This window comes from Vibrio satsumensis (assembly GCF_050337435.1).
Lineage (GTDB): Bacteria > Pseudomonadota > Gammaproteobacteria > Enterobacterales > Vibrionaceae > Vibrio > Vibrio satsumensis.
In genome coordinates this window covers 288,358-398,979 of the sequence record NZ_JAKJSX010000005.1, presented here as the reverse complement: position 1 = coordinate 398,979, position 110,622 = coordinate 288,358, and the positions used below count along the sequence as shown (strand labels likewise).

The window sequence follows — 110,622 nt, the reverse complement described above, 5'->3', positions numbered from 1 at the left end:
GTATGATGTATCTTGCTCAATGACTGATGGCTATGACTGTTATCAGAATGCGTTGGCAGAGAGGATCAACGGAATATTGAAGATGGAGTATCTGTTGAATAAACCGAATGATTTAGATGAAGCAAAGAAAATGGTCGCTGAATCAGTAAAAATCTATAATGAATATAGGCCTCACACAGCTCTAAAATACAAAACGCCCGATGAAATACATCGAGCGTTTTAGTCAATCAAGTGTCAACCCATATCAGGACGGGTCACTGTCTAAACTCGATTAAAAAGCGTCGTCCACGATATCTTTAAGTCGGTCATAAGGCACATATCCCGGTAAAACATTTCCGTTCATCATCATGGTTGGAGTGCCTGTTAAACCTAGAGCGCTAAAGGTTTGGTGGTTAGTGGTTAGAACCTGGTTTTGTTCTTGAGTTGTTTTTAGCTCCGCCTCTGTTCCCGTCTTCTTGGCGACTGCTTCTAGTGAGCTTTTCGAGTGAATGCCGCTTTTCGCCATCAGCAATCTATCAACTTCAGGGAATACTTCTGGGTTATCTTTCCATACTTTCATCGCGTATAGCGCTGCGTTGGTGTTTAGACCCGAAACCTGTTGCTGCTTAAACGATAAGTACACGTTGATCACTTTAATATCGCTGTTTTCAGAGGCTAATTGAACCAAGCCTTTTTCCAAGCGCTTACAGTAAGGACAGTTATAGTCTGTAAAATTAATAATGACCGATTTGCCATCCGGATTGCCCGTGATTGGGTGAGCGTCATTGTTGTATAACCAATCATGGCTTTCCGCTTGGGCTTTCTTCGCTTGCTCTTGACCTGCTACGTACTGCTCTAAACTGGTATGCAACCCAGAGATTGTTGAAGGGTTCTCTTTCAGGAATTGATTAATTTCTTCAAGTTGTTGAGTTTGCTCTTTGTTTAATTCTGCGAAGGCATTAGTACTCAATAGTGAGCCTAAAATCAGTGCGCTTATCAGATGCTTTTTCATATTGTCTTTTCTCAAATTCGTGATAATCGTGAGCGCTTATTGGGTTGCGCTCACATTAATGTTGTTTGTTAAACGGGCTGAATCGCTTTATTCACTTACCTTTGCTCTGTTTTTTCTTTGTGAGCGAGTTAGGCAAAGTAGGTTCTTAACCACAGCCCTATAGGAGAAGTAACGCCTGTTGCGATACTGCTGATCTTTCCGTCTTTGATGATGACGATGCTTGGAGTGACATTAACGCCCCAACTTCTGCTGATTGACCCAGAAAGATCATTGATAACAGGGAAGTCATACTCTTTTGCATCCAAGTAGCGCTGGACACGCTCGTCTGGGCCAGACGATAGAGCGACCGAAACCACCTGATGGGAGTCGTTGAAGCTATTGACGGCTGGGCTCACAAATTTGCAGGCACCACACCAAGTCGCCCAAAAATAGACAATGACAGGCTTACCATTTTTGCTTAGCTCGATAACATCAATATCTTCCCCTTGGAGCGATTGACCCACAATTGGAATCGCATCGCCCTGAGGCATACTTCTGCTGTGATAAAAGTCCATGGCAAATGAAACCACGCCAACGATAAGTATCATTGAAACCAGTTCCTTTCCCCACTTCTTAAGACGACTTGGCTTTTTGGCCTCACTCTTTACAGTGCTGTCTTCAGCCGTGTTAGATCTCTCTTCATTGTTGGGAGTCTTCATCAGTTATCTCGCAGCATCGATGGCTTGCACGACAGTGTCACTGTTGAGAATGACAGGAAGTGGAATACCGCTTTTATAGCTTGGACCGTAGACGATATTAAATGGCACACCAAATCGCCCATTACTTTGTAAGTATTGGGTGACACTTTCACTTGGTGTCGTCCAATCGCCTTTCATCAAAACTATGTCTTCTTGTTGTAGGTGGCTGTAGACAGGATCTTGAAGGATGACACCGATCTTGTTGGCTTTACAGGTGATACACCAATCAGCCGTCACATCGACAAAGACCGTTTTGCCTTCATCAACGAGCTGAGGGATTTGCTTCGCATCCAGCTTTTGCCAAGCGAGATCGTCAACAATGGGTGTCGCCCAGTTATCAGCGGTGACACTACCGACGATCAATGCAGCACCAAACACCAAGGTTGTGGTTGCCATGATAGGAATCAGTACCTTTCGGCCCAGTTTCATGCCAATCCAAACTAGCACTGAAATCACGATAAATAGCGACAGCAGGATAGTCGGGAATTTACCAATGAATGGATTCAGAAGGCTTGTTAGCCAAAGGCTGGTAATGAACATCATTAAGCCAAATACCAGCTTAACTTTGAACATCCACGCTCCAGGTTTTGGAAGCAACTTGGTTAGGCTTGGGAATAGCGCAAAGATCAACCAAGGCGCACTCATACCAATACCGAGTGCGATAAAGATAGCCCATAACTCTTGGTAGCTTGCTCCGAGTGCATACGCGACTGCGGTTCCTAGGAATGGCGCGCTACACGGCGTTGCTAACAGCGTCGCAAACATGCCTTGAACAAAGTGGCCTGAATGTGAGTCATCGCCTTTGGTTGCCATCCAAGTGTTTAAGCCTGATGGTAGTCTGAATTCGAATAACCCAAGCAGGTTAATCGAGAACAGCAAAGTGATGATCAGCATGAACCCGATGAACCAAACATTTTGGAATTGGATTCCCCAACCAATCGCATTACCACCCATTTTTAGAGCTGTCATACCTAGGGCTAACAGCGCAAATGATGTAATGACACCTGAAGCAGAAGCTAGGAATGACAGTCGAATATGACGATTAGATGCACCTTGGTTTTGAATGATGCTGTTTAACTTCATTCCTAATACTGGCAACACACATGGCATGATGTTGAGGATCAAACCACCAATTAAAGCAAAGCCAATCATTGCCAGAAAACCGTTGTTGCTTGTTTGATAAGTGATCGGTTGTGACCCAACTTGTGCCGTCATCTCTTCGGCAAAATTACTGTCTGAAACAGTGACACTCACTGTACGGTCCGTTAAGTCGACTTCACCGATCCAGTTGCTCACATCAAATACGGCTGTCATTGTATTGTCTGTGATGTGGACGCTTGGTTGAGAGAAGAAGTCATCAATCACTTCTTGCCCGTCAATCAACACCATAGGCTTATCCCAGCCATCTTTACTTGTCAGCTGAGTAACTAATTGCTGCTTGCTCTTATCCCAAAACAGACCGTTCACCGCAGTGCGGTTAGCTTCTCGTGGCGACTGGCTCATGCCTTGGTTGAACAAAAACATCGCTTCTTCATCGAGCGCTAAAGTTTGTGGGTCAATCGGCAGTTCGATATCGTAATCGGTTAACACACAGATATTGGTACACGACGGAAAGGTAAACGACGCCCTGAATATTGCAGGCTTTGTGTTGTCTTTCAGGGTTAACGTGACAGGAAAGCTGACGTGCTTTTTGTAACCTAACGTCATGACGTCAAGCTGTTCGTAATACTTAGGTATCGGCCAATGCCAATCTACTGACTCAATGTTTGTTGAACCAGACCAGTCCCAGCTTGGCGGAATGCCACCTTCGCCTGGGCTACGCCAATAGGTTTTCCAGTCGCCGTCGAGCACGACATCGAGCACGGTTTGGATCTTAGAGCCGTCATCCGACTGTTCACCTGTCGACATCATTCGCATCTTAACAGGCGGATGCTCAGGCACACTAAGCCAGCCCGTTGTCTGTGCCAAGGCGGTAAATGACGTCATAACCAAAAGGGCAGTGACTAAGGTTTTCGCGCATGTACGCATAGAGAATGCCAATGAATCGACAAACTTAGTTAGTAGTGTGTTGTACACAAATGTATCTCCAAAAAATAAATAAATAGGGTGTAGTAGCCCGGTTATTTACTCTCTAAATATACAGTGAGTTAGGTGTAAGCGGAGTTTTGTAGGTCGAGTAGAGCGATGATTATCTCTAGATAACCTTGAGATGTGAGGCGGTAAATTAAATGCAACAGCAATAATAAGTACGAATGGGATCAGCCAGCTGGTTTTTGGGGCGGCAAAGGTCAGCATTTTTGAACTTAGGCTGCATGAACTTGAATTGGGTGAAGTTAACATTTTAGAGGCTTCTAAACCGAAAACACTGGCGTATAGAGCGGCCATTTTTTCTGAAGAAGCGATGTCGGTTTGAGGGTTACTGGCTTCCGTGTGAGTTTGTGCATCAACTAGGATAGATTGACCAATGAGAGAAGTTGAAATCGATACTTTCTTTACAGATAGCGTACTTGCCAGACAGGTTACGATAACCAGTCCGGTAAGAAAGAGCGCCCAAAGCGAATGCTTTTGTCGGCGATTCTGTGTAGATAAGAAAAGTAATGGTGTATTTAGCAAATCAGTCAGTAATCGAATCAGTTAGTAGCTAAAAGCGAGCTCGTTGGATTGTGGCTAGCTTAGATAAGTTCTCTTCGCGCCACAAGTCATAAAATTGTTAAAGTGAAACTATGTATTAGTGCGGGAAACAGCAGATATAGGATAAACGCCGTATAATCACCAACTCACGCGAATACGACATTGAGCTCTAGTTAAAGTTCACAACAATCGGCAGTTATCGCGAATTTATTGTGTATCGAGTGGTTTATTTTCCAAGAGGCGATACAAAAAAGCCCAACAGGCCGTAGATGAACGTGTTGGGCTTTAATCATTAGGACTATTGGAAAAACTTAGTGAGTGCGGCGAGGGCCGTTACGTACCAAGTCTTTACCGTTATCAAAGACTTCTTTGGTGATCCAACGAGCAAGTAGAACTTTATGGCTGCTGTTGAATACAGCAACGAAGTGACGGCCATCAGAATTATTGGTTGCCATGCCTACACCTTCAACGCCTTCAAGGCCTAAACCGCCAGCTTCCACTGAAATTAGGAATTGCTCTAGTTCTTCTAGAGACTCAATAATATCAAGTTCGTTGTTCATTTTTATGCTCTCTTGCTGTGAGCCAACATCGTATTTAAGGCGCTTTAGTGCATGTGCCCGAGTGAAGATATTGGCCATTGTTCTTTGTTGGATGCGTACTCTACAGGTCATAAGTGGGGATTGGAACTCTCAAATATTAGAAGCTGTCTGATAATTTGCGAAGTTTTAACATAACATACGTTTAAATGCTTGTTATCCATCTTCTTTTTACTACTATTTATAGGGTCAATTTAGACAGTAATAGGAATTAATATGATGAAGGTTTGGCGTTGTCTATTGTTAATGTTGGCGTTTGTTGCATTTGGAAGTTTTGCACAAAGTGTCGATAAAATAGCAGAAGTACAAGATCAATTAATGCTCGATCTGGCAACATTAGAAACGGCGCATGATGCAGAGAAGCCCTTTCTTGAGGATATATTAAGGCGTAAGAATCAAGCCTTACGTGAAGAGATATTCTCTCAATTATCATCTGACAAAAAAGATGGACTAGATGTCATTCTTTCTCAGCAGGTTGAACTCTTAGAAAAACTGTTGGCATTGAATGAAGTTAAAATCGTTACATTGAGCAAAGAAAATCGTTCAGCAGAAGGTGATGCTAAGAAACCTCTAGAGTTACGAATTCAAAAACGAATCGGAATGATGGATGCTTATTATCAGCAACTTGCTAAGACATTAGATTGGTCTAAAGAGCGTGGCGTTGATGTTACTGTCTCCGAAGATAAGCTCAAGATGGCTCTAATATCTCGTTCCAAGTATCTAACCAATGCCATTCTTTACACTGACACACAGCGACAAGACCAAGAGGCACGTTTGTCTTTTGTCACTGAAGAAGAGAAAGCGGCCATCAAAAAGGAGCTAATACGCTTTAATGAGCGTACTAGTGTCATGGTGGCGAGCTTAGAAGAGACCATCTCCCTAATGGAACCTTTTGGTGTGGATGTCACTTCTTACAAGCGAGTGTTGCTGTCGACGACGGGAGATATTAATGCCGATGTATTGGATGTTGATGTTGCACTTGAGTTGTTGGATGGTTGGCTTCGTTCATTCAGTTCATGGGCTTTTGAAAATACCCCTTCTTTTATCGTTAAACTCGCTCTGTTTCTCGGTATTTTGTATGTAACTCGCCTTATAGCTAACGTGGCTCGTAAGACCGTTCGTAAGAGTGTTTCGCACTCTAAAATGGACTTCAGTGTCTTGATGCAGGACTTCTTCGTATCCATTGCATCTAAAGCGGTCGTGTTTATTGGTTTGCTTATTGCGCTGTCTCAAATAGGGATAGAGCTAGCACCACTTCTCACTGGTTTCGGTGTTGCAGGTGTCATCATTGGTTTCGCATTGCAAGATACGCTATCTAACTTTGCATCGGGTTTGATGATCTTGATCTACCGCCCTTATGATGTGGGCGACATGGTTAAAGTGGCGGGCGTGCAAGGCACGGTAAAAGATATGAGCTTAGTGTCGACGACCGTTCAAACTATCGATAACCAACGCTTGGTGATCCCAAACAACAAAATCTGGGGTGATGTGATCAACAACATCACGGCAGAGCGTGTGAGACGTGTTGATATGGTTTTCGGTATTGGTTACTCAGATGATATCGATAAAGCGAAAGCGGTATTGAACGACATCATTGTTGCGCACCCTCTAGTGTTGAAAAAGCCAGAGCATATGATCAAGCTTCATACCTTGAATACGTCTTCTGTAGATTTTGTCGTAAGGCCTTGGGTTAAGACTGATGACTACTGGGATGTGTATTGGGATGTGACGGAAACCGTGAAGAAACGCTTCGATGAAGAAGGCATCACGATTCCATTCCCTCAACGAGATGTACATATTTACAATCACGAAGAGAACTAAGCGAAAGAGCTAGTACGAGAAGCAATTTCGAAAAGAGCGATTACGTAAAAGCTAAGTGTGGCTTCGAGCCATCATTCTTAATGTGATATCAAATGGACGCTGAATAAGCGTCCATTTTTTTGGCTGTCGTTTATATTGAGCCTCATTCTTTATGTCACTCCACCCATCTTAGAATTAAGTTATGATGGGGTAGGCTCAATCTGGACAGTTGAAAGCGAATGGATGATTCACAGCAAAAAACGAATAGTAGAAATACAACGGTAAGAAAAGCGACGCGAATTGAAAGTGTTATGAACTCTGCGATGTGGCATTTAACTCAGAGGGATATGACGGAAAGTGAGTTGGTTGCGAAGCTCAAAGTGAAAACCGACAATCAAGAATGGATCGATGAAACTTTAGGGACTCTGAAAGGCTTTGGGTATCTCAAGTCTGACCAAGTGTTTGCAGAACAATTCGTGGAACAAGCTTTTTCTGGTGAATTTGGTTCTCGATATATTGTCGAAAAACTGAAGAAGAAGGGTCTGACGGACTCTGTGATTTCTGATGCGATTCATAAGGTGTCCTTCGAAAAGTCTATTGATGAACAAACCATCTTGATAGAACGAATCAACCACTATTACTCAAGCTTTACTATAAGCCGTGAAAAGCTAGTCGCGACCCTGCAAAAGCGTGGCTTTAGCTATCAACAAGTTAAGGTAGCGATTGACCAGCACCCACAAGCGCATCAACTGAAAAGTAACATTCAAATTAAGGCCGAGAAAGCCGATTTGGAAAAAGAGGTGTTGAAGTATGCTCGTAAAGGCAAGGGCCTGACTGCCATTCAGCAAGAGCTTAGGCAGCGACAAATCGACACAAGTGAACTGTCATCGCTAATCGAACGATTGATTAACGAAGAGCAACTAGACTTCTATTCTTCGTGTTTAGAACAGTTACAGAAGAAATCTTACGATCTAAATGATCATAAAGAACGATCCAAGGCTTACGCAATGCTCAGTCGAAAGGGGTTCTCTTCAGACGAGATCAAATTTGCTCTGAGTGAAGGTAACGAGTAACTGGTATTATTGATCTCAAGAAACATCGAACGTTAATATATAAAGGGCAGAAGGGCATCGAATACCTTGTTTTAACGTGTTGTATGCAGGTTCTCTGCAATACCTAAACCATTGCGTAAGGCGAACTGAATAAGGTCATTATGGCTGTTTAGATTCAGCATACCTAGCATGCGGTACTTGTGTGACTCAATGGTTCTCGAGCTTAAGTGAAGCTTATCGGCACACTCTTTTGCACTAAACCCTTGAGCAATCAGAGCCAGAACCTTGGTTTGTTTTTTTGTGAGTAACAATAGCTTCTCACTATCATCTTCTAATAAGTTCTCATTTTGTTTTAGCGTTCTGGCTAACGTTGAATGTTGCCAATAACAGAGCCAAAGTTCGCAGACTAACTTTAAGCGCTGGATATCTTCGAGATTGAAGGTGGTATCGTTGTCGTGAAAGTTAGTGAAAGACAATGCTCCCCAGCGTTGGTTAAACAGCTGTAAAGGAATGATGCAATGCCACCTTCCTCCTTCTTTGTAGATCTTCTTTAACACATAGTTTTTGGTTGAAACGAGCTCGTCACTGGTAAAAGTGAGATAAGTTTCATTGGTTTTCAATAGCTTTAGGTAATCAAGATAGTTACCGCCAACCAAACTTTTCTTATCGACAGGAGGTATGTTTGCTTTGGAAACCGAGCACGTTTTCCCATCTTCAAGTAAAACCATTGAATTAGGGTATAGCGTTAAACGATCGATCCCAAACCAATCGAGTACGTCAAAACTTGCTTCTGACCAAGTTGTTTGAAAGTTTTTAGGATCGCTATTAATAAGTGAGGTCGATTGTTTCATTAATAGTTGTTCAAAACTTAGGTTTAAAGCAGACACGTTTTTCCTTACTCGATACATTCATTGGGTCAATGCACAGAAGATATTCGTTCAACTAGCTCAGTGCAAGATAAGATTCTGATATATATCAGAGGTTCTAGTCTCCGTTTTTTTATAACTCTTGGTTCTATATTACAGAGTGATAAGCAGTATATTTACTGCATTAATTGAACGATGTTTTTTATAGGCTCAGGCTTTTAATTCTGCCTAACAAACCCCGTGATGATTGAGAACATCCGTAATATGGATAACAGCACGGATATCGGGTTTACGCTCGGCTTGCGATTCTCAATATAAAAGCCATATCAACATATCATTATGTAATTTAATTCACCAAGGCTATAAAATTTTCAGTAAATTTACGGTATATCAATAACGTATTTTTTTGAACAATAGCGCCACTCCAAAAGGCCGGACTAACAAGGCCGAATCAATATATAGGTAGTGGTTATCATGAAAAAGACATTAGTAGCACTTGCGATTGCAAGCATCTCGACTTCAGCTTTTGCTGTAAACACAAGCAGCCAAAATAGCCAAAATGAAGATATGTTTGCATTTGACTCAATGCACAAAGATCAATTCTCAGTATCAGGCTCTTTCGGTGTTGGTGGTTACTACGATACGGGTTCTAAAGCATTCTACGATGACTGGGCAACCGGTCTTACTCTTGCGGTAAACTACCGTAACAACCGTATTGTTGGTTACTTTGAAACTGACATGATGGTCAACTACACCACTGATAACAACGTTTCAGCGAATGCAGCAACTGCTGGTTGGACAAACGGTATTGATACTGGCCCGGCAACCGACGTAGACAAAGCATGGATTGGTTTCGACACTGGCTTTGGTATCGCTTCATTCGGTTGGGAAAATGATACAGCACTAGACAAAGTCGATGGCGCTGGCGACAACACCTATGAGTTTGGTGCTTCTGCTGGCGATGCTTCAGACGGCTTCAACGTGGTTAAGTTCCAGGGTGCAACCAATGGTATCGCTTACGGTATTTCTTACTTTGAAACAGGTGACGATCATAATGATGCGGATAAAGGCATTAATGGTTACATCGGTTTAGAGCGAGAAGTATTCAACCTATACGCTGGTTATGAAGCTCGTGATGACGATGCTGATTACGAAGTTTACACAGTGACAGGTAACGTTAAAGTTGGTGCTCTTAAACTAGGCGTGAACTCTTGGATTGAAGAGAGTGACTCTGTTAAGAATACGGGTTACTACGTTTCGGGTGGCTACACACTTTCTGAAGACCTAACAATCGCAGCGGGTTACGCATCTAGCAGCAATGAACTTGATGGCCAAGCCGATGTCGATGCTTCTTACATCAACATCGCGGCAATGTACCGTATTGCTGACAACGCTGACATGGGCATTGATATCAAGCAAGACCTGGATGGTTACCGTGTAGGCAAAACTAGTGCGCAATACGATGAAGAAACTCACGTATTCGCAGCAGCTTACTACTACTTCTAAGAACTTGAACTCTTAGAGCTTCTAAGAAATTTGATGGTAATGGTGTAATAGCTTGCCCGGTCGTTACACCATGTTCTCTTCTTTTCGCAGTTTAAGCATCCACAAATCGACATGTGGTATGCCACTCAAGTGTTACGAGTGGAATTATTATTTGGAGAAATGTAATGGTTGAAAGCATTACTGCCAAGGGTGTTATTTACGGAAATGATACCCTGTTTACATGTAAACCGAATCGAAACGGACTATTTGAATTGGCACGTAAACATGGAAGAGTCGCAGGTACTCGCCCACAAGATCTCAAGAACAAGGTTTATGCTGAATCTCTTGATGAAGCTTGGAATTTACTCAAAACAGAAAAGTTTTATATTGTTTTGACGGGGCAGGTATTCGGCATTCATCGAAAATCACTAAGAAGTGTTGATTCTGTTGATGTTGAGTTTAATAGCAAAATTCGCTCAGCATGTTTCACGATATAGATCCCAAGCTGAATCTAAAAAGGACGATAACTTATCGTCCTTTTTTCATTTTAGTTTTGAACTCAATTTTTGTTACAGAGGCTTAAACACAATCTATCGACCGTATTGCCCAACGATAAAGTGCTCAAACTCATCACACATCTGATGGTTTGATTTATCATTATTCGCCAACTCGGTTGACCCATCAACGATCGATATCTTCGCATTCAAATCAGCAACTGGTGCACGCTCTCTTGTCGATAGCTGTTTGATTTTTTGCTCTTCAATAGCCCATGCTTCCTCTGGCGATAAGTTGCACTCGTCAGCGAGGTATTTGGCATTAAAACCTTCCCCAGTTAGGCTTTCGATTGTCCCATTATGATTCACGCTATTTCCTTGGTACCAATAGTGCTTAGCTAACAAAGGGCCGATCTCTGGGTTATCCGTTAAGTAGCCAAACTTATCGGTGAAATATGCACGAGTTTGATACACCGCCATATGAGCCAGTAGGTAACCTTGATACGCGCAAGACGCTTCATCCGACAATAGATGCGGGATCGCCATTAATGGGCGAGGGCTACAAGCCAATCCAAGAATCGTTTTCTCACTATTACGAGCGAGAGCGGTGATCTTTTCAGGCGTCAGATCTTCATCTGCCAATTCGTAAAGTGCTCGCTCGAAATAGGGAACCACTAAAATGCTGCGTTCTTGATAAGCTCTGAAGGGTTGTTTGTTATCGATGATTGCTTTGATGAGCTCATTAGGCACCGGTTGTCCTTCTGCATTAAGTGCGTACTGTTTTAACCAATCGGCATCATTCAATAGGCTATCGCAGAACATAGACTGGGTTTCCGCATAAGCCATCGAGGTAGGTGCAAACTCTTGAGAGAAACACGGCGCGTTCATTTTCACGTTAGCAAAGTGCGCAGCGTGCCCACCTTCGTGAAACAGTGTGTTGATCCCATCATAGCCGCTGCCTACTTGATCGGGCTTAGCATTACTAGTGAAGTTGACTTGAGCAGGTACCCAGGTGTCTTGGTCATAGAACGAAGGAATAGGCCCGTGACAGAAGCCGTTTGGGTATTTACCTTTGCGATCAAGCAAGTCCAACTTCAGTGTGGCTTGTGAATATTCGATATTCAGGCGACCAAAAGATTCAATCCAGCGTCTTAATGACTTTGAGAAAGGGACATAAGGGTCGAGGTCATTCATCACGTCACCAGCAAAAGAGTAGGTGAAGTTATGGCCTTCGAGGGCGCTCTGACCTTTTTGCTCTGCTAGGTTCTTCAAGCTTTGTTGGTGACTATCACGGGTACGTGTTTCAAAGTCATCCAGAATCGAGAACAGTTGCTCAGTGGTCATCTGTTCAGTTTTAACGACTGAGTAATCAAAAAATGTTTTGAACCCTAGAGATCGGGCAAACTTATTACGCTTTTTGATCAGCTCAATAAATCCGTTAACCAGCAGCCATTGCTCTAAATTTAATAGTGTTTGGTGTGCAGAAAACCTTACTTGTTCATTACTATTACTTCTAACTGCTGAGCCTAGAACTGGCAAGGAGCCCTCTGTTTCTTCACCCGTTTCATTGACGTAAGTCATTACGTGATTTTGTTTTTTCTCAAACAGTTCAGCCTCAAATTTTATGAGGTCTGTTTTAAGCTTCTGTGACTGCTCAGACTCAATAGCGTGAGCTCTAAAGGTCGCCAACCAGCCATTTAAGCCTGTAAACGTACTTTCTTTTTCTTGGGGGTCTTGAATTTCATCGATAGCAGCAAGTTGCATTTCAATAGCGGTAATCTGTTCGGCAGAGCTTAGAAACTCGGTCCACTGAGTCTGCGCGAGTGTCGAACCATCATGGTCGTCACTGATTCCCATATAGGTATCCCAAAAGAAGTCCTCTTTCGCTTTATGAGTCGCAAGATACTTTTGATTCAATTGGTTGAGATAGTTCGTTGCAGTCATGACATTCCTTGAAAATTAACCAGTAATTTCAACATTATGACACATTCATTGAATGTATTTTGTGACGATAGATATAACTGAATGCAAGTCACAGCATATCGGTTTACTTTACAGCGTATCAATGGTAATTAATTAACTGTTAATGATTTGTTGTTTGCTAGTATTTATGAGAGAGAGTTCGCTGATTTCTCCAGCCTTTTATTGAGTAAATTGATGTTCTCAAGGTCAGCGTTTTTGTAAGGAAGAGGTTTAGGATGGATCCTATTTTATATATCGAAGTTGGCGGGGTAATTTGGCAGGTGTTTCCTGACGGTACTTGGCAGCCATTACCCGCTACGCAAGCGAAGGTCGAGGGCGTGCAAGTGGTGAGTATTGAACCTCAAAACTTGGACCAGACTCAACCTCTGACAGAACCACAAATAGAAGCTGTAGAACAACAGTTGGAAAAGGTTGTGACACAGCTTGTAAACAACATTGAAAGCTCGCCAGAACAGCCGAGTGCTTCAAACGACCAACCTAGCGCTAGTGCCTCTTTTATTGCCTATGTCCGATCTACACTAAACGAAACCCTGGCAGAAGCCGGTTTTGATACTCGACCAACAGAATACTTTGAAGACGACGCAACATCGAATGAAGGCAACCTCGACATACTTTTACCGAGTGCTGCGTTAACCGTAGATATTTTAGATGGTGGTGACGGTTACGAAAACCAGTTCGAAGTACCTTCAGTCACGATAACGGGTACCGCTGTTGATGTTCGAGACGGGCGTACCGTTCTGCTAACGATCACTGACATTAATGGTAATACGGTGACCACAACAGCAATCACAAGCGATGAAACCTATGTTGTGAACGGTGTTGATCTCTCTTCATTGGCTGAGGGGGATCTTAAGGTCGATGCGGTCATTGCTGATGAGTTTGGTAACAGCATTGCGGCCAACGACTCTACAATCAAAGACACCCTAGCTACAATCGATGTTGATTTTGATGGTTTTGGTGATGAGTTTTACAACCAATTCGAAATTGCCAACGGAGCGCTAGTCGGCACCGTAGCCAATGTTGAAGATGGTCAGACGATAAGCATTTCCATTACCGATAGCCAAGGACTCACCCAAGAATACACAACGACCGTATCGGGTGGTACATGGACTCTCACTCTACAAGACTACTCAAATTTTGCGGAAGGGGAGTTGACGGTGATTGCTAACACCATCGATATTGCCGGAAACCCAACCACAGCGACAGACACCATAATCAAAGATACGTTAGCGAGCATCACCGCAAGTGTTGATGATGGCGGCGATGGTGTTCTCAACAGTTTCGAAGTTCAGTCTGCCAAGTTCTTCGGTACCGTCCAAAATGTTGAGGATGGTCAAACGGTCAATATCCGTATTTCAGACAGCACCACCAACGTTATCGCGCTGACGGCGACGGTTGTGAACGGTGCTTGGTCTGTCGAAGGCGTCGATTTAACGAGTTTTGCTGATGGCAGTATTACCATTGAGGCTGACACTATTGATATCGCTGGTAACCCAGCGAATGCAGTAAATAGTGCCGGGGTCATTGTTATTGATACCGTTTCGCCTGTTATTGATATTGATACGTTAGATGGTTTTAGTATTTTGGCATTTCGTAGTGGCCAACTTACCACCATGCAGGGTACAACCAATGTTGCAGAAGGTTTACCGGTTTACATTGAAGTAAGCGACGGAACTCAGACACTAGTCTTTGAGGGCGTAGTTGATTCCGCGGGTAATTGGCAGGTGGAGAACATTGACATCTCTGCATTGGATTCGTCGGCAGAATGGACGATCGACGCAAAAGTTTTCAATACAGTCGGCAACGAAGCCATCGATGATATGCCAACGATTATTCTTCCTGAATCTGTTGTGTTTTCGGAAAACATCATCGGTATTTTTGGAGACGAAACACAAACTTCTGATATTCGGATCGATTTTGCAGATTTCTCGTTTAGCGAAGATCAAACTATAGCTGAGTCGCTAACTTCTCAAGGCTTGTCGATAACGATTACCGTATCAGGTGACAAACAAAGCCTAACCGGAACAAGAAGCGATGGCGAAATTGTATTCGATGCTGCTATTTCTGGCAGTAACGTAAACATCAACTTCTATAAGGCGATTGACCAAGAGACAGGTTTAAATTCTATTCAAACGTCTTTGGTTATTGAAGGTTTGCAAACGGACGCTGATGGCACTACGGAGCTGGTCATCGGCCATTTACCTATTATCATTAAAGATTCTGAACCACTTATTTTTGATGAATCTTATCAAATGGTTGAGGGGGAAGTTGCATCTGGCAACGTCCTTAATAACGATATAGACCTAGATACTCAACTTACGATAAAAAGTGTTGAAGTTGATGGCACGACCAAGACGATTGTCGGTGGTTCTCCAGTTTCATTTACTACTAGCGAAGGCACCTTGACTGTATTTGCGAATGGTCATTGGAATTTTGTTGCTGATAGAAACCTTGATCATACGGTCAGCCAAAATATTACATTTAATTACGTCGCTGGGGATATCAGCAACGACTTTGGTAGTGGTACTGCTATTATCGATATTATTGATGGTGCAGGTGGTCACATTGTAGATGGTAGTACGACAACAATAGAAACAGATGTTGCAGATGGTATCCAAACGGTAGTGGGTCAGTTCTCCGTTTTGGGAGGTTCTGATAACCCTGATCCAGACTCACTAGTTTTTGATATTAGCACTTTGAATCAACTCGATGCACTGAATATAACTACGAGTGATATTCTGATACCGCTCTCTTACACCTTGTCAGCTAACGGTAAAGTGATTACAGCACAAGTTGGCGGCGAAACTATTTTTACACTGACGCTAGCAGCAAGCGCGAGTGGTGATGATGTTTTGGCGGACGTTACTTTAGTGTTGAATAAACCGCTTAACCACGACTTTGTCCGAGATTCACTCACATTATCATTGAACGTTAAAGGGACTGATTTGGATGGCACCGCATTAACTGACGGCAATTTTAAGTGGGTAGTCAAAGATGGGGCGAATCCTAGCCTAGATAGTGTGAGCAATGTGGTCATTGATGAATCTGATCTCTCAAGTGGCACTGCATCAAGCACCGGTGTTTTCAGCCTCAATTTAGGTAGTGACTATGAGGGGGCACTTTTTTTCAACTTAGCTGATCAACCCTTGTTATTTAGCGGAGGCGAACAGATTGTCTACACTGTCTCCCCTAACGGAAACTTGCTCACCGGTTACGTTGGTTCTGTCAGTGCGGAGAACGTTGCTTTTACGCTTAGTTTCCCTCAAACCGACAGCCAGGTTGACTCGAATGTAACTTACACATTTGTTCTAAACAAAGGCTTGGATCAAAGTTCTCCTATGGACCAAATTCCATTTGTTGTTACCGCTAGAGATGATGATAACGATGAAACCAAATTAACCCTGAATGTATCAGTGACTGATGGTGGTGAGCCAACGATTGGCTCTGGAATGGTGGAATTGAGTGAAATTCCCGTTGCTGATAACACTCCATCGGGAGTTGGTTCAACAGCAAACGTGAGCTTAGCTGTTACCGCGGGCAATGACCCTCTGGTTTTCTTAGGTTTGGATGTGACCACGGGCCAAGCTGTTCTAGATAGCGATGGTGTAGCGGTAACCAGCAATGGTGAAGCGCTGACTTGGCGTGATAATGGTAATGGTAACTTTGATGCGGTTCTTGGTAATGGCGATGCTGTTTTCAGAATCAAATTACCAGACAGCTTCAGCCTTGAAGCCAATGGCTCAACAAACGTTGATGTCGTTATTGAACTGTATCAGTCCATTGATCATGGCTCAGGTTCTAAAGACACCGAGCTGACGATTCCAGCTTCTATCGTCACCATTGATTCCGATGGTTCGAGAGACACGCAAGAGTCTGACATCAAAATCTATGACGGTAAAGATCCTGAAATATCGGTAATTGGAAGTATCTCCGTTGATGAGGATGGGTTGTTAGGAGACGGCCAGCAAGTTGGATCAGAGGATAGCAGTCCTTCTTTAGGTATTATTGAGGGCTCTGATGATGTTGTTTCTGTCACGGTAAATACCGCTGCATTTGATGCACTAAGCTACACTAGCGCTGGGAAAGCGATATCCCTTCAAGCTGTTGATTCTGATGGTTGGTATTACGGGCAAGATACTGACGGCAATAACGTATTTAGGATTCGTTTTAATACTGACGGGACCACTGAGTTTGATCTCTATGCACCACTAGATCACGCATATGGCGATGGTGAAAACAACCTAGCCCTTAATTTTGAACTGACAGTTAATGATGCGGATGGAGATACTTCTGATCCTGCTACTTACTCTGTCAACGTAAAAGATGGTGTGCCAACTGCGCGAAGTGGTTCTATTGAGTTGGTTGAGGGTGATAACCTTACTGGGCAATTCTTAACCGAAGAGTTTGCAGGCGCCGACGGTGCAGAAATCGTTAGTTTTGACTATCGTGGTGATACTTACACTTTTACCGATGTAATTACGTCAATCGAGATTGAGCTAATTAATGATTTTGATAATAGCGTGTATGGCCAGTTTACGCTTCACTCAGATGGCCGCTACCAACTAACTACAAATCCAGATGTAGCTACAAATCCAGATGATCCAAGACTAGTGGATGACATTGATTACTTAGTCCGAGATGCGGATGGTGATGAAGTTGCTAGTACTGCGACACTTGTCCTCGATGATAACGAAGGCTTTATTCGTTATGAAGATTCAGAAACCACAGAAGATAACGATGCGATTATTGTTGTCAGTGTCTCAACTGGTGATATTGACCAAAGCGAAACCGTTACCGCTATCGAATTCTCCGAAGCATCGCTAAACGGTGGTAGCTTGTACCTTGATGGGGTGCTACTTCAAGTTGTCGACGGCAAGGTCACCTTATCAGGAAGTCAGCTGACAGCGATTGATAGTCAGTTTACTGGCCCAGATGGACAGTTAACCTATCGTCCGGCCCTCCATGAATCTAACACCACGTCGACGGTTATTTTGGCGATTAACGCCATCATTAGCACAGATACAGTACCAAAAGAACTTACAGCCGATATTGCGGTTTCCGTTTTACCTGTAGCTGACGCACCTGATTGGTCTGATTCGGTCTTCACTTATCAATCTGTGGAAGATGACGCTGACCCTATCAAACTTGATATTACAGCTCAGCTCGTTGATCAAGATTCGTCTGAAGCTCTGACCTATACGATTAGTGGCATTCCCGATGGGTTAAATATCACCTTGAATGGAGCCTTGATTAAAGAGGGTAAAGCGTACACGCAGAACCAAATCGATAAAATGGAAATCAGAGCTGATGAAAACCTAGCGGGTCGATTCGAATTTGAGATTACTGCGGTCGCAACCGAATCGGGTAATACCTTCGCGGATCCAGGTGATAAAACAGCCGATATTGTCAATACCGTAGTGGTCGAAATGTCACCGGATGCAGATACTCCGCATTTATCAGTGAAAGATTATAAGGGACTAGAGGATGAAGCTATTTATCTCAAAGATGTCATTGAAGGCACTCTTACCGACACCGATGGTTCTGAATCGTTAAGTTATATTATCCAAGTTCAAGATGGTTGGTCTGTTGAAGGTGATGGTACCGCAAAGATAGGCAACAATTCCTATTCAGTCACTGCCGAAGCAATCGCCAATGGTGTTGCTTATATTCAGCCTAAAGAAGATATCAGTTCCTTTACTGAAGACCTGTCAATAAACGTAACAGCGATAGCGACCGAGTCGACGGTCGATTCACTTATTCCTATCAATGGGCAAGCGTCAAGTGATACAAAAACCATCAACATCTTTTTGAAAGGTGTTGTAGATGAACCTATCGCGGTAGACGGCGGTAATGGTCATTGGCAATACGACAGTGACAGTAAAGTCATCAGCAACCAATCGGTCTTAAATGAAGATGGGTTAATACAACTCGACTTCCTCATACAAACGACGGATGACGATGTTTCAGAAGAGATCAACATACTGCTTACCAACATTCCGGAAGGCACTTTGCTGGTGGATGCGTTGGGTGAGCCAGTATCACTGACGATTGCGTATGTTGATGATGTTACAGGACCTGTATTCCAAGTATCTAACGCTCAACTGAATGACCTGTACCTCAAGCCGGTTCCTGACTTTAGTGGTGAATTAGAACTCACCGTTATTGCTATCTCAACTGAGCCCGATGGTGATTCGGGTGAATTTCTGATGACACTTAAAGTAGAGTTAGCCCCTATTGTTGACCAAAAAGACGGTCAAGTGGTGAGTACTCAAGGGATCGAAGATAGTCAAATAGGCCTTAACCTCGAGCCTTCAGTGAATCAGGATATTGATGGCAGCGAATCCTTGACGGGATATGTCATTGATAGCCTACCTGCAGATCTCACTCTTTATTTTGATGGGAGTGCTATTCAGATTCCAGCCTCAGGCTTAGATTTGGACACTCTACTGGACTCAACAACTCCAACGCTTTCGGATCTTCTAAGCAGCGGTAGGCTTTCTGTTACAGCGACAGAAGATTTAAGCGGAACATTCTCGATTCCTATCACCTATGAAGTCACGGATACCTCTCCAACTGGTGCCACGGATATTAAAGATATTATTGGTTCTATTAGCGTGACTGTCGATGCTCGTGTCGAGTTAGATACTCGATTAGAAGGCTCTACAGAGCTTTTACAGAGTACAGATGGCTCGCCTGTTGATATATCTAACGCCGTGACATTCGTCGACGCGGATATCGATGGGTCAGAGTACCTCGATTATATTTTGATCGAAATTCCCGACGGCTATTCGTTGATTGTTGAGCACCCTAATGGTGCCGCGCAAGATAGCTCGGGGAATTGGATTATATCGGCGGATGGGCTAACGAGTGACTCTTTCCAAGAGCTTGCAGCGTACATTTTAGATAATGCGACGATTTCCAGTCCAAGTGATACTCCGGTACTGGATATTGTGGTTCGTGCTCGTGTGATTGATGGCGAAGATGCGAGATATATTGATGCGACTTTCCCGCTGCAAATTACTGGTCATGATGGCGGTGGCGGCAGTTGTGATCCTGTTGGTCCACCAAGCCCGATTCAACCCGATGGCGAAATTAAAACACCTGAAGGGGAAGATATTGATCTTACTGGTTTGTTAAACACCGATGTTGGCAGTGATCCAGGCAATGAAATCTCTTTCTATATTCCTGCCGATTCACTTCCTGAAGGCGTTGAGATCTCCGGTGATGGTGTGATTGCTGAATACGATGCTTCTGGTGAGATCGTCGGTTATTCAATTACTGCAGATGGACTCTCGAAACTAACGTTAACGGGCTTAGATGAAGACTTTGCTGGCTGTATCAACTTTACGATTGAAACCATTGAGACCTCTCCTTGTAACGGAGATACCGTTACAACAGACCAAACCATCAGTATTCAAGTTCTACCCGTTGTGGACGACATTACGGTCGTGACTGACGCTACAACCATTCAAGAAGACACCGCGACAGACCTTAATCTTGAGCTAGTCCTTGGTGACAGCGTTGAAACAGGGCAGTTAATAACAGGTGAAGGTAACAGCGCTACTGGTAAAGAAACCGTTAACTCTCTAACGGTGAGCATTTCGAATGGAGCAACCTTGTCTGAAACTCCAACAGACACCGGGCTGTTAGTTGACAATGGCGATGGCACTTGGACGGTCACAGACCCTAGCCGATTGAGTGACGTGTTGGTAACTCCACCTGAACATTACAGTGGTGAAATTACCCTCACTGTGAAAGCAAATATTACCGATGAAGCGGATTGTGTGACTGAAACGGATACGCAAGATAAAACGACGGTGGTGACTATTACTGTTGAGCCTGTCGCTGATGCGGCGAACCTGGTGACGGAGAATATAGTAGGTGACGAAGACAACTATATTTCATTGTCATCACTTAGCGCAGAGCTGATTGACCAAGATGGCTCTGAAAATATGTCACTTTCATTAAAGGGAGTTCCTGAAGGCGCAGTTGTCGCAATTAAAGTAGGAGATACCTATGAATTGGTTCCAAACAATGGCGCTGATGGCGGTACCTTCGATGGAAACCCTACCTATGAATGGCAGTTGGATCCAAGTCAGCTTGCGAACCTAGTTATTTTGCCGCCAAGGGATTTCAGTGGAGATATGGATCTTGCTCTTGAGGCAATCACTCAAGAAATTGGTACAACAGATATTCGTTATACAGAATCTGAGTTTACCGTCGGTGTGAATCCTATCGGTGATAAAGTTGAGTTTTTCGACCTACCTGAACAGCTGATTGGTAGTGAAGATGAAGGTATTGTTATTCCACTTGATGCGAATAGTTTTGAAACCAACAGTGACGAGTTTTTATTAATTACACTCACGGTAAATGGGACTTCGGATCCTTCAGGTTTAATTGGGCTTGATAGAATTCGCATTGGCTCTGAAACCGCGCAGTTTATCTCTAATGGGGTTGGTGGTGTTCACGCTACTATTCTGGTGACTGCGAGCTCCGTTGATGAGCTTGAGTTCTTTGCTGGAGATGCTTGGGGCAACCTCGATATTACGATCACTGGTCAAACGGTTGACCAAAATACGGTGCTTGGTAATTTGGTAACAGATACTGGCGAACCAAGTTCACAAGATATGACTTTGGTGATTACACCAGAGCCTGATGCTCCGTTGTTAAGCCTCGAATACCCATCAATTGTCTCTGAAGCAAGCGGCACGATTCCTCTTGGTCTAGATCTTTCTCTCGTTAACCCTGCCGATTCTGAGGAGGGTTTTATTACCATCTATGACATACCTGCCGGTTTGACTTTCTCACATGGTTCGATGGTCGGCGGACAATACGTGGTGAACTTGGCGGATGTGCCTAATGTAGCGATTACCGGGGGCTACAACAGTGGTGATCAATTTGATCTAACGATTGAGCCATCAGCAGAAATCGGTAATAACCAAGCGGTAGGGCTCCCACAAACCGTATCGGTTGAGTTTGTGGCTGAAGGTGACTCTACGATTACCGCAACAGATGACAATGATTTGCTAATTGGTGGTACAGGCTCGGATAGCTTTGTATTTGAATCTACAGGTTTAGGCAGTGCAGATGCGCCGAGCTTCGATGTGGTTCAAGATTTTGATGCCTCACCAGACACGGATGCGATTGATTTGTCAGGTATCCTGGGTGGCTTAGGTATCGCTACGGGCATTGGTGCGACACAGTACCTCGATCTAGAAGAATCAGCGGAAGGCGTAACGATTTCGATTAAGGCCAATGGAGACGATGACGTCCAACAAAATATCTTGCTCGCCGAGGTGACGTATGATGATTTGTATCAGGGTGATAGTAGCAGTGCATTAGAAGCACAAATTTTACAAAAAATGATAGAAGACAATAATTTAACGCTGTAAGTTAGATGTACAGTCTATAAAAGGAAGTTTTAGATTGGTAGAACAAAAAGACAGCTGGCTAGGTTGTGTTGAGTGGTTGTGTGAGCATTTTAATGTGCGTAGCCACCCGTCCAAAATAGTGTCTGGCCTACCTTTAGACCAAGGAAGGCTTAATGAGTCCCTTTTCCCAAGAGCGATTGAGAAATCAGGCTTGACTCTGAGTCATGTAAAAAAAGAGTTGCTGACTCAATGTCAGTTTCCGGTTGTTGCTGTGAAATCAGCGACAGGAGCTCCCGTAGTTGTTACTCAAGGCGCTAGTGATGACTTTGATGTTTTAGATTGTGAAAGTGATTCTAGTCAGACTATCTCGCTAAAAGAGTTGGTCGCACAAGTCGAGCCTTATGTTTGGCAAGTTGGCGCTCAAGCTCTCGATGATGCTCGTGTTCAATCGCACGAACGCAGTGACAGTAAATCCAACACGCGCTGGTTATGGCGTGTCGTCAAAGAAGTGAAACCTTGGTATCGAGACCTGTTTATCGCTTCGTTCTTGATCAACGTATTGGCGCTAGTCGTTCCGCTCTTTACCATGAACGTGTACGACCGTGTGGTACCAAACCAAGCGTTTAACACGCTTTGGGTACTGGCCGCAGGCGTTGGTATTGTCGTTGTTTTTGATTGGGTATTGAGAAGCTCACGAAGCTCTGTGACTGATATGGCGGGGCGCTATATAGACAACAAGCTGTCTTCTCAGTTGTTCTCAAAAGTTCTCGGAATGAAACTCGAAAACCGACCACAATCGGTGGGTGCATTCGCAAGGCAGCTTCAAGACTTCGATAGCGTAAAAGATTTCTTCACTTCCATATCTTTGGTCACGTTAGTCGACTTACCGTTCACCTTGTTGTTCCTGTTTCTTATCGGTTGGCTCGGTGGCGCGATGATGTTCATCCCAGTCGCAATCATGTTGGTATTGATTGTCCTGAGCATTGCGATGAAAGGTAAAGTCGAGAAAACATTTGATGAAACCGCACGTTTGTCGACACAAAGACAAGCACAGCTGTTTGATTGCTTAACAACCCTTCCGGATATCAAGCAAAACAATGCTGAGGGTCTTACCCAGAAGCGTTGGGAACAGACTATTTCATCGCTCTCTCAATGGCAGACTCAATCTCGACACTACTCCAATATCGTGACGCACTCTATTCAGTCGAGTCAACAGATCGTCACCATCACTTTGATTATCTTCGGTGTGTATCAGATCTCTGAAGGCCTACTCAGCATGGGGGGGTTAATTGCAGTGGTGATGCTGAGTGGGCGAGCAGCGAGTTCAGTGAATCAGCTTTCTCTTCTATTACTGAGGTTTCAACAAACCCGTTCGGCAGTCGAAGGCTTGAACCAGATAATGGAACTGCCTCAGGAAGAGTCGAAACATCAGGTGATAGACAAGGGGGATTTTGACGGTGGGGTAAGGCTTGATGAAGTGACGTTCACTTACCCAGAAACTCAAAGCCCTGCATTGAAGGATATCTCACTGGAGATAAAGCCCGGTGAACGAGTTGGCCTTGTTGGTGCGGCAGGCGCGGGCAAAACAACCCTACTATCGATTGTTGCTCGCCAGTATATGCCAACAACAGGACAAGCTTTCTATCAAGAGATTGATGGGCAATTATGGCCAACCAGTGTTCTGCGTAGTGGCATGGGCTGGGTGGGGCAAACCACTAATCTGATCTTTGGCAGTGTTTACGACAACGTCACTTTAGGTGCAACCAACGTTGATGAAGAAAAGCTAAGACAAGCACTGCAGCAGTCAGGCCTCAACGGTTACATGGGGCGCTTGAGCAATGGTTTAGAGACGCCTGTTGGTGAAGGTGGCCGATTACTTTCAGGAGGCCAACGCCAAGCTGTCGCCATTGCAAGAGCACTATACCGTTGTCCAAAGTTATTGATCATGGATGAACCAACCAGCGCGTTAGATAACCAAGCTGAGATACAGTTCTTCAATGCACTGCAAAGTATGCCGAGAGAAACTTCTATGCTGATCAGTTCGCACAAATCTTCATTCTTAATGATGTGTGACCGCGTGATCGTTTTAGATAAAGGTCAAATCGTGGCGGAAGGTGCGCCTAAAGATATTCTCTCGCTTCAGAAGAAAAGTGTACCCAAAGGGGCGAGTCGTTTTAAGACGGTATCTGTAGTGAAGGGAGGCCGTCATGAGTAACGATATTCAGTGGACCAACAACCACTTAGCATTCCGCTCTCGAAAGCTGATTTGGCTAAGTGCACTGTTGATTGTGTCGATCATTGGCTGGGCGACGTGGGCAACTCTCGAAGAAGTGGTGATTGGTGAGGGCAAGGTGGTGCCTAGCCTTTCAGTACAGACGATTCAGAGCTTAGAAGGGGGCTTGGTTCAAGAGATTATAGTGCGACAAGGCCAATCTGTTGTGAAAGGGCAACCTCTCGCTAAGTTAGAAGACACACGCTTTAAGGCGGCGTTTTTAGAGTCGGCTCAACAAGCGGATACCTTGCTCGCTCAGCAATTAAGATTAAAGGCGGAGCTGTCGACGGTCGTTTTAAATAACGATGCAAAAGAGTGGTATGAGCGAGTAGTCTTAGTACCGCAAAATATCATTGTTGATGTATCAAGCCACCCTGCGTTAATGAACGCCAAGGCGAACTATCGAGAGCGTTTAGGACAGTTGAAATCTGAACTGGAAGAGGCGGCACTTCGTATCGAACAACAAGACCAGGCTCGAGTCGATACGCTTAATAATATTCAGACGTTAGAGAGCAGCCTAGATATTGTAATTCGAGAGCGCAACATGTTGAAAGACGTGGTGGCGAGTGGTGCTGTAGCAGAAGTTGAACTGCTGAAACTGAACCGTGATGTGGTCAAACTCAAAGGTGATATTGCTAGCTCAAAAGTAGCAGCGCAGAAGCAGATAGCCGCCTACTCAGAGTCGATAGCGGATCATCGAAGCATTGCCTTAGATTTTCGTACCAAAGTACAAGGTCAGTTGAATGAAGTGGCGAGCAAGATAGCACAGCTGAACGAAAGCCAACAGGCGATTGCCGACCAACTCAAGCGTACCGAAATTGTCGCACCCGTTGATGGCACAGTAAAAGAGATTTTTGTACGTACTATTGGTGGTGTTGTTCGTCCCGGCGAGCCGATCATTGAGATTATCCCGTCAAACAGTGACCTGATTGTTGAAGCGAGAATCTCTCCACAAGATATCGCGTTTGTTCATAAGGGGCTGGGCGCGACAGTGAAATTTACGGCCTATGATTTCGTCATTTATGGCGGACTTAAAGGCGAGGTGATTTACGTGAGTGCCGACGCCTTACAAACGGAAGACGGCAACGCCTATTATCGCGCCCATATTCAGTTAAACGAAGACCAGCAACAAAACTCTGCCTTTAGCATTATCCCAGGGATGCAAGTCGCGGTTGATATATTGACCGGAGAGAAAACAGTATTGAGTTATTGGTTAAAACCTATTTTACGAGCTAAGGAAAACTCACTTCGCGAACGATGAAGTGCGTTAAGCATAAATATAAAAGGAAGTGTAATGCATTCAAAATTCTTACTCTCTTCTTGCTTACTAATGAGTGGGCTGTCTCAAGCAGCTTCATTAGAAGAGTCCGTGGCCTTTGCCATCGACTATAGTCCTGAGATATTGGCGCAATACTCCCGATATCAATCGGTTATAAGAGACGGTGACGCGGCGAGTGGTTTGTATATGCCGCAAGTTAATTTGTACGCAGCGGCAGGTTATGAAGAGACGCGCTACAATAGTGGTAGCAAACTCGACACTGATGATCGAGGCCTAACGCGAACGGAAATTGGCGTTAAAGTTTCTCAGTTACTATTCGATGGTTTTAAAACGACGTCGAATGTCGATCGACTGACGTTCGAAGCTGAAGCTGAACGATTAACCCTGATTTCTCGCGCTGAAAACGTATCGTTAGATGTAGTGAGAAATTATCTTGATATCCTTAAAGCAGAGACGCTGCTTGAGTTGTCTAAGCGCAACGTAAAAGAGCACCAAGAAATCTATCAAGATATCCAAGATAAAAAGAGCAAAGGCTTGAGTAGTAACTCGGATTTGGCTCAGATCTCCGCCCGTGTTGCCACAGCACAGTCCTCACTTATTGCCGCTCAGAACAACCTTTTTGATTTGCAAACACAGTACCTACGCTTGGTTGGTAAACCTGCGGTGAACTTGGTTTATCCTCGTTTTGATTACGCTTTATTGCCAAGCTCAGCACAAGTCGCACTTGAACAGGCTGTCGAGAATCACCCAGAAATCAAGGCATCTTTGCTTGATATCGACGCGGCTCGTAAAGAGATGCGCCGTGAGAAGGGAGATTACTACCCAGAGCTTAAACTTGAGCTTCATGCTAACAAGAATGACAACGTATCTAACCCTCCAGGTGGTGTCGATGAAGATGCTCGACTGATGTTGACGATGGATTATGACCTGTTTAATGGCTTCTCTACCGATTCCAGAGTTGAATCATCGGCTTGGCGAGTTGAAGAAGCAAGAGCGATACGACTACGAACGGAGCGTGAGGTTAGAGAAGGTACACAACTGGCTTGGAACGCATACAAAATGCTAGAACAGCAAAAATCCCTACTTCAACAGAACGTTGATGCAGCGAAAATTGCAGAGCTCGGCTATATCCAACAATTTAATGTTGGTAGACGAAGCCTACTCGATGTACTTGATGCGAAGGTCGAGGTGTTCTTGGCTCGAAGAAACTTCATTAGCACTGAATATGATCAAACGTTAGCGGCTTATCGAGTATTGAATGCGATGGGCATGTTGACGTATGCGTTAAGGATTGAACATCCAGAAGAGTGGCAAGGGGAGAACAAGTAATGAGATATTTTAAACTAGCGCTACTTAGTTCTATCTTGCTGATGGGATGTGCAGAAACGCCCGATACGACCATGACACGCCATCAAATTGATGACTTAGCGGATAATGACCGCGATGGTGTGATTAATCAGCGAGATCTTTGTGCCGATACGCCAGAAGGTGTAGCGGTAGACATTAAAGGGTGTGCCAATTGGAAAATTGTCGAAGACGTTGAAGTATTAAGCGTGGCATTTGATTTTGATAAGTATGACCTTAAACCTGATCATACGGCTGTATTAAATGAGTTGGTGCGTTTACTAGGAGAGCAACCTGACGCCTCGGTTACCTTGGTAGGTGATACCAGTTCTGAAGGTACAAACGTTTATAACAAAGCACTGGCCAAGAAAAGAACTGGCGTGATTCGAGACGCATTGATTGACAGAGGCGTTGATGGTGAGCGTATTTTCGAACAAGAGTTTACTCAGATCACTAGCCTAACTCAGCATCTTCACAAACGTAAGCGCAGAACGATTGCGGTGATTAAAACAGAAAGCATGGAAGTGAATCCATCTTGGAACATCTTCACTTCAGAAATGCAGCTCGATAGTAATAGCGATGTTGAGTCTAAAACGTCGATTGATCCAGTAGGAGGCCAGTAATGAAACGTCTATCTAATAAATCGGGCTTGCTGCTTGCTGCTGTACCTGCGTTGCTATCTGCATCAACATTAGCTAATGATGTCAGTGACATTGGTTTGGTCGCGATTGAGCCTAATATGCAGGGACTTGTTGAAGACCTGCTTGAGAGCCAAGAGATCGACTTAGAAATCTTGTTGAGTGACAGCGTCCCAGAACAGATGATCATGCAGCGCTCGCGTGTTGGTATCACTTCCAAAAAATGGACTGACAAAGAGATGGCTAGGTTTGACATGCGCTACGGTTATAGACCGACAGAGCTGATGTTTACCGCTGATGTGATTGCGATTCTGGCCAATGAGGAAAACCCTGCTACATCGATCACTGTTGCTGAACTCATCGATGTGTTTGGGTGTTCTAACGATCCTAAACACCCGAAATGGTTGGCTAGTAGTGATGCTCGTAATGGTGAAAGCCTAGATACTCACATATTGCCTTTCGCCATTGATCATAACCTGAAGGGGCACACCACCTTCTCAAGTTGGGTTGAGTGTGAAACGGACGGGGAATACGCTCATACTCAATTTTTAGCGGATTTACCGCATCTTATAAATAAGATTGAAGATGAAGAAGCTGCTATTGGTTACACCGTATACTCTGATAAAATTTCTGATGTGAAATGGTTGAGTGTTGTCGATAACTTAGGGGTTAATTACGACCTTAACAAAGAGACAATCCTCTCTGGGCGTTACCCATTAGCGACTGTGTACTACATGTACTTGAACATCCCTGCACACCGTAAAGGGTTTACTGAGCAAGAGAAGTTCTTTATTGGTCTAACGCTTTCTGAAGACCATCAAGAGGTACTAAATCAGTACGGTTTCATCAGCTTACCACCAGAAGCGATTCAACGTAACAAAGTGAGATTGTCGCTTGAAGAACCTGCAATTGAAGGTGGATATAAGTAATGGGTACGACGTGTTGTAATCTTACTGGCGGAGTGATATCCTTACTTTCGTAATGGTTCTCAACGTGACGGATTACGTTATTCGGTGATGAATTTATCTGCGGGCATGTATGCCCGTTTTTTTCGCCTAAAGTTTGCGACTCGAGCAGTTGTTTGTCGATTGGTCACGTATAATGGATACTTCATATAGCGCTAAATAAGCCCAGTCGATGAAAATCTTTCAAGTTCTAATCTTGCCTTTAATGCTGTCCCTTAATGCTTTTGCATTTTCCGCACAAGCAACCGAAAGCTGGTGGCTAAGAACAGTATTTAACAGCAGCCCAAGCCTGCCGAATTCTCAAAACTATATTAACGATATCGACTTGATGGATTGTGGTGAGACCGAAGGCACTTTGTTGTGTAGTGACTTAACCCAATATTACGATCTGGACGTTTATGTTGAACTGGAGTTGGGGGACTCAAGCGTTGAAACAGTGCACTTAAACCTGCCATATTCGAACCTAAGTTACACAAAGCTTCAGGCGTACCTTCGCCAAGATGGCTTTGCTCTCAGTTCAATTCGTATTGGCGAAGATGAATTCGATGTTACTGCTCAACTCGAACGAGCTCGAAATGAAGGTGTTGGTTTCGATAAGGTGGATAAACAGCTGGTCGAATTTATCAACGCGCCACACGGTTCATCAGAGCAAATGAGTGTATGGAATGTTCCTAACTTATCTTCTCCTGGATCTTCCTCTCCTTGGATTCAGTTACATAGTGATGGTGACAACTTAACGGTTGAACTTAATCGCTTTTAATTGCTCAAATTTATAGATAGTTTCGTTATTTATTAGGCTAAACAAGCCTTTCAGGAGAACGGCTCGCGGGCAGACGGCAAGTTATAATTCATTTAAGTGTTCGTTTTTCTGCGGCTCTCACATTTTTAGTAAGCGTTTGCCTTTGCCATTTGTTATACGTTGAGCCTTCGGTAAAACGAGCTTAGGATACGTTCAGTATTGATAAAGGAGACAACCCATGGTTGCAAAAGTAACGATAGCGCCACAAGGCCCAGAACTTTCTGAGTTGGTGCAAGGATACTGGCGTATAGCAGAATGGGGTATGACCCCGCAACAACGCCTGACTTTCCTGAAGCAACACATTGATCTTGGTATCACAACGGTTGATCACGCGGATATTTACGGTAACTACCAATGTGAAAAGTTATTCGGTGAGGCATTGGCGCTTGAACCAAGCCTTCGTGATGATATTCAAATCGTCACCAAGTGCGATATTAATCTATGTGGTGACCACACTCCTGATCGTAAGATCAATCACTATGACACCAGCGCACACCATATTTACCAATCGGTAAATAATTCTCTAGAGCGTTTGGGTGTAACCGAACTCGATGTATTATTGATTCACCGCCCAGACGTATTGATGGATGCAGATGAAGTAGCAGAAGCGTTCGCAGAGCTACACAAAGTAGGTAAAGTTAAGCACTTCGGTGTTTCTAACTTTTCACCGCGTCAGTTCGAACTGCTTCAATCTCGCCTTGGTAAGCCGTTAGTGACCAACCAAGTTGAAATCAACCCATTGAACTTCGAAGTGGCTCATGATGGCACACTAGATCAACTGCAGATGAACCGCATTCGCCCGATGGCGTGGTCTTGTCTTGGTGGTGGTAGTATCTTCAGTGGTGACTCAACACAAGCGATTCGTGTTCGTGATGAGCTAGAAGCGATTCGTCAAGAAGTGAGTGCAGACAGCATTGATCAAGTGATCTACGCATGGGTTCGCCGTTTACCATCTAACCCAATTGCCATTATTGGCTCAGGTAAGATTGAACGTGTGAAGACGGCTGTTGATGCGCTGAAAATCGAACTGACTCGCGAGCAATGGTATCGCGTATGGGTTGCATCCAAAGGCCACGGTGTGCCTTAGAAAGCAATTCGTATAGAAGCAAAAGCCAGCTAAGAAAGCTGGCTTTTTTGTGCTCGCCTAACATGTTTCTTCAAAACTGTGATTAAGGTGGAATAATTTTCAAAAACACTCATAATGCACTCTGTTTTTCACCAGTTGGATATTTCCATTGAGCACTTCAAAATTCTCTTCAATCGCCCTTAAGCCAGAGCTTCTAAATACGTTGGATTCTCTTGGTTATACTGAAATGACGCCGATCCAAGCGTTAAGTCTTCCTACTATCCTAAATGGCAAGGACGTTATCGGTCAGGGTAAAACGGGTTCAGGTAAAACAGCTGCTTTCGGTTTAGGCGTGCTGCAGAACCTACGCGTTAAGCGTTTCCGTGTTCAGTCTTTAGTGTTATGTCCGACTCGTGAGCTTGCAGACCAAGTAGCAAAAGAGATTCGTACTCTTGCTCGCGGTATTCACAATATTAAAGTGCTGACACTTTGTGGCGGTATGCCAATGGGCCCACAGATTGGTTCACTAGAGCATGGCGCACACATTCTTGTGGGCACACCTGGTCGTATTCTTGATCACCTAGAGAAAGGTCGTATTGATCTGTCTGAGCTGAACACACTTGTGTTAGATGAAGCTGACCGCATGCTAGAAATGGGCTTCCAAGACGCTTTGGATGCAGTGATTGAAGCAGCTCCAAAAGAACGCCAAACTCTACTATTCAGTGCTACTTTCCCTAAACAAATCAAGTCTGTTGCAGACCGCATCATGCGTAACCCAGAAATGGTGAAGGTTGAATCAACACACGATCACTCAAGCATCCAACAACACTTCTACAAGTTAGAAGGCTCTGAAGCTCGTGATGACGCTCTAGAGTTGTTGTTACTTCATCACCAACCGGAATCTGCGGTTGTGTTCTGTAACACTAAGAAAGAAGTGCAAAACGTAAACGATGAGCTAAGTCACCGCGGTTTCAGTGTAATTGAGCTTCATGGCGACATGGAACAGCGTGAACGTGACCAAGCTTTGGTTCAGTTCTCAAACAAAACCATCTCGATTCTAGTAGCGACAGACGTTGCGGCTCGTGGTCTTGATGTTGATAACCTAGACGCAGTATTCAACTTTGAATTGTCTCGCGACCCTGAAGTTCACGTACACCGCATTGGTCGTACTGGCCGTGCAGGAAGCAAAGGCGTCGCTATCAGCTTCTTTAGCGAGAAAGAGATGTACCGTGTTGCTCAAATTGATGAGTACATGGATATGCCGATTGAGCCATCTGAGCTTCCAGCAAAACCTATTGCTAAGCCGTACTATTCAAACATGGTAACCATTCAGATTGATGGCGGTAAGAAAGCTAAGCTTCGAGCTGGTGATATTCTTGGTGCATTGACTGGTCAAGGTGGTATTGATGGTAAATCAGTAGGTAAGATCAACTTGTTCGCAATGCGCGCCTATGTTGCTGTAGAACGCTCTGTTGCTAAGAAAGCACTGAACAAGATCGAATCAGGTAAAATGAAGGGTCGTCAATTCCGCGCCCGAATCCTGAAGTAATTCGAGACTGAACCCCTTTGCTGCGATATGTCTAATTAATGGCATTGCAGTAAAGGGTGTTCAACAAAATGTCACTCAAGTTTCTTCTTTTAGGTTTATCGACCTAGTCCTCTATACTAAAGCATTATTCATCGGGTCTTATCGAATAAAGATCGTTGATATGTTTTCCTTCGCTAACATACCAATTCATCGCTTCCTGTCGATTGTGAACGAATATCGTGACTGTGGTTATTGAACCATCGTCAAAATAACAAAGCTCATATTCTAAATCGCTTGGGTGCTCAGGAATAGCGGCCATAGCTTGCCTCCCAAATAATCAATCATTTGAAAATACGCTACCCCGTTTCTTTTATAGGATTCGTATTACGTCAAATGAGTAATAAAAATCAAGTTATATCACTGCCGTTAATTATTTTTAGTTTAATCATTTGCCTAAATAGACGGTTTAGCAAGGTGAAGTCTCAATTTATCTGAAAGTTTTTACGATCAGCTGCTTTTATAGCTAATGTTATAAGATCAATAGTGAATCTGATAAAGCTGTTTACAGGTTCGCTGATCAGTAGAAGTTTGTGAGAGGGTGTAATGAGAAAATGCCGTTGGTTAATGTTATTGGTGTGCTTCCTATTTACGGGGTGTGGGACGAAATTCGCCTATAACAATATCAGTTGGTTTGCGGTGAGTTATATCGAAGACTTTGTTTCGTTATCTAATAGTCAAGAGTCCGAGCTAGAAGCCCGTCTAGACTCATTGCAAGCCTGGCATAAAGAAACTCAACTCCCATTGTACATTTCGCAATTAGAAGTGATTCAAAGTATTACTCGTCCTGATATGAACTCTGCCTTTATCTTTGACCAGAGCGAACAAATTAAAAATCATATTCGCTCGATCGTTAATAAGTTTGCACCCGATGTTTACGCGTTAAGTATGCAACTGAGCCCTAAGCAAGATAGCGAGTTCTTAAAAAACTTTAGAGAAAAGCAGCAAGATTATTACGAAGAAAGGTTGTCGTTGAATGACGAAGATTCCAGAGAGCGATATCGAAATCGGATAGAAGAGAGACTAGAGCGATGGCTAGGATCGGTATCGAAAGAACAAAAACAGATTATATATACTTGGTCTCAAGAATGGGTAAATACCAACGATAGCTGGCGCCAATATCAAAATAACACCTATCAAGATCTCACAACACTGATGGAAAAGAAGAGTGACCTACATATCGCTCAGCCAGTTATTATGAACTTGCTTCTGAATAATGAAGCCTATTATCCAGACGAATTGGAATCTAAGCTTAATAAGAATATGCAGACATCAGGCAAATTCTTGGTGGATATCGCCGCAACCAGTAGTGATAAGCAATGGTCTTATTTCATGAATGAATTAGAGAGTCTCAAATCTACACTGGTGGCATTGCAGGAGTAGGGGACAAGTAAGCTTCGTTAATAACTAAAAAGGCTGATCGTGTTAACCCCATCAGCCTTTCAAACATTATCGTATGGTAAGGGTTTTAACCTCGATTACTCATCAACAGCTTTGGGATAGAGCCTTTCGCTGTCTTCGATATTTTTTGCATCAGTTGAAAGCTTGGCTGTTGAATGCCGTGGTCGCTTTGCAGTTCATCAATCATCAATAACCATAAGCGCGCTGTCATTTCTGAATCGGCTAACGCCCTGTGGAAAGTGCCGTCATTGTCGATATTCTTGAAACGCACAAGGTCGCCTAGCTTATGAGTTGGTGCGTCTTGAATTAGACGACGAGCAATCAGCATTGAGCATGCAAATTGTCCATTGTAATCGCGACCAATATTATCTAACTCTGCATCAAGAAAGCGCTTATCAAATGAGGCATTGTGAGCGACAAGTTGGCTGTCTTGAATGAAGTCTGCAAACTCATCCATCACTTCACTGCAACTGGCCGCTGTACTTAACATACGGTTACTGATTCCGGTATAACCTTCAATGAATCCACTAACACGAAACCCTGGGTTCATCAGTTGTTGGAAGGTGTCGACGACTTCGCCGTTAACGAGTTTCACCGCACCGATTTCAATCGCTCGGTCACCCATATTTGGTGATAAGCCTGTGGTTTCGAAATCGAGAACGATAACGGAGTCTGCGGAGTTTGGAGCCATCGTGTTTCCTAATGCTATTTGGTTGTATCGCTTTATATGGGCGCTTAGTGTTGCTATGGGGCAATCTATTGCGTGTTGTTGCTGATAGTGAGCTCAGTGTAACCCGTCGAATCGTCATGCTCTCTGTTGAAGGTCAAAGTCTCGTAGCGATGAACGATCAATTCAGCCGTGGTTGCGATAATCGTTCCTTCGAGCAAATGCCCACCAATCACATTGCCATTTTCATCAGCAACGGATATATGAACATGCTGATGGTTTGGGGTTAGCGTTGCCATTACAGACACAATTTCGAACGGAGCTGTGATTAGCTTGGTGTTGTTTGCATTAGCCAGACGAATATTGAGTTGAGAAACACATCCGACACAAGACGCGACAGAGCCCGCTGAGATATTGTGCGCTGTCACAAGCTTTTGGAGTTCAAGCTTTAGGTCTTGCCCACGGGTTAATCTCGTTGCGATAGGAGTGATCATCTTATTGCCTCAGTTTTATTTGTATTTCAAAGAACAAAACGAAGCCACAGTGGGCTTCGTTTAAGTTATACGTCGGCTAACACGTTATCGCTGCTAGTTAAGCTTTGATAGTTTACTTGCCTTCTTTCTCTTGCTGTTCTCTTTTCTTCTTAGGAACGAAATTCAGCACTGAAATCGGTACTTCTTTACGCGGCTCGAAACCTTCCACTACACGACGCTCTATCAGGTGACCAAGGCGTTTTTCAATAATGCACAGGTTTTTGAAGTTGTCCTTTGATAGGAAAGAGATTGCTTCACCAGATGCATCAGCACGGCCAGTACGACCAATACGGTGAACGTAATCGTCTGCTGGGAAAGGCAGGTCATAGTTCACTACGCGGCTTAGGTTATCGATATCGATACCACGAGCAGCAACGCCAGTCGCTACCAAGTATTTTAGGCGACCTTTCTTGAAGTCAGCCAAGATCTTTTCACGGATCGCTTGGCTGCGTCCACTGTGGAAAGCTTCAGCTTGAATGCCACGTTTCTCTAGTTGAGCAACCAACTTAGCCGCACCGTGCTTGGTCTCGATAAAGATAAGCGCTTGATCCCAATTACCTTCGGTAATCATGTGGCTCAATAGTGCTGACTTACGGTCTTTATCTACTGTTACCAACCATTGCTCAATGTTCGCTTTAGACGCGTCAGTTTTGGCAATAGAAATTTCTTCTGCTTCGCTGATAGCACTTTTCGCTAACGCACGAACTGGCGTTGAAAGTGTTGCTGAGAACAGTAGGTTTTGGATGTCTTGTGGTAAACGCGCAATGATCTTGTTGATGTCTTCAATGAAACCCATGTCTAGCATGCGGTCTGCTTCATCAAGAACCAATACTTCAACTTCATCAAAGTGAACGGCACGTTGTCCGTACATGTCGATCAAACGGCCAGGTGTTGCAACCAGAATATCAACACCTTCAATCAGACGATCTTTCTGGTGCTGGTAAGACACGCCACCGTACATCGCTAATGATGTTAGGTTTAGGAACTTCGCGTACTTAGTGATGTTCTGTTCAACCTGAATAGCCAGCTCACGAGTAGGTGTCAGGATCACGGCGCGAATACGTTTTTTACGCTGCGTTTCACCTTTGCTTAGCATTTCTAAGATAGGGAGAACAAAGCTCGCAGTTTTACCTGTACCTGTTTGTGCTGCCGCAATAAGGTTCTTACCAGAAAGTACAATTGGAATTGCTTTTTCTTGAATCGAAGTTGGCTTTTCATAGCCTTGTTTTGCAACGGCTTTAACAATAGGTGAGCTTAATCCAAGCTTGGAAAATGGCATAAGTTTCTCGGTATGATTTGGCTAAATAGCGATGGAAAGGTTCAATAATCTTATACAAGGATAAGATTAATGGCGGCATTCTACCATGTTGCTTGTGTACCGCTAGTAACATCCACACTTTAGTTGGATAATACCGCCTCAATAAGACGACGATAAGACAGGGAAGTATGGAAATTACGCCGAATGAACGCGAAGCAGTATATAAAACGATTTTTTCTCGCCGAGATGTTCGTGGACAGTTTCTCCCTGATGAGATCCCAGAAGACGTTCTGATGCGTGTGTTAACCGCCGCGCACCATGCGCCTAGTGTCGGTTTTATGCAGCCTTGGGACTTTGTCATTGTTCGTGATATCGAAACTAAGCAACAAATTAAAGCGGGCTTCAATCAAGCGCATGCTGAATCGGCAGAAATGTTTACCGATGAAAAACAGGCGATGTATAAACGCTTAAAGTTGGAAGGTATCGTTGAATCACCTATCGGTATCTGTGTAACTTGCGACCGTAATCGAACCGGAAAGGTTGTGCTAGGTAGAACCATCAAACAAGAGATGGACTTATACAGCACAGTCTGTGCGGTTCAAAACTTGTGGCTGGCGGCAAGGGCAGAAAATCTAGGGTTAGGTTGGGTGAGTATTCTCCACGATTCAGTACTGCGAGACGCACTCGATATCCCGGAAAACATCGATATTGTGGCCTACCTGTGTATTGGCTACGTTGATCATTTCAAAGATAAACCAGAACTTGAAACCATAGGGTGGCTACCAAGAAGAGACGTCAACTCAGCGATTCATGAAGGCAAGTGGAATGCAGAGCAAATAACGAATTCAGTGGAGGATTAATCTCCCATTTATTTTTATCACTGAATATGAACCATCATTGATTATTTTGTTTGCTAAAAGAGGTGTTTATAAATTAAGTTGGATCTTGATATTATTTATATCAACAGTTTCATAAAGCATATTCCAACTTGAACGAGTAAATAGACCTCCCATTTGGGTTACAGCTATTTTCGTTCCTCTAGACGCTTAATTCGGATATCCATTGAACGACGCTAACTTACGTAGACTTCAGCAGCTTATTGCAAAGTATGAATTAGGTGAAGAGTATCACCTAACGATCGATGCTCTAGAACACTCGCTATCGACTTCTCGTAGAAACACTTCGATCATTCTTAAATGCTTATCGAAATGTCGCTGGATTTGTTGGATTCCTTCTAAAGGAAGAGGGAAGCTTAGCCAATTTAGAATTTTGGTCAGCTTCCCCGAAGCGTTAGAACAAGTGTTAGCGCTTCAGTTAGAACAGGGGTGCTTTAACGTTATTCCCCGTCTTCTAGAAAGCTATGGTGATGCGGCAATAAAGGCACTGACGCTAGCGACTGAAAAACATAGTCTGTTCAATCAACAACATGATCATTTGCTGATCACTCAATATCCGTGGGTCGATAACCTTGAGCCAGCAAAAACATACCGAACTGCCGAACATCACATCTTAAGGAGTCTCTACAATACGTTACTCGTCCAAGATCATGAAGGAAATCCCCAAGCGAGCCTCGCGCACCATTGGGAGATGGAAGGGCGCTTTCTGCATTTTTGGTTGAGACCGAATGTGTTATTCCATGACGGTGAAAATTTAACGGCCAAAGATGTTGCTCAATGTTTGTTGCAGCTAAAAAATATCGAAGGGCCAGTACAGTCTTTATTTGATCAGGTCAGTGATGTTCAAGTTGTGGGTGATAAACAACTGATTATTGAGCTGACACACGCAAACCCGATGTTTATCTATGCGCTGTGTAGTGCACACGCGTCTATTTACCGTCGTAAGCGTAGCTATTTTGCTAGTGGACGCAGTGCCTATATCGGAACCGGCCCTTTCTCATTAGATGATTGGAGCGAAGAGCGCTTGGTTCTTAAACGTCACCGAGGTTACTTTGCTCAAAGTGCCTTGTTAGAACAGATAACGCTCACCGACATCGAAGGCTTAAATGATCATACCCTGAGTTTCAATAAACCGGGCATTGCGGAAGAAACTATGATTAATGCACTTTCGTATCTTGCGGTTAATCGTAGAGAAAACTCAGGCATTACCCCCGAAGACTTAGACAGCTTGGTATCATTTATCAAATCCAGTAGTAAGGAGTTTGATGCCGATATGGTGACGGATGACTTATCTTTCTCGCTTAGTGAACTAACCTGCAGTAATCCCATTCCTGTTTTGATGGGGAGGGTTGTTTTAACTCGACCTAAAATGACGATTCCTTTGCTTCAAGATATGGCAGACTGGCTTGAGCAAACTATCGCGAAGACAGGCGTGACTATTGAAGTCATTGAACTTCCTAATATTAGTGATCCTAGCTTAATGAGTGAGTCGGCAGACTTGTTGTTTATCGAAGAGATTATTGAACAGCCAAAAGAGTACGGTCTTTATGATTGGTTGCTTGCCTCGTCTGGACTCAGATTTATTTTTAACAGTGCTCAGATGAAGGCGCATTGTGAGAGAGTTCGCTCTGCTGTAAGTAGTGATAGTCCAATTGACGAGTTGAGACAAATTGAACAGTCGCTCTATCAACAGAAGTTACTTTGCCCGTTATTTCACGGTAAAGAGAAGGTATCTAACAGTGTTGAAGTTCATGGTGTAGAGATAAATCAAACTGGCTATAGTGATTTTTATAAGCTTTGGATATCTTCAAGCGAGGGGTAATTAATCCACCTTTGAGTTTATGTCTTTCCCCCCTAATTTCTCGCTCATAATGAAAACATGCATGAATTGCCTATCACCCTTTCATGTTTCTTTTGAACACCAATCGTTACTATGACTCAGCATGACTATCAAAGTCATTCTCGGTCATCCCCCAATGACACCCCTACTCATAAATCTATTTCATTAGGATCTAATCGAATGAAACTTAAGCTTATTTCTATCGCACTTATCGCTGGTGGCCTCACGGCTTGTGGCGGAGGTGGCGGTGGTAGCAGCAGTAACAATACGCCAGCACCTCAAACGAAAACCTTACAAGGTGTGGCTATCGATGGTTATATCTCAGGGGCGACTGCGTTTTTAGACATCAACTATAACGGTGTGTTAGATGAAGGTGAGCCTAGTAGTATCACGGACGATGAAGGGAGCTATGAACTATCTTTAACGGGCTCTAATTCAGACTGTATGGATTATGCCCCAATCGTAGTAAATGTGCCTGTCGGCGCCATTGATGCGGATAACCCCAACACGCCGATTACTGAACCTTATCAGCTAGTATTTCCGCCTGTCATGACGGTAAGTTCCGATCAAGAAATTAAGTCTACAACACCACTGACAACCGTTCTATGGAATGAAATTCAAGCCGACTTGTATAAAGGTGGCTTAAACAGTTGCTCTGCCTTAAAGCAAGCCGTGAACACCCAAAATAGCGTTATCCAAAATGTGAAAGAGCATGACTTCCGAATTGCGAACCGATACAACATCGCAGTGGAAGATTTGTATGGTGATTTCGTTAAGAATCAAAATACCGAGCTCTATGAGTTAGCGCAGAAAATGATGCCAGCTATTAAAAAGTCGTATCAAGAGACGAAAGATATTCAAAAAGAGAACCCAAAAGCTCAGCAAGCTTATGTTGATTATTACTGGGAGCATTGGGATTACACTAAGAAGAACGAAATTAATAAGTGGTATAAAGTTAAAACAGTGATGACTGCTGACAAGCTGATTGTTATTGAACATGAAGTGTCCGCTGATTTGCAGACCGAACTGGCGTTAAATAAGCATATTGAGCGTAATAGCCAAAAGAAAAATGGTTTGGAATATGACAAAGAAGCTTGGTTCTCATTGGATAGTGATGGAACGGAATATTCATGTTCGGTGCAAGAGACGATCAAGCAACAGGTTTTGCCTAACTCACTCGCGACCTTTGGTGTGTTGAACCGTGGTTGGTCTAAACAACCTGATTGGGACAGTTGTTCACGTCAAAATGTCGGTGCTGGATTCATGCAAACCTTGTCGGCAGATCTTGTCGGTGACTACAAAGATCAGTTTACCCAAGTACAAGCGAAATTTAATTTTGAGAATAACGCACCACATCCAGAGTGGGTTAATCTAGGCGATTCATTGGATAGTGTGTCGCGCAGCGACTTTGATGCGCTCAACTACCTATCGGTAGATTTTAATGACAACAGTTCCTATGGATCTGACAGCTGGAACAGACATAAGTATGCGTACATTGAAAATACGCCGTTTGATTATACTCAAACGATAACGTCTAGATATTCTCAAGGTAACTGGACTAAAGGTTATTACTACCAAAATGGCACAAGTCGATTTGAGTGTTCAGATGATGGTGTGAACTGGTCAAAAGAGACTTGTAAGTAACGCTGACGAAGTTGTGACTTAATAACTCTAGATACCTTAATGCAATAAAAAATCCAGTGTCTATAAGACACTGGATTTTAGTTTTGCTGACCGTTATATGGCTTCGTTTTATTGAAAGCGCTTAAGCTATCTCTATTTTCTCAGCTTGGTTCTGCTCTACCATTGATAGCGCTAGCGCTTCTGCAGCCTTAATACCATCGATACCAGCAGACAGGATACCGCCTGCGTAGCCTGCACCTTCACCTGCAGGGAAGAAGCCCTTAAGGTTGATGCTTTGGAAGTCTTTGCCACGTTTGATACATACAGGAGAAGACGTGCGAGTTTCAACACCGGTTAGTAGGCCGTCTGGCGTAGAGAAACCTTTGATCTTCTTCTCGAACGCAGGGATTGCTTCACGAATCGCTTCGATAGCAAAATCAGGCAGCGCTTTTGAAATATCAGTCAGGTGGATACCCGGTGTGAACGACGGTTGTACTTCACCGATTGCACTTGGATCGCGACCTTTCAAGAAGTCACCGATTTTCTGAGCAGGGGCATCGTAGTTTTCGCCACCAAGAACGTAAGCTCCGCTTTCTAGTTCACGTTGTAAACGGATACCAGCCAAAGCATCACCTGGGTAATCGCGTTCTGGGTCGATACCAACAACGATTGCGCTGTTTGCGTTACGTTCTGCACGAGAGTATTGGCTCATGCCGTTAGTTACTACGCGGCCTTCTTCAGACGTTGCAGCTACTACAGTACCACCTGGGCACATACAGAAGCTGTATACAGTGCGGCCATTCTTACAGTGGTGAACCAGTTTGTAGTCTGCGGCACCTAGAATTGGGTTGCCTGCGTTCTTACCGAAACGAGCTTCATCGATCATCGATTGCTTGTGTTCGATGCGGAAACCAACAGAGAAAGGCTTCGCTTCCATGTAAACGCCACGATCGTACAGCATTTCAAACGTATCTCGGGCACTGTGACCAACAGCCAGTACAACGTGGCGAGATTTGATCTCTTCACCGTTAGAAAGCGTTAAGCCAGTGATTTGCCCATCTTCCATATGAAGGTCATCTACGCGAGTGCTGAAGCGAATTTCGCCACCTAACTCGATAATAGATGCACGCATTTTCTCGATCATGGTAACCAGTTTGAAGGTACCGATGTGCGGCTTACTTACGTATAGGATCTCTTCTGGTGCACCAGCTGCAACGAACTCTTCGATTACTTTACGGCCGTAGTGTTTTGGATCTTTCACTTGGCTGTAAAGCTTACCGTCAGAGAAGGTACCTGCGCCGCCTTCACCAAACTGAACGTTTGATTCTGTGTTCAGTGTGCGCTTACGCCAGAAACCAAAGGTATCTTTAGTACGTTCACGAACTTCTTTACCACGCTCAACGATGATTGGGTTGAAGCCCATTTGAGCAAGCACTAGGCCAGCGAACAAACCACAAGGGCCAAAGCCGATAACCACAGGGCGTTCAGTTTGGTTTTCAACGGCTTTAGCAACAAACTTGTACTCCATATCAGGAGTTACTTTTACGTGCGGGTCGCTGATGAATTGTTCCAACAACTCAACTTCGTTTTCAACGAGAACGTCAAGCGTGTAGATAAGTAAGATCTTTGATTTCTTACGAGCATCGTAGCCACGTTTAAAGATATTAAAAGAGAGTACCTGATCAGAGTTAATACCAAGTTTCGCTTCAATAGCGTCTTGAATAGCAGACTCTTCATGGTCTAGTGGGAGTTTAATTTCGGTTAAACGTATCATTTCGATGTCTCGTTTTTATAGGTGTCTTAGCTAGTTCGTTTCTTTATACAGAGTTTGATGAAAACGCTGATGTTGAAAGAAGCGATAAGCTCACAATGGCGCGCATTTTACGAGAAATTGATTTATCTGTCATACTAATTTGGAAACATGGAGCAAATAGACACGATATTAGAGCCGTATGATGTTGAATTTTGCTTTGGGATGAGTATTATCCCCATTCTTCAATTTTGACTAACTTATAGAGCAGAGCATCATGGCATTTGTCGTAGGCGATAATTGTATTCAATGTAAATACACAGACTGTGTGGCAGTGTGCCCCGCAGATGCGTTCCATGAAGGCCCAAATTTCATGGTAATCAACCCAATCGAATGTATTGATTGTGGTTTATGTGTACCTGAATGTGATGCTCAAGCGATCTTCCAAGAAGATGAGCTACCAGAAGATCAAAAAATCTTTATCGAAGTGAACGCAGAGCTTGCCGAAATCTGGCCGGTACAAACGGAAGTAAAAGCACCAATGGATGACGCTGAGAAGTGGAATGGTGTCGCTGATAAGTTGGCAATGCTAGAAAAGTAATTGTTGAAAAGAACTTAAATAAAAAGGCGTACTGATTTAATCAATACGCCTTTTTTAATATTTGAACATTGTCGACTGGATCGTTAGCTTATGAGACCTAGCTGTGCTGACGACGCATGTTGTCGAGAATGATGCCAGTCGCCATTGCAACGTTCAAAGACTCTGCGCCACCGAATGCTGGAATCGTAATCTTATCTGTCACGTATTTAGCGGCGTGTTCACGAATACCGTGAGACTCGCTGCCCATCAGCAAAATGCCATTTGCAGTGAAGTCAGTCTTATGAACACTTTCGCCTTCCAAAAATGCACCGTAAACCGGTAGATTCGCTTGCTCTAAGTAAGCTGGTAAGTCAGTTTGACTTACGTGTACTCGGCCAAAGCTGCCCATAGTCGCGCTGATAGTTTTAGGGTTGTATGGGTCTGCGCAATCACTGCTCGCAACGATATGCTTGATGCCATACCAGTCTGCTACGCGAATAATCGTACCTAGGTTGCCAGGGTCTGAAACGCCATCAAGTGCAATCATCAGTCCTGTCGCTTCTGGTAGTTCAAACGTTGGGATCTCAACAACCGCAATCGCTGCATTGTTACTTACCAAAGTGCTCGCTTTGGTTAGGTCATCCAGTGAGGCTTCAACACAATCAAACTCAATCAGTGATGCGTGATTTTCAGATAAGAAATCAGCGGTAGCAAAGACGTTCTTCACGACTAAGTCACTATTGAACAGCTCAAGAACGTTCTTTTCACCTTGAACTAGAAATAGGCCGTGGGCTTTACGTTGTTTCTTTTGGCCCAAAGCACGAAGGAGTTTTAATTGGTTTTTTGAAATCATGTTTTTATCCTAGATATAAGCTCGCGCATTATAGAGCAAAGGTTGGGTAACCAAAAGCGTGATGACTCAATGCGATCCACATAAAAAGCAAAAGCAACTCACTTAAAAAAGAAAAACGCACTAAATAGCGCGCTCTTATGGGGATTTACTTACCTAAGTCTCGCTGAACTGACAGCTTAATACGGAGCAGGATAGCGCTTAAAGATGGTATTGATATCGGTAAGGATCTCTTTTGATAACGGTTTACTGAAAGCGGCAACGTTCTCTTTTAGCTGCTCCATAGTGGTTGCACCAATGATGGTGGACGTCACCCCATCAACTTGATTACACCAAGCCAATGCCAGTTGGCTCGGAGTAAATCCATGAGCATTCGCCACTTCAACATAGCCTTTCACCGCTTCATTGGCAGACTCGGTGTCGCGGAAAATGCCTTTACGTTGCATGTAAGTCCAACGGCTGCCTTCCGGTCTTGCGCCATCGATGTACTTTCCACTCAACATGCCTGCAGCCAAAGGCGACCATGGTAGGTAAGCGACATCTTCATGCACACAATTTTCAATCAGATATGGCCAGTCTTTTGCGTGCAGCAAGCTAAATTCATTCTGAATCGAAACCATACGTGGCAAATCGTGTTTTTCGCTCAGCTTGAGGTAAGTGTTAATGCCCCAAGTGGAATCATCTGAAAGCCCAACATGGCGGATTTTACCCGCCTTAATGCAGCTTGCCAGTGCTTGTAGAATTTCCAACATCTCAGCTTCATGCTGTTTTCGGTCAATATCACTGAATCGAATGTGATTTGGGAAATGTTTACCAAAGTGTGGCGTTGTGCGATTTGGCCAATGAAGTTGGTAAAGGTCGATATAGTCTGTTTGTAGGCGTTTTAATGATGCATCAACTGCTGCGATCACCGCTTCACCGGTTATAGGGCCACCATCTCGAACCCAAGGTAGTCCTGGCCCCGCAATTTTGCTCGCAATGATCAACTCTTGGCGACGCTGTGGATTACGAGACAACCAGTTGCCGATAATTGCTTCTGTTTTGCCGTAGGTATCTGGAGAAGGTGGAACCGCGTACATTTCTGCTGTATCGATAAAGTTAATACCTTGGCTTAATGCGTATTCGATCTGTTGGTCGGCTTGCTGTTGCGTATTTTGCAGCCCCCAAGTCATGCTACCAAGACAGATACGGGAAACGGGAATTTGACTACTTCCTAGTTTTGAATATTCCATTGAATTCGGGATTCCTGTGGTTAAGTTCTCTGGTACTCGCATAAAAGTATTTGAAAAGAGGGCGAGTGAGGAATGAAAACGAATATGAATTATTAGCACAAAATGGCACGACAAGGTATGGCTTGGGGAAGTTTAATGAGTCATTTCTCAGCGTGTGAACTGAGATGGCGATGTAATCGAGTAGCTATAGATACAGGTATAGGCGAAGGTCGGAAAGTAAAAGAGTGCTGATAGGCTGACGCCTGAATAGGGCAAATTGGAAATAGAGAAAGGTCTAAAGACAAAGAGCTCGACATCATAGAGAAGTAGAGCTCTTTATTAGGGGTTCTATAAATACGTTCTGAGTATTATCAAGTTACGAGGTCGCGTTGGTATCGAACCCACCCTGGGTCTGCGCCTGTCTTAGAGCTTCCTGCCTTTGAACTTCTTTCTCAGTTAATACTGGTTGAAGTGTTTCCTCAGAGGCTTGAGGAGAGAAAATGAAATATTTATTAATCGTCATAACAGTGTCTCCGTGTAACGTATGACAGATTTTGCATCAAGGATAAACTGTGATCATCATCCACTTTGTACTTTTTTTGGGCTGAGAGCGAAGGGCGTAGAATGCGTACAAAGCGATCGCTTATCATCCGTATGCAATATTGGAACTGACGAAACCCTCTGTTTTTAAGTATAGGAAGCTCCTCTAATTTCGTACAATAATGATTTAGAGCAATTACATAGATGGTCAGGGGCGTAAGATGAAAAACCTCGCTGCTGACTCTGTGTTCGTATTTTTCTAAAAATACATCATTTATTTACGTTAATAATTAAGTCAGTAAATCAATTACTTAATCCATGGTGAGATAAATTATGGAAAAGCTTGTAGAACGTTTTCTGAATTACGTTACTTTTGATACCAAATCCGATCCTTCTAATCAGCAATGCCCAAGTTCACCGGGTCAAATTACCTTTGCTGAAGCCTTAAAGTTAGAATTGGTTGCATTAGACTTAGTTGATGTGTCTTTAGATGAAAATGGGTATTTGATGGCGAAGCTGCCTTCTAATGTTGATTATCCTGTGCCGGCTATTGGTTTTGTGGCGCACATGGATACCGCTCCTGATGCATCAGGTGCCAACGTGAAACCACAAGTGATTAAAGATTACCGAGGTGGAACGATTGAATTAGGTGAAAGTGGCGAGAGTTTGAACCCAAGCCAATACCCAGACCTGGATAGTTTGCATGGTCATGATCTTATCACTACTGATGGCACGACTCTGCTTGGTGCCGACAACAAAGCGGGCATCGCTGAAATCATCAGCGCGATTGCTTACCTGAAAGCGAATCCTGACATCAAACACGGCGATATTTGTATTGGTTTTACGCCAGATGAAGAGATTGGGCGTGGTGCGAACCTGTTTGATGTTGAGAAGTTTGGTGCTGAATGGGCGTATACCATTGATGGCGGCCCAGTCGGTGAGTTGGAGTTTGAGAACTTTAATGCCACAAGTGCTGATGTTATCTGCCACGGCGTAAACGTTCACCCAGGTACCGCAAAAGGTAAAATGGTGAACTCGATGAACATTGCGGCGCAATTCCAATTGATGATGCCAGCGCAAGAAACACCTGAATGCACAGAAGGCTATGAAGGTTTCTACCACCTGAAATCGGCTGAAATGGGTGTCGCTCGCTCTGAATTGGGTTATATCATCCGTGATTTTGAGCGTGAAGGCGTAGAAGCACGTAAAGCATTCATGCAGCAAAAAGTGGATGAATTGAATGAGCGCTTAGAGAAAGGCCATGTTGAGTTGGTACTGACTGATAGTTACTTCAACATGAAAGAGATGGTTGAACCTCATCAGCACATTATTGAGTTGGCGAAGCAAGCGATGATTGAGTGCGACGTTGAGCCTATGATCAAACCGATCCGAGGTGGTACTGACGGCGCTCGCTTATCTTTCATGGGACTACCGTGTCCGAATATCTTTACTGGTGGCTACAACTTCCACGGTATTCATGAGTTCATTACCATTCAAGGCATGGAGCAAGCGGTAAAAGTAATTGTCGAATTGTCTCAACGTACGGCAACTCATTACCAAAAATAGAACATCAGAGCGTTATATCTCTTTGTATTTTTGAGAGTATTCAATAATACTCTCTTTAAGCATAAGGGAGTACGCGATGAAAAAGTTAGTTTTACTTTGCACCCACTTAGCCGTGGGTGCTGTTGGTTTTGGGCTTGGTGTTTATGCGCTACCTATTTTGATTGAGCCTGATTCTCCTTCCTCAAGTTCTGTCGAAGCGATCAGTCAGCAGGCTATCTACACAGGTGAGTTTACCGAAGACCGAGAAGACAGTGATTTCTTGCATTGGGGAGAAGGCATCGTCTCTGTATCTGAAAGTGCGATTGCTTTTGAGGGCGAACTGGCGCCGGGACCAGACTACAAGGTCTACCTCTCGCCTAAGTTTATTGAAACCGAACAAGCTTTTAATGACAGTAAGAACGAGTTACTCAGAGTTGGAGATGTGAAAACATTCGACCGTTTTATGGTTGAGCTTCCTGAAGGTATTGATCTTAATCGATTTAATACCGTTGTGATTTGGTGTGAAACTTTTGGCCAATTTATTACTTCTGCCCAGATAAAATGATAGCCTTAGCTAGGCTGGTACCAGAATGAACACGAGCGCTCCGGAGTTGAGCGCTTTTTCATAGCTCTGATATTAGCGGCTTTCTTGTAAAGCTAATCGTTGTAAAGCTAACTGTTGTAATGCTAAGGATTAAGTAATGGAAAAAGTGTGGCAAGTAATAGATTTCCTACTCGCTCATAAGTTTATTTTTAGTGCGTTGATTATCACTATTATTTTGATCATTCGCCGAATCACCTTGTCTCAAATAAGAGGTGATGTTGCTTTCCTTAGCGAAGACCAACGTAACTGGATGTCACGAACCAAAAACGGCACATTCGCGATTATTGTTGTGACGTTATTTGTGTTGTGGAAATCCGAAATCAGTGAGTTTGCACTGTCAGTTACGGCCATAGCGGTTGCTATAGTCGTCGCATCTAAAGAGATCATATTGTGCTTCACAGGTTCTATTCAGCGTGCGAGTTCTCGTTCATTTAGAATTGGTGATTGGATTGAGGTGGGTAAAATCAGCGGTGAGGTGATTGAGCACAATTTGATGGCGACTGTGATTCAAGAAATAGATTTGTATCATGGGCAATATCACTTCACTGGCAAGACTGCCACGCTACCCAATAGCATGTTCTTCACTTATCCGGTAAAGAACCTCAACTTCATGAAGCGCTATGTTTACCATAACTTTGTTGTGACGGTGAAAGACTTTGTAAACCTATACCCTATGGTGCCGGGTCTTATTGTGAAAATTGAAGAGCATTGCGAAGAGTTTATCGATGTTGCCCGCCGTTATAACGGAGTGATCGAAAAGCACGCTGGTGTTGACCTTCCTGGTTCTGAGCCTCACATCCATATCACGAGCAGTTCGACGGGTGAGCAAGAAGTACATTTTATGATCTTCTGCCCGACCGAAAAAGCGATTCATTTAGAGCAAGACATTCGCAAGGACTTTATGGAAGCGTACGCGGAGGAGTTTCCAACGAGCTCTTAATTTGCTCATCGGTCTATTGCGACTAAGCTACAGCGTCCAAACTATAAGTCCAAAAAAGAAAGCCGAGAGCGATAATATCGACTCTCGGCTTTTTTGTTCTTGCTATCTAATAGCTTAATCTAGGTCAGCGAGTGGCAGCCAATCGACTTGCACGCCAGCTTGCTCAAACATATCTTGGCTAACTTTGATTTTATCACCCCAGCGAGAAAGGAAATCTTCACTTTGCTCTGGGCAATGTACTGCTGAAATTCCTGTTTGAATGATTTTTGCTGCACAGTTCGGACAAGGGAAGTGGGTTACCCATATTTCACAACTGTCCAAATCACGCTTAGCGAATAGAATCGCATTTTCTTCAGCGTGAAGTGTCTTTAGGTACTTCATCTCTCTGTCATCAGTATCCGCACTATCAGACACGCCATGTGGGTAGCCATTAAAGCCAACGGAAACAATACGGTTGTGCTTAGTGATTACGGCGCCGACTTGAGTTGAAGGATCTTTACTCCAAGAACCGACCAATTCCGCCATTTGATAGAAACGTTTAGCCCATTTTGAAATCATGAGAATTCCTTAACAATTAAATGTGAATGCTTATCTGTCTGACAATACATTATGTTAGACAATATCCATAGAGAACAAAAGCTGAGAGGTTGATTTACTTAGGAATTGTAGCGTGTTTGTAATCACTTTATAAGCACTTGGTTTCAATTAACATATTGATACACTTTGACTAGTTATAATTGATATTCCTCGGACAATGGTAACGAGTGTGTTACGTAAATTTTATGCTGTTCAAATACTAATAAGTGACGGTATAACCATGCGTAAAAAGTTGATCCTTACGGCTCTTGCAAGCTCTCTTATTCTTGCTGGATGTGGGCAAGATGCTCAAAATGCTAAGCAAGCGCCTTTACCTCTCGTAGCTGTACAGGATGTTAGCGTTGTTTCTCACCAGCAAAGTAAGTCGTACATCGGTCGTATTGAAGCCGTTGAAGACACGGCTATCACAGCGCAAGTTTCGGGCTATCTACAAAGCCGTCATTTCAATGAAGGTCAAATGGTCGAAAAGGGCCAGCTGCTATATTCCATTGAGCCATCTTCGTTTGAAGCTGAAGTTGCAAGCGCAAAAGCGTCTGTTGCTCAAGCAAACGCGAACCTTAAGAAAGCCGAGCTTGATTTTAACCGTGGTAAAAACCTACTTCCGAAAGGCAGTATTTCTCAATCAGAATTCGATGCATTAACGGCAAACTTATTAGGCTCTCAAGCACAGCTTGAAGCCAGCCAAGCTCAGTTAAACGCCGCGAATGTCCAACTTTCTCATACCAAAATTATCGCGCCTTTCTCTGGAAGAATCAGTGACACTAAAGTAAGTAAAGGTGATCTGGTTTCACCGTCTTCAGGTGTATTGACGACTTTGGTTAGCCTAGATCCAATTCATGCATCGTTCAGCATTAGTGAGCGTGAGCGTATTGAGCTGGGTATGGACCGTATTGAAGGTGACGGCAGCAGCGACTCTGCAGGTGTTGAAGTTCAGATTATGCTTGAGAATGGTGAAGCGTTTGAACACCTAGGTCAGCTCGATTTTTTGGGTAACCGTATCAATCTCAATACCGGTACGATCGCGATGCGCGCAATCGCTGATAATCCGAATCAACGATTACTTCCTGGTCAACACGTTCGTGTGGATCTACGTGAAAAGCAATCTATTGATGTTGTGACTATCCCACGCCGAGCAGTACAAACCGACCTAGAAGGTGACTTTGTGATGGTACTGGTTGAAGGTGAAGCGGCACCAGTTGCTGAGCGCAGAAACATCGAGATGGGTCGTCAGGTTGAAGGTGGTGTAATTGTTCATTCTGGATTAGAGAAGAACGACGCAGTCATCACTCAAGGCTTACAGCGTGTCCGTAATGGTATGTCCGTTCGCATTCAACCTTCTGCAGAACAAGCTGAGTAAGGGGGCTATTTATGTTGAGTCGTTTCTTTATTCAAAGGCCTAAGTTTGCCCTTGTTATATCCATCATATTAACGCTGGCGGGTGCGATTTCTCTCGCTATCTTGCCGGTGGCTGAATATCCAAAAATTAGCCCACCGTCGGTCAGTGTGTCTGCATTCTATACGGGCGCAAGTGCTGAAGTGGTGGAGCAGGCGATAGCCGACCCCATAGAAACGTCGGTTAACGGCGTAGAAGATATGATCTACATGTCCTCTAAAAGTGCTAACGATGGTTCATACAACCTTAACGTGACCTTTGATGTCGGTACTGATGCTGATATGGCTCAGGTCAACGTGCAGAACCGTGTTGCTCAGATCGAATCGAAACTTCCACAAGAAGTAAGAATGGTGGGTGTAACGGTCAAGAAGCGTTCTCCTGACTTGCTGATGGTATTGAACTTCTACTCGCCGAACGGAGAGTATGACGATCAATTCTTGATCAACTACGTGAACTTGAACATTAAAGACCAATTGGCCCGTGTAAAGGGTATCAGTGAAGTTAACGTATTGGGTGGTGGCGAATACGCGATGCGTGTTTGGTTAGACCCTGAGAAAATGGCTAACCTCAATATAACCACCTCTGATGTGAATCGCGCCTTGGCTGAACAGAACGTTCAGGTAGCGGCTGGTCGTATTGGTGCAGCACCTTACAACAACGCACAAGAAGTGCAGTTCAACTTGGTAACCAAAGGCCGACTAGAAACGGCTGATGAGTTTGAAAATGTTGTACTTCGTGCAAACCAAGATGGTTCAACGGTTTATTTAAAAGACGTTTCACGCGTTGAGCTTGGTAAAAAGTTCTACGATGGCAATGGTAAATACCGTGGTCAAGACGCTTCAATCGTAACGTTGTCACTTCAATCAGACGCTAACGCGCTGGAAAGTGGTAAAGCGGTGATGGCGATGCTGGATAATTTAGGCAAAAATTTCCCTGAAGGCGTTGCTTATGAGGCGAGTTATGACACGACACTCTTCGTTGCAGAGTCGATCAAAGGCGTAGTAAAAACGCTAATTGAAGCGATCTTACTGGTTATCGCGGTAACGTATCTGTTCTTAGGTAGTGCGCGTGCGACTTTGATTCCGGTGGTTGCGATTCCTGTATCTTTGATTGGTACTTTTGCGGTCATGCAGATGACAGGCTTTACCATCAACACGGTGACTCTATTTGGTTTGATATTGGCGATTGGTATCGTAGTAGATGATGCGATCTTGGTTATTGAAAACGTTGATACCACGATGGCCAAAGACCCAACGATCTCACCGCGTAAAGCAACGCTTATCGCAATGAAGGAAGTAACGGGTCCGATTGTTACTTCGACGTTGGTACTGTTAGCGGTATTCATTCCAGTAGCTATGCTGCCAGGTATTACCGGTATCATGTATCGTCAGTTTGCTCTAACTATCTGTATCGCTGTTGTTATCTCTTCTATTAATGCTCTAACACTGTCACCTGCATTGTGTTCATTAGTTCTTAAGCAGGGCGGTGGTAATACGGCTCGTTGGTACCAAGCGTTTAACCGTGGTCTTGAATCAGTAACCAACAAATACGGTCAAATTGCAGGCTTCCTTGTGAAAAAGGGTGTTCTGCTGTTTACCTTCTTCGTTGTGGCGCTAGCAGCGGTAACTTACTTCGCGAAAACCACGTCTACGGCGTTCGTACCTCAAGAAGATAAGGGTATTTTACTGGTTAACGTTCAACTTCCGGATGCGGCTTCACTGTCTCGTACCGAGGATGTGACGAAGCAGTTGCTAGAGATGGTTGAACAAGAGCCTGGCGTTGACGGTGTAACACTGGTTAACGGCTATGCATTCATGACGGGCGCTTCTGCTTCGAATGGTGCGTCGATGTTCATCAAGCTCCACGATTGGGAGATGCGTAACGCACTGGATGGTCAACATTCTGCGCAAGCAATTTCGCAACGTATTAATGGCCGAGCAGCCACTGAACTACCTCAAGCTATCGTGTTTGCAATGGGACCTCCAGCAGTACCAGGTATGGGTGCAGCGTCTGGATTTGAGTTTGTTCTAGAAGATACATTAGGTCGTAGCCGTACTGATCTAGCGATGGTTATGAATGACGTGATTGCTGAGGCCACTAAACAGCCTGAGATATCACATACCTTCAGTACCTTCCGTGCCAATGTACCTCACTACTATGTCGACATTGACCGTGAGAAAGCGCAGCAACTTGGTATTCCGTTGTCGGAAATCTTCCAAACATTACAAGGTAACCTAGGTTCTCTGTATGTGAATGATTTCACCATGTTTGGTAAGAACTTCCGTGTCACCATGCAAGCTGACAGTGAACACCGTAGCAGCATGGATGACCTACAACGATTCCACGTGCGTTCGTCTAATGGCGAGATGATCCCGTTAAGCACATTGGTGACTTACGACCAGATCTTCGAACCGGATGTCGCATGGCGTTACAACATGTACCGCAGTGCCGTGATTCAAGGCCAACCAGCGCCGGGTTACTCAAGTGGTGATGCGATCGCTGCAATGGAACGTGTAGCCGCTGAAGTGTTACCTCAGGGGTATCAGTACGAATGGACAGGTATGGCTTACCAAGAAGTACTCGCAGGCAACCAAGCGATCTTTGCGTTCGCATTGGCGCTGATCTTCATCTACTTGTTCATGGTGGCTCAATACGAGAGTTGGACTATACCGATTGCGATTATCCTAGTGGTACCTGTCGCAACATTAGGCTCCTTCTTGGCGTTGAACCTGACAGGCACACCACTGAATCTCTATGCGCAAATTGGTTTGGTCCTCTTGATAGCCTTGGCCGCGAAGAATGCAATCTTGATTGTGGAATTTGCTAAGGTGGAACGTGAAGAGAAAGACGCACCAATCGAAGATGCAGCAGTGAAGGGCGGTACGCTGCGTTTCCGTGCTGTGAACATGACGTCTTGGTCATTCATATTGGGTATCTTCCCACTTATCTTCGCTGCGGGCGCAGGTCACGTGAGCCAGAACTCTCTGGGTATTTCTCTGATTGGTGGTCTGCTATGTGTGTTGTTAGCGGGTACGTTCCTAATCCCTGGCTTCTATGCATTCGTACAGCGTAAGCGTGAGAAGGCACACGGTGGCAATACCAAGTTGATTCCACTGGATGACGAATAGGAACTGAATGTCTTGCATGATTAGTCCCTTACAAGAGTAACCCTTGGAAAATTAATTCCTTATAAAAACTGAGGCTTAGCGTTGCGCTAAGCCTTTCTTTATTCCACTAATGAATAAAATCGCTATTTATATAATCAAATGTTTATTATGTGATAGAGTTAACACTCTAATTTTGGTTTTGTAATAAAATGATGTTTTATTATTAAGTCTTTGTTTAATATGGAATTAACAAGGTTCAGCTAACGAGTGTATGCTCGAAAACATTTGCACAATAGTGTGAAGTGTTTCAAAATTACCTAGTTATATTGAAATTTTTTGTGCACTGAGGTTCTTATGAAAGTCATTGATTTATTTAAACACCGAGGCGATAGCATGTCTTCGCAACACTCAGAGTTTATGCAATGGATGTCTCCAGCTCTTAGAGATTACTGGGGTGACTTTCTAAATCGCACGCAAAATAGCCATTTCTTTGCGTGGGTTCGTGATCATCACAAACCTGCTGTAAATGAAGATGCACCAGAAATGCCAGTAGAACAACCTATCGTGTTAAAGCCAGAAGCACAGCTTGTGTTTGATGAGCTTAATCAGCAGATCGGTGAAATTATCCATACTGGTGACTGGATCAATGTCAGCCAAGACCGTATCAACCAGTTTGGTCTTGTTACTGAAGATATGCAGTGGATTCACACCGAGCCTGAAAAAGCAGAAACAGACTCTCCGTTCAAAACAACCATCGCACATGGTTTTTTAACTTTATCTCTGCTTCCTAGATTGACTGACAGTGTCGACCCTGACAAGTCTCAATTCCCAACGGCGAAGATGGTCGTAAACATTGGCCTTAACCAAGTGCGTTTTCCATATCCTGTTAAATCGGGCAGTAACGTTCGAGCTAAAAGCACGCTAACAAAAGTAACGCCAATTAAGAAAGGGCTAGAGATTGAACGCGAAATTCGCGTAGAAATCGAAGGTATTCGTCGTCCTGGCGCTGTGATCGTTTCGGTGATTCAACTTCACTTTTAAACGAACCATATAGATTCCAAAAAAGAGAGAGCTTAATGCTCTCTCTTTTTGTTTTCATAAGATAAAACTATCTCACTTATTTAATGCGAGTGTAACCGTACTCTTCGATAAGATCTTGCCCTTGCTTCGACTTCACGAACTTGATGAAGTCTTTGCTCTCGTCAGAAACAGAGTCTGTCTTATGCAGCAACAAGAATGGGCGAGCCAGTTCATAGCTGTGGTTTGCAATGTTCTTAGATGTCGGCTCTACGCCTTCAAATGTGATTGCCTTGATCGAATGATCGATAGAACCAACTGAGATAAAACCAATAGCATGCGGGTTATGGTTAACAATCGTCTTTACCATGCTGTTGCTGTTTACAACCAAGTTATTTGGGTTGATGTCCGACACTAGACGGTCGTTAATGATTTGGGTTAAACCAAGCAAGCTCTCAAAGCTGTAACGTGAACCAGAAGAAGCTTCACGAGTCACCACTGCAATAGGTTGATCCGCACCGCCTACTGCTTTCCAGTTTGTGATTTTGCCTTTGTAGATATCGAACAACTGTTCACGTGTAACGTTGCTTACACTGTTTGAACGATTGGTTACGACTGCTAGGCCGTCAAAGGCAATTGGGAATACCTTCAATTTCTCATCCTGCTCGCGGTCGGTTAAATAACGCGAGCTCATACCGATGTCAGCCACACCTTTATTAACCATGGTAATACCCGCTGTAGAACCAATGCCTTGAACCGCAATATAGTTATCAGGGTGAGTCTTGTTGTACTCCTCAGCTAATACATCCATCACACGTGATACAGAAGTGGAGCCCGAAATATTGGTTTCTTGTGCAAAAGCAGTGTGAGAAGACAGGGCTAAGGATAAAAGAGAGGCAAGCGCGACTCGTAACATAAACAACTCCTAGTTAATAACATTTGCGGCTATGATAGGTCGGTTATATGACATTTTTGTGAAATTCTATATGCTCGATATGTCGTTGTTAGCTTGATGGGTGAAAGCTAGTGGGGGTTTACGAAAGCAAGATTCGTTTCTGGGAGCAATGCGGGTATTTTGTTTACGCTTGTTCGCTAAAATGTTGGTTGAGTCCTAAGCTAGGTAGAGGAATTTACTACTTAGAAGTTTCTATGAAGTTACAAGGGGTGTTATGTCCGTCATTCATATCGAACTGAATCGTCTTTTAATTGGGGCTGAGAGGCTCTGTACATCTCGGAATAGCAGTTTACCTGTCGAGTTAGGCAAATCCCTATATGAAGAGTGTGAGGGGGGAGTGCTGTTTTCTCAGGCGCATTATCTACTCGACTCATCTCACAGTGATTATACAAACGAGATTGCCTGCGTGACCTTTGATGAATCGTTATCTTGTTGGTTGGTGATGGTGCCGCTTGAAGGCGATGCTGAAACTGATTCCGTGAATTGGGGACCTTATCCCTACCTTCCTAAATCGAAGGATCTTGATGCAATTCTGGCTGAGATAGAAAAAGATCCTAAATCATACTTCTGGTCATAACCAATGGGTTCCGGCAATTGCGGGTGGCGTAACCCCAGAGTTAACTTGTTAAACCACCTTCCACTCAATACTTTCTTCAATATGTTTAAATTTGAGTCTTTAAGCCTTGTGTTTGAGCTTGTGCGACTAACGAACGGAAGTCTTTGGGTGCCTTGCCGTGATACGTCTTAAAAGCAGTGCTGAAGTGAGCCGCGCTTTTAAAGCCAGATTCATAAGCAATTTGAGTGATAGATTTATTCGATGTTCTGAGCTGAGTGGCCGCGTGGGCGATTCGCTTGATCTTTAATAGATTTGAAAAGGAAAGATCTTCGGCCGATAAACGGCGTTTAAGTGTGGCTGGTGACATCCCCATATAGCTGGCTAGAGTATCGAGTGAGATATTATTTTCTATGTTCTGTTCAATGTAATGGATAACCTTTTGTGTCACGGTCAACCTTGAAGCTCGGGCAATGATAACCAATAGAGCAGGGTGCTGTTCCACCATCAGAGAAAGCAAGCCTAAGCCTAATTGAGTGAGTGCGTAGTCATTCTTAGTTGATGAATTTGCAAGCGATATGATGAGTCCTTTTAGTTGACAGATTTCGGTGTCAGTTTGATTGAACTTAATGTACTTGTCTGGGATTCGAGTGGATTCTAAATCGCTGAAATTATTGATGAATTTCTGGAAAATGGTCAGATCGAAATCTACACAGGTTGCGCTAAATTCACCATTTTCGGTGTTAACCGTGATGTCTTTAATCTGTCCTGAATTGTAGATCGTAAAATCCCCCGCTTGTAACGAGGCTTCAGTGCCATTGGGTAACACGAAAGAAATGCTGCCCTTTGATACTATGAAAATACCGTTTTTAGAGGCGGGGTAACGTTCTCGCTTCCTAGGTATGAAGTTTCTAAATTGGGTAACAGTGATTGATGACATAGTTCGCTTCTTTGACGTTGTAAATTGATTGCTTATTTTTTTTAAGTATTGTTTAAGCATGAGACATTTACAAAAAAGGCGCTAATTAATAGCGCCTTTAGAAGTGAACCTTTGAGGCTTTTAGCCTTGTAAGGTCTAAGCTTCGGTTTCGTTTGTTGTTTCAGGCTCGCTAGGCAAGTCCGCAAATACTTGAGTAGGTTTAGCTACTAAGTTACGGTTTTCCTGATTAACTTCGGAGAGAACTACTTCTAAAACGTCTCCTAGTTTGTATACCATTTCTTTATCGATAGATACAGTACCCATATCACCGTTGCACTCTATTCTTTCTTTATTATCAAGAATGAGAGATCCAGGGATAAATGCAGCAGCTCCATTTTCAAGTAGACGCACACGCATACCTGCACGGTTAATATCGAAAATCTCTGCTTGGAAGCGAGTTTCTTCTGCTGGAGCATTTGCTAGAGTGCGAGCATACAACCAATCGCCAACATTACGCTCAGCCATGCCGTGGTGGCGACGGTGAAGGGCAAGTTCATCACCAATGGTTTCATCTGGTGTTTGAATTGGTGCTTTACCTAAGATATGCGCTTTCAGCATACGGTGGTTAATCATGTCGCCGTATTTACGAATTGGAGAAGTCCACGTTGCGTAAATATCTAAACCCATCGCGTAGTGTGGCGCAGGCTCATTGCTGATTTCGCTGTACGCTTGGAACTTACGAATACGGTTGTCGTAGTAGCTGTTGTCTAAAGAACCTAACCAACGACGTAGAGTAGCAAAACCTTCTAGAGAAACGATCTGCTCTTCAGTGAACGGTGTTTCTGCTTGCGGGTTTACCAGTTCAAGAACGTCAGAGACTTTCTCAGCCTTGAAACCAGAGTGGCAGTTAAACACACCTTGGTTGAAGTTTTCTTTTAGTACTCGGCCCGCACAGATGTTCGCGCTGATCATAGACTCTTCTACTAGCTTGTTTGCGCTACGACGCATATCTGCGTGAATAGCAACAACATCGTTATCTTCGCTAAGTTCAAAGCGGTAGTCAGGGCGATCTGGGAACACAACAGCGTTTGCTGAGCGCCATGCTGAACGTGCTTGAGCGAATTGGTGAAGATCAGAAACAATCGCAGCGATCTCTTCAGATGGTTGCCACTTCTCTGATGCACCCGTTTCTAGCCAGTCAGATACATTGTCGTAAGCAAGACGAGCATGAGATTTGATGTTTGCAGCGAAGAAGTTGATGTCGTCGCCGATAACGCCATCTTTAGATACCGTTACTGTGCAGCAAAGAGCAGGGCGAACTTCATTTTCGATCAGTGAACATAGGTTGTCAGCAAGATCACGAGGTAACATTGGGATGTTACGGCCAGGAAGGTAGATTGTGAAACCGCGCTCGCGAGCCACTTTATCCATCGCGTCATCTGGAGAGATGTAAGCCGTTGGATCAGCAATTGCGATTGTCAGTTCAAAATCACCGTTCTCTTTTTTCTTCGCGTAAAGCGCATCATCCATATCTTTTGTGCTTTCGCCATCGATAGTCACAAACGGGATGTGTGTCATGTCTACACGTTCAAGATCGGCGTCGTCGTTGATTAGCCAGTTGTCGATGCCTTCAGGTTCGCTGTTTGGTAGGTCGTTTTGTGCCAGCGTTACCCACCAAGGTGCAATCTTGTCGTCAGCGTCTGTGATTTTCTCAGAGATCTGAGCCAAGAAGCCATTGTCACCTTTTAATGGGTGCTGAACGATATGAGCAACAACCCAATCACCTTCTTTAAGCGTTTCAGGATTTAGACCCTTCTTTGCTTTCGCTTTAAGTTGCAGTTTTTTTAGCTGCGGGTGATCAGGAACAACGTTCAAGCGGCCTTTGAAAAGCTTAACTCGCGCAATAAAGCGAGTAAGGCCTTGTTCAATCAATTCCTCAGGTTCTGCTACTTCGCGCTCTTTCTCTGTGCGAATGATGGCAATCACCTTGTCACCGTGCACACATTTCTTCATGTACGGAGGCGGGATAAAGAAGCTTGTTTTGCTATCAACTTCGAGAAAACCAAAACCTTTTTCAGTGGCTTTGATAGTGCCTTCCTTTTTAGGGAGGGTTTCTTGGATTTGCTGCTTGAGTTGAGCGAGTAGAGGATTATCTTGAAACATTTGACTTTTATCTAACGAGAACAATTGAGCACACTATAATCATTGCGAGGCACGATTACTACTTAAAGCCGAAGTGAGCGTAAATTAATTACCCTCTTATTTAACTCTATCAATTTGGTCGAACTCTATCGCCCTGACGAGATATTCATCAAGTTTTGACGATATGATAGCCAGTATTGATGGAAAACCGAAAAATATGTGATGTATTTCAATTTTTTCTGGCTTTTTTTATGCATTTAGGGAATAATCCGCCTCCCTTAGACGTCCCTAATGGCTTGAAGTGTTTTATTACTGCTTCGTAACTCTGAATGGAATCAGTATCTGATTGGATCAGTATTGGAATTGATAGAGCTCCCGGGACCTTTTGTTTACTTATATATAGTGGGATCCCAATGTCCGAATCTGTAATTCAATTTAATGAATTAGCCCTAAACGATAACATTCTTTCAGCTCTTGATAGCATGGGTTTCGTTTCTCCAACTCCAATCCAAGCAGCAGCTATTCCTCTTCTTCTTGAAGGCCGTGACGCACTAGGTAAAGCACAGACTGGTACTGGTAAAACAGCAGCATTCTCTCTGCCTTTACTTAACAAAATCAACCTAAACCAACACAAACCACAAGCAATCATCATGGCTCCTACTCGTGAGCTAGCGATTCAAGTTGCTGCGGAAATCAAAAACCTTGGCCGTGACATCAAAGGTCTTAAAGTTATTGAAATCTACGGTGGTGCTTCAATTGTTGACCAAATGCGTGCTCTAAGCCGTGGTGCTCACATTGTTGTTGGTACTCCAGGTCGTGTTAAAGACTTACTAACTCGTGACCGTCTACACCTAGATGAAGCACACACATTTGTTCTTGATGAAGCAGATGAAATGCTAAAAATGGGCTTCGTAGATGACGTTACTTGGATCCTAGAGCAAGCTCCAGAATCTGCACAACGTGTACTTTTCTCTGCAACTATGCCTCCAATGGTTAAGACTATTGTTGACCGTTACCTACGTAACCCGGCTAAAGTTGACGTTGCTGGTACTAACCACACAGTTGATAAAGTAGCGCAGAACTTCTGGGTTGTTAAAGGCGTAGAAAAAGACGAAGCAATGTCTCGTCTTCTAGAAACTGAAGAAACTGACGCGTCAATCGTATTCGTACGTACTCGTCAAGACACTGAGCGTCTAGCTGATTGGCTATCTGCACGTGGCTTCAAAGCTGCTGCACTGCACGGTGATATTCCTCAGTCTCTACGTGAGCGTACTGTTGACCACATCAAACAAGGTGTTATCGACATCCTAGTTGCAACTGACGTTGTAGCTCGTGGTCTTGATGTTCCACGTATCACTCACGTATTTAACTACGACATCCCATTCGATGTTGAATCTTACATCCACCGTATTGGCCGTACTGGCCGTGCTGGACGTAAAGGTAAAGCGATCCTATTAGTTCGCACTAACCAAATTCGCATGCTGCGCACAATCGAGCGCGTAACTAAGTCATCTATGGAAGAAATCCAACTTCCTCTACGTGACCAAGTTGCTGCTGCACGTGTTGCTAAGCTTGGCGCTGAACTTGAAACTGAGAAAGAAAGCAAAGCACTAGAAAACTTTGCAGGTCTTATCTCTACTCTTCAAGAGTCTCTAGAAGTTGATGCTGCTACTTTAGCTGCAATGCTTCTTAAGCGTCAGCAAGGTAAGAGCCCACTATTCTACGTTGGTGAAGACCCAATGATCGCTGCTATTGAGCGCGATAAGAACCGTCGTAAAGAGCGTCGTGAAGATCGTGACAACGGCCGTGACGGTGGTGGTCGCAACTTCAATACTCAAGATTGGGATACTTACCAACTACAAGTTGGCCGTGAGCAAGGCGTTCAGGTTAAAGACATCGTTGGCGCACTAGCAAACGAACTTGGCCTAACTAAAGGTTCTATCGGTGCAATCAAGCTAGACCAAGGTTCTACTTACGTTCAACTGCCAAAAGCAATGAACTCTGAAACTGCTGGTAAGCTGAGCAAACTACGTATTCGTCAAAAAGAAGCTGGCGCTGTTGTTGTTGATTTCAACGACTTCCGTGAGCCTCGTCGTGGCGGCGGCGGTCGTGATGGCAACCGTGGCGGCGGTCGTGGCGGTCGTGATGGTGGCGGCTACCGTGGTAACCGTGATGGTAACCGCGAAGGTGGTAACCGTGAAGGCGGTCGTGGTGGATACCGTGGCAACCGTGATGGTGCTCGCGATGGTAACTCTGCTGGCGGACGTGATGGCGAACGTCGTTTCGACCGTAACCGTGGTGGCGATCACCGTGGTAACTTCCGTGGCGAACGTGGTCATGGTAACGGCAATGGCGGTGGTAACCGTGGTCGTCGTCCAGAGCGCAACGAAGGTTAATCAACCTGTCGCTTAGACTCTTTAGTCTAGACACTGAATTTCAAAGCCGAGCGTAATGCTCGGCTTTTTTGTGCCTGCTATTTGAACTTAAGCCTTTGTTGGCTCGATATACGTAGTCAGCTTACTTCAACTAAGCTTTACGCCTATAACTTATCTGAGTGCCAATAAATTAGCTGTATCGCGTTCTAAGCCTTTACCAAAAGAATGTGCTACAAGATGCCGAAACAAAGAGTGAAGGCTATCTAAGCGACGTTACATGCGCATATTCGAACCGTTGTGCTCGAAGGCAATCAAAAGAAGATCGGCTCTGTCGTTCATTATTCTCAACACACCTGTGATCTTTTTGATGTAAACACTGAGAAATTGAGATTTCGAGTAAGAAGTTGTCGGTAATGCTAAGAAGGCGAAAGGGAAGGGGTGGTTGTTTTCTAGGCGTATTACCTACATTTATTCGAGTCGCTCTAATTAACTCAATCAAGTTAAAAATAACGTGAGCACTCGTTTGCGTTACTTGTTCGCTAACTTTCTTATTCAACTATTTTTTAATTTCGCTCTCGAAATAAATGGTTTGATGACTAAGATCAACTTAATTGTGTTCATTTAGTGATTTTTCCAAAACAAAAGTTGAAAGATTCAAAAATTATTGAATAATGGGCTTAACTAAAATTGAAGTAAATACTTCATCCAATTCGTACTGAAACAGGATCCATATCCAATGTCTAATTCGTTTGTTCTGGTTATTAACTCGGGTAGTTCATCCCTAAAATTTGCTGTCATTGATTCTGTTTCTGGTGAAGCAGTATTGAGTGGCCTAGGGGAGTGTTTTGGTCTTGAAGATGCTCGCATGAGCTGGAAATATCAAGGCGAGAAAACTGAAATTGCCATTCAAGGTGAGGATAACCACCACAAAATTGCCATTGGCAAACTAGTTGGCCTGATGGAAGATCTAGGCTTCACTGCTGATATCGTTGCTATCGGTCACCGTATCGTTCACGGCGGTGAGAAGTTCACTCAAACCGTTCGTATTACTGAAGAAGTAACGAACGAAATTGAAAGCCTATCTGACCTAGCTCCACTTCATAACCCTGCCGGTGCCATTGGCATCCGTGCTGCGATTGAAGCTTTCCCTTCTCTACCTCAATTTGCTGTATTTGATACGGCTTTCCACCAAACGATGCCACAACGTGCATTCACTGGTGCAATCGCAAAAGAGCTATATACAGACTTCGGCGTACGTCGCTACGGTTTCCACGGTACGAGCCACTACTTCGTTAGCCGTGAAGCTGCGAAGATGGTAAACAAGCCAGTCGAAGAGGCGAGCTTCATCTCTGTTCACCTAGGTAACGGCGCGTCTGTATGTGCAATCAAAGACGGTAACAGTGTTGATACTTCTATGGGTTTCACTCCACTTTCTGGCCTTATGATGGGCACACGTTGTGGTGACTTGGATCCAGGCATCATCGAGTATCTACTCAAGAAAGGTTGGTCACAAGAGCAAGTCTTCAACTCTCTAAACAAGGAGTCTGGTTTCCTTGGCGTGTCTGGCCTTACGAGCGATGCTCGTGGCATTTTAGAGGCAATGGAAGAGGGCCATGAAGGCGCTAAGCTTGCATTTGAGGTGTTTACTTACCGCGTATCAAAGTACATTGCTTCTTACCTTGCAACGTTAGATTCTTTAGACGGCATCATTTTTACTGGTGGTATCGGTGAGAACTCTCTACCAATTCGTCGTGAAATCCTAAACAACCTTAAGATTCTTGGTTTCGTTGAAGATGTAGCGGGTAACGAATCGGCTCGCTTTGGTGCAGAAGGCATCATCGGTAAGTCTGAAATGTTAGACGCAGTAGCAATGGTTATCCCAACCAATGAAGAGTTCGTGATTGCTCAACAGTCGGTAGAACTTTTGTAATCTGAGTAACTGCTTAAGCAAAAGCATAAAAATTCAAAAGCGAGCCCATGTGGCTCGCTTTTTTGTTGCTATGATTTGGGTATAGCAACCTTGGTGATGTTGCGGCGATCAACCAGTGCATCGAAAGTGGCCAGTTTATGATATTGCGTGTATATATAAATAAGGGCGTTTATAAGTAAGTGGATACTGCCCAAACTTTTGATTTAAATGGACTTAAATGGAGAGGAAAATGTTTAAACAAGTTTTGTTAGTAAGTGCAATATCGTTATCTAGCGCCACTACGGCTGCGGAAAAGCCGAATATTGTTTATCTACTGGTTGATAACTGGGGATGGGGTGATTTAAGTGTGCAGGGAAGTACAATACAGACGCCAACCATAGATGACTTTGCTAAAGAAGGTCTTAGGCTAACCAACTTTAATGTACAGAACCAATGTACTCCAACTCGCTCTGCGCTGCATACAGGTCGATTGCCGATCCGGACGGGGAATCAAAAAGTGCCTGCTCCAGGGGAACCTGACGGCCTTGCACAATGGGAATATACACTACCAGAACTTCTTTCTGACGCTGGCTACAGTACGGCATTATTTGGTAAGTGGCATGTCGGTGCTAGTATTGAAAAACTTCCAAATTATCAAGGCTATGACTACTTCTGGGGAACGAATGAAGGGACTAACGCAGCATCTTATACCTCAACCCCCCAATGGGATCCTGAAGTCGCTGAAACACCTTATATTTGGGAGGGGGTAAAAGGAAAACCTGCTGACAAGGTTAAACTTTTCGATATTCCAGCGAAGGTGATATTAGATAGAGAGATTACTGAACGCTCTATTGCCCATATTCAAGAGAAGGCGAAGTCAGGTAAGCCATTCTTTACCTACGTGGGTTTCACACATTTCCATCCCCCATTTACAGTACATGATGACTTTAAGAACAAATCTAAAGCGGGCATCTATGCTGATACTCAGATGGAGGTGGATTACAACATAGGCCTAATTTTAGATGCAATTAGAAAAGCTGGTATTGAGGAGAATACCCTTGTTATTTTGAGTGGTGACAATGGTGCTGGTAACTTTCCGCAGGGATCTGCGCTTGCTGCAGGTGAAATCGGAGGAGGTGGTTCAAATGGTCCATGGCGGGGTGGTTTAAGTACGGCTTATGAGGGAGGATTACGAACTCCAGCTATGATTCGATTCCCAGGCAAAATCGAAGCTGGTCGTGTCTCTGATGAGATCGTTGGTGATATTGATATGTACACAACGATTGCAAGCTTTGCCGGAGCTGCGGATCTAGTACCAAAAGACCGACCAATTGATGGTGTTGACCAGAAGGACTTCTTCTTAGGTAAACCGAAATCTAATCGTGATCACTTTGTTGTTTTTGTCGGTGATGAGTTGTTTGCTGTTAAGTGGCGAAACTTCAAAATGCACTTTATGGCGGCAGAATCAACGCACTCTCGAATAGAGAAGTTCACTTTCCCACAAGTCTTTGATATTAAAAACGACCCTAAAGAAGCCTATGAATTACTAGGTAACGAGGGTTACTCACATACGTGGATATTTGATCCGGTCATGAAAAGAATCGCAGATTTAAAGGCCAGCATGCATCGATACCGAAACATTCAGCCAGGTGAAGAATTTCAGGGTTACGACTAGCGAATAACAAATATATTTAAGGGAGTTTACTCCCTTTTTGTGTTTATTTTGTTAACTCTATGTTTGCTTTGTACGCTTTCTCAATGGTTTTAACTAACCATTGATTAAGTGCTGCATCGCGGTGGCTTGACGGGTGGCAAGCAACGAGTTTGATGTCGCATTCGAACTTATCAAGAGCGAAGCGCTTAAACTCTTCTAATTTCGGAAAGTATGGAAGTGGGGTTACGCAATTGGTATTTTCTATGCAGCTTAAGAAAGCGTTAAGATCTTCAAACTTATATTGAACATGATGGGCAAGACCTTCACGCGTTAAGTGCTGAGAGAAGTTAATGTATTCCGAGTTCCAGCCATTGACACGTAGTATGGCTAATGGGGAACGTAACGCTTCTTCTAGGGTGGTCGCAGGGTGCTCTTTTCTTGCATACAAAGAAAATCGGTTCTCACCAATCACCTTTTGTTTGATTTCCTTTGAGCAAACATCACTCCAAAAACCAACTGCAACGTGCACTTTTTCAGCAAGTAAGTCTTGATAAGTTGACGCTTGGCGATTAATGAAACTGAAGGTTGCTTTAGGGGCGTGAGATGCCAACATTTGCATTAAGTGTGGTTGAAAAATGTCTTGTAGAGCCGCATTTATAGCAATCACGATCTCACCCTGAAAATCTTTAGGCTCAAATTTCTCATTGGCAAAGGCTATTTGAATATCACTTCGTACCGCTTTGAGCTTTCGTTCTAGCATCACCGCATACGGTGTTGGTGAGAGGCCGGAGGATTTGCGGATAAACAGTTGATCGCCCGTTTCATCGCGTAGCTTTTGTAAGCTTTTTGATAAGGCACTGGGTGTTTTCCCTAATCGTTTTGCTGCTGCACTGATGTTTTGAGTTTCAGCGATAGTCAGGAACACTCGGATTAGGTTTAGATCAAAATTGATACTCAGCATGATAGCTCAACAAGTAAAAGTGATGGTTGGTATTTTACAGCCATCTTAAATATCAGAGATTATCGTACGTCAATTATAGGCAGTATTGATCGAATAAGGCCAAGCGATAGGGTAAGCGCTTGGCCTTTTTGTTATCAATCCGCGTCTTTCTGGCGCTTATCCATCTTTGCGATCAGCAAGACAGAGAGGACGAGTGTTGCGTAGAATGCAATATACCAAATCATAATAAGTCCTTACTTGATATCGAGTTGAGGGCCGCGGCGAATAAGCCACGCAATATAAAGACTAAGGCTTGAGAACAATACCGTAGTGATCATGATGAGAGTAGTGATCGGGAAGCCAGCAGATTCCCCGTTTTGATAGTTACCACCACCGGTAAAGGTTGGCAGAACTTCATATATGATCCAAGGTTGGCGTCCTACTTCTGACAGCGCCCAGCCGACCAAATAAGCCACCAAAGCCATTGGGAGCGCAAGCATTGAGAACTTAACCATCCAAGGTGAAGCGGTGTGCAATGTGTTTTTGTAACTCTTCACAGACCAGTAAGCAAACACACCTGTCAGCAGAATCCCTAAGCCAACCATAATGCGGAAGCTAAAGAATAAGAAAGTCACGTTTGTCATTGTGTCTTTGGCGGCACTTTTAATATCCGCATCGGTTGCAGACAAAATGTCATCGGTGTATTTACCCAATAGGTAAGCAAAGCCAAGATCTTTATGATGCGCAAGCAGGCGTTGCTCAGCTTCTTGATTGGCGCGGTCTTGTTGGTATTCCTGCATGGCTTGGTAGGCAATCATACCGTTGCGTACACGTTGTTCGTTTTCTTCTAGTAGCTGTTTAATGCCTTTAATAGGGTTTTCGTCATCGCTACCTAATAGAAAGCCAAGAATGTAGGGTACGGAAATCTCGTACTTGTTCGTCATCTCTTTCATATCAGGAATGGCAAATAGAACCAAGTGTGGGTCTGCATCCGTTTCCCACAGAGCTTCAAGCTGGGCCAGTTTCATTGGCTGAGTTTCTGCTACCGCTCTACCTTGTTCATCACCGGCTACGGCTAAAAACAGAGAAAGGAGCAAACCGCTGACAGAGGCGATAAGCACCGTTTTTTGAACGAAGAACGCATGTTTGTTACACAGCAAAAAGTAGCAGCTCATACTTAACACGGCAGCAATACCGACAATGTAAGTTGCTGCAAAGTTGTGGGCAAAGCGTAAGGCAGTCATTGGTTGGAAGAAGTAAGCGGAGAAGCTGTCACGAACATACATCAAGGTATCCAAATCAAATGATGATGTGGTATGAGGTGCGTGCATCCAACCATTAACTGCAATAGCAGAAGATTCCGCTATTGCAGGCATTAAAGGTAAGATCCAAGTTGCAATAACATGAATTTTAGGTGGTAGTCGCTTCCACCCTGCTTGGCTGGTAATAAACGCAATCAGAGTGACAACAATTAAAGTCGAAGGAATTCGACCTGTGAGGTCTTCTGGGTCAAGTACCTTGACGTAACTCCACCATACTGTCCAATCATCAGAAAATGGGGGAGTGGCAATACCCAAAAATATAATTACGATAAAAGTCGGCAACAGCATTTTGCTGATGTACATAGAGGATGTTTTGTAGTCGATACGGCCTGTTGTTACATAAAGCGTTTCAAGGATTGCTGCGATCAAGGCGGCACCTAGGTAAATGGGCACCCACACATGGTGGGACGTCATACTAAATGCAAATTCTAAACGAGCATTATCGACAAGATCGATATAGTCCATCTTCAATACCTATAGAGATAATTATTGGGGGCTTATTTAATTAGAAAATAATTAAATAGGTTTATTGGTTATTCGGTGTTTTAAAAAACTAATTAAGCATGCAATGAATATAACGACTTCGATGCCTAAAATAAGGGAGATGGTTTGGTTTGGAATTCCATCAATAATTAAGCTTGTGATTCGACCTGACGAAAAACTGGCGTAAACTGCTAAGGACAATAAATACATATTGTTTAATTGTTTGTTCAGTATGGCTCCAAAAGTGATAAATAGGCCGCAAAGCAAGATGAATGCGCCTACTCCTCTAAACTCACTAGCCCTATCTACAGAGTACGTGAAAGGTACGCCTGAATTAAAGTCAAAAAATTCAAACGGGCAGACCAACATTCCCATTCCTACATACGCAACGACTATTCCTGCTACTAAGAGCGTTTTTTTCATAAATATACTCCAACGAATTTAATAGAATATTATCAGAGTTAATTTGCCTGAGGGGAAAATCAGTTTTTCCTTATATATATGTATTATTTCCGCCAAGATATATCTGTTCGTACTTCTTACTTGAAAATATATAGGGCTGTTTAAATATAGCTAAGGCGAAAAATATGATTTTAACCACTCAGTGTTTTAATAAAAAAGTAAAGAAAAATATGCATGTCATGGCGAAACCTATTGGGGCAAAGTGCAATCTTGATTGTCAATATTGTTATTACCTCAGTAAAGAAGAATTGCTGGCGGATCGCCTTGGTGCATGCGAACAAATGAATGAAGAAAGCCTAGAAGCCTACATCAAGCAATATTTTGCAGCTCATAATGCTCCTCAAGTTAATTTTTCATGGCAGGGAGGAGAACCAACAATGTTGGGTTTGGACTACTTCCGTACAGTTGTTCGATTACAGAAAAAGTATTGTCCTAAAGATGTAGAGGTCCTGAACGACCTGCAAACTAATGGCACTCTACTTAACGATGAGTGGTGTCGATTTTTAGCAAAACATCAGTTTCTTGTTGGCATCAGTATTGATGGTGACGAGATGCTACACAATACCTATCGTACCAATCGCGCAGGCCGAGGCACTTGGCAGCAAGTCATGGGAGCAATTGAACTCCTTAAAAAACATGAAGTTTCATTTTGCACTTTAACCTGCGTGAATCGCCTGACGAGCCAATCGTCGCTTGAAGTGTATCGCTTTCTGCGTGATGTGGTGCAATCGCCACTGATTCAGTTTATCCCAATTGTTGAACCCAAAACGTTTCGTACACAATCACCACAAGCAAGCCAATGTATGCAAGGCGACCCTCGCTTATCGCCATCTCACCCAGACTCAATTGTCGAGCATTGGTCTGTTGAAGCCAAAGATTGGGGATCGTTCTTAAAAACGGTCTTTGATGAGTGGTATCGCTATGATGTTGGCCGTGTTCATGTGCAGTATTTTGAGGCGCTGTTTGCTACTTGGATGGGAGAGCATAACCCGCTCTGCACCCTAGGTGAGATGTGTGGCAAAGGTTTAGCCATCGAGCCCAACGGGGATGTTTACCGCTGTGACCACTTTGTTTATCCAGATTACTTAGCAGGAAATATTCACCAATCATCACTCGATGAGATGGCGTTTAGTGCTGCTCAGCAAGCCTTTGGTTATGCCAAAAGCAAGTCGTTAACAGCTCAATGCCGAGCATGCCCTTATCAATTTGCATGCTTTGGTGAGTGTCCAAAAAATCGCATTATTTCGTCTTCATCAGGCGAGCGTGGCCACAACTATTTGTGTGAAGGGTGGTACGACTTTTTCCGCCATATTGACGAGAAACTCGCCCATCTTCTGCGAGTTAACTCGCTTCCAGTGAAACACGGTCAATTTAAAACAAATAAATCTTAAATTAGAAAGGTAGAGCTCTATGCGTAAAAAATTAGTTGCACTCTCGGTTGCGGGGGCGCTTGGTGTCGCTCATTCCGCCCAAGCTGCTGAAAAGCCTAACGTACTGTTCTTAATGGTAGATAACTGGGGTTGGGGCGATATATCTAGTCAAGGCGGTCAAATTCCAACCCCAGAGATTGATAAAGTGGCAGAAGAGGGAATCCGCTTCCTCAACTACAACGTTCAAAACCAATGTACGCCAAGCCGAGCTGCAATGCACACTGGCCGCCTTCCGATTCGTTCAGGTACGTACAAGGTACCAATTCTTAAAGGTGCGGCTGATGGCCTAGCGCCTTGGGAATACACCATTGCAGAAATGCTCAGTGACGATGGTTACAAAACGGCTTTATATGGCAAATGGCACATTGGTTCTGTCGATGGTCGCTTGCCAATCGATCAAGGTTATGACGATTGGTATGGCTACCGAGGTGGTTCTGATGAGGCGGGCTATACAAGCAGCAAAGACTTCGACCCTAGCGTTGCTGAGGTTCCATACATCTGGCATGGCGCAAAAGGCGTTACTCCGGAGAAAGTAAAAGAGTTCAACCTAGACACCAAAAAAGGTATGGATGCAGAGCTGGTGGATAAAACCATCGAGTTCATCAACCAAAGCGTCAGCCAAGACAAACCTTTCTATACCTATGTTGGCTTTACCACTTTCCACTCACCTTACACGGTATCGGATGAGTTTAAAGGTAAGTCGAAACAAGGTACTTATGCCGATACTCAACTTGAACTCGATCATAATATCGGTCGTTTGATGACGGCTTTAAAGCAAAGTGGCCAGTTAGATAACACCATCGTCATCATTGCTGGCGATAACGGCTCAGGCAACATTGTTGAAGGCAATATCTTAAAACCAGGTGAAGAGCCTTTAGGCAGCAATGGCCCATGGCGAGGTGGTTTAAGTACCGCTTTTGAAGGGGGAATGCGTACTCCGGCGGTAGTGCGTTACGGCAACAAAGTTGAGGCAGGGCAGGTAACCGATGAGATTATTTCTGATCTGGATTGGTTCAGCACCCTAGCGCATTTGACTGGTAATGAAGACAAAATCCCAACCGATCGTCCTATCGACTCGATCGATCAAAGTGACTTCATTTTAGGTAACAGCGATAAATCTAACCGCAACTATGTTCTGACGTACGTGAACGATGAGTTATTTGCGGTGAAATGGAACAACTACAAGATGCATTTCAAAGTTGCCTATGAGACCCATGGCCGATTTGAAACGCTTACCTTTCCTTTGATTTACGATCTTGAGCGTGATCCGGGTGAACAATACGAAATCTGGGCCAATGAAGGTTACCAACACTCATGGCTAGTACAGCCGATTGGCAAGATCATCGCTGAAACTGCTCGTTCAATGCACCAGTACCCGAACATCCCAACTGGCGCTGACTTCAAAGGTTATAACGCCAAGAAGTAACGAAGCTGACCACCTTTTTAACTTCCATGACCGCTAGTGGGTAGCGGTTATGTCCATAATGATATTCAAATATTAAGAATAAAGCAGATGAAACTAACAAAAACGATGATGTGCGCAGCTCTAGGACTCTCTTTCCAAGTTGCAGCGGCGGATTACATTCGACTTGAAAGTGGTGTCAACCGAGATATTTACAAGTTAGAGACTGAAGTGAAAATGACGGATTCTGTCGCAGGTATTTTTAGTGTTGAAGGCAACAAAGAGACTGCTGGGTTAGAGTACAACCTCGCAACGGCTTACGGTAAGTATCGTATGCCTTTGTCTGAGAAAATGAGCGCGGAGTTTGATTTCGGTCTAGCGTATGAATCTATGGGTGACAACTATGCTGCTATTGCGAAGCAGTTGGGCATTTCAGATGATTTCAAGACGGAGGCTGGCGCAATTTGGGGTGGCGCAACTTTTAACTATCTTGTTCTACCAAACTTTATGACAACTTTTGATTTAATGGCAACGCAAGACGTGGTCAACGAGACTATTATCGGCATGTACCGGGCGCGAGCGAAATTTGTTTATCAACCTATAAAAAAACTCAATTTGGTGTACCGCACCGGCCTAAATTACGCTCAAAATGATATAACGAGAGATGTCGTTAAAGCTGGTCATTTAGTGTCAGATAACTATCTTGTGAGCCATGAGTTTTATGTTGGATACATGGGGGAGTCAGGTTTAGAGCCTTACCTAATGCTTAAAGATATGGAAAATGACGCAAGTTATGATGCAATTTTAGGCTTCTACTACCGCTTTAATTAGTAGGGTACTTATCCTTTTTAAATTATTGGCAGCTATGTCTATATTTAGTCATCAACTGAGATAATTTTACAAGATTTGAAACATGGTGTGGAATGTGCATTTGAACGCTTTTGGCTATGTTGCAGCTAGCTTGGTAAAATATTGAATGGTAGTGGAATATGTGAAAGCAGTATTATTAGATTGCCAACCAATGAAGAGTTCGTGATTGCTCAACAGTCGGTAGAACTTTTGTAATCTGAGTAACTGCTTAAGCAAAAGCATAAAAAATTCAAAAGCGAGCCCATGTGGCTCGCTTTTTTTATTTGTACGTCGGTATGGTTTCGAGTTTGGTATGACGAGCCCTATTACTCGTTTACGTGATACCAGTCTACAAAAGGCTTGTCAGTTTTTAAGAATCGACTAAAGACTTTATCATTTCATACAGCCATAAGTGTTTCTTACTCTTTCTATTTTTCTTATGGATATAGGCACATAATCGTAGAGTTGTTAGTTCTTCGACATTCGTTACTTTTATCGCTCTGAGCCCCTCTCCACAGTGTTTGACAAAGTTTTCTAGCCCCGGAACAACTAAGTCTGTTCTTAGTACAATCTCTCGAATACTGATTGCTGACGTACTTCTATGGACAACATTTATCTCTAGTCCTTTATTAGCGACAACTTGTTCAATCAGTGATGTATGGAAGGTATTAAAAAATGGCATTTCAACAAGAGCAAAGTCGTACTCCAAAAGCTCTTCTATGGTCGCAGTTTCTTTCTTGAAAGGGTGATCTTCTCTCACTACGGCAACGAAATTTACTTCGCCAAGAGGTAGCTCATAAATATCTTTCGTTGTATTCGAAAACTGAAATTGAACGGCAAGGTCTACTTGATCCGTTTTCATCATTGAAGGGGTTTCAGTTGTCATATTATGAGATGCAAACGTAACGTTAGGACATTGTTCTGAGATCTCAGTGAACATCATCGGTGAGAGCCAAGGAATGATTTGCTGACCCATATCTACAGTAATAGTGCCGTCTAGTTCGCTAGGTTTAAACTCACCGTGTGTATTCACTGCATTTGAGAGCTGAGTTAAAGCGGGAGAGAGGGCCAAGAAAAGGCTGTCAGCATAAGGTGTCGTATCAAACCCTTTTGGTGTTTTAACGAACAACTCATCTTCAAAATGATCTCGCAGTTTATTTATATTTTGGCTGACTGCAGGAGGAGAGATGAACAGCAACTCCGAAGATTTTTTCAAGTTACGTTGCTGATATACAACAGAAAAAAGCTTGAGGAGGTTTAGGTCAAGATTCTTAAACTTATCGTTGCTCATCGGTGTTCCTTCTACCAATAGACGTATTAAGTTCAGCTTAACAGCAAGTTACATATATTCAAATATTCTAAGTTCAGTGGCTTGATTAGAGTAGTAAGCAAATGTAATGGAATACGGGTCAGCAATTGTTCAATATTCAATGTCGCTGATTCGGATGGGTTTGATTAGGAACACATATTAATCTTTGAATCAGCGAGTCAATTTATGAAAAAAACGATTCTATCTTTATCTCTAATTAGTGCATTTAGTTGTGTGGCAGCGCCTGTAACAATGAACAACTACGTTGTTGCTGAATCTGATTGGTACTTTACTGGCGTACAAGAAAAAGTCGGTGTGAACGCATGGATGCATGATGATCCGGTCAGCATAGACAATCAGCAAGTCATCCGTTCAAATCGCGATGTCGTCTACTCAATTGCCATCGTTGACGTCAGTAAAGGTGCAACGTTTACTGTACCTGATTCTGACGAATTTCAGATCATTCACATTATTGATGAGCATCATCTCTTTCACCAAGTCGTAAAAAATGGCGAGACCCTTGAAGTCAATGCTGATGATATTCAAGGTGAGTATGTCTACTTGCTGGCGAGAACGCGTGACAACGGTGACCACGCTGACACCAAGCGTCGCCAAAGTCAGCTTCAGTTTGAAGCGAACGCTGCAAGGCCATATCCGTCAAAAGGCTTTGATGCCGATGAAGTTATTGCTTTTCGCGATGAATTGGTTCGTCAGGTCAATTCTGGTGAGCAGCCTATTGCTGGGCACAACGCTTTCGGAAAAACGCTAGAAGACGTTGACCCACATAACTACGTTTATGCCGCTGCATATGGATGGGGAGGTTTACCAATGGATACTGCTCAATATGTTCCCCTGCAAGTCACTTCAGAAAAGTGCCAAACTTGGACGATAGAAAAACCGGCTTTGGATTGGAAAAATAACGGCTATCTATCTGCAACTTTTTATGGTGCGGATGGTTGGATTCATGAAAATGATTTTTATATTCCCCATTCTGAAATGAAAGATAATGGGAATTCACTTTCATTCACTACCAATTGCAAGACAGGTATGGGGAATGCAACCGTAGAGCAAGGTGGTAACTTCCTCGTAAGAATGTATCTTCCTATTGATGCAGAATTAGTAAAAGAACAAGCAGATAATATGTATAAAGTGAAAGGGAAATAACTGTTCATCAAATAAATAGCAATAAATAAAAGGGCTGACCATGTGTTAGCCCTTTTTTTGTATTTTAACTTTCTGGCTTTTTATTTTAAGTAACTGAATAACAATGTTTTTTGTTGCTAGTTTGACTTGTTAAGTGCAGCTTAATAGCCAGTTAAATATTGGCGAATATTCATAGTTAACCGAAGTCGTTAATATTCACTCATCGCTTCCAAGGATGGTCCGAAAACAAATAGCATTTTGAAATTAATTATATTTACCGGACTTAATTACATGAACATGAATAAAACAATTTTAGCAACTCTAATTACAACTGCATTTTCAAGTAATGTTATTGCACAAAGTGTGGATGTTGAATTAGCAAATTTAGCGACTGAAAAAGCGATCCAATCTCAAATGGATAATATTGATGCTGCGACGCTTGCTAAACTTAATGAACAAAATAATAAGGTAGTGGAGCTAAACGGTGTAGTTTACGAGCAAGATGAATCTGGTGTTTGGAAAGCTATTGGTACCGGTGCTCTTGGTCTTACAGCGGCTTTATTTAGTGGGTCTTCGAGCTCGTCATCAAACAAATTATTAGATACTCCAAATTACGAACAGGGTGCTATTAAGCCAAGTATTGATAACAAGCCAGGTTTTCCGGATGTAGATAACGATATTCCTCGTGATATCAATCTAATCACGCACGGTGATACTGCATACATGTACGTTAACGGTGAAGAAGTTCGCACTGCAACTCTCGATGTAATATCAAAGGATAACTTCACAATTACTGGCTCAGAGGGCGCTACGTTCCATGTAACCGGCGACGATGTATTGATAACAATGGTGAACGGTGAGAGCGTTAAGCTTCACAATGTTAATCGTACCGACGAGCGTAATATCTCGTTCTCTGTAGAAGGTGAAAACTACAACCTGCACCGAACTTATAGTGGAGAAGTTTGGGTTCAGAAAGAGCAAGGTAACGGAACTGGTAATTGGGCAACGGTGAAGACTGGCGCAGATGTACTGGCTAACATCCAAGAACGTCAATTAATTAATGCAATTGATAAGACATTACCTGGCGTAGATAACGATATCCCTCGTGATATCAATCTAATCACGCACGGTGATACTGCATACATGTACGTTAACGGTGAAGAAGTTCGCACTGCAACTCTCGATGTAACATCAAAGGATAACTTCACAATTACTGGCTCAGAAGGCGCTACGTTCCATGTAACCGGCAACGATGTATTGATAACAATGGTGAACGGTGAAAGCGTTAAGATTCACAATGTTAATCGTACCGACGAGCGTAATATTTCATTTTCTGTAGCAGGTGAAAATTACAACCTACACCGTACTTACAATGGTGAAGTTTGGGTTCAGAAAGAACAGGGCAACGGTACTGGTCACTGGGCGACAGTTAAGACTGGCGCAGATGTATTGGCTAGCATCCAAGAGCGTCAACTGATCAACGCAATTGATAAAACGACACCAGACGTGGATAATGATCCGATTTTCCCTGAAATTAGCGGTGATGAAGGTGCACAAGAGTTAAAAATTGTAAATGGGGGCATTTTCTTTGGCGGCGAAAAAATTGGCTTTATTGCATCTGACGGTAACGTGAATCTATACGAACACGGTAAGGTTGGCACAGCGGTATACAACGGTGAAGGTGTACTAACTGCGATCAAAGGTAACAACGGTCGTGAATTAGCACTTCGCGATGATCGCATAACTTTGGTTGGTGATCGTGGCTCAGTAACTATGTCTCGTTCAGATGGTTCAATCCGCATCGATCATAACTATGATAACACTCCTAGCATAGATGGTGACTTTAACGATAATGACCGTGAGCGTCCAATCGGCGATAAAGTTCCAGATTATGGTCAAGGTCCAGCAGGTTTCCAAATTGAAGAGAAAGCCGGTTCGTACCATATTCTTGATGCTGAAGGTAACAAAGTCGGTCATGTTAAGAAAGAAGACGGCAACATCATTAAAGATGGTGTAGGAGTTATTGGTTCAGTAGCTCAGGTGGACGATACGGGGGTTTACAGTTTCTACAATAAGTCTGGTGACTTTGTCGGTGATTATACCCCATCAAATGGCGAAATTGGGCGTCCTGACTCACGTAACGAGATTAAGTCTAAGTTACAGAGTGCAGATAAATCGAAACTTCGTAATATCAAATCTCGCATTCAAGCTCGTTTTACTAAGTAATAGTTTTATCACGTTGGTATTGGGAGGCAGGTTGCATATCGGTAGCTTGTTTTCGCAAATTGAATGTTTAAAAAACTGAACTAATTAATTCATGTAGGACAATGGATTGTCCACCCTTTCAAAGCCTATTAAGTCTGACTTAATAGGCTTTTTCGTATTACTCAATATTCCAATTATTTCACTGCTTATATCATTGCTATCAATAAATAACAGCTCTCATGGATTGAGATCTAAATACGGTTTCAACATGAATAAAATATACTCGCTCGCACTTATTTGTTTCCCTTTTTCTGTACAAGCTGATTGGCAAGATGTGGCTGATTACGTGGGGGACACTTTTAATATCTCCATTAGCAAGCAAAACTATCTCGAACAGAGCAATGATAATGAACTGACCTACACACTCTATGGTTCGCACAACTTCAACGAGACTTGGCGTGTATTCGGGCAGTACGATAGTGATCATTTTGGCGAGTTAGGATTTGGTTATTCCTTCATTCTCGCCGATTTAATCTACAATGAGGTGACCGTTGCTGTTGGTGGTAACCTGGATAACGTAGAGGTGTACAACTCTGGGTTATTTAGTGCTTTTGCTTGGAAAGATGCTGTTTTCTATACTGACTTTACCGTTCAATATATAGACCAAGAACGTATTTTTGTTCGAGATGAAAGCATTTCTTTAGATAAAACCCTCGGTAGTTTTTATGACGTGAACGAGTGGTTATCCCTGTCGCTCTCCTACACCCATCAAATGACACATTACAAAAAATGGACGCCTCATTTAGCAAAGTTTCCAGTTTGTCAGCCTCACTGTTATGGCGATAATAGCTACTCTCATTATTTGAGCCCAGGTATTACCATCTCTATGCTCGGAGTCAAACCAACAGTTTCTTATAACTATTACTTTGATAATTCAGATTACAATAGTATCGATTTCAATCTAACGTTCGATTTTTGATTGCTCAACAGTCGGTAGAATTTCTGTAATTTAGCTTAAAACTATATACTGAAAAGCGAGCCTATGTGGCTCGCTTTTTGTTTTACAGCTAGAGAACGGAGATTAAAACAGGCCGCTTGACATTGAGTAACTGCTTTATTCTTGTGTAACGAATCGCTCTGCTGCCTTAAGCCCCATTTGGTAACCGGCTTCAAGCTTGTCTTTATCTGTGGTTAACCGTCCGACAGCAAAACTATCGTCCGGTACGATAACCTTAATGGCGCAATCATGAGGTGGGTTCTCAATAAACTCTAAGGTTTGATTGTATTGCTCTGCACGCGTGATCATTGCCTCAGCCAGCTGAGGTGTCTCTTTCATCAGTCGACGTAATATCCAAGGTGCTTTCGGTGGGCGCTTCTTGTAACCCTGCTTTTGCGAGAGGATCACGGTGATCTGTTTCGCCCCTTGTGTATAAGCTTCAATCACTGGAATGGAATCGACCACTCCACCGTCTATCATCTTTCGACCATTTACTCTCAAAGGCGTGCGGTAGGCCATAGGGACAGAGCAGGAAGCTTTGAGGAGTTCTTCTAGGTTACTCTTTTCACCCTGCGTGTAGAGTGGTTCACCAGTTTCAACATCCGTGGTCACGACTTGAAAGGGGAGCGGTTGTTTATCGAAGGTTTCCATATCGTATGGATAGTGTTGTGCGATATGATCCCAAAGCCAGTCGAGGTCAAGCAAGTGTCCACCTTTGGCAAACTTCTTGAAGTTAATAAACTCAGGTTGGCATGAGTAGTCGGAAATAATGGTATAGGTTCGGCCGCGTTGGTTAGATAACCAAGAGGCTAAATTAGTTGAGCCCGCAGAGACGCCGATGCAGAAATCGAACGGGTTGTATTGGTGGTCGATAAAGCCATCTAGTACCCCAGCGGCAAAGATGCCACGCATTGCACCACCTTCCACAACTAGGGTATGTTTTGATTCTAGTGTCATTTTATTATGGGCTCCCTAATTCTTATAGATGCATATCCTTTCACTGTTATTAATACTAGATAAATGGTCGGATGTGTAGGTTAACCTCTATTTTTCAGGGTAGTGGATTACGTTATGGAACACCGCATTGTCTTCACCGAGGTTTTTATATCCGTGCTTCTGGTTAGCGTTAAAGCGAACGGCTTGCCCTGCTCGTAACGTATGCCACTCACCATCAAACATCACGGCCATCTCTCCTGAAATACATAAGATGTGCTCGGTGACGCCTGCGTTATGTGGGTCGGATTTATGGTGGTAATCGGGTGCTAGGGTGAGTTCGAATATTTCAAACCCTAGTGCTTCCTCAAAAGGAAACAACAAACTGACGAAAAAGCCAATGTTGTATTCCTCATGTCTTAGTTCGTTTGCATCTCTGAATAAACTCGTCAGTTCACTGTTTGGGCTAGCAGCGATAAAGCTCGAAAGTGACACCTCGAACCCAGAAGCTATCTGCCAGAGCTTAGCGACTGTCGGGCTTGATTCTCCACGTTCAATTTGTCCTAACATTGCTTTACTCACGCCTGTTGCTTTCGCTGTTTTGTCTAAGCTCCAGCCTTTTTCTTGGCGAAGGCGTTTCAAGTTAACGCCGACTTTAATTTCTGTTTGCATATTTTCTCTACAAGTTTTTCAAAAATTAGTTGTGCGCTATAGCGCACGAGTGCTAAGTTCAGTCTATGGACGTTATAACGCACGAAGGAAGAAATTAACATGACTAAGCTAAAATTTTCTCACGTCAGTACCGGCTTTATCGCTGTTTTCATTGGTTATGCGAGCGCTGCGGCGATCATTTTCCAAGCGGCAACGAGTGCTGGAGCAACCGAAGAACAAGTGGCGTCATGGTTTTGGGCGTTGGGAATTGGCATGGGCGTAACCACGATACTGCTCTCGTTTCACTACAAGAAGCCGGTGGTTACAGCGTGGTCGACGCCTGGAGCAGCGTTGTTAATCATGTCTCTTGAAGGGCTAACAATGAATCAGGCAGTGGCCGTGTTTTTGTTCAGTTCGATGTTGATTACGTTAGTTGGTTTGGCGGGAATATTTGAGAAAGTCCTAAAACAGATCCCAACATCGATTGCCTCTGCGATGCTCGCGGGGATTCTATTACAATTCGGCTTGGGTTTATTTACGTCGTTAATGGAAGAGGCACAAGTCGTAGCAGTCATGCTCGCCGTATTTATTTTGGCGAAAGCGCGGTTAGGAAATTTACTAATCCCAAGCATTTTCATCATAGCACTGGTCATGTGTGTGGGGTTTGGCAAACTCGATGTTAGTCAGGTGACTATGGGATTAACGACCCCAGTGTTCATCACGCCCGATTTTGAGTTCTTTTCGTTGTTCAGCGTGGGAATTCCATTATTTATAGTGACGATGGCTTCACAGAACTTACCGGGATTTGCGGTTCTAAAAGCGAACGAATACCAAGTTGATTCATCGAAGATCATTACCACCACCGGGGTGACAGGTTTGATTTTTGCACCATTTGGTGGCTTTGCGTATAACCTTGCAGCGATTACGGGAGCTATTTGCATGGGCCCGAATGCGGATAGTAATCCAAATACACGTTATATGGCGGGGATCTCGATGGGCGTATTTTATCTGTTAGCTGGAGTGATGGGGATGTCATTTGTATCGCTGTTTAGCGCAGTGCCTTCCGAGATTGTCATTGCGGTTGCTGGCTTAGCGGTGATGCCCACCTTGATGAATTGTCTTGCGGTATCAATGGCAGACAGTCACTACCGAGAACCCGCACTGCTTACTTTCTTATTCACTGCTTCTGGTACCAATTTACTGGGAATCGGCAGTGCATTTTGGGGGCTGTGCATCGGGTTGTTTTGTTGCTGGTTACACAATTACAAAGCTAAGTCGCGTGGAGCAAGCGAGGCTTCGCAAACTTCGCCGTAATGAGATGATCCCTCAAATGAGCGAAGCCTTAAATTTATCAGTCGTCATCATGGTGTTCTGTACTTGGTACAAATATTCAGATCGAACCAACCTTAGGTTGTGATTGAGATAGTAATTTGCTACAAAACGCGCATAATCTCGCTATACAACACTTAAAGAAGAAATTACCTATGACTGCCTTTCAATACTACTTTCACCAACTGCCTTGCTTCGATTGTAAAAAAACGACGGTAAGTACAGATCTTGGTTGGTTAACGCCTGCGATGAAAGATGATGCAATCGCACAAGTGACGGCGACACTCGCACAAGGTGAGGTTACTCCAGATCTTTCAGCAAACGTGGTTTGTACTAAAGATGAAGCTCGCGAGTACTTACTGCTTAACTTCTTTGGTTATTCAGAAGAAGAGTTAGCAAGTGGCATCGAAGCGGATGATGAAAAAGAAGTCGCTGATGAAATCGCAGAACTACTAGAAGAAGGTAAAGACACAATCACCTTCGAACATGAAATTGCGCTTCAGTGCTGTGCTGACTGCGATGTTGAAGACGAGTCAAACTAAGCACTCGTATTAGACGATACACCCATCAATATGGTGTGATGTTCAAATGATTAAAGGCGTTAGTGGCTTAAAAGTTCACTAACGCCTTTTTTGTATCTCTATTTCTTATCTCTAAACTGCATTAGGCTTTATGATGCTTTGTTTTCTATAATGCCTTGCTCACTGAGTTGTGAAAGGATCTCTGAGGTTTTCTCTCTGAATAAATCTCTTAATAGACGCACCGTTGGGGTGATGGATTGGCGACTTGGACACACTAACCACAACTCGGTAGGTGTCGGCTTAAATTCAGGCATAATTTTAATAACTTCACCTGAAAGCAGATGAGGTGACATGTCTAGACAAGATTTTATTGCCACTCCTTTTCCTGCGATACACCAACGTCTTACAAGGTCTGCGTCGTTCGAAGCGCGATTTCCTTTTAGTTTCACTTTATGAGCTTGGGTACCATCGTTAAACACCCACTCGTCTTGCAACATGTCATGGAGTTGGTAAAGCAAACCATTGTACTGAGCTAAGTCTCTCGGGTGTTTTGGTGTTCCCATTTCAGCTAAGTATTCAGGAGCCGCACACAATACCCTCGGCACGTCGCATATCTTAAAACCATACATGTTGGCATCGATCGGGGATCCGTAGCGCAGCGCCATATCGACGGAATCTCGGTAGAAATCGATATTGCTATCGCTGATGCTAGTACGAAGCGTCGCCTTTGGATATTCAAGTAAGAACTCATCAAGCCAAGGTGTAACTAGGTTGCGCCCTAGATCCGATGAAAGCGCTATACGAATTTCACCGTCAACAATACCGAGTTCCTCGCGCATGTTGAGCTTCGCTTGCTCTAACAATTTCAAGGCTTGTTCGCATTCAGGCAAATAACGCTCACCTGCTGAAGAGAGCCTTAAATGGCGAGTGGTTCTTACAAACAGCTCAGCGCCCAGTGCGGCTTCAACACGTTTGACGGCAGCGCTCGCGGTGGCAGTACGCATATCAAGGTTGGTGGCTGCAGCGGTGATACTGCGAAACTCCGCTACCTTTAAAATCACTTGTAGGTCTTCAAGAAGCATTTCGTTTCCCTGTTCTGAACCTTGAATCGGTTGTTTTGTTACCGATAAATTAGGCATTTTCTAATTACTAATCTTAGTATTTTGCCAGCGCATATACATCTTATTATCAAAAGTTATTTGATAATAATTCAAATATTAGGCTGTTTATCTAAAGAGAAAAGTCTCTAAGCTTCAATTATCGAATTTAAGGAGAAGTATCATGTCATTACCATTAACAATGAAAGCAATCGGATTTACTCAGTCACTAGCGATTACAGAACAAGAAAGCCTATTTGAATTTGAAACGAGCCTACCGGAAATAAAAGAGAATGACTTGTTGGTAAAAGTGAGTGCGACTTCTATCAACCCTGCTGACGCAAAAATTCGTATTCGTAATGCCAAAGACAAAACACTCGAACAACCAAAAGTGCTGGGCTATGACGCAGTCGGCGAAGTTGTTGGCAAAGGTGCTGACGTTGAAGGCTTCGAAGTCGGTGACCGTGTGTACTATGCGGGTGACGTAACACGTATGGGTGCTAACGCAGAATACCAAGCTGTGGACTACCGTATTGCCGCTAAAGCGCCTAAGAGCCTTTCAGATGAAGCTGCAGCAGTGATGCCACTAGCAACACTGACTGCATGGGAAGCATTGTTTGACCGCCTACGTGTTCGTCCAGAAGATAAAAAGTCTATTCTGATCATTGGTGGAGCGGGCGGTGTAGGTTCGATCACTATTCAACTGGCTAAGCAGCTGACCAACCTAAAAGTTATCGCAACAGCTTCAAGACCTGAAACGGAACAGTGGGTAAGGGATATGGGAGCGGATTATGCGGTGAACCACCGTAACCTTGTCGAGTCAGTGCGAGAGCAGGGCATTCAACATGTCGACTACATCTTCAATGTTGCTGATACAAAAGGGCACTGGGATGCGATGGTTGAGTTGATCGCACCACAAGGCATGATCAGTTCGATTGTTGAATTTGACGGTGGCATTGACTTATCAGCGCTGCAAGGCAAATCAGCGGGCTTTATTTGGGAGCTGATGTTCACGCGTTCACTGTTTAACACCGACGATATCCAGAAGCAGCAAGACATCTTATTCCAAGCTGCGAATCTGATTGATGCTGGTCGAATTAAATCGACGCTAACCACGACCCTAGATGGCTTTAGTGTGGATACAATTAAAGATGCACACCAACGTATTGAAAGCAGTGCCTCGATTGGTAAAACAGCCATCAAATACTAGTCTTTGATGTTTGAGTCTGTAGTTGTTTGGTAAAAGGGCTACGATAAACATAAGAAAGGCGTTAGCAGACCTGAGTTTGCTAACGCCTTTTTTATTTTGTGGTCTTAGCTAGCTCCACGGAGTTTCAACTCAACCCGTCAGTTAGAAACCATAGAGCACGGCGGAGTGCTTAGAAATAATGAAACACCGGAGGTTCATGCATTAAGAAGTTTTGATGCGAGATGTTCCAAGCATAAGCGCCTGCTAGGGTGAACACCACATAGTCACCGATATCGATTTGCTCGATATGTTGCTTTCGTGCCAGAACATCTTTTGGAGTACAAAGCTGTCCAACCAACGTGGCTTTAGCATGGTTTATCGGATGTGAAATGGTGGGTTGTTGATTACTTTTCACGATAGCAAAAGGGTGGTCATGGTTTTGTGCAGCCGGCGTACGGAAATGATGTGTTCCACCACGAGCAATCACGAAGTTCTCACCAAGGTTTTGCTTGATATCCAGTACCTCCATCACGTAATAGCCGCACGGTGCTGAGATATAGCGGCCACATTCAAAACGTAGCTTCCAGTCTTGCAGATGTTCTTTAGCAATCAAGAACTCCAATTTGTCGCAGAACTCTATCCAAGGAAAGTGTTGCTTCGGGTTTTGGTAATTGATTCCCATACCGCCACCAAGGTTGATGATCAGCTCATCGAGTGAGAATGTCTTTTGCCACTCTTTGACGACTTGGAAATAGCGTTGCATCAAGGCGAGGTGGCGATCGACTTCAAGTTGATGCGACATTAAGTGGAAGTGGAAGCCTTTTAACTTTATCAAGGGAAAGTCGCGCAGATACATCAAGGCGTTATTGAGTTCACCCTCATCGAGCCCAAACGGAGTGGGTTTTCCGCCCATGGCTAACTTGCTAAGTGTGATGTCACCAATGTCTATGTTCATACGCAAGAAGATCGAAGCAGGTCGATTCAATCTCTGAGTTAAAGCACCAATGCGTTGTAACTCAGTGAGGCTCTCTACATGAATCGCATCAACATCGAGTTCAATTGCTTGCTCTAGTTCACTTGGCATTTTCCCTGGGCCACCAAAGATCAGTGGTTTATTGAGTTGTTGTTGGTGAAGGTGTGTAAGCTCTCCGCCTGATGCCGCTTCGAAACCATCAACATAAGGGGCTAAAGTACGCAGTATTGGCGCTGAAGGGTTCGCTTTCGCGGCGTAAAATAGCTCTACGTTTTTTGGCAATACATGGCGCATCTGCTTAATGTGCTGCTCCAATGCATCGAGATCATAAAGATAAGCACATAATGGTTGAGTTTGTTGCTTGGCCAATTGGTGTATTTCTTGGTGGATGTTCTCAGGAAGTTGAGGCGAATTAAGCATGGTGAGCTCCTCTTTTATGAGTCGGCCAAGGTGCTGCTACTTGGGTGTACCCAGACTCTTTATCGGCATTTTTCATCAAACGTGTTGTGAAGTTGTTTTTGCTAGGGAAATGACCATCGTTAAGCAATGCCATTAGTTCGGGTTGCTGACCATTGATCGACTGCCAACGGATGATTGCGTCTTTTAAAGTTCCCCATAACGTATTTTCAAGTGCTGAGTCCCCCTCAGCGATAAAGAAAATCGCCTCACTGATATTGTTAATGAATGTGCAATAGCCGATACGGTTCCAACCTTGCTCACGGCTGTAGTACACCGATTGACGAGCACGCTCTGAAAGTTGCTGAAGAGTCTCTGATGGCCAAAACTCGGGTAGCAGCTTGGTGCCTTCTAAGTCTCGAATCCATACACAGCATGGCATGTCTTTTTCAAATCCAATCAACGTATTTTGTAAATGAGGTTCAAATGCAACTCCATGCTTGAAGTAGTAGTTAAAAACGCCTGGAATCAAACAATGCAGATAGCGCTCAAACCACAGTGTGGCGACATTTTCATATTGGCTTTGTGTTGTTTGCGCTTTGTGTTTGAGTTGAGTGGCGATGCAACTGTTCCCGTCTGTGTCGTAAGCAAAGAGCGCACCCGCTAACGTTGGCTGCAAAATATCGGTTTCGCTTAAAGTGAAATTCTCTCTATATAAAATACCAAATGACTCTCGAGCCTTAATAACATCAGCATGTTCTTGTTCAGCCACAGATTCTAGATTCAATGTGGTTGCGTAAGGCTCTGTCATTACCTTGAAGACAGGGTTACGTAACTGCTCACCCTCTTTGATTGGGTGCAGAATCGAGGTTAATTGAACGGCACTATCGAGCTCATACCATGCGTTCTTACGTACACAGTTGGTTAAACGTACATTGATAGAGAACTTAGCAAACCAATCCATGTCTGGGTGATACAGAGTGCGCACGGATGAGGTGGGTAAGAGTTTCTCACCACCTAATCCAAGCGGGATGATTTTTCCTTGTTCAATGGCCGTTTTGACCACTGGGTTTTGCAAAAGTGTGTAACTTTCCCAAGGGTGACAAGGGTAAAGAATAGTACCTGCTGAATTGTTTTCATCAGGTGCAAGTTGTTCAAGCATGGTCGTTGGTGAGGTTCGGTTATCTGAACTCAAGACGTCGAGCAACGCGGTGTCGACTTTAAACCAATACAGGGGAACCTTAGCGCCAACCTCAGGGGAACACGCTAGCAGATCATCGATACTGACACCTGAACGACTCTTTGGCGTTGGATGAAAAGTATGTCCCCAAAGTAACGATTGCTCTGATGCGATAAACGCATTGTGATACTGAGGTGAGTTGTCTGAGTTTAGGAACTGCTCGGTAATCAACAAACTGTTTTCCATTTGCTCGACCAACTCGTGATTGAATGGAATCGTCAGCATTTCTTTTAGGTAACTGAGTAGAAGCGTCAGGGTTTGAGTTGCGTCCAATTTGCACCAAGCTGCACCGGGCATTTTAGCCCAAGGTGTATCACTGAGCTTCACTTTCCCCAGTTTACTGGTGTACTCAACGGGTAAAACCATCAGACCATTTTTCTGAGGTTGATCTTGGTGAGGTAGGTGAATGGCCACGCGTTGGTGAGCGTTGTAGTTTCTTTTCAAAGTTTGAGGCAGAGAGGCAGAACTGTAGCACCAATCAACCTGTTCATTGGGTATTGCGTATTCACGTAAGTAACAGTTCACTACACCCATGATGGTATTGAGTTGGGCTTTTTCTCGGTTTAGCAGTACTTTTTTACGATTTTGAAGAACTTGGTCTTCAGCGGAATATTCACTTGGAGATAATTGAGTCTGTAACATGTTGATGTCCAAATTTTGAATGGATGATCAGCGCGATAGCTGTAATGCCACTGACCAACATAGAAAGTATGAAAGGAACCTCAAGCCAGCCCTGGCTTGATATGAAAGACGCGCTCAACCCAGCCGCAACGCCACCCCATTTAGACATAGCGTCAAAGCGCGAAAATACTCTGCCGCTTTGTCGTCGATCAATTTGGTTTGCTAACGCTTGATGCAAGCCGTGATAACAGCAAACCATGCCAAGTCCGAAAACAATACGAGCAATAATCAACACTTCTTGATAAGGAGTGAGATGCATTGCGGCACTGAGTGAAAGCAAACTAAAGCCCAGCCATAAAGTACGCTGCGCTTGATTGCGTTCAAGCTGGTGGCGATCAATCCGTTCTGAGAACAGATGAACTTTCCCTGCAAAGACGAGATAAACACCATGTGGGAGGGCATACAAAAATCCAATCCACGCTTGGCTTGTCACGCCATATTGCTGCACATAAGGTGAGAAATAAGGGAACGTGACGACCATGGCGAAAGCAAAACTGAACTGCGCGCCAAACACCCAATAAAGCGTATTTAACGAATTGACTTGGCTGCATTGAGCTTTATCCGATGCCTGATCTTTTACAATCCCCTTAGATTTCGCTAAGTCATCAATGGGTAATGTTAAGGTGATCACTAGCGCGAATAGCGGCAAAGCGGACAGCCACAGATACGCGTTCAGCGGGTTTGTTTCCGATAAACTCCAGCCAAGCCCAATCGGAGCAATAATTAGCGCCAGACGGGCAGAAAGCTGAGTTTTATTGAGTGACTTACCGAGTGCTTTCGCATCGTTGATTTGACTGGATAAGTAGCTGTTTGAGGCGGCCATGGTGCCACCAAAGGTTCCTTGAATGATAAGACCAAACACAAACATCGCGAGGTTATCGGCTAAGCCACACAGCGCGAAGCCTGCTGCAAGCCCGAGTTGAGCACGCAATAGAGATCGACGTCTGCCATATTTATCAGCAAACTGACCCCAAAAGCGCGCCGCAACGGCAGTGCAAAAGGTCGGCAAAATAAACAGTACCCCCGCCCAATCCGAAGTAATGTTTGCATCCAGTGTTGGCAATACCATCGGCAAAAACAGCGGCATTCCTAAGGCTGCAAACGCGGCGATAAAGTGGCTTAAAAGCACGCAATAGATGAGTTTGGTCATGATGGGTTAACTCACGCTCTGCTTGATGTTTTCAAGGTAAGCGTGTTGTGCTTCTTCGCTGGTTAGCCATAAAAAGTTCGGTGCTGACAAGCCATAAAATTTATTGATATCGCTTGCGCCAGATGCCTCTTTAGACAACAAGCTCCCCGAGCTCAATAGATACTTAGCGTATAGGTTGGGTGATTCAAACAACATCTCGTTTGCGAGCTTGGTGTTGTGTCCTTGTTTGTCCAACTGGCTAAGCTGTTGGGAGAGGCTATTGGCGACCATTTCATACAGATAAGCTGACGTGGCGATTCCTTTCGTCGCCATTGCTTCCACAATCGCGGCAATGTCTAACTGCAAAGTAATGGTGGTAAACATCTGACCAAGAGCAAGCTCGCTGTCTACTGTGATGCGTTGATCTAAAAGATGATCGCATTTTACGGGCGATTGTTGCTCAAACGTTTGGAAACGCTCTGGCCAAATACGCGCTGCATCGTTGTCTTTCATGGCTAAGGTCATCTTACCTTGCTCATCGAATGCGATGATGGCGTTCTGTTGGTTAGACTCTAAAGCGATACCGTAACGAATCCACAATGTAAGGTGCACTTTGCATAGCAGATCAACGTAATCTTTAAACCAAGTCAGCGTATCTTGCTGATAATACTGTTCGGCGAGATGTTCCAAGAACAAACGTCCGTCAGGCATTGGACTAGCAAGGGCAGCCACAGGCACCAGTGCTTTGTCTTGGAAGTAGCTCCGCGGGTATTCACGCACAATGTAAGCAAAGGTTTTATCGTCTCCAACATGGCCGCCATGCTTCTCATTACAATGGAAAAGCGTGCCGTGTAAATCTTGATCTGTTTGCTCTAAGTGCGTCAATAAACGTTCAAACCAATGCCCATCATAGAGTGTGGATGGTTTGATTAGGCGAATGTTTTTAGTACCTAAAGATCGCATGACCAGCGGCACCTTGATGTGGATCTGTGGTGCTTGATTCACGACCACAGTACGTACTGATAAAGTTGGAGTCACCTCTAGATAGGCAACCGGAGCTTTGATAACACCGTCAGGAAGTCCATCAAGACTCCTTAGTGTCAATGGATGTGCGGGGAATAACTCATGGCTAAGAGTAAAGTCGGCGGGCAGACCCACTTGCTCCATCGTTGGCCAACATTCAGGTTGTGGACTGGTCAATGTAACCAGAGACTTTTCGATTGCGAGCCAACGAAGTTCAAAGCTTTGTGCAAATTCTGGCGCAAATTGTTCTAGATCGTGATCGCTTAAACCGAACTTAGCACGTGCTGTCGGGTAGTAAGGGTGGTCAAGATAGGATGCGATTTGATCGGCATGCAATAGCTTTTGCTCCCAACGCTCTAGTTGAGAAATCGGCAGCATGAGTGATTCGGATTGCTGACTGAAGGCGCTATCACACAATCCCTTGTGTTTTTCTGCGCATTCGAGTTCTTGCAAATAACCATCTAATAACGAATGCGAGCTTTCGTGAGCACCTGCTTTCAATAATTCGATCCAATCTTGATAGTGCTGCTGGGTTTCAACGACACCATTTCTCTCGATGAGCCAACCATCACCTTTCGAACCATCTGTTTGGCCGTATACCCAACGCTGCATGTAATAGCTCGGAGTAACTGGCAGGTAGAGCGTAAAGTCTGAACCTGAAAAAATGGCCCAAATTTGATTGCGAGGATAAGAAGATAGCTTGAGTGAACTCGGGAGCTGAGATTTAAATTGGCTTTGAGAAACTAATCCGAACAAATCTTCACGTAAGCAAGTATCGACTAATCGTTGAGTGAGGTATAACGCGTTTTCATTCATGCTGTTACCTCGTTTTTTGATGTTAGATTGAAGCGAGAGATTGCCTGTTGTAGTGCGGGTTCTAGAGTTTGGCCTGAAGGAGAAACGACCGAAATTCTCGCTAAGTAATCCTTGTTGGAATAACTTTGTTGGAACGTCTCGCCAACCTTTTTAAGCACTTGCTGTTGAATGACAATATCGCCCTCTTGGTGGATGAAAGAGGTTGATGATCCTTCAATCAAACCGCTTTGTTGGGCCACTACATAGTGCACATGGGCATTGCCATCAATACGAAATGTGGGATCGACCTTGTAACCCAAGTGAAGATTTAAGATGGTATTGAACCAATTCCCGAAACTGAGGTTATCAAGCAAAAATTCCCGGCCATCACCAATACTTCGATAGTTGATCTCGACCATTACCGGCCCCGAATCTGTGATGATGAACTCGCTATGACAGACACCAAACCCCACCCCGAACTCTTGAAGCTGACGTATACATTCATCACGGTAGTGAACGCTGTTAATACCATTCCAACTCGCAGCGGTTTCGATGAAGTAAGGTGGCGCAGAGAGTTCTACATCGAACCCACCCAGTGCGATCAAATTTTCCCCGTCGCCAATGGTTTCGACAGTGATAAGCGGACCTTGTAAAAACGCCTCAACTAAAATGGGAGTCGTAGGGTGCTTTTGCCAAAACGTATCGCAATAGTTATCCAGCTCAGCCGCAGAATCGCAGCGCTGCACGTCTAAACTAGCCACACCCTCTTTGGGCTTCGCAACGACAGGAAAATCGAAATCGAATACAGGAGCGCTCTCTCGACTTAACAAAACACTTTGAGTATTAGGTAACGATTTTTCGTTGAGAACCTGACGAGTTAAGTATTTGTTTTTCGCCTTGAGCGTCACATTCCAATCTTTAGCAGGTAGGCCAAAGAACTGTGCACAGATTGCGGTGGAGGTTTGTAGGTGGTCGCTGTTGCTGAAAACAGCATGAGGTTCTAGATCTTGCTCTGTGATGATTTCGATGAGTTCAAGAGGGTTGAACACATCGCACTCTAGAATTTCATCTGGATTAAAGCGGTCATCTTCATTCGCCAGTTTTAAGTGATTGAGTTTTTGATCAGTGACTAAAACGACGTGGAGACCCATCGCTTTTGCTGTCGGTACGAAGCCATGAGTGACTGCGTCATTCACGACATGACTCACGATAATAATCGTAGATTTCATGGGGCTTTCCTAATTTTAAAACGTTGTTGTCGCCTGCTCACAACTCGCTTTCAAGTGCTCTCTTTCGGGGTTAAAAGAAAGAGAATTTTTCTATCTTATTGTTTTTATTGATTCTTATGTCATTAGTGGTGTTGCATATTGCTAGGCAAATATAGATCAAAAAATATATATTGCAAATATAAATGATATTTGTTCTTATTCGCAATAATGTAATTTTATAAACTAAAACGGAATTAGAAAATGAACATGAGATTGAACTTGTCTCCTCTTGCTTTGGCAATTGGCGGAGCCTTAACGGCGGTGGCTGGTGTGTCAACTGCAGTGGCGGAAGAACAAGTCACTGTAGATGAAACAGTGCAAATTATTGGCCATCAATACGAAGGTTATGCAGAGCACATGCCTCAGTCAGGAACCAAAACGGATGTCGAGTGGTTAGATGTACCGCAAGCGGTATCTGTGGTTACAAAGACAGAAATGGAAGACCGTGGTGCGGTGCGTTTAGTGGATGCACTTGATGGTGTCGCAGGGGTGAACAATACTCTCGGTGAAGGTAGCCGAGACCAATTCGTGATTCGTGGTTTTGATGCACTCAACGACATGTACCGTGATGGTATGCGTGATGACGGGACTCTGCAATCGTACCGAAGCTTAGCGAATATCGAACGTGTCGAAGTGGTAAAAGGCCCAGCCGGTGCACTTTATGGCCGAGGTTCAGCGGGCGGTATCATCAACTTGGTCACCAAGCGTGCTAACGGTGAGAACTTCACCAACGTAAATGGCAGTGTTGGCAGCAACAATTTGTTTGTGGGTCAGGTTGACAGCTCGATGGCGTTTACTGACAAGGTCAGTGGTCGTATCAACTTGGAAAGTCGACAGTCTGATTCCTATGTAGACCATGTTGACTCTAATGATTTCTTTATTGCGCCAACAATTCGAGTGATGCCTTCTGATGGACACATTATTGATCTCGATGTTGAATATGCGCACCAAGAGTTGGTGCCATATCGTGGTGTTCCATCTAAAAATGGCAAACCTGTTGATGTCTCAGAGAGTACTTTCTACGGTGGCACCAACGATTATCAAGAGTCAGACAGCATTCGTGTTGGCGTTAATTATGAATGGCTTTTGAATAGTGAATGGGCATGGACAAACCGCGCAGCATACAACCATATCGAACTTGAACAAAAAGGCACGCGTCAAGGCACGGTAACAGGGGATCAAGTATCTCAAACCGTGAACAACTTCGGTTATGATCCTCGTACCACGACAACACTACAGTCTGAGTTGGTTTGGGAAACGGACTCTAACCAAATGATGATTGGTGCCGATTACAACCAGATTAATATCGATCTCACTCTCGCAAGCGACAAAACCTTACCTTCGAAAGATATCTATAATCCTGTTGCAGGTCCAACACCTGATCCGGGTTTCAAACCTTTCCGTGATAACACGACCACGACCACTGGCGTCTACATTCAAGACGTTTACACCTTTGGTGATCTTTCAGTGATCGGTAATGTGCGTTACGACTCGATGGAGCTTGAACAGCAAAAAGCGGGCTCAGCAAAAGAGAATCTAGACGATGACAAAGTGAGCTACCGAGGTGGTTTGGTCTACCGAATCAACAACGATATGTCCGTGTACGCAAGCTTAGCTCGTTCATGGCAATTGCCTTACTCAGGTATCTACATCAACCCTAAATTAGCAGAATTCTTCCACACCGATCTAAAAGAAATTGGCGCAAAAGCTTACCTATTAGATAACGCTTTGATGCTGAATGCCGCGGTCTTCCAAATCGATCAAGAACAACCTGAAACCAATATAGACGGAGACGTTGTTAACAAGATCGAAGCTCGTCACCAAGGTATTGAATTAGAAGCTCGCGGTCAGATAACAGAGCAGTGGGACATTTCGGTTGGATATAGCTATCTCGATGCGGAAGACAAAGAGACAGGCAAAAAGCCAAATGATGTGTCTGACCACCTGTTCTCACTTTGGAGTACTTACCAGCTAGACGACAACTGGCGTTTAGGTGGTGGTGTGAAATATGTTGGCGACCGTTACGCAGGTAATGATGAAGCGGTAGCTCTGGGTGACTACACCACGGTTGACTTGATGGCAGCGTACACCACGGGTCGTCACAAAGTTCAAGCGAATGCTTACAACGTGCTTAATGAGAAATACATTCTGGGCGCAACCAACGGCACGTCTGGTACTAACCAGATTGGTTACGGAGCGCCAGCCGAATTTATGCTCAGTTACGGCTATCAGTTTTAAAAGCTAATTATGTTCTAAGAGCTAGTTCAGTTCTAGGAGTTAGCTCATTTCTAAGAGCTATTTTAACTCTAAAAACGATTGATTTATTCGCTACGAATGAATGAACAGTTGGCTTCATTTTGAGGCCGTTTAGCCCATAGGATCAAAGCGCCGAATCGTAAACATGGTCTTTGATCCTAACTTGCCTATTTAGGAGATTTTCATGCCTTACCAGAATTTGGATGGTAAACCCTGTACTCAATCACATCAAAAGTTGCGTCTAAGTGCCCTTGCAATGGCCATCGCTTCAGTGACTTCCATGGGCGCATTTGCCGCGTCAGATCCACAAACGACGACCATGGAAACGGTTGTCGTGACGGGCAGCTTGATCGGTAATTCAGAACTTGAGGATGTGAAAGAGTATCCGGGAGCTCGTACTGTTCTGACTAATGAACAAATTAAAAAGACTGGCGCACTCTCGATTGACTCTGCCTTCCAAAGTGTACCGGGCATTAAGGTTCAAGACGAAACAGGCACCGGTGTTTTGCCTAACATCTCAGTGCGTGGTTTGAAAGCGAGTCGCAGTGGGCACGCTCAATTCCTCATGGATGGTGTTCCTCTGACACTGGCGCCGTATGGTCACACAGGACAATCAATTTTCCCTGCAACGCTGTCGATGCTTGATCGTATTGATATTGTGCGAGGCGGTGCGGCGGTTCAGTACGGACCAAACAACGTCGGTGGTGTGATCAACTTGGTGACCAAGCCTATTCCACATGAGTGGCAAACGGAAATCAGTAATCGCTTTACTGTATTCGAGGATGGCGATACGCCGCTCAACGACTTTTACCTGCGAACGGGTGGTTGGTTAACCGATACGCTGGCACTTCAAGTGGAAGGTAACTTCTTAAAAGGTGAAAGCTTCCGTGAGCACTCCGACACAGATGTAAAAAACTTCCAGGCGAAACTGCAATGGTTATTGAGTGATACTCAAGAGCTACAAGCCTTCGTGCAGCGTTATGATGCAGACACGCAAATGCCGGGTGCTTTATCGCCAGAAGGTTACAAGAATGATCGCACCCAATCGAAGCGACCATATGATGAATACCAAGGTAAATCGACGCGTTGGAGCCTAAAGTATTTGCATGATTTGAACATTGCCGATAGTGCAGAGCTAGAGATACTGACATTTGGTCACCGCTCTGAGCGTTTCTTCCAATGGGGCTTTAATAGTGCGGGCGGCCACTGGGCGGATCCTGCATTACCATCAACCGATATTCGCACGTCACCACGTGAATTTGCTGTTTATGGTGTTGAACCTAAACTCGCGATGTACTTTGACGGAAATACCGTAACGCAAAACGTCATTGTGGGTGCACGCTATGTTAACGAAGATATTGATTACAAGCTGACTCAAACGCCAATTGCTGGTGGTGCTACAACAACCCCACGTGACTGGCACTTAGATACTGACGCTTTTGCTGGTTACATCAGCAATGAAATCGGCTTGTTCAATGACGTATTGAAAGTCACGCCGGGTATTCGTTACGAATCGATTGATATGACGTTTGATGACCTGGGTACAGCACAGAGCACAGACAACAAAGTGACGGAATGGCTGCCGGGCTTAACCGTGGCATATCATCTGACTGAGCAATGGGTTGGTTACACCAATGCACAGAAATCTTTGCGTGCACCACAAATTGCTTACATCCGTGGTAAAGGTGAAGAGGGCAGTGAGCTAGCGTGGAACTACGAGTTGGGTGCTCGCTACAACCAAGATTCAACCAGCTTTAACATCGCACTTTACCGCATTGATTTTGAAGATCAGCTGCAATGGCAAAGTGCTACCCAAACTTTCGATAACATTGGTAAAACCCTTCATCAAGGTGTTGAGCTCTCTGGTCGTTACGTGCCGCAAGCGATGCAAGCTTTGAGTTTGGGCGCCGGCTATAACTACCTAGATGCAACGTTAGAGGAAGAGGGTGCAAATAAGGGCAATCAACTTCCTTATACGTCTAAACATCAATTTAGTTGGGATGCGACTTACGCCTTTAGCAAGGTAGATACGACTTTGTCTGGTTACTACTTCAGCGAGTCTTACTCTGACAATGCGAATACAAGTGCCGAAGATGCAACGGGCGCGACAGGTAAAGTGCCTGCCTACATGGTCTGGAACTTTAACCTAGGTTCGGATTTGTACAAGGATGAAAACAGTAAGCTGCGCATGAACCTTGCGGTGAACAACTTGTTTGATGAGGACTATTACTTCCGCGGTATTGATACCAGTCCAGTTGGTCGTTATCCAGCCCCAGGACGTTCTTACACTTTGGATCTGAATTATCAGTTCTAATACGTAATTTATTGAAAGTAATAACGAATAAAAGTCGCCAATACTCTTGGCGACTTTCACGGTTCTAGCGTTTAAGGAAAATTAAATATGGAAAACAGCTCTCGCCTTTTGTTTTCGAATCCATTGCTGCTGTCGAACGGACTGCTGTCATTCAATAAGCAGTGTTTATTCAGCAGGATAGCGATAACCTTAACTTTGCTGATTCTAAGCTTGTTCTCACTCTCCAGTTCAGCACAAACCAGGATCATACAAGATGAGCAAGGTCAGTTTGAGATAGCGACTACCCCACAACGTATTGTGGTGTTGGAGTTCTCATTTGTAGATGCGTTAGCTGCGGTGGGTGTTTCTCCAGTTGGTGTTGCTGATGACAATGATGCTTCGCGAGTGATTCCTGCGGTACGCGAATTGGTTCAACCATGGGAATCGGTTGGTATGCGCTCTCAGCCAAGCCTAGAAGCCATTGCGATATTAAAGCCCGATCTGATCATTGCCGACGCTGAGCGCCATCGTACGGTCTATCAAGATCTACAACGAATCGCGCCAACTCTGTTGTTGAAAAGCCGCGGTGAGACTTATCAAGAGAATTTGGAATCAGCACTCAAGGTGGGTATCGCGCTCAATAAGCAAGCGGCAATGGAGCAACGTATTCAGCAACATCAGCAAGTCATGTCTGATTTCAAAAGTCATTTTACCCTTAAAAAAACCGTCCAATTTGCTGTCGTGTCGGACAAAGGTATGTGGTTACATAGCCCTGCATCTTATGCCGGAGGAGTACTCACTACATTAGGTATTGCTAGCCCAATAGTGAAACCAACAGAGAAGGCATATTTGCCAACCAGCTTTGAGTTGTTGTTGAAAACCAACCCGGATTGGTTACTCCTTGGCGCTTACTCCCATCCAAATATTGTTGATGATTGGCAGAAAAATCCGTTATTCAATGTACTAACCTCTGCAAAAAGTCAGCAAGTGGTAGAAGTGTCACCAGCACTTTGGTCATTGAATCGAGGCATGTTAGCGGCAGAACAAATGGCGAAAAATCTTGAGCAGATCTTGGATCCATCATGAGTACGATGTTGTTCTCTAAAAGTCAGCGATTCTGGCCAATATTGTCGTGGCGAGTCATATTATTTACGGCATTAGTGTTGTGTTTGGCATTATCTGGTTACGCGGCCTCTATGACCGGATGGTCTAATTTCTCTTTAACATTGAGTGACTTGATTCACTACTGGTTTGCGTTTGATGAAAACAATATGACTCATCAAATATTGGCGACACTCAGAGCGCCAAGAGCTTACGCAGGGTTGTTTATTGGTGCGAGTTTGGCCGTCGCTGGGTTATTGATGCAGGGATTAACGCGCAACCCACTCGCGTCTCCGTCGATTCTTGGCATTAACGCTGGCGCAGCCTGTTTTATGGCGTTAGCTGCAATAGGTATACCTGTGGTCAGTGAGCTAAACCCAATCCTTAATGCGGTTCTTGGTGCATTGCTAAGCGGCGGTGCCGTGATGCTCCTCGGTGGTTTTTTCTCCGAACGTTCTCATCCGTTACGTTTGGTTCTCGCAGGTATCGCTATTACAGCGTTATTGATTGGACTGACACGAGCGGCGCTAATTCTTGCTGACGATATGGCTTATAGCGTCTTGCATTGGCTTACGGGTTCACTGTCTAGTGTGGATGATGGGCAATGGCAACAACTTTGGCCGCCTGCAGTGATTGGTTTGGTGTTGGCAATGAGCCTTGCTCGTAACCTCAATTTGCTTGCACTTGGCGAAGAAGTTGCAGTTGGGTTGGGCAGTAATATCAGGCTTACTCGCCTCGTGAGTGGATTGACGATTGTGTTGCTTGCCGGAGCAAGTGTTGCTATCGCAGGGCCAATTGGCTTTGTTGGTTTGTTAGTGCCTCATTTGGTTCGACCTATGGTTGGGCACAATTACCATTTACTGATTCCTATTTCAGCATTGGCAGGCGCAGCATTAGTCTCTTGGTCAGATGCGCTGTCGCGAGCGATTGCTTTCCCGACTGAAACCCCCGTTGGTGTTATTACTGCTTTGCTCGGAACACCTTGTTTTATTTTGATTGCGACGAGGAGATCTTAATGCACCATCACACTAAGATAGTTTTGTTATCAGGGATTCTCATATTAGTGGCATCCGCAGGTTTGTTTGTCGGCGCAGCTTCGCTTTCTGTTTCTCAAGTCATCGAACATTTGGTCGCGCTTTCCAGCGACGACTTTGTTATCCATCAGTATCGACTACCACGTATGTTGCTCGCGATAAGCGTGGGCGCAGGGTTAGGGCTTTCAGGGGTATTGGTACAAGGTGTGATACGTAACCCTTTGGCATCGCCAGACCTTATGGGCATTAGTGCAGGTGCCGGGCTTGCCGCGACAGCGATTTTAGTTTGGTTTCCTAATGCGCCAGTCAGTGTGCTTCCGCTGGTGGCGATGTTCGGTGGAATTTTCGCTGCTGGATTGATTGCACTATTGGCATGGTGGTCAAGGCCAACACCTGCCAAATTGGCGTTGATTGGTATTGCGGTGAGTGCGTTTCTGGCTAGTTGTATCGACTTCTTGCTGGTCACCAATCCGATCGAGATAAACACGGCTATGGTATGGCTAACAGGCAGTCTCTGGGGCCGAAATTGGCAGCAAGTCCCGTTTATTTGGAGCGTACTGCTCTTGTTATTACCCATGGCATTATGGCTTGCTTGGCGATTAGATGTGATGGGGCTTGGTGAGGAAAGTGCGACCACATTGGGTACTAAGCCAAAACAGATTCAGGCTCTTGCGTTAATGGCCGCTGTTTTGCTTGCCAGTGTTAGTGTTTCTGTTGCTGGAACGATCAGTTTTGTGGGTTTATTGGCACCTCACTTAGCACGCATGTTGTTTGGGCATAATCATAAGTTGTTAATCCCAGCATCTGCACTGGTAGGGGCAATTCTGGTTACCAGCGCTGATGGGTTGGCCAGAGGTCTACAACCACCTATTGAATTGCCAGCAGGCGTTCTCACGTCTGTGATTGGCGCGCCATATTTCATCTTTCTTCTCTATCGTTATCGAGGTTGGTAACCATGCTTAAAACGCAGAATCTTTCCGTCGCGTACGGCAAACAAACGATCATACCGAACCTGTCTGTTTCTATCCCTAAGGGAAAAATCACCGCATTGATAGGACCTAACGGGTGCGGTAAATCTACCTTGTTAAAGACGTTAGTCAGAATTAACAAGCCAGTGGCTGGAGAGGTGTTGTTTGAAGACAAGCCGCTATCAAGCTATGGCGATAAAGCGCTCGCTCGTTCGTTGTCACTTCTTCCGCAAATCTTGGTTAGTCCTGAGGGGATCACGGTAAGAAAACTGGTCGAATATGGCCGTTCGCCTTATGTCTCTCATTGGGGAAGATTAGGACAGGACGATCAAAGGGTTGTCGAGCAAGCAATGCGAGATACAGGTGTGCTCGAGTTTGCTGATAAGCCTGTTGAGTCACTGTCTGGTGGCCAGCGTCAAAGAGCATGGATTGCGATGGTAATTGCACAAGATACGGACGTAGTGATGTTGGATGAACCGACCACATACCTTGATATGTCTCACCAGGTGGAATTAATGAACCTGATGCAACAGATGAATGCCAAAGGAAAAACGGTGGTTGTTGTGTTGCATGATCTTAACCAAGCCAGTCGTTACTGCGATCATTTAGTGGTTTTGGAAAAAGGGTGCTTAATCGCAGAGGGCTCGCCTGATGAGGTGATGACCGAAACTATGCTCAGTAAGGTGTTTGATCTCAAAGCGAGCGTGTTTCGAGACCCTATTTCAAATACACCAATGTGTGTTGCGATTTAGTCACCTTCGAGGGTTAAAATCTCGATAACTTCGTTAGGATTTTTGATTGTAGAATAACTAAATACTGATTGTCATTTTCTTGAGATTGACTTAATCAACAACGCCTTTCACAGCTGCGAAAGGCGTTTTTTTAGTTTTACTTCACTTTAACTAGAGTGCTCGAATCTGTATGAGCAAATGCGTTGTCGTAGATCTCTAAGCCTGTTGTTTGAGAGTACGTTAGCGTATCGTCTGAAATGCTAATGTTCATCGTGAAGCCTGTGGTGGTTGCGTTGTCCGTCATGTATTCAGACTCAGCGATACCACGTTTAGACGCGACTAACGTCATTGTATCGCCAGCAGGGCCTTCTGCTGTGACACATGTGGTGCGTGGTACGCAATAAGAGTTGTAGACGACCTGATTTTTTTGGTCGTAGATGAAGTAACCACGTTGATCGTGGAATTTAGAGTCGTCGGCCTTTCTGAATACTTCTTGCTTATAGTACAGAGCAACCAGATATTGATCGCTGGCATTGGTTGCATCTGCCGCAACCTCAAACGTCATCACTTCATAAAATGGTGTGACCGCGGGGCCACCTGCCCCCACTTCTGTGCCTTCTTGACCTGGAGAAATATCAACGCCACCAGTTTCGACTGATTTCCATGTGCCGACTAACTTTGCTAATGGACCAAAATCCATACCATTGATTGTGCTGTGATCGGCTATTGCTGGAGCCGAGATTGCTGCTGCGATACCAAGTGCTAATAATTTTTTCACTTTAACTTCCTTTTTATTAATTATCTGACCGCAATGAAAGTAAGGTTATTGTGAGACTCGTTTATTAACCCAGATCAGTGTTGTTGGCTAATATGAAATCGAATTGTAACTTGATGTATCAGTCAATAAGGGGATATTAATATGTGTATATATTGAGCAAGAAGCAGTGGTTGGTTCGTCTAATCTCTGTCATACATCAAGGGTTTGCTGACTCTTGAGGTTGAGTTCAGTCACATTAGATTAGGTCGTCTAAACTTAAAGTTTGTATCGCAGAAAATACGACAATTTGGGCTCTAAAGACGTTCTCGAAATAAATGCAAATTAGTGCTTTACCTCAACTTAACTTGAGGTATTAGGATATGCAACGTTGCTTACGAGAATACTTTAAGGAGAGAAGAATGATCCAACTTGAACATGTGAATTTAGTGGTAAAAGACATCCCAGAAATGCTGACTTTCTATAAAGCGGCGTTCCCTCATTGGTATGTCCGTGATGAAGGAAAAGGCGAATGGTCGGGTAAACCACGCAATTGGCTGCATTTTGGCGATGAATATCAATATATTGCGTTGAGTGATCACGGCGAAGGTGAAAATAGAGATTTGGCTGGGCACTCTGTTGGCCTCGCACACTTCGCTTATGTGACCCACAATATTGAAAGTGTCACTCAACGTCTTATTGATGCGGGCTTTCCAATTGCCAAACCCGGCGCTGAAGAGCCTTATCGAAAGAATGTCTACTTTGTGGATCCGGCAGGCTTTGAAATCGAGTTCGTTGAATACCTTAGCGATGATCCCAAACTGCGTAATGCTACAAGCGAGTAGAGCCTTTGGGTAGAAATCACCAAAAAGGGCATTGTGGAATATTCCGCAATGCCCTTTTTAGATCTATTTGATCGCTGATTGGCTAACTGATATTGAGCTCTTTTAGCTGGTGTTTACTTAGTTTTAAACGGCACCAACAGTTGTTTACCAAACACATTGATTAGCGCGCCTGTTACGATTAGGCCACCACCTAGGTAAGTCCAAACTGATGGAATCTCATTGAAGATCCACACGCCTAATAGCGCTGAGAATACGATTTGAACGTATGAGTAAGCCGAAGCCTTGCCTGCAGCTTGGGTTTGCATCGCTTTGGTCAAACCGTATTGGCCTATCTGTGTGAAAATTCCGACCAGAACCAGCATCACGGTAAGGAATAGACTTGGCCACACAAAGTCGTTCCAGATAAGGGCAGTTGAGATTGGTAGAGCAACCAGTGGGAAGTAGAAGATGATGACTGAGCTGTCTTCCGTTTGGCTAAGCTTTCTCACAATCACATAAGCAATTGAGCTACCAAATGCGCCACATAATGCCACCATTATGCTAAATAGCGGTAACTCGCTGCTCGCGCCACTGTTCATGCTTGGCTGTACCATTACTAATAGTCCCGCTAGGCAGAACGCAATGCAGATCATGGTCGATTTTTGGACTCGTTCTTTCAGAAATAGCACACCAAGTAGGGCGGTAAATACAGGGTGAACATATTGTAGAATGGTCGCTTCTGCTAATGGCAAGGTGGTCACAGCGTAGTAAACACACATTAAGGCTGCTGTGCCAACTGCGCCTCGAACAAACAACAAAGGTTTGTTATTTCCCCAGATCGAAATGCCTTTTCGCTTAACGTCGATATAACTGATGATCAAAGACACCAAAGCCCTTGCTGCAACAATTTCGAATACAGGTATGCCGTAGTTGCTGATGTATTTCACACATGCAGACATCAGTGCGAATCCAAAAGCGGAGAGGATCATGAATCGAACCCCAACAGGGATCATTGAAAAAGAGAAAGAGGGCATAAAAATATCAATCGGTTGAGGGAACAGGAATCATAACTTAGTTTAGAAGAGCCGACCAAAGTCTTTGTCTTGTTCTAGTCAACTTGATTCAATTAATTCTCATTTCAGATCGATTCGTTTTTATCCCACATAATATCGGCCATAACACAATTTTATAAAATCAACATCAACAGAAGGTGACGCTAATTCAACTCTGATTTATCGGTCGTTTTAATTGTCGTTCTTAGTCATATCATTCTCGTGAATTTATAATAAGAGATATGTTCTATGAAACCAATCAATACCCTACTCATATCCACGTTCGCACTTTGCTCTTTCAGTTCAGCTACTTATGCAGACACCATCTTGCACGCATTCAACTGGAAGTATTCAGATGTGACTACCAACGCTAATCAAATTGCTCAAGCTGGCTATAAGAAAGTGCTTGTGGCACCTGCAATGAAATCGAGCGGCAGCCAATGGTGGGCGCGTTACCAACCTCAAGACCTTCGTGCCATTGATTCACCTCTCGGCAACAAACAAGATTTAGCCGCAATGATTGCCGCACTTAAAGGTGTGGGTGTTGATGTGTATGCCGATGTGGTGCTCAATCATATGGCGAATGAAAGCTGGAAGCGAAGTGACTTGGATTACCCTGGCACAGAAGTCCTAAACGATTATGCGAGCCGTTCAAGCTACTACGCTGACCAGACTCTGTTTGGCAATTTAGCGCAAGGTTTTGTCTCGGCTAACGATTTCCATGCCGCAGGTTGTATTTCAGATTGGAACGATCCTGGTCACGTTCAGTACTGGCGTTTGTGTGGTGCCGATGGCGATGTAGGTTTACCTGACCTTGATCCGAATAACTGGGTGGTTTCACAGCAACGTTTATATCTGAAAGCGCTAAAAGATATGGGAGTCAAAGGCTTTCGTATTGATGCCGTAAAACACATGAGCCAATACCAAATCGATCAAGTGTTTACGTCTGAAATCACAGCGAACATGCATGTGTTTGGTGAAGTCATCACCAGTGGTGGAGCAGGGAACAGCGGCTATGAGTCGTTCTTGGCACCTTACCTGAATAATACTAATCATTCCGCGTACGATTTCCCGCTGTTTGCGTCGATTCGCTCGGCATTCTCAATGGGCGGTGGCTTAAATCAGCTGCATGATCCTAAAGCCTACGGCCAAGCATTGGATGATAATCGCTCAATTACTTTTGCGATCACACATGATATTCCAACCAATGACGGTTTCCGTTACCAAATTATGGATCCACAAGACGAGCAGCTTGCTTACGCTTACATCCTTGGCAAAGATGGCGGTACGCCGTTGATCTACAGTGATGACCTTCCTGATTCTGAAGATAAGGATAACGGTCGTTGGGGCAATGTTTGGAATAGCTCAAATATGAAGAATATGTTGAGCTTCCATAACGCGATGCAAGGTAAATCGATGACGATGATTTCCAGCGACCAATGTACTTTGCTGTTTAAGCGTGGCAAAGAAGGCGTTGTTGGTATTAACAAGTGTGGTGAAACCCGTGGCGTGACGGTTGATACCTACCAACATGAGTTTAACTGGAATGTTCAATACAAAGACGTATTAAGCAGCGCGACAGAAACCATTTCTTCTCGCTACCATATCTTCAATCTACCACCACGCAGTGCGCGTATGTTTAAGCTTTAATGCTCACTAAATAAAAGCAATAAACGACTGGTAGAAAGCATAAGCCGCAGCAAGTTCTGCGGCTTAGTTGTATTTGGGCTTACGGCTTACCGTTGCTGATGATCGCTAATAACACCAAACCAATGATTCTGGTGAGCTAATGATTTCAGCAACTCGATCTCTTTTGCTGTCTCTTCCCTAAGCCATTCAATAAGGTCATTGATGATAGGCGTGTGAGTACGCTGGTGCATAAAGTAAGTCCAAGCACTGTGTTGGATCTTTGCATTCTTAGGGCAGTACAAGAAGCCTCGTTGGAGCTCTTGTTGTACTAGCAATAGATCTGTGACCGTCACGCCTTCACCGGATAAACAGGCACTGAGCGCCATATCTAAAGACAAGAAACTGGTATTTCTGACGGGTTTCTTTGGTGGGAATTCAACATCGGCCAACCACACTTTCCAGTCGTGGTGATCTAAGGTTGGATGCAGCCTTGGCAAGGTTAAGATCGAATCGAGGTCGGTGTCTTTATTCGTTAAGTTGGTCGAATTAGTTAAATTGGCAGAATTAGTTAAGCTAGTCGAGCAGACCGGTGCCATAAACTCTTCACGCAAGAAGGTGATGTCAGGTGCTTTGTCATAGCGCTTTTTGAAGCGCGTGTGGAAGATCAATAGGTCATATTCGCTACTATTAATCGATTCGTCTTCCTCAATCACAGGAACAATGACGATCTCATGATCTTGATAACGCTCGTTTAATTCCCGCACTTTAGAGATCAATACTCGCGTCGCGAAACTCAGGGTCGCTTTGATCACAATACGTTTCTGCTTGGGCTCACTCCAAGAGGCAATGACAGCTTCGATATTGCCGTAGCTTTCACGCAAAGCCACATACAAATCATGACCTTGTACCGTTAATTCAATGGCTCGATGCTTACGAATAACCAGTGATGCGTTTAACTCATCTTCAAGCTGTTTGATCTGTCGGCTGATTGCACTTTGTGTCACATGCAGCTCTTCGGCAGCCAGAGTAAAGCTCATCAGCCTTGCTGCAGCTTCAAAGGCTTTGAAGCCATTATGTGAGGATGGCAAGCTAGGATATGGGGTCATAATTCGTTCGCATGAGTTTATGGAATGTTAGATTCGCAAATTTATCAATTGAACGCCAGCCCCATCGATCGTATTTTGGGCGAAATTACCTGAGGCGCTCATGAAAAAAATACTCACTCTCGCATTCCCTTTGATCATTTCACAGCTGATCTCTATGGCGTTAGTCCTTACTGATGTTTGGATGATGTCGCGTATCAGTGTGTCAGCCCTTGCGGCTGGTGGCTTAGGCGCCTCTATCTACTTTTTCATCTTCATTATTGCGAGCAGCACCGTGGGTTGTGTCGCGAACCTGATCGCGATCGCTTATGGTCAGCGCGTAGCTCGTCCAGAGTTTGGTAACACGCAAATTAGATTGGCGGTGAAAGGCGCAACCATGCTGGCATTCGTGCTCAGTGTGACCTTAATGGCCAGCTTCTGGTTTGCTCCGTTGGTATTGGAAGCAGCAAAACAGCCGCCAGAAGTGATCACCTTAGCGATGGAATATGTGCATGCCTTGAAATGGGTGATGCTGCCTTCGCTTATCTTGTTGGTACTGCGTGGCTTAACCAGTGCGTTTGGTAATGTGCGCTCAATTCTCGTGATGTCGATTATCACCGTGATTTTGAATGTACCAGTGAGCTACTTCCTAACCTTCCAATTAGATATGGGTTTAACAGGCTTAGGTATAGGGACGGCTATTGCTGCATTTATCGTGATGGTTGGATACACGGTTTGGGTGTTCAAACGCGACGAGTTCAAACAGTTTGCTCCTTGGCTAAATACCGAAGAGTACTCCATCAAGCTGATGAGCCCTTTGTTGTTGATGGGTTTACCTATCGGCTTGGCGGCGTTACTTGAGCACGGCTTGATTTATGGTGGCACTTTGATGGCGGGGACGATCAGTATTGCTTCTCTGGCGCTGCACCAAATCTTACTGCAATGCTTAAGCTTTACTTGGAACTTCAATTTCGGTTTCTCACAAGCTGCGGCGATTTTGGTGGGGCGTGATTTTGGTGCGGGTAACTACGAAGGGATCAAAAGAACCTCGATTCTCAGCTTTATCTTGGTGTCGGTGTTGAGCGTGGCCTTGTCTGCTGTGTTCATCATATGGCCTGAAATGATCGCTTCTATCTTTAAGTTAGACGACGGTACTGGCGCTATGACATCGCTATTGGCTTCTGTTATCTGGGTAGTGGCGTTGTGCTTTATTGTTGATGCTTGGCAATTGTTGGCGATTAACCTGCTAAGAGGGATGAAGATTGTCTCTATGCCAACCGTGATGACAGCCATTGGTTACTGGATGTTTGGCCTGCCTGCTGCTTGGTACTTGATGCCGAAATTCGAGCTAGCAGGGATCTGGGGCGGGATCGGCGTTGGCTTAGGTGTGACAGGTATTCTGCTGCTTATTCATTTGATGGTCGTTCTTAACAAGAGCAGTAAGACACCAGACTTAGATTGTTCAGCTTACTCTTAAGCTTTACTGAAACGCAAAAAAGCCACAGCAAAGTCTGTGGCTTTTGTTTATCTAGGGCGTGTTGATCTTTCGTGGTTAAATTTTGTTCGAGATAAAAGCGTTTTAATCGCGGCGAGGGAGAAGTAGCCTAGTCATTCTAAGCAAATCCCCCTCAACAAAGAGTAAAACGCTTTTAGCCGAACCCTCCGGGCAGCGTTTACTGGTCATTTCTACTGCGTTATCGGCTTCTCATGTAGGCTAGCTACACATCAAAGCCTCTGCCTTGTATAAATACCCAGCAACTCGCTGCAAAAATCAGCTCGAAAGATCAACACGCCCTAATAAATTTTTGGGGGAGTGAATCAATCTCAGGATTAGGGGCCGCCAGTTTCTACTAGATGACTTATTACCAGGCTATTCTCTACCAAATTACTCTCTACCCAACTACTTTCCGCCAGAGAGCGCTGACTTCATCATGGTCTTAAATTGCTCTTTTTGTTCTTCAGTTAATACGTTATAGATGTTGTTCTTTAGACGCATTTCTTGCATCACCATCGACTTCTCGGTTGCTTGAACAGTGTCGATGATCTTTTCCATCTCGGCTTCATTGAAATCAGGTTGAGTCACAAGGCTGATCTGTTTCTTCTTGAGTTCTATCGCACTATCCATGTCAATCTGTGTTCTATCAGACTGATAGTCTTCAATAAGTGAGATGACTTCCGCATGTTGTGCTTCACTTAGGTTTAAAGAAGCGATAACCATTTGCAGTGGGCTCACTGCTGGTTGTGGCGGCTGTTGTGGTGATGATGCACTCACAAACGGAGCGGTAACAAGTAGAGCTGAAGCAGTTAATACACAAAGTGACTTTTTCAGTGATTTCATTGAGTTTCTCCTGTTAGTGGAAACCTGAGTATAGATGGCGAAGCTGAACTCGATATGAACATGTCGTTCAGTTTAATTCGCAGAGCTCGTGCTTTCATTTAGTTACATTCATCTAGGCACGGAACGACTTAGACCTTGGTCTTACAGAAACCGAGCTAAAAGGTGACTAGAATGACTGAAGTTGCTCACCGTTTTATCAAGGAATACACAAATGGAAGTTGGATTGTTCTGGGCTGAAAAAGGGATGTTGGTGCTTGGCGCACTGTTTGTTTTGACGAGCATGATGCAGTACGGAAGACGCAGTAGCGATTGGAAAGGCGTGATTACTATGTTCTACAAGCGTATCCCAATGAATATTGCGGAATACAAATGGTACCGTTTGGGTATCGCGTTGTTGGTTTTTGCCGTGATCATCCGCTTCGCATTGTTGATTTTATGGCCTACCTATCAGTTCTAGCTCTTCACACTATCTCTCTTATCATGGGTCATAAAGCCAAAATGAATGAGTAAACCAAGCCTTAATAAACCCGCTTATTAAGGCTGCTATTTAATAAAATAGTCCTATTACTGAACAATAAGGAGTGACTATTTCCTTTGTAGCATATTGTTTTTCATGAAGAATAATACGAAATAATAGCTTACCCAATTGTTTCATCATTCTTACTAATAATCTGCACATAAATCCATTCACCCCGTACCTGATACCATAATGTTCTGTTACACTCGTTTGAATTAGCTTTAATTTGTCAGTGGTGCATTTATGTCATTCCCAGTTCTTATATGTGATGATTCTGCGTTAGCAAGGAAGCAGATGGCTCGATCACTGCCTAGTTCTCTAAATGCAGATATAACTTTTGCTGTTCATGGGCTTAATGCACTTGAAGAGTTAGCTCAAAGCCAGTTCAAACTGATGTTCCTCGACCTCACCATGCCGGAATTAGATGGCTATGGCACATTGGAAGAGATGCAACGTTTAGGTGACACCACTCCTGTTGTGGTTGTTTCTGGTGATATCCAACCAAAAGCGCAACAGAAGGTCATGGACCTTGGTGCCAAAGCGTTTTTGCAAAAACCGATCGATAAAGAAGCGTTAAAAGCGATTTTACGTGAGCATGTTGAGCCGCCAAAACAGCCTCAACTGATTACGCCTTCACCTTTAGAACTCCCAATACTGCGCCGTCGCGATATTTATATGGAAGTCGCGAACGTGGCGATAGGCCGTGCAGCTGATGCACTGGCTCGTCACTTTAATGTGTTCGTTCATTTACCATTACCAAACGTGAATATCTTCGAAGTGAGTGAATTGCACATGGCACTTCGTGACCTAGCCGACAACGACCAAGTGTCGGGTGTTTGCCAAGGCTTCAGCGGAGAAGGCATCGCAGGTGAAGCACTAGTATTACTGAGTGACTCTAGCGTAAGCGACCTTAAGAAGCTCATGAAGGTGCCAACCGAAAGCGAGCAGCTAGAAGAACTAGAGTTGTTGATGGATGTATCGAATATTCTCGTTGGCTCATTCCTTAATGGGTTAGGGGAGCAATCAGAAGTTCGTTTCTTCCAGAGTTCGCCTGTTCTGCTTGGGCAACATATCTCGATCGATTCGGTCATCGAAAATACCAGCGGCTCGTTCAAAAAGACCATGACTTTCGAAGTCAGCTACAACATCGATGGCACTTCCATCCGTTGTGACCTTCTGTTTATGTTTGTTGATGAGTCTTTGCCTCTTCTAGACAACAAATTGGCCTACCTAATGGAGGAGTTTTAATATGCTGAATCTTCCTGCTGAATTTGAACAGTTCCACTGGATGGTGGATATGGTTCAAAACGTCGATATGGGGCTGGTGGTTATCAACCGTGACTTTCAGGTACAAGTTTGGAATGGCTTCATGACGCACCATAGCGGTAAGCAATCGCATGATGCTATTGGTAAGTCTATCTTTGAACTGTTCCCTGAAATTCCTGAAGAGTGGTTTAGGCTTAAGACTAAGCCGGTTTACGATTTAGGTTGTCGCAGCTTCATTACATGGCAACAAAGGCCTTATCTGTTTAAGTGCCGTAATGTTCGCCCTGTAACTCAACAAGCCGACTTTATGTACCAGAACGTGACACTAAACCCGATGCGTTCGCCAACAGGACAAGTCACCTCATTATTCCTGTCTATTCAAGATGCGACTGCAGAAGCGTTAGTCTCTCAAAAGAACTAGATCGTTCTATTCGCTAAACAACGCTTTCCTGCGCGTGTATTAGAATCAGTCTAATCAGCGAATAAAAAAGGCTAAGGTTTATCACCTTAGCCATTTTTTTGCTTTCTATTCTTCAAATCTTATCTTTTCCTCAGTTTTTCAAGTCAACCAATCCTCTTTTTCTGAGCGAATATTGCTGAATGTTCCAGGTTGCAAGAACGAAAGGGCGGCGACGAAACGTGCTTTTAGAACCGCAATGCTACGGGTTAATAGAAATTAGATTTATAAAGTACAAGCTGAAAAGGTGGATTTAATGGAGTGTGAAGGTTGAATTATCAAACCCAAGTGAATCTTTGTCTCTAGATTGAGTCTTTATCACTCTACTTTTCCTAGTTGATGCTAACCAACCGCACCATGAGTTTGTCGAATTTGGACGAAAACAGAAAAAATTTGGAAAAAAATCGAATTTATTTAAGAAAAAAGGCATTTTTTTGTTGGAGAAAAGTGTGATTTTTATGTGATCTCGAGGCACTTTCTTCACATATTTGCTTAATGAAGTCGATATTGTTTGAAAAGGGAAGGAAAACGATTGCGCAATAAACCGACAGCGTTTGCGTAATTGGTTAGCTAAGTTATTAATTAGTAAGAATTTAGTGGGGAAGTGTTACTTAGGAGATTTTACTAGATATGGAATCTTTGAGAGGATAGCATAAAAAAAAATGAAATATCAGACTTGCTGTTACTAAATCACGACCTATAATGCTGAAAACCGGAGCGTCTGCCAACGCTCCGGTTTTTTTGTGTCCGAAGAAAAGTAAACTCGTCTGCCAACGGTTTTACTACGCATTTCGCGAGAGACACATAATTTTATGAATCAAGGAAAACACCATGCGTATCGAACAAGAACTTAAGTTAGGTTTCAAAGATGTACTCTTCCGTCCGAAGCGTTCTACCCTTAAAAGCCGTTCTCAAGTTGAATTAACCCGCGATTTTACATTCAAGCATAGCGGTCGTCAATGGTCTGGTACTCCAGTAATTGCAGCTAACATGGATTCGGTAGCAAGCTTTGAAATGGCAGCTGCTCTAGCAGAGCACGGTGTTATGACTGCAGTACACAAGCACTACACAGTAGAGCAGTGGGCTGAGTTCGCTAAAACAGCAGACAAGAAAACACTGAACAACGTATTTGTATCAACAGGTACATCTGAAGCTGAGTTTGAGAAAACTAAGCAAATCATGGCGCTTAGCGAAGACTTCGTATTTATCTGTATTGATATCGCTAACGGCTACTCAGAGCACCTAGTTGAGTACGTACAAAAAGTACGTGCAGAATTCCCGAACAAAGTTATCTCTGCTGGTAACGTTGTAACAGGTGACATGGTTGAAGAGCTAATCCTAGCGGGCGCAGACATCGTTAAGGTTGGTATCGGCCCTGGTTCAGTTTGTACTACTCGTGTTAAAACAGGTGTAGGTTACCCTCAACTTTCTGCAATCATCGAGTGTGGCGACGCGGCACACGGCCTTGGCGGCATGATCATCGGTGACGGTGGTTGTTCATGTGCGGGTGACGTATCTAAAGCATTCGGCGGCGGTGCTGACTTCGTAATGCTAGGCGGCATGCTAGCTGGTCACTCTGAGTCAGGCGGTGAAGTTGTAGAGCAAGACGGTAAGCAATACATGAAGTTCTATGGCATGTCTTCTCAGTCGGCTATGGACAAGCACTCAGGTGGTGTTGCTAAGTACCGTGCTGCAGAAGGTAAAACTGTACTTCTTCCGTTCCGTGGCTCTGTTCACAAC

85 protein-coding genes and 1 pseudogene (1 of these 86 only partly in view) are annotated in these 110,622 nt (G+C 44.0%); 52 read left to right on the top strand and 34 right to left on the bottom strand.

All coding sequences use genetic code 11. The features are described 5' to 3' along the window. Positions 1-223: integrase core domain-containing protein (locus L4C44_RS07545; RefSeq protein ID WP_146161772.1), on the top strand; the 223-nt coding region annotated here is incomplete at its 5' end. 48 nt (positions 224-271) lie between these two features. Here L4C44_RS07545 and L4C44_RS07540 read toward each other — a convergent pair. From L4C44_RS07540 to L4C44_RS07525, 4 genes are all read right to left on the bottom strand, one after another. Beyond that, positions 272-991 (bottom strand): DsbA family protein, encoded by a 720-nt coding sequence (locus L4C44_RS07540; RefSeq protein ID WP_146490905.1) that lies wholly within the window; start codon positions 989-991, stop codon positions 272-274. 128 nt (positions 992-1,119) lie between these two features. After that, complete coding sequence (locus L4C44_RS07535) at positions 1,120-1,689, bottom strand: protein disulfide oxidoreductase (RefSeq protein WP_146490904.1); 570 nt, start codon at positions 1,687-1,689, stop codon at positions 1,120-1,122. A 3-nt stretch (positions 1,690-1,692) separates the two neighbouring features. Then, the gene (locus L4C44_RS07530) at positions 1,693-3,756 is read right to left on the bottom strand and encodes a protein-disulfide reductase DsbD family protein (RefSeq protein WP_327784967.1); all 2,064 of its coding nucleotides are present in this window, start codon (positions 3,754-3,756) and stop codon (positions 1,693-1,695) included. Positions 3,757-4,670: 914 nt separating this feature from the next. Then, a complete protein-coding gene (locus tag L4C44_RS07525; protein ID WP_017062732.1) occupies positions 4,671-4,919 on the bottom strand; it encodes a hypothetical protein in 249 nt (82 codons plus the stop codon). A 252-nt stretch (positions 4,920-5,171) separates the two neighbouring features. Between L4C44_RS07525 and L4C44_RS07520 the strand changes: the two genes are divergently transcribed. Continuing rightward, entirely contained in the window at positions 5,172-6,776 is a 1,605-nt protein-coding gene (locus L4C44_RS07520) for a mechanosensitive ion channel family protein (RefSeq protein ID WP_428804743.1), read from the top strand. Between the two features lie 218 nt (positions 6,777-6,994). Further along, complete coding sequence (locus tag L4C44_RS07515; RefSeq protein ID WP_285953754.1) at positions 6,995-7,828, top strand: regulatory protein RecX; 834 nt, start codon at positions 6,995-6,997, stop codon at positions 7,826-7,828. 71 nt (positions 7,829-7,899) lie between these two features. Here L4C44_RS07515 and L4C44_RS07510 read toward each other — a convergent pair whose 3' ends face one another. Beyond that, the gene (locus L4C44_RS07510) at positions 7,900-8,694 is read right to left on the bottom strand and encodes a response regulator transcription factor (protein WP_146490901.1); all 795 of its coding nucleotides are present in this window, start codon (positions 8,692-8,694) and stop codon (positions 7,900-7,902) included. Between the two features lie 219 nt (positions 8,695-8,913). Here L4C44_RS07510 and L4C44_RS07505 point away from each other — a divergent pair. The 3 genes and pseudogenes from L4C44_RS07505 to L4C44_RS07495 all read left to right on the top strand — a co-directional run. Continuing rightward, positions 8,914-8,991: pseudogene (locus L4C44_RS07505) on the top strand (DUF3187 family protein); the annotation flags it as partial. A gap of 156 nt (positions 8,992-9,147) precedes the next feature. Beyond that, entirely contained in the window at positions 9,148-10,179 is a 1,032-nt protein-coding gene (locus tag L4C44_RS07500) for a porin (RefSeq protein ID WP_428804742.1), read from the top strand. A gap of 164 nt (positions 10,180-10,343) precedes the next feature. Beyond that, positions 10,344-10,655: a hypothetical protein gene (locus L4C44_RS07495; protein WP_146490899.1), complete on the top strand. Its 312-nt coding sequence runs from the start codon at positions 10,344-10,346 to the stop codon at positions 10,653-10,655. A gap of 93 nt (positions 10,656-10,748) precedes the next feature. Here the strand turns inward: L4C44_RS07495 and L4C44_RS07490 are convergent, their stop codons facing one another. Next, a complete protein-coding gene (locus L4C44_RS07490) occupies positions 10,749-12,596 on the bottom strand; it encodes a M3 family metallopeptidase (protein ID WP_428804741.1) in 1,848 nt (615 codons plus the stop codon). Between the two features lie 254 nt (positions 12,597-12,850). On the opposite strand from L4C44_RS07490, the gene L4C44_RS07485 reads away from it, so the two are divergent. The 9 genes from L4C44_RS07485 (at position 12,851) to dbpA (ending at position 31,918) form a co-directional block, all read left to right on the top strand. After that, positions 12,851-22,027, top strand: coding sequence for a T1SS-143 repeat domain-containing protein (locus L4C44_RS07485; protein ID WP_428804740.1), 9,177 nt, complete (start codon positions 12,851-12,853; stop codon positions 22,025-22,027). A gap of 34 nt (positions 22,028-22,061) precedes the next feature. Further along, a complete protein-coding gene (locus tag L4C44_RS07480) occupies positions 22,062-24,221 on the top strand; it encodes a type I secretion system permease/ATPase (RefSeq protein ID WP_428804739.1) in 2,160 nt (719 codons plus the stop codon). Beyond that, positions 24,214-25,539 carry an HlyD family type I secretion periplasmic adaptor subunit gene (locus L4C44_RS07475; protein ID WP_146490895.1) on the top strand — a complete coding sequence of 442 codons (1,326 nt, stop codon included), beginning with the start codon at positions 24,214-24,216 and terminating at the stop codon, positions 25,537-25,539. The genes L4C44_RS07480 and L4C44_RS07475 overlap by 8 nt, the downstream gene beginning before the upstream one ends. Positions 25,540-25,572: 33 nt before the next feature. Then, the gene (locus tag L4C44_RS07470; RefSeq protein WP_285953750.1) at positions 25,573-26,886 is read left to right on the top strand and encodes a TolC family outer membrane protein; all 1,314 of its coding nucleotides are present in this window, start codon (positions 25,573-25,575) and stop codon (positions 26,884-26,886) included. Continuing rightward, a complete protein-coding gene (locus L4C44_RS07465) occupies positions 26,886-27,524 on the top strand; it encodes an OmpA family protein (RefSeq protein WP_428804738.1) in 639 nt (212 codons plus the stop codon). Before L4C44_RS07470 ends, L4C44_RS07465 begins: the two co-directional genes overlap by 1 nt. Next, positions 27,524-28,468, top strand: a complete 945-nt coding sequence (locus L4C44_RS07460) for a PstS family phosphate ABC transporter substrate-binding protein (protein ID WP_428804737.1) — start codon at positions 27,524-27,526, stop codon at positions 28,466-28,468. Before L4C44_RS07465 ends, L4C44_RS07460 begins: the two co-directional genes overlap by 1 nt. Before the next feature lie 208 nt (positions 28,469-28,676). Continuing rightward, positions 28,677-29,264: a hypothetical protein gene (locus tag L4C44_RS07455; RefSeq protein WP_146490891.1), complete on the top strand. Its 588-nt coding sequence runs from the start codon at positions 28,677-28,679 to the stop codon at positions 29,262-29,264. A 217-nt stretch (positions 29,265-29,481) separates the two neighbouring features. Further along, the gene (locus L4C44_RS07450) at positions 29,482-30,390 is read left to right on the top strand and encodes an aldo/keto reductase (protein ID WP_285953748.1); all 909 of its coding nucleotides are present in this window, start codon (positions 29,482-29,484) and stop codon (positions 30,388-30,390) included. A 148-nt stretch (positions 30,391-30,538) separates the two neighbouring features. Further along, positions 30,539-31,918 (top strand): ATP-dependent RNA helicase DbpA, encoded by a 1,380-nt coding sequence (gene dbpA / locus L4C44_RS07445; protein WP_017064348.1) that lies wholly within the window; start codon positions 30,539-30,541, stop codon positions 31,916-31,918. 124 nt (positions 31,919-32,042) lie between these two features. On the opposite strand, the gene L4C44_RS07440 is transcribed toward dbpA, so the two are convergent. Next, entirely contained in the window at positions 32,043-32,216 is a 174-nt protein-coding gene (locus tag L4C44_RS07440; RefSeq protein ID WP_327784804.1) for an RNA helicase, read from the bottom strand. 284 nt (positions 32,217-32,500) lie between these two features. Here L4C44_RS07440 and L4C44_RS07435 point away from each other — a divergent pair, with 284 nt between their 5' ends. After that, complete coding sequence (locus L4C44_RS07435) at positions 32,501-33,337, top strand: DUF6279 family lipoprotein (protein ID WP_428804736.1); 837 nt, start codon at positions 32,501-32,503, stop codon at positions 33,335-33,337. Between the two features lie 85 nt (positions 33,338-33,422). Here L4C44_RS07435 and L4C44_RS07430 read toward each other — a convergent pair whose 3' ends face one another. The 3 genes from L4C44_RS07430 to L4C44_RS07420 form a co-directional block, all read right to left on the bottom strand. Beyond that, positions 33,423-34,046 (bottom strand): 3'-5' exonuclease, encoded by a 624-nt coding sequence (locus tag L4C44_RS07430; RefSeq protein ID WP_017059480.1) that lies wholly within the window; start codon positions 34,044-34,046, stop codon positions 33,423-33,425. Positions 34,047-34,111: 65 nt separating this feature from the next. Then, positions 34,112-34,516 carry a PPC domain-containing DNA-binding protein gene (locus L4C44_RS07425; protein WP_428804735.1) on the bottom strand — a complete coding sequence of 135 codons (405 nt, stop codon included), beginning with the start codon at positions 34,514-34,516 and terminating at the stop codon, positions 34,112-34,114. Positions 34,517-34,628: 112 nt separating this feature from the next. Further along, positions 34,629-35,834, bottom strand: a complete 1,206-nt coding sequence (locus tag L4C44_RS07420; protein WP_428804734.1) for a DEAD/DEAH box helicase — start codon at positions 35,832-35,834, stop codon at positions 34,629-34,631. 167 nt (positions 35,835-36,001) lie between these two features. Here L4C44_RS07420 and bluB point away from each other — a divergent pair, with 167 nt between their 5' ends. The 3 genes from bluB (at position 36,002) to L4C44_RS07405 (ending at position 40,193) form a co-directional block, all read left to right on the top strand. Then, positions 36,002-36,673 carry a 5,6-dimethylbenzimidazole synthase gene (gene bluB, locus L4C44_RS07415; protein ID WP_428804733.1) on the top strand — a complete coding sequence of 224 codons (672 nt, stop codon included), beginning with the start codon at positions 36,002-36,004 and terminating at the stop codon, positions 36,671-36,673. A gap of 202 nt (positions 36,674-36,875) precedes the next feature. Continuing rightward, positions 36,876-38,531 carry an ABC transporter substrate-binding protein gene (locus L4C44_RS07410; RefSeq protein ID WP_428804732.1) on the top strand — a complete coding sequence of 552 codons (1,656 nt, stop codon included), beginning with the start codon at positions 36,876-36,878 and terminating at the stop codon, positions 38,529-38,531. Positions 38,532-38,729: 198 nt separating this feature from the next. After that, positions 38,730-40,193, top strand: coding sequence for a hypothetical protein (locus L4C44_RS07405; RefSeq protein ID WP_428804731.1), 1,464 nt, complete (start codon positions 38,730-38,732; stop codon positions 40,191-40,193). A gap of 121 nt (positions 40,194-40,314) precedes the next feature. Here the strand turns inward: L4C44_RS07405 and L4C44_RS07400 are convergent, their stop codons facing one another. Continuing rightward, on the bottom strand, positions 40,315-41,946 hold the full coding sequence (locus tag L4C44_RS07400; RefSeq protein ID WP_146490870.1) for an NAD(P)/FAD-dependent oxidoreductase: 1,632 nt from the start codon (positions 41,944-41,946) through the stop codon (positions 40,315-40,317). Between the two features lie 253 nt (positions 41,947-42,199). Here L4C44_RS07400 and fdxA point away from each other — a divergent pair, with 253 nt between their 5' ends. After that, positions 42,200-42,523 (top strand): ferredoxin FdxA, encoded by a 324-nt coding sequence (gene fdxA / locus L4C44_RS07395; RefSeq protein WP_010431058.1) that lies wholly within the window; start codon positions 42,200-42,202, stop codon positions 42,521-42,523. Between the two features lie 97 nt (positions 42,524-42,620). Here the strand turns inward: fdxA and L4C44_RS07390 are convergent, their stop codons facing one another. The 3 genes from L4C44_RS07390 to L4C44_RS07380 all read right to left on the bottom strand — a co-directional run bounded on the left by L4C44_RS07390 (position 42,621) and on the right by L4C44_RS07380 (position 45,086). Next, complete coding sequence (locus L4C44_RS07390; RefSeq protein ID WP_065584752.1) at positions 42,621-43,355, bottom strand: RNA methyltransferase; 735 nt, start codon at positions 43,353-43,355, stop codon at positions 42,621-42,623. Positions 43,356-43,531: 176 nt separating this feature from the next. After that, entirely contained in the window at positions 43,532-44,584 is a 1,053-nt protein-coding gene (locus tag L4C44_RS07385) for an aldo/keto reductase (protein ID WP_146490869.1), read from the bottom strand. Between the two features lie 355 nt (positions 44,585-44,939). After that, positions 44,940-45,086 carry a hypothetical protein gene (locus tag L4C44_RS07380; protein WP_179946887.1) on the bottom strand — a complete coding sequence of 49 codons (147 nt, stop codon included), beginning with the start codon at positions 45,084-45,086 and terminating at the stop codon, positions 44,940-44,942. Positions 45,087-45,436: 350 nt separating this feature from the next. Between L4C44_RS07380 and pepT the strand changes: the two genes are divergently transcribed. From pepT to L4C44_RS07365, 3 genes are all read left to right on the top strand, one after another. After that, on the top strand, positions 45,437-46,669 hold the full coding sequence (gene pepT, locus L4C44_RS07375; protein WP_146490868.1) for a peptidase T: 1,233 nt from the start codon (positions 45,437-45,439) through the stop codon (positions 46,667-46,669). 76 nt (positions 46,670-46,745) lie between these two features. After that, complete coding sequence (locus L4C44_RS07370; RefSeq protein WP_428804730.1) at positions 46,746-47,213, top strand: DM13 domain-containing protein; 468 nt, start codon at positions 46,746-46,748, stop codon at positions 47,211-47,213. A gap of 136 nt (positions 47,214-47,349) precedes the next feature. After that, the gene (locus tag L4C44_RS07365; protein ID WP_372384874.1) at positions 47,350-48,192 is read left to right on the top strand and encodes a mechanosensitive ion channel family protein; all 843 of its coding nucleotides are present in this window, start codon (positions 47,350-47,352) and stop codon (positions 48,190-48,192) included. A 114-nt stretch (positions 48,193-48,306) separates the two neighbouring features. Here the strand turns inward: L4C44_RS07365 and L4C44_RS07360 are convergent, their stop codons facing one another. Continuing rightward, the gene (locus L4C44_RS07360; protein WP_004737813.1) at positions 48,307-48,750 is read right to left on the bottom strand and encodes a dCMP deaminase family protein; all 444 of its coding nucleotides are present in this window, start codon (positions 48,748-48,750) and stop codon (positions 48,307-48,309) included. Positions 48,751-49,009: 259 nt separating this feature from the next. On the opposite strand from L4C44_RS07360, the gene L4C44_RS07355 reads away from it, so the two are divergent. The 3 genes from L4C44_RS07355 (at position 49,010) to L4C44_RS07345 (ending at position 54,330) form a co-directional block, all read left to right on the top strand. After that, entirely contained in the window at positions 49,010-50,146 is a 1,137-nt protein-coding gene (locus tag L4C44_RS07355; protein ID WP_146490866.1) for an efflux RND transporter periplasmic adaptor subunit, read from the top strand. Positions 50,147-50,157: 11 nt separating this feature from the next. Beyond that, complete coding sequence (locus tag L4C44_RS07350; RefSeq protein WP_285953739.1) at positions 50,158-53,310, top strand: efflux RND transporter permease subunit; 3,153 nt, start codon at positions 50,158-50,160, stop codon at positions 53,308-53,310. Positions 53,311-53,643: 333 nt separating this feature from the next. Beyond that, on the top strand, positions 53,644-54,330 hold the full coding sequence (locus tag L4C44_RS07345) for a MaoC family dehydratase (RefSeq protein ID WP_285953738.1): 687 nt from the start codon (positions 53,644-53,646) through the stop codon (positions 54,328-54,330). Between the two features lie 76 nt (positions 54,331-54,406). Here L4C44_RS07345 and L4C44_RS07340 read toward each other — a convergent pair whose 3' ends face one another. Beyond that, on the bottom strand, positions 54,407-55,222 hold the full coding sequence (locus L4C44_RS07340) for a phosphate ABC transporter substrate-binding protein (RefSeq protein WP_428804729.1): 816 nt from the start codon (positions 55,220-55,222) through the stop codon (positions 54,407-54,409). Between the two features lie 253 nt (positions 55,223-55,475). Between L4C44_RS07340 and L4C44_RS07335 the strand changes: the two genes are divergently transcribed. Then, positions 55,476-55,838 (top strand): DUF3024 domain-containing protein, encoded by a 363-nt coding sequence (locus L4C44_RS07335; RefSeq protein WP_146490862.1) that lies wholly within the window; start codon positions 55,476-55,478, stop codon positions 55,836-55,838. An 85-nt stretch (positions 55,839-55,923) separates the two neighbouring features. Here L4C44_RS07335 and L4C44_RS07330 read toward each other — a convergent pair whose 3' ends face one another. Further along, on the bottom strand, positions 55,924-56,754 hold the full coding sequence (locus L4C44_RS07330; RefSeq protein WP_146490861.1) for a helix-turn-helix domain-containing protein: 831 nt from the start codon (positions 56,752-56,754) through the stop codon (positions 55,924-55,926). Between the two features lie 135 nt (positions 56,755-56,889). After that, positions 56,890-58,896, bottom strand: a complete 2,007-nt coding sequence (gene rnb / locus L4C44_RS07325) for an exoribonuclease II (protein ID WP_146490860.1) — start codon at positions 58,894-58,896, stop codon at positions 56,890-56,892. Between the two features lie 392 nt (positions 58,897-59,288). Here rnb and L4C44_RS07320 point away from each other — a divergent pair, with 392 nt between their 5' ends. The 3 genes from L4C44_RS07320 (at position 59,289) to L4C44_RS07310 (ending at position 64,834) form a co-directional block, all read left to right on the top strand. Beyond that, entirely contained in the window at positions 59,289-61,271 is a 1,983-nt protein-coding gene (locus tag L4C44_RS07320) for a DEAD/DEAH box helicase (protein WP_476756264.1), read from the top strand. 715 nt (positions 61,272-61,986) lie between these two features. Further along, positions 61,987-63,180, top strand: coding sequence for an acetate/propionate family kinase (locus L4C44_RS07315; RefSeq protein ID WP_048661156.1), 1,194 nt, complete (start codon positions 61,987-61,989; stop codon positions 63,178-63,180). A gap of 244 nt (positions 63,181-63,424) precedes the next feature. Continuing rightward, positions 63,425-64,834: an arylsulfatase gene (locus tag L4C44_RS07310; RefSeq protein ID WP_428804728.1), complete on the top strand. Its 1,410-nt coding sequence runs from the start codon at positions 63,425-63,427 to the stop codon at positions 64,832-64,834. 43 nt (positions 64,835-64,877) lie between these two features. Here the strand turns inward: L4C44_RS07310 and L4C44_RS07305 are convergent, their stop codons facing one another. The 3 genes from L4C44_RS07305 to L4C44_RS07295 form a co-directional block, all read right to left on the bottom strand. Continuing rightward, positions 64,878-65,774 (bottom strand): LysR family transcriptional regulator, encoded by an 897-nt coding sequence (locus tag L4C44_RS07305; protein WP_428804727.1) that lies wholly within the window; start codon positions 65,772-65,774, stop codon positions 64,878-64,880. Positions 65,775-66,007: 233 nt separating this feature from the next. Then, positions 66,008-67,540 carry a cytochrome ubiquinol oxidase subunit I gene (locus L4C44_RS07300; protein WP_428804726.1) on the bottom strand — a complete coding sequence of 511 codons (1,533 nt, stop codon included), beginning with the start codon at positions 67,538-67,540 and terminating at the stop codon, positions 66,008-66,010. Positions 67,541-67,591: 51 nt separating this feature from the next. Next, on the bottom strand, positions 67,592-67,981 hold the full coding sequence (locus L4C44_RS07295) for a DUF4345 family protein (protein ID WP_428804725.1): 390 nt from the start codon (positions 67,979-67,981) through the stop codon (positions 67,592-67,594). A 164-nt stretch (positions 67,982-68,145) separates the two neighbouring features. On the opposite strand from L4C44_RS07295, the gene L4C44_RS07290 reads away from it, so the two are divergent. The 3 genes from L4C44_RS07290 (at position 68,146) to L4C44_RS07280 (ending at position 71,683) form a co-directional block, all read left to right on the top strand. Beyond that, positions 68,146-69,411 carry an anaerobic sulfatase maturase gene (locus L4C44_RS07290; protein ID WP_428804724.1) on the top strand — a complete coding sequence of 422 codons (1,266 nt, stop codon included), beginning with the start codon at positions 68,146-68,148 and terminating at the stop codon, positions 69,409-69,411. A 19-nt stretch (positions 69,412-69,430) separates the two neighbouring features. Further along, complete coding sequence (locus L4C44_RS07285) at positions 69,431-70,876, top strand: arylsulfatase (RefSeq protein WP_428804723.1); 1,446 nt, start codon at positions 69,431-69,433, stop codon at positions 70,874-70,876. Positions 70,877-70,963: 87 nt separating this feature from the next. Then, positions 70,964-71,683 (top strand): hypothetical protein, encoded by a 720-nt coding sequence (locus L4C44_RS07280; protein ID WP_428804722.1) that lies wholly within the window; start codon positions 70,964-70,966, stop codon positions 71,681-71,683. Between the two features lie 388 nt (positions 71,684-72,071). Here the strand turns inward: L4C44_RS07280 and L4C44_RS07275 are convergent, their stop codons facing one another. Further along, complete coding sequence (locus tag L4C44_RS07275; protein ID WP_146490858.1) at positions 72,072-72,992, bottom strand: LysR family transcriptional regulator; 921 nt, start codon at positions 72,990-72,992, stop codon at positions 72,072-72,074. A gap of 204 nt (positions 72,993-73,196) precedes the next feature. Between L4C44_RS07275 and L4C44_RS07270 the strand changes: the two genes are divergently transcribed. The 3 genes from L4C44_RS07270 (at position 73,197) to L4C44_RS07260 (ending at position 77,337) form a co-directional block, all read left to right on the top strand. Continuing rightward, positions 73,197-74,174: a DUF1254 domain-containing protein gene (locus L4C44_RS07270; protein WP_428804721.1), complete on the top strand. Its 978-nt coding sequence runs from the start codon at positions 73,197-73,199 to the stop codon at positions 74,172-74,174. 276 nt (positions 74,175-74,450) lie between these two features. Then, complete coding sequence (locus L4C44_RS07265) at positions 74,451-76,379, top strand: hypothetical protein (RefSeq protein WP_428804720.1); 1,929 nt, start codon at positions 74,451-74,453, stop codon at positions 76,377-76,379. A 247-nt stretch (positions 76,380-76,626) separates the two neighbouring features. Next, positions 76,627-77,337: a hypothetical protein gene (locus tag L4C44_RS07260; protein WP_428804719.1), complete on the top strand. Its 711-nt coding sequence runs from the start codon at positions 76,627-76,629 to the stop codon at positions 77,335-77,337. A gap of 135 nt (positions 77,338-77,472) precedes the next feature. On the opposite strand, the gene L4C44_RS07255 is transcribed toward L4C44_RS07260, so the two are convergent. Together L4C44_RS07255 and L4C44_RS07250 are read right to left on the bottom strand one after the other, a co-directional pair. Then, positions 77,473-78,312, bottom strand: a complete 840-nt coding sequence (locus tag L4C44_RS07255) for a patatin-like phospholipase family protein (RefSeq protein WP_428804718.1) — start codon at positions 78,310-78,312, stop codon at positions 77,473-77,475. Between the two features lie 87 nt (positions 78,313-78,399). Continuing rightward, on the bottom strand, positions 78,400-78,960 hold the full coding sequence (locus L4C44_RS07250; RefSeq protein WP_428804717.1) for a helix-turn-helix domain-containing protein: 561 nt from the start codon (positions 78,958-78,960) through the stop codon (positions 78,400-78,402). A 99-nt stretch (positions 78,961-79,059) separates the two neighbouring features. Here L4C44_RS07250 and L4C44_RS07245 point away from each other — a divergent pair, with 99 nt between their 5' ends. Both L4C44_RS07245 and L4C44_RS07240 read left to right on the top strand, forming a co-directional pair. Continuing rightward, complete coding sequence (locus tag L4C44_RS07245) at positions 79,060-80,253, top strand: benzoate/H(+) symporter BenE family transporter (protein ID WP_428804716.1); 1,194 nt, start codon at positions 79,060-79,062, stop codon at positions 80,251-80,253. Positions 80,254-80,423: 170 nt separating this feature from the next. Next, entirely contained in the window at positions 80,424-80,810 is a 387-nt protein-coding gene (locus tag L4C44_RS07240) for a hypothetical protein (protein ID WP_428804715.1), read from the top strand. A 128-nt stretch (positions 80,811-80,938) separates the two neighbouring features. On the opposite strand, the gene L4C44_RS07235 is transcribed toward L4C44_RS07240, so the two are convergent. Further along, positions 80,939-81,871, bottom strand: a complete 933-nt coding sequence (locus tag L4C44_RS07235; RefSeq protein ID WP_285953732.1) for a LysR family transcriptional regulator — start codon at positions 81,869-81,871, stop codon at positions 80,939-80,941. A 199-nt stretch (positions 81,872-82,070) separates the two neighbouring features. On the opposite strand from L4C44_RS07235, the gene L4C44_RS07230 reads away from it, so the two are divergent. After that, a complete protein-coding gene (locus tag L4C44_RS07230) occupies positions 82,071-83,096 on the top strand; it encodes a zinc-binding alcohol dehydrogenase family protein (protein WP_428804714.1) in 1,026 nt (341 codons plus the stop codon). A 169-nt stretch (positions 83,097-83,265) separates the two neighbouring features. Here the strand turns inward: L4C44_RS07230 and L4C44_RS07225 are convergent, their stop codons facing one another. From L4C44_RS07225 to L4C44_RS07205, 5 genes are read right to left on the bottom strand one after another with little or no spacing between them, the layout of a single operon-like run. After that, positions 83,266-84,468: a type III PLP-dependent enzyme gene (locus tag L4C44_RS07225; protein WP_285953720.1), complete on the bottom strand. Its 1,203-nt coding sequence runs from the start codon at positions 84,466-84,468 to the stop codon at positions 83,266-83,268. After that, entirely contained in the window at positions 84,461-86,326 is a 1,866-nt protein-coding gene (locus L4C44_RS07220) for an IucA/IucC family protein (RefSeq protein ID WP_428804713.1), read from the bottom strand. Before L4C44_RS07220 ends, L4C44_RS07225 begins: the two co-directional genes overlap by 8 nt. Beyond that, positions 86,298-87,515 (bottom strand): MFS transporter, encoded by a 1,218-nt coding sequence (locus tag L4C44_RS07215; RefSeq protein WP_146490847.1) that lies wholly within the window; start codon positions 87,513-87,515, stop codon positions 86,298-86,300. Before L4C44_RS07215 ends, L4C44_RS07220 begins: the two co-directional genes overlap by 29 nt. Before the next feature lie 6 nt (positions 87,516-87,521). Further along, on the bottom strand, positions 87,522-89,333 hold the full coding sequence (locus tag L4C44_RS07210) for an IucA/IucC family protein (RefSeq protein ID WP_428804712.1): 1,812 nt from the start codon (positions 89,331-89,333) through the stop codon (positions 87,522-87,524). Further along, positions 89,330-90,541: an ATP-grasp domain-containing protein gene (locus tag L4C44_RS07205; protein WP_428804711.1), complete on the bottom strand. Its 1,212-nt coding sequence runs from the start codon at positions 90,539-90,541 to the stop codon at positions 89,330-89,332. Before L4C44_RS07205 ends, L4C44_RS07210 begins: the two co-directional genes overlap by 4 nt. Before the next feature lie 240 nt (positions 90,542-90,781). Between L4C44_RS07205 and L4C44_RS07200 the strand changes: the two genes are divergently transcribed. The 6 genes from L4C44_RS07200 to fecE all read left to right on the top strand — a co-directional run bounded on the left by L4C44_RS07200 (position 90,782) and on the right by fecE (position 98,984). After that, positions 90,782-92,818, top strand: coding sequence for a TonB-dependent receptor (locus L4C44_RS07200; RefSeq protein WP_428804710.1), 2,037 nt, complete (start codon positions 90,782-90,784; stop codon positions 92,816-92,818). A 202-nt stretch (positions 92,819-93,020) separates the two neighbouring features. Beyond that, positions 93,021-95,150 carry a TonB-dependent receptor family protein gene (locus L4C44_RS07195; protein ID WP_428804709.1) on the top strand — a complete coding sequence of 710 codons (2,130 nt, stop codon included), beginning with the start codon at positions 93,021-93,023 and terminating at the stop codon, positions 95,148-95,150. A gap of 87 nt (positions 95,151-95,237) precedes the next feature. Next, a complete protein-coding gene (locus tag L4C44_RS07190; RefSeq protein ID WP_428804708.1) occupies positions 95,238-96,215 on the top strand; it encodes a Fe(3+) dicitrate ABC transporter substrate-binding protein in 978 nt (325 codons plus the stop codon). After that, positions 96,212-97,246 carry a FecCD family ABC transporter permease gene (locus L4C44_RS07185; protein WP_428804707.1) on the top strand — a complete coding sequence of 345 codons (1,035 nt, stop codon included), beginning with the start codon at positions 96,212-96,214 and terminating at the stop codon, positions 97,244-97,246. Before L4C44_RS07190 ends, L4C44_RS07185 begins: the two co-directional genes overlap by 4 nt. After that, positions 97,246-98,217, top strand: coding sequence for a FecCD family ABC transporter permease (locus L4C44_RS07180; protein WP_239718849.1), 972 nt, complete (start codon positions 97,246-97,248; stop codon positions 98,215-98,217). Before L4C44_RS07185 ends, L4C44_RS07180 begins: the two co-directional genes overlap by 1 nt. A 2-nt stretch (positions 98,218-98,219) precedes the next feature. Next, complete coding sequence (fecE, locus tag L4C44_RS07175; RefSeq protein ID WP_285953710.1) at positions 98,220-98,984, top strand: Fe(3+) dicitrate ABC transporter ATP-binding protein FecE; 765 nt, start codon at positions 98,220-98,222, stop codon at positions 98,982-98,984. Positions 98,985-99,120: 136 nt separating this feature from the next. On the opposite strand, the gene L4C44_RS07170 is transcribed toward fecE, so the two are convergent. Next, entirely contained in the window at positions 99,121-99,741 is a 621-nt protein-coding gene (locus tag L4C44_RS07170) for a heme-binding beta-barrel domain-containing protein (protein WP_428804706.1), read from the bottom strand. Between the two features lie 398 nt (positions 99,742-100,139). Here L4C44_RS07170 and L4C44_RS07165 point away from each other — a divergent pair, with 398 nt between their 5' ends. Beyond that, a complete protein-coding gene (locus L4C44_RS07165) occupies positions 100,140-100,562 on the top strand; it encodes a VOC family protein (RefSeq protein WP_146490838.1) in 423 nt (140 codons plus the stop codon). Between the two features lie 113 nt (positions 100,563-100,675). On the opposite strand, the gene L4C44_RS07160 is transcribed toward L4C44_RS07165, so the two are convergent. Continuing rightward, on the bottom strand, positions 100,676-101,575 hold the full coding sequence (locus L4C44_RS07160) for a DMT family transporter (protein WP_285953708.1): 900 nt from the start codon (positions 101,573-101,575) through the stop codon (positions 100,676-100,678). Positions 101,576-101,842: 267 nt separating this feature from the next. On the opposite strand from L4C44_RS07160, the gene L4C44_RS07155 reads away from it, so the two are divergent. Continuing rightward, a complete protein-coding gene (locus tag L4C44_RS07155; protein ID WP_428804705.1) occupies positions 101,843-103,243 on the top strand; it encodes an alpha-amylase family protein in 1,401 nt (466 codons plus the stop codon). An 86-nt stretch (positions 103,244-103,329) separates the two neighbouring features. Here the strand turns inward: L4C44_RS07155 and L4C44_RS07150 are convergent, their stop codons facing one another. Then, the gene (locus tag L4C44_RS07150; RefSeq protein ID WP_065207065.1) at positions 103,330-104,328 is read right to left on the bottom strand and encodes a LysR family transcriptional regulator; all 999 of its coding nucleotides are present in this window, start codon (positions 104,326-104,328) and stop codon (positions 103,330-103,332) included. A 100-nt stretch (positions 104,329-104,428) separates the two neighbouring features. On the opposite strand from L4C44_RS07150, the gene L4C44_RS07145 reads away from it, so the two are divergent. Continuing rightward, complete coding sequence (locus tag L4C44_RS07145) at positions 104,429-105,781, top strand: MATE family efflux transporter (protein WP_428804704.1); 1,353 nt, start codon at positions 104,429-104,431, stop codon at positions 105,779-105,781. A gap of 423 nt (positions 105,782-106,204) precedes the next feature. Here L4C44_RS07145 and L4C44_RS07140 read toward each other — a convergent pair whose 3' ends face one another. Continuing rightward, the gene (locus tag L4C44_RS07140; protein ID WP_146490833.1) at positions 106,205-106,642 is read right to left on the bottom strand and encodes a Spy/CpxP family protein refolding chaperone; all 438 of its coding nucleotides are present in this window, start codon (positions 106,640-106,642) and stop codon (positions 106,205-106,207) included. Between the two features lie 211 nt (positions 106,643-106,853). Here L4C44_RS07140 and L4C44_RS07135 point away from each other — a divergent pair, with 211 nt between their 5' ends. From L4C44_RS07135 to L4C44_RS07120, 4 genes are all read left to right on the top strand, one after another. Then, entirely contained in the window at positions 106,854-107,099 is a 246-nt protein-coding gene (locus L4C44_RS07135) for a hypothetical protein (RefSeq protein WP_017630837.1), read from the top strand. Between the two features lie 303 nt (positions 107,100-107,402). Beyond that, complete coding sequence (locus tag L4C44_RS07130) at positions 107,403-108,407, top strand: response regulator (protein ID WP_428804703.1); 1,005 nt, start codon at positions 107,403-107,405, stop codon at positions 108,405-108,407. A 1-nt stretch (position 108,408) separates the two neighbouring features. After that, complete coding sequence (locus L4C44_RS07125) at positions 108,409-108,846, top strand: PAS domain-containing protein (RefSeq protein WP_048606084.1); 438 nt, start codon at positions 108,409-108,411, stop codon at positions 108,844-108,846. An 867-nt stretch (positions 108,847-109,713) separates the two neighbouring features. Then, positions 109,714-110,622, top strand: the 5' portion of a protein-coding gene (locus L4C44_RS07120; protein ID WP_048659894.1) for a GMP reductase. It continues 135 nt past the right edge of the window; only the first 909 of its 1,044 coding nucleotides appear in the window; its start codon is at positions 109,714-109,716; its stop codon lies beyond the right edge, outside the window.

Bases quoted from the DNA above. Each gene is read 5' to 3' on its own strand.
- L4C44_RS07225 (WP_285953720.1), bottom strand. From the start codon at position 84,468: ATGCTTAATTCGCCTCAACTTCCTGAGAACATCCACCAAGAAATACAC.
- L4C44_RS07305 (WP_428804727.1), bottom strand. From the start codon at position 65,774: ATGCTGAGTATCAATTTTGATCTAAACCTAATCCGAGTGTTCCTGACT.
- L4C44_RS07340 (WP_428804729.1), bottom strand. From the start codon at position 55,222: ATGTTACGAGTCGCGCTTGCCTCTCTTTTATCCTTAGCCCTGTCTTCT.
- L4C44_RS07315 (WP_048661156.1), top strand. From the start codon at position 61,987: ATGTCTAATTCGTTTGTTCTGGTTATTAACTCGGGTAGTTCATCCCTA.
- L4C44_RS07380 (WP_179946887.1), bottom strand. From the start codon at position 45,086: ATGACGATTAATAAATATTTCATTTTCTCTCCTCAAGCCTCTGAGGAA.
- L4C44_RS07135 (WP_017630837.1), top strand. From the start codon at position 106,854: ATGGAAGTTGGATTGTTCTGGGCTGAAAAAGGGATGTTGGTGCTTGGC.
- L4C44_RS07195 (WP_428804709.1), top strand. From the start codon at position 93,021: ATGCCTTACCAGAATTTGGATGGTAAACCCTGTACTCAATCACATCAA.
- L4C44_RS07520 (WP_428804743.1), top strand. From the start codon at position 5,172: ATGATGAAGGTTTGGCGTTGTCTATTGTTAATGTTGGCGTTTGTTGCA.
- bluB (WP_428804733.1), top strand. From the start codon at position 36,002: ATGGAAATTACGCCGAATGAACGCGAAGCAGTATATAAAACGATTTTT.
- L4C44_RS07420 (WP_428804734.1), bottom strand. From the start codon at position 35,834: ATGCCATTTTCCAAGCTTGGATTAAGCTCACCTATTGTTAAAGCCGTT.
- L4C44_RS07165 (WP_146490838.1), top strand. From the start codon at position 100,140: ATGATCCAACTTGAACATGTGAATTTAGTGGTAAAAGACATCCCAGAA.
- L4C44_RS07260 (WP_428804719.1), top strand. From the start codon at position 76,627: ATGAATAAAATATACTCGCTCGCACTTATTTGTTTCCCTTTTTCTGTA.
- L4C44_RS07265 (WP_428804720.1), top strand. From the start codon at position 74,451: ATGAATAAAACAATTTTAGCAACTCTAATTACAACTGCATTTTCAAGT.
- L4C44_RS07490 (WP_428804741.1), bottom strand. From the start codon at position 12,596: ATGACTGCAACGAACTATCTCAACCAATTGAATCAAAAGTATCTTGCG.
- L4C44_RS07160 (WP_285953708.1), bottom strand. From the start codon at position 101,575: ATGCCCTCTTTCTCTTTTTCAATGATCCCTGTTGGGGTTCGATTCATG.
- L4C44_RS07390 (WP_065584752.1), bottom strand. From the start codon at position 43,355: ATGATTTCAAAAAACCAATTAAAACTCCTTCGTGCTTTGGGCCAAAAG.
- L4C44_RS07145 (WP_428804704.1), top strand. From the start codon at position 104,429: ATGAAAAAAATACTCACTCTCGCATTCCCTTTGATCATTTCACAGCTG.
- L4C44_RS07275 (WP_146490858.1), bottom strand. From the start codon at position 72,992: ATGAGCAACGATAAGTTTAAGAATCTTGACCTAAACCTCCTCAAGCTT.
- L4C44_RS07450 (WP_285953748.1), top strand. From the start codon at position 29,482: ATGGTTGCAAAAGTAACGATAGCGCCACAAGGCCCAGAACTTTCTGAG.
- L4C44_RS07350 (WP_285953739.1), top strand. From the start codon at position 50,158: ATGTTGAGTCGTTTCTTTATTCAAAGGCCTAAGTTTGCCCTTGTTATA.
- fdxA (WP_010431058.1), top strand. From the start codon at position 42,200: ATGGCATTTGTCGTAGGCGATAATTGTATTCAATGTAAATACACAGAC.
- L4C44_RS07435 (WP_428804736.1), top strand. From the start codon at position 32,501: ATGAGAAAATGCCGTTGGTTAATGTTATTGGTGTGCTTCCTATTTACG.
- L4C44_RS07525 (WP_017062732.1), bottom strand. From the start codon at position 4,919: ATGAACAACGAACTTGATATTATTGAGTCTCTAGAAGAACTAGAGCAA.
- L4C44_RS07210 (WP_428804712.1), bottom strand. From the start codon at position 89,333: ATGAATGAAAACGCGTTATACCTCACTCAACGATTAGTCGATACTTGC.
- L4C44_RS07455 (WP_146490891.1), top strand. From the start codon at position 28,677: ATGAAAATCTTTCAAGTTCTAATCTTGCCTTTAATGCTGTCCCTTAAT.
- L4C44_RS07370 (WP_428804730.1), top strand. From the start codon at position 46,746: ATGAAAAAGTTAGTTTTACTTTGCACCCACTTAGCCGTGGGTGCTGTT.
- pepT (WP_146490868.1), top strand. From the start codon at position 45,437: ATGGAAAAGCTTGTAGAACGTTTTCTGAATTACGTTACTTTTGATACC.
- L4C44_RS07345 (WP_285953738.1), top strand. From the start codon at position 53,644: ATGAAAGTCATTGATTTATTTAAACACCGAGGCGATAGCATGTCTTCG.
- L4C44_RS07405 (WP_428804731.1), top strand. From the start codon at position 38,730: ATGAAACTTAAGCTTATTTCTATCGCACTTATCGCTGGTGGCCTCACG.
- L4C44_RS07515 (WP_285953754.1), top strand. From the start codon at position 6,995: ATGGATGATTCACAGCAAAAAACGAATAGTAGAAATACAACGGTAAGA.
- rnb (WP_146490860.1), bottom strand. From the start codon at position 58,896: ATGTTTCAAGATAATCCTCTACTCGCTCAACTCAAGCAGCAAATCCAA.
- L4C44_RS07400 (WP_146490870.1), bottom strand. From the start codon at position 41,946: ATGATACGTTTAACCGAAATTAAACTCCCACTAGACCATGAAGAGTCT.
- L4C44_RS07250 (WP_428804717.1), bottom strand. From the start codon at position 78,960: ATGCAAACAGAAATTAAAGTCGGCGTTAACTTGAAACGCCTTCGCCAA.
- L4C44_RS07355 (WP_146490866.1), top strand. From the start codon at position 49,010: ATGCGTAAAAAGTTGATCCTTACGGCTCTTGCAAGCTCTCTTATTCTT.
- L4C44_RS07530 (WP_327784967.1), bottom strand. From the start codon at position 3,756: ATGCGTACATGCGCGAAAACCTTAGTCACTGCCCTTTTGGTTATGACG.
- L4C44_RS07255 (WP_428804718.1), bottom strand. From the start codon at position 78,312: ATGACACTAGAATCAAAACATACCCTAGTTGTGGAAGGTGGTGCAATG.
- L4C44_RS07130 (WP_428804703.1), top strand. From the start codon at position 107,403: ATGTCATTCCCAGTTCTTATATGTGATGATTCTGCGTTAGCAAGGAAG.
- L4C44_RS07125 (WP_048606084.1), top strand. From the start codon at position 108,409: ATGCTGAATCTTCCTGCTGAATTTGAACAGTTCCACTGGATGGTGGAT.
- L4C44_RS07235 (WP_285953732.1), bottom strand. From the start codon at position 81,871: ATGCTTCTTGAAGACCTACAAGTGATTTTAAAGGTAGCGGAGTTTCGC.
- L4C44_RS07155 (WP_428804705.1), top strand. From the start codon at position 101,843: ATGAAACCAATCAATACCCTACTCATATCCACGTTCGCACTTTGCTCT.
- L4C44_RS07190 (WP_428804708.1), top strand. From the start codon at position 95,238: ATGGAAAACAGCTCTCGCCTTTTGTTTTCGAATCCATTGCTGCTGTCG.
- L4C44_RS07460 (WP_428804737.1), top strand. From the start codon at position 27,524: ATGAAACGTCTATCTAATAAATCGGGCTTGCTGCTTGCTGCTGTACCT.
- L4C44_RS07535 (WP_146490904.1), bottom strand. From the start codon at position 1,689: ATGAAGACTCCCAACAATGAAGAGAGATCTAACACGGCTGAAGACAGC.
- L4C44_RS07245 (WP_428804716.1), top strand. From the start codon at position 79,060: ATGACTAAGCTAAAATTTTCTCACGTCAGTACCGGCTTTATCGCTGTT.
- L4C44_RS07425 (WP_428804735.1), bottom strand. From the start codon at position 34,516: ATGATCACTCCTATCGCAACGAGATTAACCCGTGGGCAAGACCTAAAG.
- L4C44_RS07500 (WP_428804742.1), top strand. From the start codon at position 9,148: ATGAAAAAGACATTAGTAGCACTTGCGATTGCAAGCATCTCGACTTCA.
- L4C44_RS07475 (WP_146490895.1), top strand. From the start codon at position 24,214: ATGAGTAACGATATTCAGTGGACCAACAACCACTTAGCATTCCGCTCT.
- L4C44_RS07465 (WP_428804738.1), top strand. From the start codon at position 26,886: ATGAGATATTTTAAACTAGCGCTACTTAGTTCTATCTTGCTGATGGGA.
- L4C44_RS07485 (WP_428804740.1), top strand. From the start codon at position 12,851: ATGGATCCTATTTTATATATCGAAGTTGGCGGGGTAATTTGGCAGGTG.
- L4C44_RS07540 (WP_146490905.1), bottom strand. From the start codon at position 991: ATGAAAAAGCATCTGATAAGCGCACTGATTTTAGGCTCACTATTGAGT.
- L4C44_RS07220 (WP_428804713.1), bottom strand. From the start codon at position 86,326: ATGTTACAGACTCAATTATCTCCAAGTGAATATTCCGCTGAAGACCAA.
- fecE (WP_285953710.1), top strand. From the start codon at position 98,220: ATGCTTAAAACGCAGAATCTTTCCGTCGCGTACGGCAAACAAACGATC.
- L4C44_RS07295 (WP_428804725.1), bottom strand. From the start codon at position 67,981: ATGAAAAAAACGCTCTTAGTAGCAGGAATAGTCGTTGCGTATGTAGGA.
- L4C44_RS07335 (WP_146490862.1), top strand. From the start codon at position 55,476: ATGTCCGTCATTCATATCGAACTGAATCGTCTTTTAATTGGGGCTGAG.
- L4C44_RS07300 (WP_428804726.1), bottom strand. From the start codon at position 67,540: ATGGACTATATCGATCTTGTCGATAATGCTCGTTTAGAATTTGCATTT.
- L4C44_RS07270 (WP_428804721.1), top strand. From the start codon at position 73,197: ATGAAAAAAACGATTCTATCTTTATCTCTAATTAGTGCATTTAGTTGT.
- L4C44_RS07360 (WP_004737813.1), bottom strand. From the start codon at position 48,750: ATGATTTCAAAATGGGCTAAACGTTTCTATCAAATGGCGGAATTGGTC.
- L4C44_RS07240 (WP_428804715.1), top strand. From the start codon at position 80,424: ATGACTGCCTTTCAATACTACTTTCACCAACTGCCTTGCTTCGATTGT.
- L4C44_RS07285 (WP_428804723.1), top strand. From the start codon at position 69,431: ATGCGTAAAAAATTAGTTGCACTCTCGGTTGCGGGGGCGCTTGGTGTC.
- L4C44_RS07230 (WP_428804714.1), top strand. From the start codon at position 82,071: ATGTCATTACCATTAACAATGAAAGCAATCGGATTTACTCAGTCACTA.
- L4C44_RS07280 (WP_428804722.1), top strand. From the start codon at position 70,964: ATGAAACTAACAAAAACGATGATGTGCGCAGCTCTAGGACTCTCTTTC.
- L4C44_RS07150 (WP_065207065.1), bottom strand. From the start codon at position 104,328: ATGACCCCATATCCTAGCTTGCCATCCTCACATAATGGCTTCAAAGCC.
- L4C44_RS07365 (WP_372384874.1), top strand. From the start codon at position 47,350: ATGGAAAAAGTGTGGCAAGTAATAGATTTCCTACTCGCTCATAAGTTT.
- L4C44_RS07140 (WP_146490833.1), bottom strand. From the start codon at position 106,642: ATGAAATCACTGAAAAAGTCACTTTGTGTATTAACTGCTTCAGCTCTA.
- L4C44_RS07180 (WP_239718849.1), top strand. From the start codon at position 97,246: ATGCACCATCACACTAAGATAGTTTTGTTATCAGGGATTCTCATATTA.
- L4C44_RS07330 (WP_146490861.1), bottom strand. From the start codon at position 56,754: ATGTCATCAATCACTGTTACCCAATTTAGAAACTTCATACCTAGGAAG.
- L4C44_RS07290 (WP_428804724.1), top strand. From the start codon at position 68,146: ATGATTTTAACCACTCAGTGTTTTAATAAAAAAGTAAAGAAAAATATG.
- L4C44_RS07215 (WP_146490847.1), bottom strand. From the start codon at position 87,515: ATGACCAAACTCATCTATTGCGTGCTTTTAAGCCACTTTATCGCCGCG.
- L4C44_RS07440 (WP_327784804.1), bottom strand. From the start codon at position 32,216: ATGGCCGCTATTCCTGAGCACCCAAGCGATTTAGAATATGAGCTTTGT.
- L4C44_RS07205 (WP_428804711.1), bottom strand. From the start codon at position 90,541: ATGAAATCTACGATTATTATCGTGAGTCATGTCGTGAATGACGCAGTC.
- L4C44_RS07185 (WP_428804707.1), top strand. From the start codon at position 96,212: ATGAGTACGATGTTGTTCTCTAAAAGTCAGCGATTCTGGCCAATATTG.
- L4C44_RS07200 (WP_428804710.1), top strand. From the start codon at position 90,782: ATGAACATGAGATTGAACTTGTCTCCTCTTGCTTTGGCAATTGGCGGA.
- L4C44_RS07430 (WP_017059480.1), bottom strand. From the start codon at position 34,046: ATGGCTCCAAACTCCGCAGACTCCGTTATCGTTCTCGATTTCGAAACC.
- L4C44_RS07470 (WP_285953750.1), top strand. From the start codon at position 25,573: ATGCATTCAAAATTCTTACTCTCTTCTTGCTTACTAATGAGTGGGCTG.
- L4C44_RS07385 (WP_146490869.1), bottom strand. From the start codon at position 44,584: ATGGAATATTCAAAACTAGGAAGTAGTCAAATTCCCGTTTCCCGTATC.
- L4C44_RS07495 (WP_146490899.1), top strand. From the start codon at position 10,344: ATGGTTGAAAGCATTACTGCCAAGGGTGTTATTTACGGAAATGATACC.
- L4C44_RS07320 (WP_476756264.1), top strand. From the start codon at position 59,289: ATGTCCGAATCTGTAATTCAATTTAATGAATTAGCCCTAAACGATAAC.